Genomic DNA, 115,343 nt, shown 5'->3' on the forward strand with positions numbered 1-115,343 from the left:
GCCTAAGGTAAAAACAGAGTCGGTAGTTAAAGTTGGCCGAAGAAATCGATGGCGTAAGAGTAGTAGTTAACCATGAAGTTAAAAGCGATTTTAAATAAGATAAAGCCAGCCCCAAACGGCACGCAAGCACAGGTGGCCCTGTTAAGCAGCGATGCTATTTATGTCCCTGCTGCGGACAATAGCGTCATTGCTACGCCAATCATGAATGGCGATTGGGAGAGTGCTCTGAAAAAATCACTGGCAAGTGATGCTTTCAATAGTGCCCGCCTACAATTGATTGTTAGTGCGAATTACTACCAGACCTATCAGATTGATAAACCGGAAATTCCTGAAAGTGAATGGCCGGTTGCACTCCCTTTCCTACTCAAAGATCTGGTTTCAGAGCGCGTCACTGAGATCACAGCCAGTGCGGTTGCTCTGCCAACATCGAATAAACTTCAAGTTTATGTTCTTGCGAAAAAGCTACTCGATAAACTCCTAAGCGTCGTCAACCAAGCTCAAGTAGAACTCTGCGGTGTGGCTCCTGAAGATGAGCTATGGGGTTACAGTGCAGGTGAGTTGTCGAACTTTATACTGCTACAACGCAGCAAAAATGCTCACTTTAAGCTAGGCGCTTTTGTTGAGCATACGGTGTGTTTCCAACGTTCTATTCGTAGCGTAGTACCGCCACTGACTGGAGTTGCCTCCAGCGCTTTGCAGATGGATGGTTTAGCACTTGAACTGCAACGATCAATTGACTATCTCTCTTCACAAATTAAGGGTGTTCAGCTACGACAGCTAAAAATATGCTGTGATGAAGAGGACGAAGCTGAATTAAAAGAAGCGTTATCGAATACCTTAAGTTCGAGTGTTTCTTTGATCAGTGAAAATGGACGCGAAAGCTCGGAATCTTTGCTTGTCGAATTGGCGCAAGCGCATTCCGAATTCAAAGTTAATCTCTATCCAGAGCATTTAAAGCCGAAAAAAGAGTACTTTACTCTGACGAATGTGGCTGCATCTTGGGTTTTAGTTTCTGCTGTGATGTTTGCCGCTTACGGTTTTATGCACTACCAGGCGACTAATATCGATGACAAACTGATTGTTCTTCAACAAAAATCTAATCAATTAAATAGTCATGTTAAGCAGCTTAATGCCAAATTGGCGCAACATAAGCCTTCTCCAGAGAAAGTGGCTGCCGTTGAGCGTCTCAAACGTGAGATTCAGGCTAAAAAAGATGCCTTACTGGCAGTAGGTCAATACGACGAGAGCCAGCAGATCGGGTATTCTGGCGTCATGAACGCTCTGGCCAAATTAGGGCGTAATGATATCTCGCTTTCTCGCATTTATATGACTCATGATTCGCTTGATCTATCAGGTTTCGCTCGCAGTGCCGAGGTGATTCCTAATTGGGTTGGGCAATTCAAAAATGAGCTCAATCTCGTGGGTCGCGCGTTTGAAAAACTGAAGATTGGTCGTAATGACCAAGATGTTGTGACGTTTGAATTAAGCACCCGCAGGGAGAATTAAGAATGCAAAGGTGGGAGCAGTATAGCGATAAATTCCTAGCGCTAAGCTCGAGAGAAAAATGGCTGGTTTTACTGTGTGGTTTCGTCGGTCTGTTTATGCTCCTATTCAGTGTGTTGGTTGAGCCAGCATACAATGACTTGCAGGCAAAGCGTGCAAAAAGCATGAGCTTAACTCAGTCAAACCAAAGGCTTGAAGGTGAGTTGTTAGTACTGCAAGCCAAACTCAACAAAAACCCAGATAAAGAAATCGATGTTGAGTTCAAATCATTAATGGTTCAAAGCCAAGAGCTTTCTGTTGAGCTGTCTCAGATTATCGATGGTCTGATTTCACCATCGCAGATGACACAACTTCTAGAGAGTGTTTTGAGCTCAGGCAAAGGGTTGAAACTTGCGTCATTAGAGTCGCTAAAACCAGAGCCTATTTCGAATAAGAAAAGCACCAGTGAGTATTCGGGGTATTACGTACACCCTGTTCGTATGGAGTTAACGGGCTCCTACTTTGATATTTCAGCTTATTTACACGCACTGGAATCTCTTCCTGTTCGTTATTACTGGCGAACCTTTCAATACAAAGTAGAAGAGTACCCACAAGCTCGTTTGGTGTTTGAGGTTTACACATTAGGGACAAGACAGGAGTTCATTGGTGGTTAGAGTTCTTTTACTGTCTCTGCTGTTTTGCAGCTCTTCGGTCTTGGCTGAGCAGGATCCAACGGCTCCGTTGGGGTGGTTAGTACCCAAAGAGCAGAAAGTAGCACCTGTAAAAAAAGCCCCAACTCGTTATCGCTTACCTGAGTTGCAGAGCATTGTTTGTAAAGGTGAAAGCTCATGTTATGCCATTTTAAATGGTCAGGTTGTCTCGCAAGGCGAGGTGATTCGTGGGTACAAGGTAAAAAATATAGATTCAGAATACGTCACTCTTCAGAGAAGTACTCAGCAGTGGAAGTTGGAGCTGTTCTCTTTGGATATTAAGAAGAATTAAGGTTTGAGTGAAGACATGCGTAAACTTGTAGTAGCAATTTTAGTTTCATCTTTAGTCGGTTGTTCAATGGGCCACCGCGACCCAGTAGAGATCAAAGAGTCTTTAAATGAGTCCATTAATGAAGCCAATAGCCGAGCACTGAGTGAGTTACCCTCATCGGTTCAAGACGATCTTATGCCGCAATTTGACGATGATCCAATGTCGCCAAGTATGGAAACGGTCAAGCGTTTTCGTATTCAAGCCAACCGAGTTGATGCTCGAGCTTTCTTCGCGAGCTTAGTAAAAGGCACCGAATTTAGCGCAGCGATTCATCCAAGTGTCACAGGTAACATTACCGTTAACCTAACTGACGTCACACTGGATGAGGTGCTGTCGGTTGTACAAGATCTTTACGGCTACGATATCGAAAAGCGTGGTAAGGTTATTCAAATCTTCCCTGCTGGCCTTCGTACCGTGACAATTCCTGTCGATTACTTACAGCTTAAGCGAGCAGGTCGCTCATTGACGACCATTACAACGGGTACGATTACTAATTCCGATTCCAACTCATCGAGCTCTTCTAGTTCAAGCTCTAGTTCGAATAGCTCTTCTACGTCTTCAAGCTCCTCTTCATCAACCGGCGGTACTGAGATCGAAACCACTTCAGAGAGTGATTTCTGGCCTCAGTTAGAAGCGGCGGTTACGCACTTGATCGGCAGTGGTAATGGTCAAAGTGTGGTCGTGACACCTCAAGCGAGTGTTATTACCGTACGAGCTTACCCAGATGAGATCCGCGAAGTACGTCAGTTCTTGGGGATTTCTCAAGAGCGATTACAGCGTCAGGTTATCTTGGAAGCTAAGATCCTTGAAGTGACGTTGAGTGATGGTTACCAACAAGGCATTAACTGGACCAAAATGTTCTCGTCTAACGGTACTAACTACACCATTGGTACTGGCAACATTGTTAAAGACGCGGCGGGTGCGATTACTCCAGTGACGCTACCGGGGCTTGACCCTGTTGGGGCGCTGCTAGGTGGTCAATCAAACATTGTTGTTTCTGGCGGTAGCTTTGAAGCCGTGTTGAGCTTTATGGGTACCCAAGGTGATCTGAACGTACTTTCTAGCCCTCGAGTGACGGCATCAAACAACCAAAAAGCGGTGATCAAAGTCGGTACTGATGAGTACTACGTGACGGATCTATCAAGTGCAGTCGGCAGCGGTGATAACGCCAATGTTGCACCAGAAGTAGAGCTAACGCCATTCTTCTCGGGTATCTCTCTCGATGTCACGCCTCAGATTGATGATAAAGGTAATGTGTTCCTTCATGTTCACCCGGCGGTTATTGATGTGAGCGAGGAGACCAAATCTCTAAACCTTGGTTCAACAACCGGTACCGTAGAGTTGCCATTGGCAAGAAGTTCAATCCGTGAGTCGGATTCGGTGATTCGTGCTCGTAATGGCGATGTTGTTGTGATCGGTGGCTTGATGAAGTCGAATGTCAGTGATGTGACCTCAAAAGTCCCATTCTTTGGTGATATTCCGGCGCTTGGTCATCTGTTCCGTAATACCAGCCAACTGACACAAAAGACCGAGCTGGTTATCTTGCTCAAACCGACCATTGTTGGTGTGAACACGTGGCAGAGTGAGCTTGAGCGTTCTCGCGATCTTCTGCAGCAGTGGTTCCCGGATGAAGAGTAATTTGCAGTTTTGCGCTATGGCGGCATCTTAGAGGTGAGCACCTATGTATCAAGCTCACTTCGGTTTTGAACAACCGCCATTCTCTCTAACGCCAAATACTGATCTCTTTTATGGCTTAGCGCCGCATTTTGAAGCGATTCAGACGGTGATTTCGGCTCTCGATATGGGAGAAGGGGTCATTAAAATTACCGGTGAAGTCGGGACAGGCAAAACTATGGTTTGTCGTATGTTGATAAACCATCTAGATGACAACACGGCATTGATTTATCTGCCTAACCCTGTGCTCTCTGGCGATGACTTGCGATACACCGTCGCCAAAGAGTTGGGGATTGACGTTCAAGATAGAGCGATGCTGGTGGATGAGATCCAACACAAGCTGATTGATTTGAATCGCTCAGGTCAAAGGGTAGTTGCTATTTTAGATGAAGCTCAGGCTTTGTCGGATGAAGCACTCGAGACGCTACGTTTGTTCGGTAACTTAGAGACGGAATCGATGAAGTTGCTACAGATAGTATTGCTCGGTCAGCCAGAGCTGGAGACCCGCCTAAGTGCACATCATTTAAGGCAATTTCGTCAACGAATCTCCTTTAGTTCTTGTTTACGAACTCTCAATCTCGATGAGACTGTGGCCTATATCGACAATCGAATCAGCAAGTCTGGTGGTTCATCAAGCATATTTAGTTTGAATCACAAGAAAGCAATTTGGCGTTCGAGTAGAGGGGTGCCAAGGCTAATCAATCAACTGTGTCACAAAGCGCTGTTAATGGCGTTTAGTGAGCACAAGCAAGCAGTAGAGAATCAGCACCTTTTTTCAGCGATGCATGAAACCTATGATGTATCGAAACCTAAGTTTAAAAAGCCAATTTTGTGGGGTTGGAGCGAATCATGAGTACCATAAATAACGCCTTATCAGAGTTGGCTAAGAAAGAATCGAAAATAGCGATCGAAGCTGCTGAGGTTCCAAAGGTGAGAACTCGCTCCCCATGGGTTTGGGTGGCCGCTGGCTTCTCATTAAGTTTAGCTATGGGCGGATGGGCGGTATCGCAAGGGCCAAGTATTGAATCAGACAGTGTTGCGTTAAGTCATTCCGTTAATGATGACGTAGCCTCAAAAGGCTCAGCTTCGTCAGCCGTGATCTCGGATTCACCAACGAAAAGATTGGTCGTCACTGAGACACAATCAACGCCTGCGCAAATTCAGAATACTGCTAAAACATCAACATTAAGTGCTAAGCCCGCTGTAACAACCAATAAACCGGCTCCTATAAAAACGGTTAATACTCAAGCAGAAAAAGCGCCACAGAAACCTGTGCTATTAGCAAGTACGCAAACGGCGAAACCTGAATCTAGTCAGCAAGTTACTCAATCAACAATGCCTGCTCCAGACACTTCATCAACGGTTGAAAATACCTCGAGCGATATCGTTATCAAGCAAGTAGAGCTTACACCCGAACAACTAGCAGCGAATGCCATTGGTCGAGCTAAGAAAGCACTTGATGCCAATAACCTTAACGGTGCATTGCAAGGTTTTACAGAAGCGCTTCGCTACACACCTCGTGATGAAGAGGTAAGACAAAAGCTCGCGATTCTCTATTTTGGTAAAGGCGATACTCGAAGAGCCTATGAGCTGCTGCAAGCTGGGATTCGTTTGAACAATGACAGTGAAGCATTGCGATTGGGGCTTTCGAAGTTATTGGTGAAAGCAGATCAAGCTGAAGCTGCACTGAGCCCATTACTGCATTTACCTAATAATGCATCGAAAGAGTACCTTGCGATGCGTGCTGCTCTGAGCCAAAAATCTCAGCAAGAAACTATTGCGCTAGAGAGCTATCAAAAACTAACCGAATTAGAACAAGACAACGCGCGTTGGTGGTTAGGTTTAGCCATTCAACAAGAGCGTCAGCTGATGTTTGACCAGGCGAAACAGTCGTATCAAAACTCACTGGTTCGTGTTGGCATCTCATCACAATCTCAAAGTTTTATCCGCGATAGGCTAAAAGTAATCTCAGACCTAGAGGGCACCCAGAATGCAGATTAGATTAAGAAAAAGACTCGGTGACCTATTAGTAGAAGAAGGCATTATTACTGAGGCGCAAGTTGAACAAGCGCTTGCTGCCCAAAAAAGCTCGGGTCGTAAGTTAGGCGATGCGCTGATTGAGCTCGGGTTTCTATCTGAGCAACAGATGCTGAGCTTCTTGTCTCAACAACTGGATATTCCTCTTATTGATTTGAGCCGTGCTGCCGTCGATGTTGAAGCGGTTCAACTGCTTCCTGAAGTGCATGCACGACGTCTTCGTGCTCTGGTTATTGGTCGCCAAGGTGATACTTTACGTGTCGCGATGAGTGATCCTGCTGACTTGTTCGCCCAAGAAGCACTGCTTGGCCAATTAGGTGACTACGCATTGGAGTTCGTGGTTGCGCCAGAGCGTCAACTCGTTGATGGCTTTGACCGTTATTACCGTCGTACGAAAGAGATCGCTTCTTTTGCTGAGCAGCTAGAAGCAGAGCACCAAGTGAATGAGGCCTTTGACTTTGATATCGCTGATGAAGACAGTGATGAAGTTACGGTTGTTAAGCTCATCAACTCGCTGTTTGAAGATGCAATTCAAGTCGGCGCTTCTGATATCCATATTGAGCCTGATGCCAATGTACTACGCTTGCGTCAACGTATTGATGGGGTGTTGCACGAAACCTTGCTTAACGAAGTGAACATCGCGTCTGCTTTAGTTTTACGTTTAAAGTTGATGGCGAACTTGGACATCTCCGAGAAGCGTCTTCCACAAGATGGTCGTTTTAATATTCGTGCTAAAGGGCAGTCTGTTGATATCCGTATGTCGACAATGCCAGTACAGCATGGTGAATCTGTGGTTATGCGTCTGCTTAACCAGTCTGCTGGGCTGCGTAAACTCGAATCGTCGGGTATCCCTGCTGATCTATTAGTACGCCTACGTAAGCAGCTGCGTCGACCACACGGTATGATCTTGGTAACAGGCCCGACAGGTTCTGGTAAAACGACTACGTTGTACGGTGCTCTGAGTGAGCTTAATGAGCCGGGTAAAAAGATCATTACTGCAGAAGATCCTGTGGAATACCGTCTACCGCGTATTAACCAAGTACAGGTTAACCCTAAAATTGACCTCGACTTCTCAACCATCCTAAGGACTTTCTTGCGTCAGGATCCCGACATTATCCTAATTGGTGAGATGCGTGACCATGAAACGGTCGAGATTGGCTTGCGTGCTGCATTAACAGGTCACTTGGTATTGAGCACGCTTCACACTAACGATGCCGTCGATAGTGCACTGCGTATGATGGATATGGGCGCTCCGGGTTATCTGGTTGCCAGTGCGGTTCGTGCGGTTGTCGCGCAACGACTGGTTCGTAAAGTGTGCAGCGATTGTAAGGTAGAAGATGAATTAGATGATGCACGTAAACAGTGGCTTAGCGAACGATTCCCGAATCAGGTTTCTGCATCATTTGTAAAAGGTCGCGGCTGTCAAAACTGTAACCTAACCGGTTATCGCGGTCGAATCGGTGTCTTTGAGATGTTAGAGCTTGAGCAAAATATGATGGATGCTCTACGTGCTAATGATGCGGTGGGCTTTGCTCAAACAGCAAGACGCTCTGAAAACTATAAACCATTGCTCGCATCGGCGATGGAACTGGCGTTGCAAGGGGTAGTGAGCCTAGATGAGATCATGCACCTTGGTGAAGGTGATGCGTCTGGCTCGACAGACCCAATCTTGTTGTAGAGGTGTAGAGTATGCCAACTTATCGTTATGTTGGTCGCGGTTCCGACGGGCGTCAGGTTTCCGGGCAATTAGAAGCGAATAGTGAAGAGCTTGCTGCTGAGAGTTTGATGGGTAAAGGGATCATCCCAACCTCAATCAAACTAGGAAAAAGTGGCGAGTCGGTATTGGAGATGGATGTCTCCAGTCTATTTTCGCCTAACGTTCCTTTAGAGGTTCTCGTTCTTTTTTGTCGACAGTTATACAGCTTGACCAAAGCGGGTGTTCCTTTGCTGCGCTCAATGAAAGGTCTTACCCAGAACTGTGAGAACAAGCAACTTAAAGCCGCTCTTGAAGAGGTGAGTAACGAGCTCACTAACGGCCGTGGTCTTTCAGCTTCGATGCAAATGCACCCTAAGGTATTTAGTCCGTTGTTTGTTTCGATGATTGGCGTGGGTGAGAACACTGGTCGATTGGATCAGGCATTGCTTCAACTCGCAGGTTATTACGAACAAGAAGTCGAGACTCGCAAGCGCATTAAAACCGCTATGCGTTACCCAACCTTTGTGATCAGCTTTATCTTGGTTGCGATGTTTGTGTTGAACATTAAGGTGATTCCTCAATTCACTACAATGTTTGCGCGCTTTGGTGTCGACCTTCCACTGCCAACTCGAATCCTGATTGGTATGTCGGATTTCTTCGTCAACTACTGGATGTTGATGGTTGGGGTGATTGTCGGTTTGATATTCGCATTTAAGGCTTGGGTGAAAACCGATAAAGGCTTAGAAAAGTGGGATAGGTTCCGCCTCAAAATGCCTGTAATTGGTGGCGTGGTCAATCGAGCACTGCTATCACGTTTTTCACGAACCTTTGCCTTGATGCTTAAAGCGGGCGTGCCATTGAACCAATCTTTGGCTCTGTCGGCGGAAGCTCTGGATAATCGATTCTTAGAGCTGCGTGTTCAAGAGATGAAATCGGCGATCGAGGCGGGTAGTACTGTCTCTTCAACCGCAATTAATAGCGAAATTTTCACGCCACTGGTGATACAAATGATCTCGGTGGGTGAAGAGACGGGTCGCATTGATGAGCTGTTACTGGAAGTTTCTGACTTTTATGACCGAGAAGTGGACTACGACTTGAAAACTCTGACCGCGCGTATTGAGCCTATTTTGCTCGTGATCGTAGCCGGAATGGTGTTGATATTGGCTCTGGGTATTTTCTTGCCGATGTGGGGCATGCTCGATGCAATCAAAGGGTAGTGAATGATAAATAACCTACGACGCTCACGTTTTGTCATTTGGAGTGTGGTTATTCTGTCTATTATTACTGGGCTTTTAGCCGCGTGGCGAACAGTAGAAACTGAGGCGACGAACACCGCTTTGATCGTGGCGAGCAAGCGTATATTAGACCGTGCGAACCGTTATAAGCAGCAGTATCTCCTAAATAGCCGTCAGCAATTTAGCGATGCAGGGGAACCATTAGGATATAGCCGAACAGGTTGGTTATTACCTATTGATCAGGGCGATGTAAGTTGTGATTATTGGTTGAAACAGTTATATCCTGACGGGCGAGTTTTAGGTTTAGATAACCCTGAAGTGGAAGACTTGAGCGATCAATTTGAGTATCACTGTCGTTACCAATATACCGAAAAACACCAAATAGAGATTTTACTCAAAGGTGAACGTTTTCGCGTCAAGGCCAATATTTTGGCTTAGTAAAAATATTGACAGTTTTCCTATGGTTTTATAGGCGTGCATATGTATAATGCGCATTAGTAATTAGATGAGAAGGTAGAAAATGCTTAAAAATCAAAAGGGTTTCTCCCTTGTCGAATTAGTTATCGTGATTGTAGTGGTCGGTTTATTGGCTGTAGCAGCACTCCCTAAGTTTCTGGATGTGACTGACGAAGCGAAAAAATCGAGCATTGAAGGTGTCGCTGGTGGGTTTGCGACGGCAGTTTTGTCTGCTCGCGCGCAATGGGAAGCAGAAGCTCGCCCAACAACGACAATTGGGGTTGAAACATACAATACTGTAAATTATGATGGTGTTGATTTTTGGTTAACGAGATCGAAAGACAGCAACAATATCGATACTGATTTTCGTGATGGCTACCCTTGGGCAGTTAATGAGAATTCAAACTCATTTCCACAAAGCCTAACTAACGAAATTTGTTCTGAGTTGATGGACAATCTTCTGCAAAACCCGCCAAAAGTAGGGGATGTGGATGTAGTCGCTAACGACAGCAACTACAAGTACTCAGCGGAAGCGAATACAAGTGATGCGACCTGTACTTACGTTCAATTGGAAGGTAATACTGGACATCAGTTTGTTTATGAAGTCAAAACTGGTCGTGTGACCGTAACTTTGCAGTAACTCTGCATTAAACATAGAGAGAGCTAAACTATGAAAAAACAAGGCGGTTTCACCCTAATCGAATTAGTGGTAGTAATTGTTATCCTAGGTATTCTTGCTGTAACTGCAGCACCACGTTTCCTAAACCTGCAAGATGATGCGAAAGAGGCTGCGCTTGAAGGACTTGCTGGTGCAATGAATGGTGCTGCTGGTATTACTTTTGGTAAAGCAGCTATTTCGGGCCTAGAGGCTAGCGCAGACTCAGCGATTTCTGAAGGAAACACTACAATTGAGATCGTTTACGGCTACCCTGAGGCAAGTTCTGCTGGTATCGGTGCTGCTACTGATCTAGATGGCTTCGTTGTATTGAAAGCAGGTACTGCAGCAACTGAAGGTGCGACTGTAGATTATGGCCTTCCTGGTTACACAACACAGTGTGTGCGTTACACAGCGGCAACTTCAGCAGCTCAAGCAACAGCGCGTGTAGTTGATGGTAGTTCAACGCAAAATGCGACAGTCTGCCAATAAGCCTATTGATCTTATTAAAGGCCAGCACCTGCTGGCCTTTTTTCTATCTACCACATATTACGGCTAAAACAATTGGTAGTGATACAATTTTACTTATCAATATCTTGTATACTCGAAGTCACACCGTAGTGAGAGGTTTGTGATGAAGAAAAGTCTCCCAAGTAATGGCTTTACCCTAATAGAACTGATCACGGTTGTTATTTTACTGGCGATTCTCTCTACCTATGCTTCTAGTCGCTACTTTGGTGTAAGTTCTTTTAATAGCGACTTGCTCAAAAGTGAGCTGACTTCTTCTCTTCGTTTAACCCAGTTACGAGCAATGCATCGGAGTGAGCTTTGTAACCGATGGGGTATCGTTCAAAACCAAGCTGGTCAAATGTCTGAAGATGAAGATGCGATATGTTTATCTACTCTAAATCAATCTGACAGCAGTTTTGTAGATCTTGCGAATTATGATGCAACTATTTTTTTAACGTCTGCTGATGGCTCCCAGTTTATCGACTTTGATAGTATGGGCCGCCCAAGACAATGCGCTACCGGCAGCGGTCAATGTACATTAACCGCTCAACCTAAATCTGGTTTGTCGTTCTCGGTTTGTATTAATACGCAAGGGGGAATTCATGATTGCTAAATTCAGAGGCTTTACGCTAATTGAAATGGTTATTGTGATTACCATTCTTGCCATTGCTATCACTGGTGTGACGGCTTCCTTGTTTCCTCTGGGGAAGCAAAGTGCTGATCAGGCAGCTGCAGTTAAAGCAGCTGAGCTAGGGCGTGCTGTTATGGATGAAATATTAGGTCGTAACTTTGATCATAAATCTGGCCCTAATGGTGGTTTACCTAACTGTATCCCAAAGTTAGTAGATGATGCAGAATCGTGTACTGTACCGGAAGATTTAGGTCCTGATGATGGTGAAGACTTTTCTGACAAATCAGCTTTTAATGATGTTGATGATTTCAATGGATTGACGGGGTTAGTTACCGATGTGCTTGATGAGGATCTTCAAGGAATAAATGCCGGCTATACGGATTACAGAATCAACATTGAAGTTTTTTACGAAGTAGATGATTCTGGAACAATGTTAGGGCAAGCCTCCTCAACGGCTACTCATTATAAGCGTATAAATATCGTAATTACTGATCGTCAAGGTCAAGATTATCCAATTTCAGCGATTAGGGGTAACTTTTGATTAAGATTCAAGGATTCACTCTAATAGAGATGGTGGTATCTATTATTTTATTAGGTATCGTTGGGTTATTTTCTGGGGAAGTTATTCGTCAGTCTCTTGTGCTTTATTCTGATGTCGAGGTTCGAAGTTCATTAATTCAACAGGGTCGTTTTGCTACTGAAAGGTTGCGACGTGAGATTCGTGAGGCTGTACCAAATAGTGTCGTAACCAACTCAACTGGAAGTTGTGTTGAGTTCTTTCCAATTGTTAATAGCGGTATCTATACTAATTTACCAACCACCTCTTCAAGTAATACTTTGAGGGCTCTACCTTTTATTGATGCTGGTGAGAAAGGAGACCGTATAACGGTATATCCTACTTCTAATTTCCAACTTAGAGATAACATTGCTCTCACTGATAGCCAAGTCGCAATAATAGAGAATGAAATCGACTTCTCTCCTTCTATATCTTCAACAATGATCGATATTGAACTTACTTCGTCAATGACGTTTGGCAATAACTCTCCTGCGAATCGATTTTATATTTATTCTCAACCTGTTGCATTTTGCTTCGTGGGGGATGAACTAAGGCGATACGATGGCTATGGAATAGACCGAACCCTAGAGCCTGGGGATACTACATTGGGGCAAGGTGTAACCTTAATTGATGGCCTATTAGGTGTGAATTTTGTAACTCAGGAAGCTCAGCTGCAAAGAAATGGCTTGGTTAAAATAGAGTTGACGCTTGCTAACAATGGTGAGGTTATAAGGTTTGATGATGATGCGCTTGTCTACAATACGCCGTAAACAGCAAGGTAGCGGACTGATATTGGTTATATTTATGCTTGTTGTAGTTATAGGGTTGGTCGGATTTGTTGCCAATCGAAATCAAGAGCGAGATAGCGCTCAACTTCTTGCTTCAGTCATTGGAGCAAGAGCTGAAATGGCAGCAAGATCTGGTGCCCAAATTGAAATTAGTCGATTTTATCAAACAGATAATACAGGAAGTTGCCATTTAGGTGCCCCTCAAACAATCAACTATAATGGTGATGGCCTGGATCAATGTTCTGTAACCGTAGTGTGTAATGGAATCGGCGTAATGGATACTGGTGCTGTAGTTCGCCAGTTAGTTTCGACCGGGCAATGTACCGTTGGGCAATGGACATTACAAAGAGTAATTCGGGTAGGGCTTCGTGATGATTAGGTTAGTATTATTGTTTTGTCTAGTCTTCAATGTTTCGACAGCATTTAGCCAAGACTATTATGTAGGTTCTGCAATACGGAAGCTACCTCCATGCTCTGTTCCATACACGTTCCCTGCTCATAAAGTATACAAGTGCAGTGGTGTCGTAGAGCTCTCTGCAGGCGATAACCTCTACCCATCAACAACATCAACCTTAGTCGCAACTGGTGGCTTTGTCTTACGTGGCAGCAACAATATACAAGGACAATCGAACAAGAAACTCGGTCTTGAAGGTGACATTTATTCCTATTATGAAACAAACCTAGACCATGTAATTCTATCTGGAGATGTTCGTTCACAAAACTACATAGATATCGATAACAGTGATATCAATGGAACACTCACTACTGATTATGGTTATGTCAGTGTCAATGGTTCGACGGGAAGCATCGGGGATGTCTTTTCTCACAATGGTGTCTGGATGGATGGCGCCAATGTAGATGGAAATGTAACAACAAGAAACAACATTGTCTCGTTAACCAATGTATCAGGAGGAGTTGGCGACATATATTCTCAAAATGGTGTGTGGGCAGAGAACTCAACGATTGAAGGTGATGTCACAACAACATACCAAACAGTCACACTAATAGAAGTAGACGGTGGAGTTGGTGATATTTATGCTCAAAATGGTGTTCGGGTTGAGAACTCAAATGTTGAAGGCGATGTGACGACACAGTACGGCACTATTACCATTGAGGACTCAAGCGGAGGCTTTGGTGATTTAAGTGCTCAAGGAAAGATTGAAGTTATTGATACCACGATTAACGGTAATTTAGTCAATACATGGAATGGTATTACGTTAAGTGGAACGACGCATATTACCGGAGATGTCACCTCTTTTGGGGATAGTAATAATGGTGTCGTGTACTTCAATGATGAGGCATCTGTCGATGGCATATGTTTATATATAACTGTACCTGAGGATGCTTGCGGTAGTGGAATTTTTCCTGAACCTATTGCGCTTTATCATTTTGATGAATCTAGCTGGAGTGGTACTGCCAAAGATGTCTTAGATAGCTCTGGAAACGGTTTACACGGTGTCGCAAATAACGGTGCAACGACTGCACCTGCATCAAATAGCTCCGCTTTGCCTAGCATCGATTCCCTAGGTACTTGCGGTTACGGTGTTTTTGATAGTCAACACAATCAATATGTTGAAGTTGCAGACAATGATCTTTTGGATATGGATGGTTCCTTCACTGTTTCCGCCTGGGTTTACCCCAAAAGTAAACCAAGTAATGGAGGGTTACATACTATAGTATCTAAAGATGGTAACTATGAATTCCATATAAACTCGGATAGGCGCATTTATTGGTGGTGGGAAGAGCAAGGTGGTAGTGCTAAATCAATCGTGAGTCAAAAAAAAATAAAACTAAATAAGTGGAGTTTTATAACGATTCAATATAATGCAGTATCTAATGAGGCCAAACTATATATAGATGCCAACAATCATAATAATGATAAGAGAAATTCAAATGCAGCAAGAGTAAATAACAAACCACTGCAAATTGGCCAAGATCAAAATTATTCTGGACGTTATTTTGATGGTCATATTGATGAAGTTCAGATTTTTAATAAAGCTTTGACACAAAGTGAGATCGAGGAGTTGATGGCTCAGCGACATCAATGTTCAGATTCACCTATACTTCAATGTTTTACGGATGAATTTAATAATGATTCATTGTCTGACCTATGGGTTACTTCTAGAAGTAAAGGTTCGTTTACTCCTCAAATTATTGGTAATCGCCTTAGGTTCACTGAAGCCAAAGGAAACCAATCAACTGCTTCAAGCTATCAGCGCCTGTTCCCAGCGGCAAACAACTTAGTTGAGATTGAGTTTGACCACTTTGCATATGGTGGCAATGGTGCAGACGGTATAGCGATTGTTCTATCTGATGCGGCTGTAACACCTAACCCTGGGGCTTTTGGTGGACCATTAGGCTATGGCTTTAAGTCAGGAGAGCCCGGTTTTGCTGGCGGGTGGCTAGGTATAGGCATTGATGAGTATGGTAATTTCTCGAATGAGGGAGGCACAGGAGATAAACCTGGAAGACGCCGGCAAAGTGTAGCTCTGAGAGGTTCTGGCACGAATGAAACAGGCTATGAGTACCTAGCTGGTGCGTGTAACAACGGCACGACAAACGCTAGTGGTAGCTGTTTAGATCCTGAAGTGGACGATAATAACAGCGGGGCGACCCATCGCTATAAAATCGTTGTAGATTCACGTAATAGTGGGGAATCTAATGTTGAGATATTTCGCAAATTGGGCAACGGCAACTGGGATACGATTGTAGGCCCTATCAATGTGCTGGATAACCAATATAGCCAATCTGATATTCCACAGGATTTCTTGCTATCTATTACCGGATCAACGGGTGGTTCAACAAATATCCATGAAATTGATAACTTCCAAGTTTGTGCGCTGGACTCAAGCCCCATTGAAGATCAAATTGACCACTTTAGATTAACGCACTCTGGACAGGAGCTTACTTGTAACGCGGAAAGTGTATTGGTTGAAGCTTGCTTGGATGCTACATGTAGCTCGAGATATACCGGTTCGGTGATCGCACACCTTGCTCCAGCAACTCTGGATGACGGCGGATGGATTGGTGGAAATGTCGTTACCTTCAGCGGTGGAAGCGCAAGCTTTGATATACGTAAAAACCAGATAGGTAGTATCACTTTAGGGGTGACAGGTTCTTCGCCAACCACCAAACCGTTTGCTGAAACATTGTGTAGCAAGGCGGGATCAGGGTTTAGCGCTAATAACTGTGAATTAGAGTTCACTAGCAGCGGTTTTGATCTTGTAATTAATGATAAAATTGCCAACTTGCCTACCACTGCAACACTTAAAGCGGGTGGGAGTTGCGGTCCGGGTTTTGCTAATGAAAGTAAAAGCGTCGCTTTTTGGAGTACCTACGAGTCACCAACGACGAGTGATATAGTTGGAGCGCCGAAAGTTGAAATTGCAGGTAATGAAATAGGAAGTTCGGAATCTACCGCGGCTCCTATTAATGTGCATTTCAATGCTAATGGTGAAGCTCAGCTGCAATTAGATTACCCAGATGCGGGTAAACTTCAACTAAATGTCAAATACACTGGCCAGTCTGGTGAAGATGATGAGGGCCTTGTTGTTGAAGGCGATGGGCAGTTTGTTAGTTTCCCGCAGCGGCTTATCGTAACTGCCAAAAATAGTGCCAATCAATCAGGAGCCTGTGCGAGTGCTAACTTGAGTTGCTCAACTTTTGCTAAAGCAGGAGAGCGATTTAATATCGAGGTAACGGCAGTCAGTGGGTCAGACTTAACGTTAAGTCGAAGTGAAATCACGACACCAAATTATAGTGATAGTGTCGGAATCAAACATCTACTTGTTGAGCCTAGTGGAGAAGCTCTAGGTGAGCTTGTTTTATATGATAGCAGTGATGAACCTATCACGACTCCAGAAAGTGTTTTGCTTTCTCTGGGAGAGAAGAAAGTTACTCCAGCAACTATCTCCGAAGTGGGCGTGTTTTCAATCAAGGTTACGCCTCCAGAAACGTACCTAGGCAGCAACTTCCATACTATAGCGCCTGCGACAAGCGCTAATATTGGACGTTTTTACCCTGCATATTTTACGGTTTCTGATTCAAACATATCACCTAATTTGGATGCGTTTTGTTCTACCTTCAGTTATATGGGGCAAGATTTTACCTACGACCAAGTGCCTGAACTTTATCTAGAGCCTAAATCTGTACAAGGCTCTTTAACTCAAAATTACTACCATGCGAACTGGTGGAATTACTCGACGCCATGGGCCGGTCGCAACTACATAGACTCTAATAGCCGGAACATAGTATTTGAAGGTGACGGTGGCACGACGTCAGAGTTTGCATCTGGTCGTATCTATTTAAGTGATGCAGAGTTGATCCGTTATGAGAAAACCGAGCCTGCTATAGCACCGTTTGTTGCCGATTTTAGTTTACACCTTGCGGCAAGTGATTTAATCGATTCAGACAATGTGTGTGTTAAAACTTCGGATAGTAATTCTTTCAATGATTGCCTCTCGTATTCGTTTTCAGATATTGATGAGGATATGGAATTGCGATGGGGGCGGTTACTTATTCATGATACCTATGGTCCAGAAGTCTCGCCTATTCGACAGCGTGTTGAAGTTCAACATTTTGAAAATGGACGCTTTACGGCTAACTTACTTGATTCGTGTACAGACTTAGTTTCTATCAATCGCTTTGATTTGACCTCAGATGATTACACCGTAGTGACATCTGGGATACCAAATCCTCCAGAGGTGAATGCAAGCTTACTGAGTGCTCAAGTTGTGAATGGTGAATCATGGATTGAGTTTTCTGCTCCGGGCGCTGGGGAAGCCGGTTCTATTGATACTGAAATTGACTTAAATGCCCATGCTACTCCCTGGCTTATTGAAAATCTAAATGGCGCAGGTACTGTTTCAGGTATTGCGCAGTTTGGTATCTACCGCGGTAACGATCGTGTAATTTGGTGGAATGAACAAAATTAACTGAACAACTAATGCCCATATTTGTTAACGATCGTGTGATCTATCGAGGCGAAAGTGGTTTAACAGGTCAGTGATAATATAATTTTCACGCACTAAGTTAGGAATCTGTAAGAAAATGCGGGTTTCAGCCCATGTTTATAGTTCAATGCCTTGCTGTTACAGCAAGGCATTGGTACATTTAGTGCAATTTTTGTCTTCTAATTCTTGCAGGATGAGCGAAGAATATGTTTAAAAAACTTCGTGGCATGTTTTCAAACGACCTATCGATTGACTTAGGTACTGCCAATACCCTTATTTATGTAAAAGGCCAAGGCATCGTTCTTGATGAGCCTTCAGTTGTAGCTATTCGCCAAGATCGTGTGGGTTCTGCAAAGAGTGTTGCTGCTGTTGGTCACGCAGCAAAACAGATGCTAGGTCGTACACCTGGCAATATTTCAGCAATTCGCCCAATGAAAGATGGCGTAATTGCAGACTTCTACGTAACAGAGAAAATGCTTCAGCACTTCATCAAGCAAGTGCATGACAACAGCGTTCTTAAGCCAAGTCCTCGCGTTCTTGTTTGTGTTCCTTGTGGTTCTACTCAAGTTGAGCGTCGTGCAATCCGTGAATCTGCACTAGGTGCGGGTGCACGTGAGGTTTACCTAATCGATGAGCCGATGGCGGCAGCGATCGGTGCAGGTCTACGCGTTTCAGAACCAACAGGCTCAATGGTTGTTGATATCGGTGGTGGTACAACAGAAGTTGCGGTTATCTCACTAAATGGTGTGGTTTACTCATCTTCAGTACGCATCGGTGGCGACCGCTTTGATGAAGCGATCATCAACTATGTTCGTCGCAACTACGGCAGCTTGATTGGTGAAGCAACGGCAGAAAAGATCAAACATGAGATCGGTTCAGCATACCCTGGCGATGAAGTAGAAGAGATCGAAGTACGTGGTCGTAACCTTGCTGAAGGTGTGCCACGTAGCTTTAGCCTGAACTCAAACGAGATCCTTGAAGCACTACAAGAGCCACTATCTGGTATTGTTTCAGCGGTAATGGTTGCACTTGAACAGTGTCCACCAGAGCTTGCTTCAGACATCTCTGAAAACGGTATGGTTCTAACTGGTGGTGGTGCACTGCTTAAAGATCTAGACCGTCTGCTAACTGAAGAAACAGGTATTCCTGTTGTTGTAGCAGAAGAGCCACTAACGTGTGTTGCTCTAGGTGGCGGTAAAGCCCTAGAGATGATCGACATGCACGGCGGCGACCTGTTCAGCGAAGAGTAATCATTGAGTTTTAGGCTCTTTCGTCTCTTATGCCAGCTGAGAGCCTGGGACTTTGTCTAAAGGATCAAATGTAGCCCTAGGACCAACATAGAATGAAGCCAATTTTTGGTAGAGGTCCCTCTCTACAATTACGCCTATTTTTTGCTGTAATTATATCAGCCAGCCTTATGCTGGCTGATAGTCGTTTAGATGCTTTCTCAAATGTTCGCTATCTATTGAACAGCATGGTAGCGCCAATTCAATACGCAGCTAACCTGCCTCGAACCATGTTTGATGGTGTTTATGAGCGTTTTAATACGCGTAAAGGTCTGATCGAATCAAGCCATTCCCTTAAGCGCGAAGTACTTCGCCTTAAGAGTGAACTAATCCTGCTAGACCAGTATCAAGAAGAAAATAAACGCCTGCGCAAACTACTTGGTTCGCCTTTTATTCGTGATGAGAAGAAGGTGGTAACTGAAGTAATGGCTGTTGATACCTCGCCGTATCGCCATCAAGTGGTGATCGATAAAGGTCAGATCGACGGTGTTTATGAAGGTCAACCGGTTATCAATGAAAAGGGTATTGTTGGTCAGGTCACCTTTGTCGCGGCGCACAATAGTCGTGTATTGCTACTGACTGATGCTAATAATGCAATCCCAGTTCAGGTGATTCGAAATGATATTCGAGTGATTGCATCAGGTAACGGCAAGATCGATGAGATCGAACTGCAGCATATTCCAACCAGTACCGATATCCAGCAAGAAGACATGCTCGTGACATCTGGCTTGGGTGGCGTATATCCAGAAGGTTATCCAGTGGCTTACGTCTCGTCGGTTGACTACGATCCGAAACGTGAGTTTGCAGTAATCAAAGCAGAACCTGTGGTTGAGTTTGATAAACTTCGTTACCTGCTATTGATTTGGCCTGATGAAAATAAGCGTATGCAAGCAGATCAGACTAATATAGAACAAACCATGTTAGAGGGTGACAATGGCCAATAGCGTATTAAGAAGTAAGTTAGTCATCGCTTGCTCGCTTCTGATTGCCCTGATACTTCAAACCATTCCATGGCCCGGTAGCCTAGATCTGTTTCGCCCATCTTGGTTGCTGCTTGTAACCTGCTATTGGGTGTTGGCACTTCCACATCGCGTCAACGTGGGGAGCGCTCTTATTCTCGGTCTGCTTTGGGACTTGTTGATCGGTTCCACGCTCGGTATTCGCGGCATGATGCTTTCGATAGTGATGTACATCATTGCGATGAACTTCCTCGTGATTCGAAACATGGCACTCTGGCAACAGGCGATGATCATCGCGGCATTGACGGTTTTATTTGAAGTTTTGATCTTCTTTGGTGAATATTTGATTCAAGACGTTGTTTTTAATCCATTATCGCTATGGAGTGCATTGATTAACTGTATACTTTGGCCTTGGATGTTCTTGCTAATGCGCCGTGTACGTCGCCATTGGCATGTGAGGTAAAGGAATATGGATAAGTCATCATTAGTTTTGGCATCGGGTTCACCACGCCGAAAAGAGCTGCTGACACAATTAGGTTACGAGTTTTCTGTTCTTGTTACCGATATTGAAGAGCAGCAACAGCCAGATGAAGATGTGCAAGCGTATGTTCAAAGGCTGTCGCTTGATAAAGCCAAAGCAGCCTTGAACTTGATAGCGGAGCGAGAGCCTAATTCAGACAGTATCGTGGTTTTAGGATCAGATACCGTGGTCGTCAGCCAAGGTCAAGTGCTCGAAAAACCGAGCGATTTGGCCGACTGTAAGCGCATGCTCACTCAGTTGTCCGATCAACGCCATCAAGTGATGACCGCTGTGTCTGTGGTTTCCGCAGACAAGCAAAAAACAGAAATCGTAATTACCGACGTATGGTTTAAACCCCTCAGTGAACAAGAAATAGAAAAATACTGGCAAACAGGGGAGCCGTGCGATAAAGCAGGTAGCTATGGGATCCAAGGTTTGGGTGGACGCTTTGTCACTCGAATCGAAGGTAGTTATTACGCCGTTGTCGGCTTACCTTTATTTGAAACGGACCAGCTACTGCAAGAATTCTTATAATTTACTAATCTGAGGTGCACCATGAGTGCTGAATTGTTGCTGAACGTGACCCCGAGTGAAACTCGTGTGGCTATGATTGAAGGGGGAGCTCTTCAAGAGATCCATATTGAAAGAGATGCTCGCCGAGGCATTGTAGGAAACATCTACAAAGGACGTGTCAGCCGCGTTCTTCCGGGGATGCAGGCGGCATTTGTCGATATTGGTCTAGAGAAAGCCGCGTTTTTGCACGCTTCAGACATCGTTCCTCACACCGAGTGTGTCGCGGAAAATGAGAAAAAGCAGTTTCAGGTTCGTGATATTTCAGAGCTTGTTCGCCAAGGACAAGACATTGTTGTACAGGTCGTTAAAGACCCGCTCGGCACTAAGGGTGCGCGTCTAACGACCGATATTACACTTCCTTCTCGCTATCTTGTCTTTATGCCTGGTGCTAGCCACGTTGGCGTGTCTCAGCGTATCGATAGTGAGTCAGAGCGTAACCGCCTAAAGAAAGTCGTTTCTCGCTACTGTGATGAACACGGCGGCTTTATCATCCGTACGGCTGCGGAAGGAGCAGATGCTCATGAGCTTGAGCAAGACGCAGCATTCCTTAAGCGCTTGTGGTTAAAAGTCTTAGAGCGTCGTGGCAAGCATAAAGCACGCACGCGCCTTTACGGTGAGTTGTGCCTGAGTCAACGTATTCTGCGTGATTTTGTCGGAACTGAGCTAAGCAAGATTCAAGTCGACTCTCGCCAAGAATTTGAAAATCTTAAAGAGTTTACCTCTGAATACGTACCGGAACTGACCAGCAAGTTGGAGCTGTACGAGGGCGATAAGCCAATTTTCGATATGTACGATACCGAGAATGAGATTCAGCGTTCACTCGATCGTAAAGTTGAGCTCAAATCTGGCGGTTACCTGATTATCGACCAGACAGAAGCTATGACCACAGTGGATATTAACACTGGGGCATTTGTTGGTCGTCGTAACCTCGAAGAGACCATCTTTAACACCAACGTTGAAGCGACACAGGCGATTGCGCGTCAGCTGCGTCTGCGCAACCTAGGTGGCATTATCATCATCGACTTCATTGATATGCTATCTGAAGAGCACCGTAAGCGTGTACTTACTTCTTTAGAGTCGGCATTAGATAAAGATCGCGTAAAAACCAATATCAACGGCTTTACTCAACTAGGTTTAGTTGAAATGACGCGTAAGCGCACTCGTGAAAGTATCGAGCACATCCTTTGTTCAAGCTGCCCGGCTTGTGAGGGGCGTGGTAGCGTGAAAACAGTGGAGACGGTGTGTTATGAGATTCTCCGTGAAATTACTCGAGTGAATCGCGCGTACGATGCGGATAAATTCGTGGTTTATGCTGCCCCTGCGGTAGCCGAAGCCCTTGAGGGTGAAGAGTCTCATGCACTGGCTGAGCTTGAGGTCTTCATTGGTAAACAAGTTAAAATTCAAGCTGAGCCTTTGTATATTCAAGAGCAGTTTGACGTTGTTATGATGTAATGGATACTTTGTGAGCTCTAGTGTTACTCAGCTACTGCGTGCATGTTTATGGTTAGTGGTTACTTTGCTTGTGGCACTTGCCATTGCAGTAACCACTTTACGTGTCGCGCTACCCAACCTGAATAAATACCAATCTGAGATTGAATTGTGGGTGAACCAACATTCAGGTTTTGAATTCTCTATTCAAGATGTGAGTGGCTTTTGGCGTAATACTCATCCATCGATTGCCTTAAAAGGTGTTCATGCTAGCCTCGCGCAAGCTGAAGAGGTCACTTTCTCCGTTGAAACGGTCGAGGTTGAATTTGACCTGATTCAGTCTGTCGTTGAAATGCGCCCTGTGGTTGCGGATTTGGTAATGAACGGGATGTATCTCGACATCCGCTCTATCGATCTGTTTGCTGCTCGTAACAGCGACGATACCGAGAAACCAAGTACAGACTCATCAGGGCGAGTGATCAAAGAGCTCGACAATCTCCTGTTAAAAACCTTAGTCGATGTTACGGCTAAGAACTCCTCACTACTTTATCGCACTATTTCTGATGAAGAGCGTCAACTCGATATTGAAACGCTTAAGTGGCAGAACTCTGGAAAGCAACACCTTGCAGAAGGTGTCGTCAGCATTAAAGACGCCAATCTCAATTCTTTGTCAGTAAGTGCTAACTTTATCGATGGTGGCTCACTGACGGATGTGACCGGACAGTTTTATGTGAGCGCTGAAAACATCTCAGTCAAACCTTGGCTTACACGCTACATGCAAGCAGAATCAGGGATTGAGGCAGGTAATGTCAGCCTAAACAGCTGGTTAACATTGAAAAACAGCAAACCTGTTGACGCTTATGTCGAGGTACTTCCATCTGAGCTGGCTTGGAATGAAGATGGCTATCATGAGCTGATGATTGAGTCGGGGACCTTTAAGCTCACGCCTACCGATTTAGGCTGGCAAGTGAATGGGCACTCACTTAACTTGCGTACCGATGACCATGCTTGGCCTGAGTTGGATGTTGCGTTCAATTGGCAGAAAGGCCCATGGCAACTGAATGTCTCTGAGTTAGATATTGCTGCTCTTACCCCGCTAATTAAACTTCTTCCAGATTCGGAGAGTTCTAATGAGTTAGTCGACAAGCTATCGCCAGGCGGTCTTGTTGAAGACATTCGAGTCTCGATGGGGACCGATATTGAGAGCTTGCGTTACTCTGCACGTTTTTCCGAGTTGGCTATGGAACAGTGGGATTTGTTGCCTGGTTTTAGCCAAGTTTCAGGTTCTGTGTTTGGTTCTACAACCGAAGCCAAAGCCAGCATCAATGTGATTGACGATGTCTTTCCATATGGAGAAGTCTTTCAGGCTCCATTGAACATCAAACAAGGTCAGGTAGATATTGTTTGGCAGCAGGATGAGAATGGCTGGCGACTGTGGTCGGATAAAGTAACAGCCGCGACTCCAGACCTGCAGGTGCTAGGCGCGTTTCGTCTCGACTTCCCCAATGATGCGAGCCCTTTCCTTTCGTTTTATGGCGAAGCTGACGCATATAACGTCGGTGAAACTTGGCGCTATCTGCCTACTTTGGCGTTAGGGCAAGATCTTACGGATTACTTGTCAACCGCGATTCAAGCTGGCCGTTCTAATTCGGTCAAATTGCTATGGCACGGTGAATTGGCGCAATTTCCTTATTCGAACCACGACGGTATTTTTCAGATCTGGGTTGGCCTTGAGGATGTGAAGTTCAGTTTCGATACGGCGTGGCCATTGATTACCAACCTGCAGCTTGATTTGTTGTTTGAAAACGAAGCGATGCACCTTGACTCTCGCTCCGCACAGTTAATGGATGTCACTGGTGAGCGTATCACTGGGCGCATTCCTTATCTTGGTGAAGGTGGTCACATTGAAATCGAAGCCAAAGCAAAGGCGACGGGCAATGCAGTTCGTGACTATATGACATCGTCTCCGCTAGTGGACTCGGTGGGTGCCGCGTTAACGGCGCTGCAGGTAAATGGTGATGTGTACTCTGAATTCCAACTTGATATTCCATTTGATAGCAGTCGGGAAGCGCGAGCTTGGGGTTATGCAGAGCTAAAAGGTAACCATGTTCAGATTGAAGCGCCGCCGATAGTGTTGGAAAACACCACTGGTCGTATTGAATTTGATAACGATGTAGTGACGGCAACGGGCTTATCTGCAGAACTATTAACTCAGGGTATTTCCGTTGATTTTGCTGGTCAGAATGATGGTCCTGGCTATGCGGTAGGTATTGATGTGTTAGGTGACTGGGATGTGAAACCTCTCGAGCCCTACATCGGTGAGCAGTGGCTGAGCCGCCTGTCTGGACATGCTCCTTGGCAATCAAATATCGATATACAACTCAACGATATAGGCTTCACTTATCAGCTAGACTTAAAGTCAGACTTAACGTACCTGGCGAGCGATTATCCATATCCGCTCTCAAAGCGTACCCTTGAAAAAGGTACGGCAAGGCTGCAAGCGTCGGGTAATCAAGAGTCGATTACTGCTCGTCTTCAGCTTCCAAATACTAAGTATCAAACAGAAATCGACATTACTGGTGACGTTCCTGTACTTAAGGCGACTAACTTAGTCCTTGGTCGTGGTGGCTTTAAGATAAGTCCTGTGGTGGGGCATCACGCGCTCATCCGTACTGATGAGTTTAATCTCGATGATTGGTTGGAAGTGGTCATGGAGCCGGTCAAGCCATCTACCGCAGTGCTTAGTCAGATGAACACACCGACGATTCCAGCACCAACTAGAATTACGTTAGAGAGTAAAGAGCTCACTCTTGGTGGTATCGCTTGGAATGATGTGGACTTTAGCGCACGTAAAAACAAGTTAGCGTGGCAGATGCAGGTTTCAAGTCAGGAAGTTGAAGGTGATATCAATTATTTAGCACCTTATGACCTAACCGTGTCTTTAGATCGTTTACACCTATTCGTTCCGGGGTGGAGCGAGAAGAAGAGTGAAGACCAGCTACTGCAACGCATGGAGGAAGACTCTCCATTGATCTCTGAATTGGACAGGAAAGTCCATGATGCGATGCCAAATCTGACGTTGATGATCAAAGACTTTTGGTTGCAAGGCTATAAGGTTGGCAAGGTTGATGTTGAGCTACAGCGCAAAGATGATCGTATTGAATGGAATAAGATCCAAGTGCGCAGTGGTAATAATAAAGCGGATCTCAACGGCTGGTGGGCTCTGAGTGATACAAAGAGTCATTCAGCTCTAAATATTGATGTCGAAGGTGAAAACAACAGTGAACTGATGGAGCGTTTTGGTATTACATCAGGTATTCAAAAAGCCCCGTTTGCGATGCAGGCACAGCTTGAATGGGACGGTTCACCGTGGGGTATCAAGATTGATACGCTTGATGGCAAGGTAGAAACAGAGTTAGGTAAAGGAATCATCTCTGATGTTAGCGGTGCTGCACGATTGCTTGGCTTGTTTAGTCTCGATTCGATCATTCGTAAAATGCAGCTCGACTTTTCCGATGTCTTTGATAAGGGCATGGCGTTTAACAGCATTACTGGTACGGGTGAGTTCCAAAACGGTATCTTCCTGACCAACGACCTAAGAATGGACGCGGTAGCGGGTGAGATGAAGATCAAAGGCATCGCTAACCTCAATAGTCGTTTGGTTGATGCAGAAGTGAACTTTACCCCAGATATTACATCGGGCATTCCAGTCCTGACCGCATTTGCTGTCACGCCACAAACTGCGCTCTATGTGTTGGCGATTACTACAGTAATTTCACCTGTTGTCGAGGTATTTACCCAGGTGAATTACTCAGTCAAAGGGCCGCTTGATTCACCAACTGTGAGCGAGTTGTCGCGCAGTAAAGGTGAATTCAAGCTGCCAGAAAAGCTGAGAGATATGGCTAAGTAAAGTCCTGATAACGATGAGTTGTTGTGACTGAATAAAGGATGAAATAGGAGTAAAACACATGGACAGTGTTGGCTTGATTCAGATGACTTCAGGGCCAAATCCGAGCGAGAACTTACGTTTCCTCGCTCAAGAGATTATTAAATGCAAAGCACATGGTGCCAAATGGGTGGTTTGCCCAGAAAATGCATTGGTGTTCGGTAGCAAGCAAGATTACCATCAACACGCAGAGCCATTAGGTGATGGGCCCTTACAAGCGCAGGTGTGCGAACTCGCCAAACATCACAGAATCTGGATTGTGATTGGTAGCATGCCTATTAAGACTGCCAAAGGGGTGATGACCACCTCACTAGTTATTGATGATTTTGGTTCAGTCGTAGCCCATTACGACAAGCTGCACATGTTCGATGTTGATGTGGCGGATGCGCACAAATGTTATCGAGAGTCCGATATTTTTACTCCCGGTGAGCGTGTGGTCACTGCGGAAACGCCTTTCGGTCACTTGGGCTTGAGTATTTGTTATGATGTGCGCTTTCCACATCTTTACTCTGAGTTAAGAAGTCAAGGTGCTCAAATTATCTTAGTACCTGCTGCCTTTACAGCGGTAACTGGTGAAGCGCATTGGGAAGCTTTATTGCGCTGCCGAGCTATAGAAACACAATCTTGGGTCGTCGCAGTTGGGCAAGGTGGTAAGCATCCTTGTCGGCGAGAGACCTGGGGGCACTCCATGGTGATAGACCCATGGGGGAGAGTGGTCGCTCAACTCGGCCAAGAGCCGAAAAGTATGGTTGTCGAACTAGATACAACCAGCTGTGAGCCTATTAGACAGAATATGCCGATCGTTCAACACTCTCGATTTACAAACCAATTTTAATTACAAATAAGAGCCATTTATGAGCATCAATCAAATTGAAGAAGCGCTACTTAACCCGACGGGGCTTACGGAGCAAAATATCGCAGATACATTGGCGAGCATTGCTACCCGCCAAATTGATTATGCTGATATCTACTTTCAGTCTAGCTGGCATGAGTCTCTTGTCCTAGAAGACAGCATCATCAAAGATGGATCATTCAATATCGATTGCGGCGTTGGTGTTCGTGCGGTTGCGGGTGAAAAGACAGGTTTTGCTTATTCAGACCAAATTCAGCTAGAAGCTCTTAAGCAGAGTGCGATTGCGGCTCGTGGTATTGCAAAGCAGGGCCAAAACGGCAAGGTACATGCGTTTAAGCGCAACATGAATCAAGCGTACTATGATGCAGTAAACCCGCTAGCAAGTTGGGAAAAGCAACAAAAAACCGAACTGCTTAAAGCGCTAGATGCGTATATTCGTACCAAAGAGCCGATGGTGACGGAAGTATCGATTAGCCTGAGCGGTGTACACGAACAGATGCTAGTGGCGGCAACCGATGGCACTTACGCTGGCGATATTCGCCCACTGGTCCGTCTATCTATTAGTGTATTAGCACAGAAAGGCGATCGTCGTGAGCGTGGTAGCGCGGGTGGCGGTGGCCGCTTCGGTTACGACTTCTTCTTAAGCGACGATAATGGCACTCAAGTGGCGTATCAATTTGCTGATGAAGCGATTCGTCAGGCTCTTGTTAACCTTGAAGCAGTTGCTGCGCCTGCGGGTGCTATGCCTGTGGTTCTCGGTTCTGGCTGGCCGGGTGTACTACTGCACGAAGCGGTAGGTCACGGCTTAGAGGGCGATTTTAACCGTAAAGAGTCTTCTGTTTTCTCTGGTAAAATTGGTGAGCAAGTCACATCTAGCCTGTGTACGATCGTTGATGATGGCACATTGACTAACCTTCGCGGCTCTTTGAATGTCGATGATGAAGGTGTGAATGGTCAATACAATACCTTGATCGAAAACGGTGTATTGAAAGGTTACATGCAAGATAAGCTCAACGCTCGTCTAATGGGTGTGGCACCGACGGGTAATGGTCGTCGTGAGTCTTACGCTCATCTTCCTATGCCTCGTATGACGAACACTTGCATGTTGCCAGGCGAACACACGCCAGAAGAGATCATCGCAACCGTTGATAAAGGCATTTACGCGCCAAACTTTGGCGGTGGTCAGGTTGATATCACCTCAGGTAAGTTTGTATTTTCGGCTTCTGAAGCGTACATGATTGAAAACGGCAAGATCACTCACCCAGTGAAGGGCGCAACATTGATTGGCTCTGGTATTGAAGCGATGCAGCAAGTGTCTATGGTCGGCAATGACCTAAGCATCGACCGCGGCGTGGGTGTGTGTGGTAAAGCAGGTCAAAGTGTTCCGGTTGGTGTTGGTCAGCCAACGTTGAAGCTAGACTCACTAACAGTCGGTGGTACTGAGTAATTTAAGCTCACCTCATGAATAAACAAAGCGCCTTCTTGTGAGGCGCTTTTTCGTATTTGTTAGTGAGTTTTAGGATTACATGTTCTCTTCAGCAAACTCCGCTAATCGGCTTCGTACCACACCATTGAGGTGAATGTTGGCGCTGCCTTCAAAGTCTTTAAAGCGCTCGACCATGTAGGTTAAGCCAGACGTCACTGGCGTTAAGTAGGAAGAGTCGATCTGCGCTAGGTTACCCGAGCAGACAATCTTGGTGCCTTCGCCACAACGAGTGATGATGGTCTTGATTTGCGAGGCTGTCAGGTTTTGACACTCATCGAGTAGCACGAAGGCATTCTGAATTGAGCGGCCACGCATAAAGTTTATCGACTTGAATTGGATGTTCGCCTTGTCACAGATGTATTTCATCGACCCTTCTGTGCAGTGATCATTCTTATGCAGTGCTTCTAGGGTATCGGTGACTGCCGCGAGCCAAGGTAGCATCTTCTCTTCTTCGGTGCCGGGTAGGAAACCAATCGACTCACCGATGTCAGGTGTGTTTCGGGTCACGATGATCTTATCGAACTGTTTACGCTCAATGGTTTGCTCAAGGGCTGCAGCCATCGCAAGCAGTGTCTTACCACTACCAGCGGCTCCGGTGAGGATAACCAGATCGATATCTGGGTCGAGCAGCGCATCAATCGCCATCCCTTGATAGATGTTCTTAGGCGTGATGTCCCATGCTCGGCGGTTCATCAAGCGCTCACGGCTCATGTCTTGCAGTGTGATGGTTTCCGGTTCTATCTCTGCAACACGAGCCGCGAAGTCACTATCTTCATCAATCACATACTGGTTAATAAACGTCGGCTCAAAGGGAGCTCGAGCTATGGTGTGGTAGGTTTTTCCACCGAGAGTTCGGCTATCAACGTTATCAATGCCATCCCAAAACGCGCCCTCTATCGTTTGGAATCCCTTGGTTAGATATTGAATGTCATCAATCAGTTGGTCGGTTTGATAGTCTTCAACAAAGCGTACACCGGCACCTTTGGCACGCAGGCGCATGTTGATGTCTTTAGTGATGAGCACCACTTCGCGTGGCGCGCGTTTATTTTGAAGATAGAGCACGGCATTAAGAATGCGGTTGTCACCGGCTTTGTCGTCGGCGAATGCCTTGATGCTCTCTTGCAGCTCATAATCTGCAAGAATTGAAATGCTGCCTGAGGCGCTGCTTAAGTCTTTGGAAAATGGGATACCTTCAGAGATTTGATCTGGGGTTGCGTCTCTGAAGAGATCTTCTAGCGCGCGAATTGCGATTCTTGCGTCGCGCGCGACATCTCTTTTGCTGTCTTTGATTCGGTCGAGTTCTTCAAGAACTGTCATCGGGATAACAACGTCGTGCTCTTGAAATGAAAAAATTGCGAAGGGTTCATGAAGTAGAATGTTGGTGTCTAGAACAAATAGCTTCCGATTGGTCTCGCCCATAGCATCTCCTTGCCAGATACGGCTTCTTGTATCACAGATAAACGTGGATAAAGCCAGCTAGGATCACAGCCTAATGAGCATGTTAGTTCACAACCTAGCCCAACTTTAGCCAGAGGAATGTCACCATATTGCCGATACTCTAAATATGGTTCATTCATGCAAAAACAGCAATCTTTGCTCTCTAGAATAGCCATGCTTTTTTGACAGTTTGATTGCACAGACGAAATCGGAAAAAAAGCATGAAATCATCACCTTTTGGCGTGACCTAAATCACAGCATCAAGTAAGATTAGCGACCTTTTTCTGCACCATATTCTCAATCAATAGAATCTGATTCGCTTGACTGAAATGTGGCTGCAAATGAAGCATTTTTAGCTATATTTTTATTCTAGGAATTGCAAAGTTCCGATAAGAAATTGATGGCTTAAATGACCAAATTCCATAGATAAGATTGAGGTAGTCGATTCATGACATTTGCTTTGGGGCAGCGCTGGATAAGCGATACGGAGAGCGATTTAGGTTTAGGTACCGTTGTAGCAATGGATGCTCGCACAGTGACACTAATGTTTGCCGCGTCAGAAGAGAATCGTGTTTACGCACGCACTGACGCTCCCGTAACCCGAGTAACGTTTAATGTTGGCGATGTTATTGAATGTCAAGAAGGCTGGTCACTGTCGGTTGAAGAGGTGATTGAAGAGCAAGGCTTGTTTACTTACCTAGGTACTCGTCAAGATAACGAAGAGAGCGGTGTTTCTCTACGTGAGATCTTCTTAAGCAACCAGATCCGCTTTAACAAACCTCAAGACAAGCTCTATGCCGGTCAAATTGATCGCATGGACAACTTTGTTCTTCGCTACCGTGCATTGAGCAACCAATACCAGCAACATAAGAGCCCTATGCGTGGCCTATGTGGCATGCGTGCAGGTCTTATTCCTCATCAGCTTTACATTGCTCATGAAGTCGGTCGTCGTCACGCACCTCGCGTTCTACTTGCCGATGAAGTAGGTCTAGGTAAAACCATCGAAGCAGGTATGATTATTCATCAGCAGGTCCTTTCTGGTCGTGCTGAGCGTATCCTGATTGTGGTACCAGAAACTCTGCAGCATCAGTGGTTGGTAGAGATGATGCGCCGTTTCAATCTACATTTCTCTATCTTCGACGAAGAGCGATGTATCGAAGCCTTTGCTGAATCGGATAACCCATTTGATACCCAGCAATATGTATTGTGTTCTCTCGACTTCCTGCGCAAGAGTCGTAAACGTTACGAGCAAGCTTTGGAAGGCGAGTGGGATCTATTGGTTGTCGATGAAGCTCACCACCTTGAGTGGAGCCAAGATAAGCCGAGCCGCCAATACCAAGTGGTGGAAGGTTTAGCTGAAAACACTCCGGGTGTGCTGCTACTGACCGCGACGCCTGAGCAACTGGGCCGTGAGAGCCACTTTGCTCGTCTACGCCTGTTGGATCCTGATCGCTTCTATGACTATGACGCCTTCGTTGAAGAAGAAGAGCAATACGCGCCAGTTGCAGATGCGGTAACGGCACTCTTCTCTGGCATCAAGCTAGAAGATAGTCAGAAAAATCAAATCACTGAACTGCTTTCTGAGCAGGACGTTGAGCCGCTATTCCGTGTTATTGAAGGTGATAGCCCAGAAGAGGAGCAGGCGATTGCTCGCCAAGAGCTGATTGATAATCTAATGGATCGCCACGGCACAGGTCGCGTTCTATTTAGAAATACTCGTGCAGCCATTAAAGGCTTCCCTAAGCGTAACGTTCATCTATTGCCAATGGAGATCCCAAGCCAATACACCACATCAATGCGTGTATCAGGCATGATCGGTGGCAAGATGACACCAGAAGCGCGCGCAATGAAGATGCTTTACCCAGAAGAGATCTTCCAAGAGTTTGAAGGGGAAGAGTCAAGCTGGTGGCAGTTCGATTCACGCGTAAACTGGTTGCTGGACAAGATTCAAGACAAGCGTAGCGAGAAGATCCTAGTGATCGCTTCGCGTGCGAGCACAGCATTGCAACTTGAACAGGCGCTACGTGAGCGTGAAGGGATCCGTGCAACGGTATTCCATGAAGGGATGTCGATCTTAGAGCGCGACAAAGCAGCGGCTTACTTTGCTCAAGAAGAGGGCGGTGCTCAGGTTCTGATCTGTAGTGAGATTGGCTCTGAGGGTCGTAACTTCCAGTTTGCTAACCAACTCGTCATGTTTGATCTGCCATTTAACCCAGATCTGCTAGAGCAGCGTATTGGTCGTCTTGATCGTATCGGTCAGCAGCGTGATATCGATATCCACGTTCCTTATCTTAAAGGTACCTCTCAAGCGATTCTTGCTCGTTGGTTTGATGAAGGCCTGAATGCGTTTGGCGAGACATGCCCAACGGGTCGCACGGTTTACGATAAGTACGCGGAAAGCCTGATTGAGATGCTGGCATCGGGCAATACTGAGCAGCTAGACGAAGTGATTGAAGAGTCAGCGAAGCTCAACCAGAGTCTTAAAGCTGATCTTGAGAAAGGTCGTGACCGACTGCTAGAGATGCACTCAAACGGTGGTGAGAAAGCCGCGGAAATCGCTGACAAGATTGCCTCTACTGATGGCGATACTAACTTAGTAACTTTTGCACTTAGCCTGTTCGACACCATCGGTCTTAACCAAGACGATAAGGGTGAAAACGCTCTGGTAGTCACACCATCTGAGCACATGATGGTACCAAGCTACCCAGGTCTGCCATACGAAGGTGCAACGATCACCTTTGACCGTGATACGGCACTTTCTCGTGAAGACATGAACTTCATCAGCTGGGAACACCCAATGATTCAAGGCGGTATTGATCTGCTATTGAGTGAAGGCGTGGGTACTTCTGCTGTATCACTGTTGAAGAACAAAGCACTACCTGTCGGTACGATTCTTCTAGAGTTGGTTTACCTTGTTGATGCACAAGCGCCTAAACGTAGTGGTATCAGCCAGTTTTTACCTAAGACACCGATTCGTCTGATGATGGATGGCCGTGGCAATGATCTTTCTTCACAGGTTGAATTTGAAGGCTTTAACCGTCAATTGAGCCCTGTGAACCGTCATTTAGCAAGCAAGTTGGTGAACTCGGTTCAAGCGGATATTCATAAGCTGATTGAAGCGGGTGAAGCGCAAGTGCTACCTAAAGTTGAAGAAGTTCGTGAGCAAGCTCAGAAAGAGATGCAGGCGAACCTTAATGGCGAGCTAGAGCGCCTGCAGGCATTGAAAGCGGTGAATCCAAACATTCGTGATGAAGAGCTACAAGTGATTGAGACACAAATCGAAGAGCTTACTGGCTACATTGCCAAAGCTCAGGTTCAGCTTGATTCGCTGCGCTTGATTGTGGTTTCTCATAATTAATTCGTTTGAGCTAAAACGTATCGATTAGGGCCTTCTTTATGAAGGCCTTATTTTTATCCGAATGATCATATGTCTCTATTTTGAATAGACAAATCAAATGATGACGACACAACAGAAGGTACACTATGGCTTTAATTGAGTACAACCCTCCGACAGAACCTTGGATTGAGGTTGTGGTTGAAGACGAAGATATCTTAGTGGTAAACAAACCATCAGGGTTGCTGTCTGTCCCAGGTCGAGAGCCGCAATACTACGACAGTATGTGGAGTCGAGTTATTGATAAGTATCCTCAGGCTCAAGCGGTGCATCGCTTAGATATGTCGACCTCCGGTCTAATGCTGTTTGCTAAGCATAAAAAGGCTGAGCGTCATTTAAAGAAGCAGTTTCAGTACCGATTAACTCATAAGCTCTATTATGCTCGTGTTTGGGGGCAAGTTGATCCCGCTGAGGGGGTAGTTGATCTGCCTTTGATCTGTGATTGGCCAAATCGACCTCGTCAGAAAGTCTGTTTTGAACACGGAAAGCCTTCACAGACTCGCTATCAAGTAGCGAAGCGTGAAGAACGTACGACGTTGTTGTGTTTGCTGCCAATTACAGGGCGTTCTCATCAGTTGCGTGTTCATAGCATGGCGCTTGGTCACCCGATTGTTGGAGACGAGTTTTACTCAACGGAACCAGCATTTAGCTACTCTCAGCGATTAGAGCTTCATGCATGTGAGCTTAGTTTCTATCATCCTGCCAATGACCAACTGTTCATCGCTTATGTCCCTTGTGACTTTTACCCAGAGGCGAAACCACAGATCACTCAACATTTTGATATTGAGCCAGAGCTACCAGACTACAAAAAGCTTAAGGGTTAGAATGGACTGATAGACGTATATTGAAACAAGGAAGAGCAATGAGTAAACCTAAGGTGGTGTTTCTCGATAGGGCTACCATCCCATCTCAGATCGTACTAAAACAGCTGAGTTTTGAGCATGAGTGGATTGAGTATGATTTCACGCAGCCACATCAAGTCGCCGAGCGAATTGAAGATGCTGAGGTTGTTATCACCAATAAAGTAGTGCTAAATGGATCTAACCTATCATCCGCCTCTAAATTGCGTTTTATTGCAGTCTCTGCCACGGGTGTAAACAATATTGATTTAGAGTATTGCCAAAGTAACGCTATTTCAGTCAGTAACATTCAGGGCTATGCGACTCAGTCTGTGCCTGAACATGTCATCGCTATGCTTTTTGCCTTAAAACGTAATCTTAAAGGTTACCATCAAGACATCGAAGATGATGTTTGGCAGCGAGATAAACAGTTTTGCTTTTTCACTCATCCAATCCAAGATATTGCGGGTAGCAGGTTAGGTATTTTGGGTAGCGGTAGTCTAGGTCAAGCGACTGCGCTGTTGGCTAAAGCGATTGGTATGCAGGTGGTATTTTCGGAGCGTAAGGGAGCGAGTACATGCCGAGAAGGGTACATGCCGTTTGAGGACGTCCTGAGAACGGCGGATGCCATCAGCCTACACTGTCCGTTGACGGCTCAGACAGAGAACCTCATCTCGAGTGAAGAGTTTCAGATGATGAAGCCAAACTGTGTGTTGATCAATGCAGGTCGTGGTGGGTTAGTGGATGAACTGGCGCTGATTGAAGCATTAAGCAGTGGAGAGATTGCTGGTGCGGGCGTTGATGTATTTACCGCTGAGCCTGCAGATAAGTCTAATCCTTTGCTCGCAAACAGTGAGTTACCTAATCTGATCCTGACACCTCATGTAGCGTGGGGCAGTGATAGCGCGATACAAAAGTTGTCGGATATTCTAATCGATAATATCGACGCATATGTGGCAGGAAACACTCAAAATCGAGTCGTTTAGGCTCTGTTTTTGAAATCAAAGCAATAAAAAAGGTTGGCATAAAAGCCAACCTTTTGTGTTTCTGTACTGAAGAAATTTAGCCTTGTGGCTTCACAACCAACACGTTGATTGGAGAGTTCTGTACAACTTTGCTAGCAACCGAGCCTAGAACGACTTTATCAATCTTAGAGCGCTTGTGGCTTGGCATAACGATAAGATCTGCGCCTAGCTTTTCAGCATGGTCTAGGATGGTCGAGTAGGTCTTGCCTTCCGCCACATGTACTTTGTAGATCACTTCGTCGTCAATGTACTTGTCTGCAAACTCTTTAAGCTGACGCTTTACGTCTTGCTTCATTTGGTTTGCTGCATCTTTCGGGAAGTAAGACGCTACCATAGACATGTGAATGCCAGGCAGAACGTTCAAAAGGTGAATTTCTGCGTTGCTGTTTTTAGCGTGCCATACTGCAAGTTCAACGGCTTTGTCTGAAAAGCCTTTGTCGTTAAGATCAACTGGAACAAGGATTTGTCTGTACATGTTTTTGTCTCTTTCGTTTAGCGGCGCCGAGCGAGTCTAGCGCCGTACTATCCTTTCCGTGTAATACAGAAGTGAAAATGTTTTGAACACCTTCACTTCCCATCGTTACGCGCTAATCTCATCCTTACGAGCACGTCTTCTTTGGTTCATACCTAAGCCAATGAGAATGAGTAGAGTTGGAACAAATACCCACTCTTTCATTGGTCGGTCAGCATCTTGAATGATTGATTTAATTTCCCAATCAAAATCGATGCCTGCCGCTTCAGCAGGGCTGCCAAACTCAACCATGTCGACAATCATCTTGCCGTCAGCCTCGGTTAGCATTAGACCCATTGATGAAATACGTTCGTCAGCCGTTGCTGCGTTGTCATCGAATGGCAGACGAACCGTCTTCTCTGAGTAGTCGCCTTCTAGGTTCTCACCACCGACTCTTAGTTCGATAGATTGTCCTACATTTAGCTGCTCAGTAACTTGCGCAATCTCAACACCAGGTGAAAGAACTTTCGCTGGGTAGATCATGTCCCACCAGAAGCCTGGACGGAAGAACGAGAAAGTAAGTACAAGTAAGAGTACCGTTTCCCACCATTTATTCTTAGTGAACCACCAACCTTGTGTTGCGGCAGAGAAGATCAACATCGCTGCTACCGATGAGAAGATCGTCAGTGCTAAGTGCCACCATGAATCAATGCCCATTAACAGTAGTTGGGTGTTGAAGATGAACATGAACGGCAAGATTGCAGTACGGATATCGTAGGTAAAGCCTTGAATACCGGTACGGATTGGGTCCGATTTAGCAATCGCTGCGGCTGCAAAGGCAGCAAGACCTACTGGCGGTGTATCATCCGCTAAGATACCGAAGTAGAACACGAACAGGTGAACCGCAATCAGTGGAATGATCAGGCCGTGTGCTGCACCTAGGGTTACGATTACCGGAGCCATCAGGGTTGAAACAACAATGTAGTTTGCTGTTGTCGGTAGACCCATACCCAGAATCAAGCTAATTACCGCAGTAAACAGCAGCATGAGTAGGATGCTACCACCTGAGATAAACTCAACGAAATCAGTCATAACTAGACCGATACCGGTAAGTGTTACCACACCTACCACAGTACCAGCCGCAGCAGTCGCAACACCGATACCGATCATATTACGAGCACCTGAAACCAATGCTTCTGCTAGGTCAACAAAGCCCTCTTTGGTTTGTGCTGCAAGATCGTCAGACTTGTTCATCATCGCCATCAATGGACGCTGAGTGATCAGGATGAAGATCATAAACACGGTTGCCCAAAATGCCGATAGACCTGGAGAGAAACGCTCAACAGTTAGGCACCATACAAGAACCACAATAGGCAGTAGGTAGTGTAGACCTGACTTGATGGTTGGACCTGGATCCGGTACTTCCGTTAGGTTTTCATCGATTTCAATGCCACCCTCTTCAGCGTATTTTGCTGAAATGCGAACCAAACCAAGGTAAGAGAGAAGCAGAGCCACTGTCACGATAGGCGTCGCAGCTGCGCCAAACACATCTTTTGTCCAACCAACACCGTAGTAAACCACAGCACTGATAATACATAGGCCTAAAATAGTGCCAGTGAACGACAGTAGGCTTTGAACCACAGTTGGCGTGTGACGACGAGGAAGACCTGTCATGCCCGCTTTACACGCTTCTAAGTGAACAATGTAAATCAGAGCGATGTAGGAGATAAGAGCAGGCAGTAGTGCCGCCTTGATAACTTCAACGTAAGAGATACCCACGTATTCCACCATCAAGAATGCAGCTGCACCCATGATTGGCGGCGTGAGTTGTCCGTTGGTTGAAGCCGCTACCTCAACTGCACCCGCTTTGGTACCTGGGAAGCCAACACGTTTCATCAATGGAATCGTGAAAGTACCTGTGGTTACTACGTTAGCAATTGAAGAGCCTGAAACTAGACCTGATAGACCTGAAGCTACAACAGCCGCCTTTGCAGGGCCGCCTTTCATGTGGCCAAGCAGTGAGAATGCCACTTTGATGAAGTAAGCACCTGCGCCCGCACGTTCTAGCATCGCACCAAATAGTACGAATAAGAATACGAATGAAGTAGAAACACCTAGAGCAACACCGAATACACCTTCAGTCGTTAACCATAGGTGTGACATCGCTTTGTTTAGACTGGCACCTTTGTGCGCAATCACGTCTGGCATGTATGGACCGCCGAACGTGTACAGCAGGAATACGGCCGCAACCACCATCAGTGGTGGACCAAGTGCACGTCGAGTTGCTTCCAGTAGCAGTACCATACCGGTTACTGCTGCCACAATATCAAAGGTCGTTGGAGCGCCTGAACGGCCAGCCAGCTCCGTATAGAAAATGTAGATATAAGCAGCAGAGAAACTACCAGCAAGCGCTAATATCCAGTCAAATGCTGGTATGTAGTCGCGCGGAGAATTCTTTAGTGCTGGGTAAGCAGTAAATGCAAGAAAGATAGCAAACGTGAGGTGAATGGCACGCGCTTGAGTATCGTTCAATACAGCGAAGTCAAAAATAAACGGTAGCGGAGATGCATACCAAAGTTGGAACAATGACCAACATAGCGGCACAAACCACAGAATACGACCTTGCATGCCGCTCGGGCTACGTGCTCCAGTGTCTGATTGTGCCACCATTTCTTGCACATCAGAAGACGGTGATGTTGTCTGCGTCATGTACTTTATCCTTATTATTGATGGTCTAGCCTTTTCGCATGTCACAGCGATACGTAATTTTTCTTCCTATCTAGTGTAGTGAACTGACAAGAAAATGTGTTTTTGATCGACAGTGTCTTAGGCTTGATACGAAGGTAAGTTCTCCAAATTGGAGAGACTTAAAAGTTTGTCTCTTTTCACTTAGGTTCTTTTTATAAAGCGTGAAAAGCCAATAAGGAGGGCTCGCCTCCTTATTGGATAGAGTAGGTTTGAAGATGGATTACTTCAGAAGACCCACTTCTTTGTAGTATTTTTCAGCACCTGGGTGTAGAGGGATAGAAAGACCAGCTTGTACCATGTCCTCTTTCTTCAGGTTTGCAAATGCAGGGTGAAGACGCTTGAACGTGTCAAAGTTTTCAAATACTGCTTTTGCAACGTTGTAAGCAACATCGTCTGATACGTCAGACGTTGTTACCATCGTCGCTGCTACACCGAAGCTGTTTACGTCAGCATCTGTGCCGCGGTACATACCAGCAGGAACTGTGCTGTATGCGTAGTATGGGTTCTCAGCAACGATCTTGTCGATTTGAGGACCAGTTGCAGATACTAGCTTAGCGTCACAAGATGTTGTTGCTTCTTTGATTGAACCGTTCGGGTGACCAACCATGTAGATGAATGCATCAATCTTGTTATCACAAAGTGCTTGAGAACGCTCAGAACCTTTTAGCTCAGACGCTAGCTTGAAGCTGTCGTTAGTCCAACCCATAGCGTCCATTACAACACCCATAGTTGCACGGTCACCAGAACCAGGGTTACCAATGTTTACGCGCTTACCTGCTAGGTCAGCTACGCCATTGATGCCTGCGTCTGTACGAGCAATGATGTTGAACGGTTCTGTGTGTAGAGAGAACATAGCGCGTAGTTTTTTGTACTCGCCTTGATCTTTGAACTTACTTGTACCGTTGTAACCGTGGTATTGCCAGTCCGATTGAACAACACCGAAATCCAGTTCACCAGCACGGATAGTGTTAACGTTGTAGATTGAACCACCAGTGGATTCTACTGAACAACGGATGTTGTGGTCTTTGCGGCCTTTGTTCACTAGTTTACAAATCGCACCACCTGTAGGGTAGTAAACACCCGTTACAGAACCAGTACCGATTGTGATGAACTCTTGAGCGTTAGCTGCGCCAGCGCCCATTACAGCAGCTGCAATCGCACCAACTTTAAGAAGTTTGGTAAATGCCATGAATTTCCCTTCCTTTATTCATTATTAACCCTGAAACAAGTGTAGTTGCTTCTGGAGTTTCCTCTTTGGAAACGGCACCTTTTTCAATCCATGTGATGAAAAAGTGGCTGAATAATATCAAAAAATTGGCAGTAAATTACTCGAATGTTAAAACTTATAGCGAAAAAGTCTAAACGTTGATGCACAGATATAACGTTTTATTTGCAATTAGATTTTTTAAAATCAAATAGTTATGTGGTTTTTTAGGGAGGAAGATGGATATTCTAGGATGTGAGATGGATCACGAACTTAATAACTGGTCATGATCCATTCGTATAGTTAATGTTTATGAAACTTAAGACATTATCCAGCGTATTCAAACAGTTCGCACACAGATTCAAACAACTGCTTGGTCGTCACCGCCAATGTAGGAGTAATAAAGATGGTGTCATCGCCCGCAACCACGCCAAGGATACCTTCAGACTTACCTAGCGAGTCGAGTAGGCGAGCAATGAGCTGTGCCGCGCCAGGGCCGGTGTGGATAACAACCAACGCATTGTTGTGGTCAATATCTAGTACTAACTCTCTCAGTGAGCTAGAAACGGTTGGTACACCTAATTCTGCAGGCAGACAGTAAACCATCTCCATTTTCGCATTGCGAGTTCGAACGGCACCAAACTTGGTTAACATACGCGAGACTTTTGACTGGTTGATACTCTCAAAACCCTCATGCTTGAGTGCATCTACAATCTCACCTTGAGAGCCAAAACGCTCTTCTTTTAGTAAAGCTTTAAAAGCGCGAACTAAGTTGTCTTGTTTTTCGGTATTGCGCATATGTCTTCTTACTTGTTTAACAAATCTATTTGCATATTCTCGCATACATATTCATTTTTAGCCAAAATATCCAGACAATTTGTTAGTCATATCACTGTAAATATTAAATGGAATAATATGCCATTAATGACGATTTGCTTTGTTATTTCAGGGAATTATTCACATAATACAAACTCGCTGTGTAGCACGGTTTTATTGACTTGCGCGAGGTCGCAAAGCTGGCGTTAATTGATTGTAATCACTTTGTGATTATTATAGTTTTTGAACTTAAATTAGCTCACAAATCACCCTACTAAGAACTTATAAGAGAAAATCTCTCAAGGAGAATAACAATGAAAGTAGCTGTTATTGGTGCCGCTGGTGGCATCGGTCAAGCCCTAGCCCTATTACTTAAGAACCGCCTGCCTGCAGGTTCTGATCTTGCTCTTTACGATATCGCTCCAGTAACACCGGGTGTTGCTGCGGATCTTAGCCATATCCCAACGCCAGTTTCGATCAAAGGATACGCGGGTGAAGATCCAACTCCAGCGCTAGAAGGTGCTGATGTAGTTCTTATCTCTGCTGGTGTTGCACGTAAGCCTGGTATGGATCGTGCGGATCTTTTCAATGTAAACGCGGGTATTGTTAAGTCTCTAGCTGAAAAAATTGCGGTTGTATGTCCAAAAGCTTGCGTTGGTATCATCACTAACCCTGTAAACACAACTGTGCCAATCGCTGCTGAAGTTCTAAAGAAAGCAGGCGTTTACGACAAGCGTCGTCTATTCGGTGTGACTACACTAGACGTTATTCGTTCAGAAACATTTGTTGCTGAATTGAAAGACAAAGATCCAGGTGACATCCGTGTACCTGTTATCGGTGGTCACTCTGGTGTGACGATTCTTCCACTACTTTCACAAGTAGAAGGCGTAGAGTTTACTGATGAAGAGATCGCAGCACTGACTACACGTATCCAAAACGCGGGTACTGAAGTAGTAGAAGCGAAAGCGGGCGGTGGTAGTGCAACACTATCTATGGGCCAAGCAGCGTGTCGCTTTGGTCTAGCTCTTGTTAAAGCGCTTCAAGGTGAAGAAGGCGTGATTGAGTGTGCATACGTTGAAGGTGAAGGCGAGCACGCACCATTCTTCGCACAACCTGTGAAACTAGGTAAAGAAGGCGCAGAAGCAATCCTAAGCTACGGTGAACTGAGCGACTTCGAGCGTAACGCACTAGACAGCATGCTAGAAACTCTAAACGGCGATATCGAAATCGGTGTTGAATTCGCTAAATAAGTGTATTTAGATTGTTTGTTTCAAAAGCCGCTCACGTTGAGCGGCTTTTTTGATCTCGGCTTTTGATCTTTGTTTGCTAGAAGTCCGTATTCCCCGTTGGATAAAAAACCGAGGGTAGGGTATGAGTCGAGTACAGAAAGGGATGCATGTTGAGTACCTGGGGAACTTGGGCAAGGTATTAGTGATTGATGAGCAAGAGCAAACTGCTTTAGTTGCGTCTTATCAAACTCACGAGCAATATGCAGTGCCTCTAGAAGAGTTAGAAGCGATTGACGCGCAACTTCCACTTTCATTGGAGTCTAGTCGTTACTAACCCTCCAAATACTAAAAAAGAGCCGCTAGGGCTCTTTTTATTTATCTAACTAAGCGTCATTGCAATTAGCGGCTACTTACTGCGTTTTACCGCTAAGTGAGCCAGTGTTGTTAACGCTTGTTTGTATTCTGAGTCTGGAAGTACAGACAGCTCTGCAATCGCTTTGTCAGCTTCTTCGTACGCTTTCTGTGTGGTGTACTCTAGAGAGCCTGTTGCTTTCATCGCGGCAAGGATATCGTCAAGCTTCTCCATACCGTTAGAATGTTCAATTGCTTCACGGATCATGCTTGCTTGTTCTGGAGTACCATTATGCATGGCGTAAAGTAGTGGCAGAGTCGGTTTACCTTCTGCAAGGTCATCACCTACGTTCTTACCCATCTCTTTGCCGTCAGCGGTGTAGTCCATCACATCGTCAATCAACTGGAAAGCAGTACCAAGGTATTTACCGTAGTTCTGCATTGCCGTTTCGACTTCAGGTGACGATTCAGTCAGGATAGCGCCAATTTGTGTCGCAGCTTCAAACAGGCGTGCAGTTTTCGAGTAGATCACCTGCATGTAGCTTTCTTCAGTGGTATTTGGATCGTTGCAGTTCATTAGCTGCTGAACTTCACCCTCTGCGATCACATTTACCGCTTCACTCATCAACTCAAGGATCCTTAGTGATCCTAGCTTTGTCATCATTTGGAATGAGCGAGTATAGATAAAGTCACCAACCAAAACGCTAGCAGCGTTACCAAAGGCTGCATTCGCTGTTGCTTTACCGCGACGCATGTCTGACTCATCAACCACATCGTCATGCAACAAAGTCGCTGTATGGATGAATTCGATAAAGGCTGCTGAGGTGATGTGAGCTTCACCTTGATAGCCAAGAGCACGAGCTGATAAAAGAGCAAGCAAAGGGCGAAGGCGCTTGCCGCCACCGCTCACGATATAAAAACCAAGTTGGTTGATTAAACTTACGTCAGAATTAAGTTGGGCTTGAATTGTTTCATTCACTTTTGCCATATCATTGGCAGTAAGCGCTTGGATAGCTTTAAAATCCATTGTTCATCCGGCTAAAGTTAGACCCTGTAAGGCTTATACGTTGTATTAATTGTTGAATAATACACTAAAAAACGTTGATTAATACATCGCTTAAGGGCATGATTGCCGCACTTTTCTTTGGCGAACAGGTTTTCGCCAATTTTTTAAAAATATGGCTTGTCAAAGGCGTATCTTCTCTGTAGAATCTGCGCCCTATTGATGATTAGTTTAGCGCACACCCAAATGAGGCTGTGCGGAAAAAGCGGAGTAAAATATGTACGCTGTTTTCCAATCTGGTGGTAAACAACACCGTGTAAGCGAAGGTCAAACTCTTCGTTTAGAGAAATTAGACGTTGAAACTGGTGCAACTGTTGAATTTGATAAAGTTCTTCTTGTTGCTAACGGTGAGGAAATCACTGTTGGTGCACCTCTTGTTGAAGGTGGTAAGGTTACTGCGGAAGTAGTACAACACGGTCGTGGCGATAAAGTTAAAATCGTTAAGTTCCGTCGTCGTAAGCACTCTCGTAAGCAAGCTGGCCACCGTCAGTGGTTCACTGAAGTGAAAATCACTGGCATTAACGCTTAAGTTATAGGAGAGTTTAACAATGGCACACAAAAAAGCTGGCGGTTCTACTCGTAACGGCCGCGATTCAGAAAGCAAACGTCTTGGTGTAAAGCGTTTCGGTGGTGAATCTGTTCTTGCAGGTAACATCATCGTTCGTCAACGTGGTACTAAGTTCCACGCTGGTACTAACGTAGGTATCGGTAAAGACCACACTCTTTTCGCTCTTACTGAAGGTAAAGTGAAATTCGAAGTGAAAGGTCCTAAAAACCGTAAATTCGTTAGCATCGATTCTGAGTAATTTCTCAGTCTCAAGATGAATTTAAAAGCCCTGCCGATTAGGCGGGGTTTTTTATTTATAGTGAGATTAAAAATTAAAGCGAGAATAAAAAAGCAGGCGCTCTTGCTACGTGTACAGCAAAGAACCCCTCCTTATTTGTTCCTTAGTTGCAGATAGACCCTAGATCTTAGGTGATCGATCTAAATACGGATCTGCTAGAATTTATATCATTCTTTAATGAGTGGTACGCAACGCAAAGTGCGGAGTTAAAAATGAAATTCGTTGATGAAGCGGTAGTAAAAGTAGAAGCCGGTGATGGTGGTAATGGTACAGTAAGTTTTTGGCGCGAGAAATTCGTAGCGAAAGGCGGCCCTGACGGCGGTGATGGCGGTGATGGTGGTGATGTTTATATCCAAGCGGATGAAAACCTGAACACACTGATCGATTACCGTTTCCAACGTTTTTACAATGCAGAGCGTGGTGAGAATGGCCGCGGTGGTAACTGTACCGGTAAGCGTGGTAAAGACATCACATTGAAAGTACCAGTAGGTACTCGTGCTGTCGATATCCACACCAATGAAATCGTGGCTGAAGTTGCTGAGCACGGCAAAAAGGTTATGGTAGCGAAAGGTGGTTGGCACGGTCTTGGTAACACGCGTTTTAAATCGTCTGTTAACCGTGCTCCTCGTCAAAAGACCATGGGTACTAAGGGTGAGGTTCGTGAACTTCGTCTAGAGCTACTACTGCTTGCTGATGTAGGTATGCTAGGTCTTCCAAACGCTGGTAAGTCTACCTTCATTCGTTCTGTTTCTGCAGCGAAGCCAAAAGTAGCAGACTATCCGTTTACGACACTTATCCCAAGCCTGGGTGTAGTAAGTGTGGTTCCTGAGAAGAGCTTCGTGGTTGCCGATATCCCTGGTCTAATTGAGGGTGCAGCGGATGGCGCTGGTCTTGGTATTCGTTTCTTGAAGCACCTTGAGCGTTGTCGTGTGCTACTGCACATGATCGATATCATGCCAATTGATCAATCGGATCCAATTCAGAATGCACTGACGATCATCGACGAGCTTGAACAGTACAGTGAAAAAGTGGCTCAGAAGCCTCGCTGGTTGGTATTCAACAAAGTTGATCTAATGCCAGAGGAAGAAGCACAAGAGAAGATCCAAGAGATTATTGATGCTCTAGATTGGGAAGGCGAGTACTTCCAAATCTCTGCTGTGAACAAACTCGGTACCAAAGACCTTTGTTACAAGCTGGCTGACTTCATGGAAAATCTACCTCGCGAAGAGGAAGAGGTGACTGAAGAAGAGAAAGTCGACTTCATGTGGGATGATTACCACAAAGACGCGATGAGCGGTAAAGATGTAGTGACTGACGACGATTGGGATGATTGGGACGACGAAGAAGATGACGGTCACGTTATCTACGTTCGTGACTAATTGAGCCAATTAGATGAAAACCGCAATTAATATTGCGGTTTTTTTGTATCTAAATCATGAATCGGTGATGATGAATCAGGCAAAATTTACCTCTTAAGTATTAACGCCAATGGGAAGGAAATCATGGCATCAAAACAACGAGCGATATCTCGACTGGTCGCTCAATCTGGACAAATGTTACTGGCGCACGGCGCTGAGAGTACGCTGGTTGGCGACATCATGCGCCGCATAGGCATTGCATGTGGTGTCAATGAGGTGGAGGTAGCTCTGTCTGCCAATGCGCTAGTGGTTACTACTGTCATGGGTGATCACTGTATTACTACGACTCGAAGCTGTGCTGATCGTGGCATCAACATGCAGGTGATTACCGATATCCAACGAATCTGCATCATGATGGAAAAAGGGATACTTGATTCTGATCTTGCACAGAAGAAGATTAACGATATTAGTCCTGAGCGCTACAACCGTTGGTTAGTTGTAGTGATGATAGGCCTATCTTGTGCTTCTTTCAGTCGTTTAGCTGGGGGCGATTGGCATGTGTTTATGATGACCTTTATCGCCTCGGCTTGCGGCATGATTGTTCGTCAAGAGATCGGTCATCGACACTTTAACCCTCTTCTTAACTTTGCTGTCACGGCCTTTGTCACCACGGCAATCTCCGCTCAAGCCGTTCTGTTCGATATTGGCGGCCAACCCACTATTGTAATGGCTTCTTCGGTGTTGATGCTGGTGCCCGGTTTTCCGTTGATCAACTCCGTCGCAGACATGCTGAAAGGTCACATTAATATGGGGCTTGCTCGCTTTACTATGGCGAGTTTACTGACGCTCGCGACTAGCCTTGGTATTGTGGCTGCAATGAGCTTGTCTGGTGTATGGGGGTGGGCTGGATAATGTTAGAGTTATTATTAGGGCTAGCAAATGATATGTTTTTTGCTGCCATTCCCGCTGTGGGGTTTGCTCTCGTATTTAATGTTCCACAACGAGCGCTCGTTTATTGTGCTCTGGGGGGAGCAATTGGTCACGGAAGCCGCTATTTAATGATGCATTTTGGTGTTCCTATTGAGTGGGCAACGTTTTTTGCTGCAACGCTTGTCGGCATGATAGGTGTGCATTGGTCACATAAACTGTTGGCTCACCCTAAGGTGTTTACGGTAGCTGCACTTATCCCAATGGTGCCGGGTGTCTTTGCCTTCAAGGCGATGATCGCCATGGTAGAGATAAACAATATAGGCTACACGCCTGAGCTAGTAGCCATGTTGATGGAGAACTTCCTCAAAGCGATGTTCATTATCGCGGGGTTAGCGATTGGCTTAGCAGTGCCGGGGCTGTTATTCTACCGCCGTAGACCTATCGTTTAGCCGATATTAATCCAATTCAGAGTAGGACCTCAGTAGATATGATCATCAGTATGATAGCGGCAATGGCAGACAATCGTGTCATTGGTAAAGACAATCAAATGCCTTGGCACCTTCCCGCTGATTTTGCGTGGTTTAAACGTTCGACAATGGGCAAACCTATTGTTATGGGACGCAAAACTTATGACTCAATTGGCCGCCCGCTACCAGGACGCTTGAATGTCGTGGTGAGTCGAGATGAAAGCTTGAAAATTGATGGCGTCACTATGGCGACTTCGGTTGAACAAGCGTTAGAGTTGGTCGGCGATGTGGAAGAGGTGATGATTATTGGCGGCGGTTCTATTTACGCTCATTGTTTACCGAAAGCGCATAAGCTGTACCTAACCTATATTGATCTTGCTGTTGAAGGGGATACTCAGTTCCCTGATTGGGGAGAAGGTTGGACTCAAAGTTATTCTGAGCAGTTTACAGCGGATGAGAAAAACAAACACAATATGGAGTTTGTGATTCTCGAGCGCTAAGGTCTAAAGTTTGTAAATGCTTGCGCTATCTCACTAGTAGCGCAAGCTTCTTGTATCTCGTTTTTTATAGCGCTTTCTGAGTGAAGAACTTCTTATCTTCCCAGCGCAAAATCGTGAGCTCTCCTCCCCATACACATCCAGTATCTAGACCAATGACATTTTTGCCTTGATAACCTTCCAGTGCTGCCCAATGACCGAACAATACGGTTTTCTCGAGCTTCTTACGTTGAGGTAGACTAAACCAAGGAATAAACTGGTTATCAGATACCTCTTTTGGTGGGAGTTTGCATCCCATATCCAAACGCCCATCTGGGAAGCAAAAACGCATGCGGGTAAAGCTGTTGATCGCATAGCGGTAGCGCTCGATTTTTTCTAAATCTTTGCTCCAGAGATCTGGGGTGTTGCTGTACATATTTTCAATCAGCCACGGCCATTTGTCAGACTGGAGTAGTTTGCTTATCTTATCGCTCTCTTTACGAGCTCGCTTGAGACTCCATTGAGGAGAAATGCCAGCATGCGCCATCACAAATTCGTCGTGCTCTTGCATTAGTGGCTGTTGTCGCAGCCAACTTAGTAGCTCTTCTTTGTCTGATGCATCAAGAATCGGTTGAGTCTTGTCTTTTGCTTTAGCAAGGAATAAACCTTGAGATACGGCGAGCAGGTGTAAGTCATGATTACCTAACACTACCTTCGCAGAGCTGCCAAGATCGCGGATATATCTCAGTGTTTCTAATGACTTGGGGCCACGAGCGACCAAGTCTCCTGCCACCCATAAGGTGTCTGTGCTCGGGTTGAATTGGATCTGTTTAAGAAGCTGATCTAACTCATCAAAGCAGCCTTGAATGTCTCCGACAATATAATTCGGCACGTTGTTTCCTGTTCAATCGAAGGGGGAGGGTTAGTTAAGAATATTGGGGATAGCTAAGCGAAACGGTTCAATCTCAGTAATAAATTCAGCCCCTTTACTGTCCGTCATGACGTAATGTCCTTGCATTACTCCAACAGGGGTTTCGATGACTGTACCACTGGTATACGTGTATTCGTCGCTGGACTCAATAACGGGCTGCTGACCAACCACACCGTCTCCCTCAATAGAGAGCTGCTTGCCGTTAGAGTCAGTGATCAACCAACGTCGAGAGAGTAACTGAACTGTCTCTTGGCTGAGGTTCTTGATGGTGATGATATAGGCGAAGACATAGCGGTTTTTAGTCGGCTCTGATTGGTCTTCTATGTATTTAGAGTGGACTTGGCACTTAATACAAGGCGTTGATACATCCATATTCGCACCTTTTTGTTATTGTTCAACCTAGAGTATTACATAAAAAAGAGGCCCCTAACCGTAGCTAGGAGCCTTTTTGTTTATTTTGTCGCGTTGTGGTTGTCGTATAACCAGTTCGCCATATCCACGAACTGTACCAGAGTGAGGTTCTCTGGTCGCATGCTCGGGTTGATATCCAGCTCTTCAAGAACTTCTTTGCTGATCAGCGACTTGTAGCAGTTACGTACTGTTTTACGACGCTGGTTAAAGCCTTCACGACATACGCGGTCTAGCCATTTCAGGTCTTTCGCTGGGTATGGAAGCTCTTCGTATGGTTGAAGACGAACCACTGCCGAATCTACTTTCGGTGGCGGAACGAACGCTGTTGGCGGCACTTCAAGTACTGGCGTAACCTTGCAGTAGTACTGAGCCATAACTGTTAAACGGCCGTAAGCTTTGCTGCCTGGTCCAGCGGCTAGACGGTTCACCACCTCTTTCTGAAGCATAAAGTGCATGTCTTTAATGTCTTTATGGAATTCAAAAAGGTGAAACATTAACGGCGTAGAAATATTGTACGGCAGGTTACCGAAGATACGCAGTTTATTGTTTGGCTTAACTAGCTGATCGAAGTCGAATTTCATCGCATCGCCTTCGTGGATAGTCAGTTTATCCGCTAGGTCTGGATGAGTGCGTAGGCGTTCTGCTAGATCTCTATCGAGCTCAATCACGGTGAACTTGTCGACAAGTTTGCCAACTGGCTCTGTGATCGCACCGAGACCCGGACCAATCTCTACTAGGTTTTGACCTGGTAGTGGATTGATGCTCGATACGATTCCGTCAATAATGTACGGATCGTTTAGGAAGTTTTGACCAAAACGTTTACGCGCTTTGTGCCCTAAGTGGACATCATTTCTCATTGTTTTTTCTCTACTAATTCAATGGCGTGCGTGAGCGCTGTTCTAAAGCTCCCTGTATCAGCTTGGCCTTTCCCTGCCAAATCTAAGGCGGTACCATGATCGACAGATGTACGAATAAATGGCAAGCCAAGCGTGATATTCACTGAGCGACCAAAGCCTTTGTATTTTAGTACAGGCAGAACTTGGTCGTGATACATACCTAAAACAGCATCTGCATCTTGCAAATATTTTTCATTGAAAATGGTGTCTGCTGGTAAGGGACCAATCAGGTTTATGCCATCTTCCTGGCGAATTTTTTCGAGTGTTGGGGTGATGGTTTCAATCTCTTCACGCCCTAAACAGCCATCTTCACCAGCATGTGGGTTTAGGCCACACACATAAATGTTAGGTTTCTCAATCGCAAATTTCTCAACAAGATCTTTATGTAAAATCGTGATGATTTGCGCAAGCCTGTCTTCTGTGACGGCTTGGGAAACATAAGCCAAAGGGATATGGGTTGTGACAAGCGCAACTCGTAAACCTTCAGTTGCCAACATCATTACTACAAGTGGGGTGTTGGACTTTTCAGCAAAAAACTCAGTGTGGCCACTAAATGCGACGCCAGCACGGTTAATTACTCCCTTGTGAACAGGGCCGGTGACAATAGCATCAAATTCATTATTCATACAGCCCATTGCGGCAGTTTCTAATGTATTTAATACATAATGACCGTTAGCTTCGTTAAGCGTACCAGCAATCGTAGGTTCTGCCATAGGAATGTGATTGACAACCAAGGTGCCAGCTTGCTGAGGTTGAGGTGCTTCATCGCTATTGTAGTCGAGTAACACAACATCTAAATTGAGCAGCTTCGCACGCTCTGCCAGCATCTGTTTATTAGCACACACCACCAACTGATGTGGCCAACTCTCTTGGGAGAGAGCCAGCACTAAATCTGGTCCGATACCGGCAGGTTCCCCCGCCGTTACCGCAATTCTTCTAGTTGTCATCTTGCTCTTCCTCAATCATCTCTACAAAAGCGCTCGCGCGAATCTCTTGTAGCCAAGCACCAGCTTCTTCGTTGAACTTACGATTGAATAGAATTTGGTATGCTTTATTTTTAAGTGCTGAGTCGGTACGGTCGACTTCACGGCGGTCAAGAACCTCAACGATATGCCAACCGTGAACGGTTTTAAATGGAGCACTAATATCGCCTTCTGGAAGAGTCTCAACTTGGTGTTTGAACTCAGGCACGTAGAGATCTGGAGTTTGGTAACCCAGTTCACCGTTTTGAACTGCTGAGCCAGGATCTTGGCTGTATTGTTGTGCTAGTTCACCAAAGGTCGCTTCACCAGCCTTAACGCGGCGGGTGATATCTAGCAATAGTTCTTGCGCACCTTCGTCGCTCAAGATAACCGTTGGCTTCACTAGGATGTGTCGCGCATTTACTTCAGTGACCGCGACGGTTTCTAGGCCTTTCACATCTTCAATTTTTAGAATATGGAAACCGACACCACTTCGGAATGGACCTATGATGCTGCCTTTATTCTGAAGTTTGATTTGGTCTGCAAAGATTGTAGGCATCTCTTCTTTGCGCATCCAACCCCAATCACCGCCTTGCAGTGCTTTAGGACCTTTTGAGTAAGTGTAGGCCATGGTGCTGAAATCTTTACCTGAGTTCAGTTCTTCAACAAGCTCATTGGCTTGTGCTTCTAGCTCTTCTTTGGTCTGGTCATCGTTAAAGCGAAGCTGGATGTGACCAATTTTGTATTGAACCGTTGCATTGGTTTCTTGCGCTAGGATGTCTGCTAAGTTGTCGACTTCCGCTGGTAGGATATTGATTCGACGACGTACCAGAGCGTTTCGTGCTTCGCTCGCGGCAATCTCTTTTCTTACCTGTTCGCGGAACGCGTTGTAGCTTAGGCCTTCTTCAGCGACTGAAGCGGTAAGTTGCTCAACGGTCTGGTTGTTGTCTTTAGCGATGCCAGCGATGGCTTGATCAAGGCGGCTATCATCGATACGTACACCAATACGTTCTGCTTCTTGAGTTTGAATGGTGTCGATGATCAGCTTCTCTAATACCTGATCCTTTAGCACCTCTTGAGAAGGCAGAGTTTGTCCGCTTTTCTTAGCATTAGCTCGCAGTGTTTTCATCGAGGTATCGATATCGCTTTGTAGGATAACGCCCTCATTTACAATGACTTTTACTTTGTCCAGTTCTACTGGCGCTGCATGGCTAACTGAAACAGTACAAGCAGTAGCAAGTGCGATTAGTGTGTGTTTCCACAGTGTCATGTGTTGTCCTTTCTATTTACTGGCTTGAACCAATAAAATCTAAATTAATTGTTTAAGAAGAATGGTCGACCATACTCTAGTGAGTTACCAGAGCTATCAAAGCCAGAGGTATTTGAACCTGTGCCTGCTGCTGTACCAAAACCAACAATACCGAAGTTGATACTAAAGTTGTTCTCATAAACTGGGTCTGCATTCGGATTTGCATACCCTTGGTCGGTCGTCCAGCTTCTCAGCTCGTTGCTGTAGGTGACTCCTACATACCAACAGTCATCTTTGTAACGAAGATTAGCTAACCACTCGATGGCGATGTTCTCATTCATATCATGGTAATACTGAGCACTGGCGTACCATTTGGGAGAAAATTGATAACCAGTAACTAAGCCAGCTTGTGATATACCTTCGCGAGTGATGTCATCAATATTGGTAATCGTATCGCCCACGTTATCTTCGATATATTCTTTGGTTACATAGCGGTAGTTAGCCTGTACAAAGCCGTTTTCATCAATACGATATTCGACAGTACTGTTGGCTAACTGCATATCACCAGCGTCAATATCGTATTGAACACCACCATGGTAGAAGAGGTAATCATCATAGTTGAAGTCGATTTCGACCGCCCATGATGAGTAATTAGAACGAGCTTCTTCACCAGCTGTTGCATCAGGGTTTTTGGTGTCTTTATCGATAAAGAAAATCTGACCAAAAGAGATGTTGAGGCGCTCTTTGTACTCATCATCAAAGAAACGCGACGAGGCACCATAGCTTAGCTGATTTGCCGCAGCGATACGGTCAACTCCACTGTATTTGCGACTGCGGAATAAGCCATAGTAGTCGGTTTGTAGTAGTGTTGTGTCATACAACCCGATTCCTTTTTGATCTTGCTCTGGCACGTACAAGTACTGAACTTGAGGCTCAAGGGTTTGAGTATATCCAGTCAGATAAGTCGTATCACGCTCAAGAACGATGCCTGCATGGCTTCGAAATTCAGGGATAACTCGACTCACAGTGTCCTCTAATCCAGCAAATTCACCGCTTGACGTATCCACACCGTTTAAATCTTGGCTATAGTACGTGCCTAAAAGACGAGCTTCTGTCGTCCAAGACCCCCACGTTGTGCTTAGTGGTATTTTTATACCGGGTTCCAGATGAGCACGAGTAGCGGCTGGCTTAGCATTTGCTTGGGTTTCAAAGCGCGACACGTGACTGATGACATCCATCTCAACCATATTCCACAAGATAGGCGCATAATAGTTGAATTTAACTTGAGGCATAAGCTGATAGGGTTGGTTTTCACCCTCAGTTAATACTTGGAAATCACGTACAGCCAATGATACATCCCAGTTGAGAGCGCGATATGCTACTGAGCCTGACTGTAAAAGTTGGCCGTCTTCACGGCTACCTATACTGGAGTCGACATCGGTAAAGTAGTCAACATCACTCACCTTGGAGTAATCGATATTGAACTTCCAAGCTTCTTGGTAAATGCCGTCGAATTCAAACTGACCGCCCCAACGACTGCCTTTCTCTTTAAACTTGCTATCGTTATCTAAATACTCAAAATTAATGCTACTTTGACCAAACTGACTTAGATGACGAAATTCATTGTTTAATTGAGTACCGCGCTCTGACATATACTTTACAGTACTCTGGAGGTCGTAGTTAGGAGCCATGTTCCAGTAAAATGGAACCTCGGTTTCGAAACCGTCGCTTGAGCCGTAAGAAAATGTTGGGTAGAGGAAACCGGTTTTACGACTGTCACCCACTGGAACTGTCAGGTAAGGCAGATAAAAGATAGGTACATCTAACACTTCGAAGCGAGTGTTAACGAATGTCGCACTCTCTTCGTCTTGATCAAGTTCGATACTCGAAGCTTTTAGGCGCCACGATTTGTCACCCGGAGGGCAGGATGTTATCGTGCCATCTTCCAACTCATAAATCGCTTTACCTGTACGAGCAATGTATCTTGCATCACCGCGACCAGATTCGCATAGCATCTGATACTGAGTATTCTCAATTTCAAACTCATTGGTGGTGAGGTTGTTGGTCACTTTATCTGACGTGGCTTTGAATTGCCCGTCATTAAAAGTCACATTTCCTTCTGCGACAACAATGTTCTCTTGCTGGTGTAATGTCACTGTCTCGGCTTCAATGGTCTTGATACCTTGAGTTACTTTTACAGACCCTGAGTAACTTGCTTTTTCACCATTGACGGCTTCTAGGCGATCGGCCTCGACGTATGCGGGTGCATTAAGGTCTGAATCTTCAGATGATGCGATCAAACATTGATCTGTAGAGGGCATTTCCTGCACACTATCATCAATTGTTGTTTCAGCTTGAGTTGTCGGCACAAATAACGCAGAGCTGATCGATGCGGCTAACAAGGTGCGGGAGAAACATTGCATGAAGTTGAACTATCCTGTGTCACTAGAAGGAGGGTTGATCTAGTATCAATCCAATTAATAAAGCTATGTCCTTATGATAAAGGAAATCTTAGCATTCAGCACCATAAGACAGCAGTACTCGAATAAAATTCATAGATAGAGAACACATAATGCAAATATTTGGCAAAATTTTGGGCGCTTTTTTTGGTTTCTTGTTTGGCGGACCCTTAGGCCTAATTTTTGGCCTATTTCTTGGTCATCAATTCGATAAAGCACGTCGTTTAAATCAGTCGGGCTTTAATACATCAGGGTTTGGCAGTGGGCCGAGTCAGGCTGAGAAGCAGCAAGAGTTCTTTAAAGCGGCATTCGCTGTTATGGGACACGTTGCTAAGGCGAAAGGTCAAGTCACACGTGAAGAGATTCAACTCGCATCGACGATGATGGAACGTATGAACCTTCATGGTGAGCAGCGTATTGCGGCTCAGAATGCCTTCCGAGAGGGTAAAGAGAGTGACTTCCCACTTAAAGAGACACTCGAGAGAGTTAAGATTTCCTCTGGTGGTCGCTTTGATTTACTCCAGTTCTTCCTTGAGTTACAAGTATCAGCGGCGTTTGCTGATGGAAGTTTGCATCCAAGCGAACGTCAAGTTCTACATAAGATTGCGCAAGGCCTTGGTTTTTCATCGGAGCAGTTAGAGCGTCGTCTACAAATGCAAGAAGCGGCTTTTCGTTTTCAACAGCAAGGTGGCAGCTTTGGCGGTGGTCATCATCAAGGTCAGTCTTCGGGTTGGCAGCAGGCTACTCAACAAGATCAGCTGGCCGATGCCTTTAAAGTGCTTGGTGTGAGCGAGTCGGCGGACGGTAAAGCGGTGAAGAAAGCCTACCGTAAACTTATGAATGAACACCACCCAGATAAATTAATGGCAAAGGGCTTACCGCCTGAAATGATGAATGTCGCCAAAGAAAAATCTCAGGAAATTCAAAATGCTTACGATCTGATTAAGAAGGTCAAAGGCTTCAAGTAATATTGATAGAGTCGCTAAGGTTAGCGGCTCTTTTTATTTAAAGGATTGAATATGACAGTTGCTTATCAAGACGTTTTAGCATTCTGGTTTGACGAATTAACGCCTCAAGATTGGTTTAATGGCGGTGACGATATTGATCAGTTAATAAAAGAGCGCTTTGCTCAGGTCCATTCAGCTGCGGTACAAGGCGAGCTCTATACATGGCGTGATAGTGCATTAGGGCGTTTGGCAGAGATCATAGTATTAGACCAGTTTTCAAGAAACATTGGTCGCGATACATCACAAGCATTCGCTGCGGATCCGATGGCATTAGTGCTTGCACAAGAAGCGGTAGCAGGTGGTTACGATCACCAACTAAACGATCAACAAAAAAGCTTCTTATACATGCCATATATGCACAGTGAGTCGTTGGTGATTCATGAACAAGCAGTTGAGCTGTTTAGCCAAACGGGTTTGGAACATAACCTTGATTTTGAGTTTAAACATAAGGTGATCATCGAGAAGTTTGGTCGCTACCCACATCGTAATCAAATACTTGGGCGCGTTTCAACGGAAGAAGAGCTCGCGTTTCTGCAACTGCCGGGCTCTAGCTTCTAGCCTTGCTTGTTAGCTCTAAGCTCAAGAGTAAGTTGTAAAATGCTTACTCTTAAGCTCGTACACAAATAGTGTCTACTTACTTGGCTTGGTTGAGTGCCCAATCATACTCGTAATCGATGTTGTTCACGTTTGATAGCGGATGAGTACGATACTGATTGAGATGCTCAACGAGCTGTGTCTGAGTTCCAAAGTCAGCGATAAACCAGTCATAAATAGAAGAGAGTTGTAATTTATTCTTTTGCGCCAACACCCCTTTGTCGCTATTTACAAACTCGCGCGCAGCTTGTTCCAGTAGTGCTTCGGTGTTTTCAGCAGTAAAAGCTTGAGTTTGAAGGTTTGGGCAACCTAAGCTTGCGCAGTTGACTGCGTAATGTGTTCTTGGATCTTGCCAGATAGGGCGCAAGATGCGGTGCTCGATATCATTCAGTGTCAGATCTTTTCCGTTGATGGTAACGACTTCATCTCCCCATGGCCCAAAGCTAAATAGACCACCCAGTTTTGTGATCGATTTTACTGGATAGGCGTCTAGAATCAGCTCTACCGTGATCGCATTGTATAGGTTAACCCAATAAGCATATTGCTCGGCTTGAGAGAATTGTCGTGGGTCGACTTTCGCGAGTTGACCAATATATTGTTTCAGCTGGGAGTGGCCATTGGAGGTAACGGCTTGGTAGCGAATGAGATGATTTTCCCCTTCTACAACAAGATAGTTATCAAGAAATTGTTGCCAAGTAGCGTGAGAAATCGTGCTGTTGTTAGACTCGTTGCTTTGATTCCAATACGGCCAGAGTTCTGACTTTGGTGCTGAGAAAGCGAGTGTAGAAAAGAATAGGCTGATAATTAGAAGTAGGTTTTTCATAAATGTTCTCCCCAATGACATCTATAAGACCTCGGTCGTGCTGATTTTCTTTCAATATAGGGCAACAAAATATAGAAATAAAAAAGGTTGGCATCAGCCAACCTTTGAGTTTGTTTCAATCGCAATCTTCTATTTCAAGAAGCTTGGAATCTTGGACTCATAAGCAGAGATTTTATCTTCGTGTTGCAGAGTTAAACCAATGTTATCTAGGCCGTTTAGTAGACAGTGACGACGGAATTCGTCGATTTCGAAGCCGTACTCTTTGCCGTTAGCACGAACCACATTTGCTTCTAAGTCTACCTCAACTTCAGCACCCTCATTTGCTTCAACGTACTGGAAGATCTCATCGACCTCTTGCTCAGTTAGACGTACTGGCACCATCTGGTTGTTGATGGAGTTACCATAGAAAATGTCGGCGAAGCTCGGTGCAATCATCGCTTTAATACCGTAATCCGCTAGTGCCCAAGGTGCGTGTTCACGTGAAGAGCCACAACCGAAGTTTTCACGAGCCAATAAAATAGAAGCGCCTTGGTAGCGTGGTGCGTTCATTACAAACTCTGGGTTTGGTTGCTGGCCCGCGTCATCTAGGAAACGCCAATCATGGAAAAGGTGTTTACCAAAGCCTAAGCGCGATACTTTTTGTAGGAACTGCTTTGGAATGATGGCATCGGTATCAACGTTCGCAGCATCTAGAGGAACGACTAAACCAGTGTGTTGTTTGAAACCTGACATGTTAAATCCTCTAAATTAAAGTTCACGAATATCAACGAAGTGGCCAGCAATCGCAGCCGCTGCGGCCATTGCCGGGCTAACTAGGTGCGTACGACCATCACGGCCTTGGCGACCTTCGAAGTTACGGTTAGACGTTGAGGCACAACGTTCTTGAGGACCTAAGCGGTCATTGTTCATTGCAAGACACATAGAACAACCAGGTAGACGCCATTCAAAACCAGCTTCTTTAAAGATAACATCCAACCCTTCAGCTTCAGCTTGTGCTTTAACTTGTTCAGAGCCAGGAACGATCAGAGCTTGTACATGAGATGCGACTTTACGACCTTTTGCGACAGCTGCTGCTGCACGCATGTCTTCAATTCGAGAGTTAGTACAAGAGCCAACGAATACTTTATCAACGTTGTAGTCAGATAGAGACTTACCCGCTTCCAATCCCATGTAAGCCAAAGCTTTTTCTGCAGATGCTTTTTCAACAGGATCAGAGAAGCTGTCTGGCGATGGGATAGGGGTATCAACAGAGATAACTTGTCCTGGGTTAGTACCCCAAGTCACTTGCGGTTTGATGTCCGCAGCATTTAGTGTAACAACCGCATCAAACTCTGCATCGTCATCGGTTTTCAGTGTGTTCCAGTACTCAACAGCCGCGTCAAAATCATCACCTTGTGGCGAGAATTTACGACCTTTGATGTATTCGTATGTGGTTTCGTCTGGTGCGATAAGACCTGCTTTTGCACCTAGCTCAATCGCCATGTTACATACCGTCATACGACCTTCCATCGTAAGATCGGTAATGGCTTCACCGCAGAACTCAACAACATAGCCTGTACCGCCAGCAGCCGTTGTTTCACCGATGATCGCCAATACGATATCTTTAGCAGTAATGCCTGGAGCGACTTTGCCTTTTACTTCGATCTTCATGGTTTTAGCGCGAGCTTGCTTTAGCGTTTGAGTCGCTAGAACGTGCTCGACTTCTGAAGTACCGATACCAAAGGCTAACGAACCAAATGCACCGTGTGTCGCTGTGTGTGAGTCACCACAAACGATAGTCATGCCCGGTAGGGTAATACCTAGCTCTGGGCCCATTACGTGCACAATACCCTGGTATTTGTGGTTCAAATCATAAAGCGTAACGCCAAATTCTTCACAGTTTTTCGATAGCGTTTCCATCTGGATACGAGCCATCTCACCTGATGCATTGATGTCTTTGGTTTGAGTCGAAACGTTGTGATCCATTGTCGCGAAAGTCTTACTGACTTGGCGAACTTTACGTCCCTTTTCACGAAGGCCATCGAAGGCTTGTGGTGAGGTTACTTCGTGTACTAGGTGGCGGTCGATGTATAGGATTGGGTTTTCACCCTCAGCTGCAACGGCAACGTGTGCGTCGTAGACTTTTTCGTATAAGGTTTTGGCTTGCTGGTTTGTAGACATAGCTTGTTCTTCCTTGGGAGCATTAATCCCAGTGCTTATTTCAGCTCACCACTTTGCAGTCAGTGAGCCGATATTGTTCTTATAGAGTGTTACGTGATCTTAAGCTTCTAGAATGTACTGTGCGATCTTATCGCCCATCTCTGAAGTGGTTAGTGCTGGTTTGTCGCCAGCAAGATCAGCAGTTAATTCACCTGCAGATAGCGCTTTTGATACGGCAGTCTCAATCGCTTGTGCTGCCTCTTCTTCACCTAGGCTGTAGCGCAGCATTAATGCTGCAGACAGGATTTGAGCAACTGGGTTGGCGATGTTTTTGCCTGCGATGTCTGGTGCACTGCCGCCTGCTGGTTCGTATAGACCAAAGTTGCTTTCGTTCAAGCTAGCAGAAGGTAGCATGCCCATTGAGCCTGTGATCATTGCACACTCATCTGAGATGATGTCACCAAAGATGTTTGAACAAAGCATCACATCAAACTGAGACGGATCTTTGATAAGCTGCATCGTCGCGTTATCAATGTACATGTGGTTTAGCGTTACATCTGGGTAATCTTTTGCTACTTCTTCTACAACTTCACGCCATAGGATAGAGCTCTGTAGAACGTTCGCCTTATCAATTGAGTAAACGTTTTTATTACGTAGACGTGCCGATTCAAAAGCGATTTTTGCGATACGCTCGATCTCGTAGCGGTGGTAAACCTCAGTATCAAACGCTTTTTCATTTGCGCCTTCGCCTTCACGACCCTTTGGCTGACCAAAGTAGATACCACCCGTTAATTCACGGACAACAACGATGTCGAAACCGCGGTCAGAGATGTCTGCACGAAGTGGTGAGAATGACTCTAGACCTTTATGGATCTGTGCTGGACGTAGGTTACAGAACAGTTGGAAGTGCTTACGTAGAGGAAGTAGGGCACCACGCTCTGGTTGGTCGTTTGGTGGAAGGTGTTCCCACTTAGGGCCACCAACAGAGCCAAACAATACCGCGTCAGACTCTTCACATCCTTTCACTGTCGATTCTGGTAGTGGACAACCGTGGTTATCGATCGCGATACCGCCAACATCATACTCTTCACGTGCAAAGCTAATTGCATGTTTCTTTTCGATAGCGTCTAACACTTTATGTGCTTGTTGCATTACTTCTGGGCCGATGCCATCGCCAGGTAGTACGGCAATTTTGTATGATTTGTCAGTCATGTTAATCCTTTAATTTCTTCGAGCTTGGAGGAGCGTTAATTTGTTTTCTGGCTCTCCCTTATAAGAGAACCAGAGAGTCATTTTATTTATACGGTTTCGATTCGTTGCTGTTTCATTTCAGCAATCGTGTCTGCACGTTGGATGCTGTTGATTACATGCAATAGCGCTTGGCCAGATGCTTCTACGATATCGGTTGAAACGCCAGTACCGTGATATTTGCGACCTTTGTAGTTGGCAATGATGTCTGCTTGACCTAAGCCATCTTCACCTTCACCTTTTGCAGTAAGGTCGAACTTGTCTAGTACAATTTCGTAGCCAGTCAAACGGTAGATACATTGGTATAGCGCATCAACAGGGCCATTACCGACTGCCGCTTCACACTTCTCTTCATCACCACACTGCAGCTTGATGCTGGTGGTCGACATTACGCTACCCGATTGAACGCTTAGGTAGTTCAATTTGTAGAAGTCGTCTTCGTCACGAAGGTTAGCGAAGTGCATCAAGGCTTCTAAGTCGTAATCGAATACTTGACCCTTGCGGTCAGCTAGCTTCAAGAAATCTTCGTACAATGAATCTAGGTTATATTCGTTTTCTTGGTAACCCATTGCATCCATGTGGCTCTTAACTGCAGCACGGCCACTACGACTGGTTAGGTTCAATGCTTTGTTCTTAAGACCAATCGACTCTGGTGTCATGATCTCGTAGGTGTTTTTGTTCTTAAGCATGCCATCTTGGTGGATACCGGAAGAGTGACTAAAGGCGTTAGCACCGACAATCGCTTTGTTGTCTTGGATTGGCATGTGGCATAGCTGGCTCACTAGCTTACTGGTGCGGTGAATCTCTTCATGTTTAAGGCCAGTATGAACCCCCAACAACTCTTGGCGCGTCTTGATGATCATTGCAATCTCTTCAAGAGAACAGTTACCCGCACGCTCACCAATACCGTTGATAGTACCTTCGACCTGACGAGCTCCGGCTTGAACCGCGGCAATAGAGTTTGCGACGGACATACCAAGGTCATCATGACAGTGAACAGAGATGATCGCTTTGTCGATGTTTGGTACACGGTTGAATAGTGTTTGAATAATGCCACCGAATTCGTTTGGCACCGTGTAGCCTACAGTGTCTGGAATGTTGATGGTCTTAGCGCCAGCATCAATCGCGGCTTCCACCATACGACATAGGTTGTCAATGGGTGTACGACCAGCATCTTCACAAGAGAATTCAACATCATCAGTGTAGTTACGTGCATGTTTTACCGCTTTAACACCCATCTCAACCACGTCGTCGTAGCTACGGCGAAGCTTGTCTTGTACGTGAACCGTAGAAGTTGAGATAAAGGTATGAATACGAAATGCTTCAGCAACTTTCAAAGCCTCCGCAGCTGCATCAATATCTTTAGCAACGGCACGAGAAAGGGCACAAATACGGCTGTTTTTGATGTTCTTTGCGATAGTTTGCACCGACTCAAAGTCACCCGGAGAGGATACTGGGAAGCCAGCTTCGATAACGTCCACACCGAGTCTTTCAAGTGCATAAGCAATTTGTAACTTCTCTTTTACCGTCAGACTAGCAGCTAGAGCCTGCTCGCCATCTCGTAAAGTCGTATCAAAAATTATCACTTGATCGTTCATGGGTGCTTCCTTATATCGATATCGTATCGATTGCTATCCAAAATATTATTGAGAATGATGTTCTTTTAATGAGATTAGTTACAAAAAAACCCGCTTAGCGCGGGTTTTAATATTTGTGCAGTTCTTGACCCACAACTTACCCACGCGATTGGTTCACGATAAGGAGAAGTTTCAGCAGTCGAGAAAAAGAAAACGTCATTGCACAAATATCCGTAAATAAACTGTTAACACCATATTTACCGTAATTTATTCTGAGCGTCAAACGTGAAAATCCAATATCGGTGTGCATTGTGAGCTTTTTCATTTTGTTTGTGCTGATTTTGTGTGTGTTTTTGGTTTTTAAATCTATTAATGTGCTATTTGGTTGTGCGGTTAGTTTATCGTTTACATGATGTTTAGGTTATAACTTTGTACTAAATCTTTTTTACAGAGTGAATGACGGGAAAATAATTCTGGCTTAACTTTAATTAATCAATTGATTAAATAGCGTGTAATTATTCTTCACCGCCCGCTTAAAAAGCACCCTATAATTAATCGTCTGATTAATTATAGGGTGAGCAGAGAGTGGGACGAAAAGCTGGACGACCGCAAAAGAATCGAGAGGTTCGGCAACTCTTGATTGAGCATGCAAGGGATCTGTTTGTAGTACAGCCATATGACAAGGTATCGACACGCCTCGTCGCCGAGCGTGCTGGCGTTAATATCGCAATGATTCGCTACTATTTTGGGAATAAAGCGGGATTATTTGAAGCGATGCTCCGTGAAACACTCCGCCCAATGCAAGTGCAGATGCAAAAGCTGATTGACGAAAGTAGTCACGATAACTTTTTAGATCTGATGCGTACTTACTACCGAGAAATGGTCAAGGTTCCCCGATTTCCGCGTTTGATTGCTCAAGTGATGAATATGCCACCTTCAGAAACTCAACGGGAATTGCTTGAAAAAGTGTTTCTAGATGTCGCGAAGCCAGCGCAAGACATTATTTTCGAAAAGTTGGTTGAGCAAGGTGTTCTGCGCAAAGACAGAGATCCTAAATTATGTCGAGTGTCGTACATCAGTTTAATGGTGTTTCCATTTATTGCACCGCCACCATTGCTGGCTCTCCACGGTATTGAATTGAATGAAGAGTTCCTTAATAGCTTGATTGAGCACAATATAAAATTAATGAGCGAAGGCTTTTTGAATCCAGAAAACACCGCTATTTTGCAGGATAAGAATAATGAAGATTGGTAAGAAACTGCTGTTTTTCCCAGCGTTGGCCGTTGGTATTGTTGGTTTAGTGATTGCGATAAACCTTAAACCTGACTTACCTACTAAACCTGCCGGTGATCGTGCTCGTTTAGTTGACGTACAAACACTTGAGCCAAAACTCATGGCTCCCTTGGCAATTGGCTTTGGTAAGGTGGTTCCAAAGGTTGAGTGGAAAGCCATTGCTGAAGTTACGGGTAAGATCGTTTTTCGTCATCCTGAGTTAGAGAAGGGTAAAGTGATCCCGGCTGGTACAGAGGTGCTCAAGATTGATCCTCTCGATTATGAACTCAAATTGACTCAAGCTCAGGCCGACCTTAAATCTTCTCAAACCTCTTTGGCTAAGCTGAATCAAGAAGAACAAAACCTCAATCAAACGTTGAAGATCGAGAAAAATCGCTTGGTGATCAGTAATAAAGAGCTAAAGCGCAAACAAGATCTTCGCAAAAAAGGTCTCACTTCCCAGTCTGATGTTGATCTGCAAGAGCAGAGTGCGTTGTCGCAGCGAAAGTTAGTGCTCGATATCGAGAATCAAATCGCGTTAATGCCGGATGAGAAGAGAGTTGCTGAGGCGGTGATCAAGGTTAATGTCTCTAAGGTAAGAGAAGCTGAGCGTTCTTTGGAAAAAACCACCATTACTCTGCCAAAAGCAATGCGTATCGCGCAGGTAGATATAGAGACTAATCAGGTGGTTAATCTCCAACAAACCATGTTTATTGCTCACGGGATCGATGTGATGGAGGTAGAGGCGCAGCTTTCGATTCATGATATGCAGACCTTGGCGTCTAGCTTAGGCGAATTCACCCGCGATGAGTCTGGTATTCCTAACACCGACACCTCTGAGATCACCGCAACCATCGAACTTAATAGCGGTAACTTGAATGCGGCTTGGCCTGCACGTGTTGCTCGCATCAGTGAAACCGTTGACGAAAACCAAGCGACGGCAGGGGTCATTCTAGAGATTCAACAAGATTACGCACAACTTGAGCCAAGCAGTTTACCGCCTCTGGTTAATGGGATGTTCGTTAAGGCGCAAATTGAAGGGGCATCTAATTTAAGCTGGGTCGTGCCAGAGCGAGCATTGCATGGAGATACTGTTTATCTAATGAATAGTGAGCAGCGTCTGAAGATGGTCAAAGTTGAGGTGTTGTACCGCCGAGACAATCAAGTCGTGGTTGTTGGCGCTCTCAATAACGGCGATAAGTTGATTCTTAACGATATTCTTCCTGCAATTGAAGGAATGTTGTTAAGAGAAACGGGTGATGAAGCAGTAACTGATGAGATCGTCATTGAGGAGATGCAGGAGAACGCCTCATGATCAAATTTTTCTCTCGCCACCCAACTGCCGCGAATTTGTTGATGCTCGGGTTGTTGGTTCTCGGTTTTACATCGCTCTCTACCATTAAGCGCGAAACCTTTCCCGAGTACGATCCGCCATACATTATGGCGGGGATCGCTTATCCTGGCGCTTCTCCTCAAGAGGTCGAGGAGAGCCTGTGTATCCGAATGGAAGACGCCGTTGACGGTTTAGCGAATATTGAAGAAACCCAATGTGAGGCCATTGAAGGCAGTGCGCGCCTGATCCTCAAGTTGAATGAGAAAGCCGATATCGGTCGTATGTTGGTGGATGTACAGACTCAGATTGATTCAATTAACGACTTCCCTTCAGAGATTGAATCCCCAGTGGTTCAAGAGTTAGATTGGAATGAACCTGTCGTTGATGTAGCAATTACTGCAGACACCACTTGGCCTGAGCTTAAAGCTTATGCTGAGCAGCTAAAGCGCACCATGAAGCTAGATTATGATGTCTCTTTGGTTGAAGTGAGTGGCTTTTCTGATCATCAATATCGTGTCGAACTGGATACCCAAGCAATACGTCAATTGGGACTGACAGTAAATGACATCGCAGAGCAGATCGGGCGTCAGAACGTTAAGCTACCAAGCGGTAATGTTGAAACACCAGATAAAAACTTTCTGATTCGTTTTGATGAGCGCCGCGTAACACCACTTGAGCTCGAGAGCATCGTGGTTGGCTCTGCGCCAAATGGTTCTGTAATTCGTTTGCGAGACATTGCTGTCATTACAGACCGATTTGAACTGGATGAGCAGAAGGTACTGTTTGATGGAAAGCCATCGGCTCTGCTAAAGGTTAGCAAGAATAAAGAAGATGACGCACTGCGCATCAAAGAGCGCGTAACTCAATTTGTCGAAGATCAGAGCGCTATCGCCCCTGATGGCGTGACACTGCAAATGACCAATGACCTCTCTTCTGTACTTTGGGACCGTCTAACAATGATGGTACGTAACGGTTGGCAAGGGATTGTGTTGGTGTTCGCCACCATGTGGTTGTTCTTCAGCTTACGCTACTCGTTTTGGGTTGCCGCGGGTCTACCCGTTGCGTTCTTAGGTGGTCTGTTCTTGATGGCGAATCTTGGCTTATCCATCAACATCATGTCACTGGTCGGTTTGTTAATGGCCATCGGTATCATGATGGATGACGCCATTGTGATCGCCGAATCGATAGCCTCGCACCTCGACCGAGGGCAAAAGGTCGATGACGCGGTCTACAACGGGGTAAAGAAAGTTCTGCCTGGCGTACTCTCTTCTTTCTTAACCACGGTGTGTATTTTCGGCAGCCTACTGTTCTTAGATGGTGAGATGGGTGCGGTTCTCAAAGCGGTGCCACAGGTATTGATATTGGTGCTTTCGTTAAGCTTAATTGAAGCCTTTTTGATACTGCCAAACCATTTATCACATTCGCTACATAAAGAGAAAAAAGAGAAACCTGCACTGCGCTTTAAAGTTGTCTTATTAGACAAATTTGAAAACTTCCGTAATACCACTCTTATGAGCATGGTGGAGCGAGTAGTCGCTTTTCGATATGCCTTCATGGGAGGGGTAGTGAGCTTGCTGCTACTGGCTATTGCCTTGATTGCGGGCGGAATCGTTAAGTTCCAACCTTTCCCTGAGCTCGATGGTGATATTGCAGAGGCGCGCGTGATTTTGCCGCCGGGCGCATCGCTAGCGCAAACCGAGCGAGTAGTGGAACACATCGTCTCTTCAGCTGAACGCTTGAACCTTAAATGGAGTGAAGAGGTAGAAGGTGGGAATACTTTGGTTGAGCACATTACCAGTCAGTTTAACGCCAATGCGGATGCCAATGAATCTGGCCCACACTTAGCCACCGTGCGTTTGGACTTACGTGGTGCCGAGAGCCGAAATACAGTCATCGACGACTTTATTGATGCTTGGCGTGAAGATGTTGGCGAGTTGGCCGATCCGATTTCTCTCGTCTTTAAACAACCGACTGTTGGACCGGGTGGGCGAGCCATTGAAATTCGAGCTAAACATGATGATCTTCAAGCGCTGAAAGCGGCTTCGATAGATATTCAAGAATACTTGAATCAGTTTGATGGTGTGCATGGCGTGCTTGATGATATGCGAATGGGTAAAGAGGAGATCTTAGTTAAGCTAAGACCGGGGGCGGAGACTTACAACGTCAACGGACAGATGATTGCTTCTCAGTTGCGTGCTGCGTTCTTTGGTCAAACCGCGGATGAGATTCAGGTGGGCGTTGAGAACATCTCAATTGAGGTGCGCTTGGATAAGCAGCAAGCGGGCGATGTTCAACAGTTGGCGAACTTCCCAATCATCACTTCAGACGGAAGCCAGATCCCGCTAGCCACGCTGGCGACACTCGACTTTCAACGAAACTACGTGCGAATCCAACGTATTGATGGTTTACGTACCATCAGTATCTTTGGTGATGTGAATAATAAGAAAGCCAGCTCATCGGCTATCTTGGCACAGTTCCAGCGTGATGAGGCTCCTAAGCTATTGAAGAAATACCCAGGTCTTCGTTTCGACTTTGAAGGTGAGGCAAAAGATGCGGCTAAAACGGGTGCATCGATGGGTAAAGGTTTCTTACTGGGCTTGTTTGGTGTGTTTACCATATTGAGTTACCAATTCCGCAGCTACTTAGAACCTTTCGTGGTGATGCTAGCGATACCTTTAGCCTTTATCGGAGTTGTCGTTGGACACTGGCTGCTTGGGCATTCTTTGAGTATGCCGAGTATGATGGGCTTCGTTTCACTAGCTGGGATCGTGGTCAACGACTCGATACTCTTGGTGCAATATATCCGGCACCATGTCGATGAGGGCGATAGCGTGCATGACTCAGTAGTGAAGGCGAGTCGTGAGCGTTTTCGTGCTGTGTTTTTAACCTCGATGACTACCGCAGCTGGTTTGTTACCTCTGCTTACCGAAACCAGTTTGCAGGCTCAGGTTATACAACCACTGGTGATTTCGATTGTGTTTGGCATCTTCGCTTCGACGCTACTGGTGCTGTTTATGATCCCTGCTGCCTATGCGATTTTGGCTGATTTTGGCTTGGTCAAGAAACATGAGCCTCTTACTATCTAGTCTGTAGGGTGTGAACATCAAAAGCGGCGTTTCAGCCGCTTTTCTTTTATCTACAATTCATCATAACGTGCGGGTGTTGCAACAGGTGAAATGTTCATTTTTTATCCGCAAAATCGTCACCATATTGTCATTTCTAACTTCTAACTTAATCCCAAAGCAATGATAAGAGCTGAGGGAATACATGAGAACGATAGAACCAATTGTCCGCTGGGATGTGGCATTTTCTATGTTTTGCTTGAAGAGTCGTTATAGCAAGCAAACGGCGCAGATCAGTAAAGCGATATCCCATACTGGGGACGGTCACTTATACCTTTTGTTTGCGATAGCAGCACTGTTTTTAGATGAGCAAAGTGGCAAGGCGTTTCTTATGGTTGGCTTGGCGGCATTTGCCATTGAGTTGCCTATCTACTGGCTTGCAAAAAATACCATTAAGCGACGTCGTCCTGCCGAGTTTTCCTCATTCCTTCACTCCTACATCGTGCCTTCAGATAAATACAGCCTGCCATCAGGGCATTCGGCCGCGGCTTTTGTTATGGCCACGGTTATTGGGCACTTTTACCCGCAGGTTTATTTATTGAGTCTAGTTTGGGCAAGCTTGATTGCGGGTTCGCGTATCTTGCTTGGCGTCCATTTCCTTACTGATGTTCTGATTGGAGCAGCACTTGGTGTTGCTTGCGCGAGTCTTGCGCTCAATGGACTGCTTTAGGTTTACAGATAATTTCTCTAATTCGAGAGTCTATAAAGGACCGAAAATGAAAATACTCTATGGTGTACAAGGGACAGGCAATGGCCATATTGCACGTGCGCGCGCGATGGCAAATGCATTGAAAGCGAAGAAAGTGGATGTCGATTTCTTATTCTCTGGTCGAGAGGGGGATAAGTACTTTTCAATGGAAGCATTTGGTGATTACCAGATTCGCCATGGTTTAACCTTCTTTAGTGAACAGGGACAAGTGAAGTACGGCAAAACATTCTTTAAAAATAGTCTGTTGCGCTTTCGTCGTGAAATCGCCGAATTGGATCTCTCACATTACGATTTGGTCTTGAATGACTTTGAACCGGTATCGGCGTGGGCAGCCAAGAAGCAAAAAGTACCTTGCATTGGTATTAGTCATCAAAATGCATTTAGGTTTGATGTGCCCAAAAAAGGAGGAAACTGGATAGAGCATTCAGTGATACAGCACTTTGCTCCAACTGAGCACTATATTGGATTGCATTGGTATCACTTTGAACAGCCAATCCTACCTCCGATTGTTCATACCTTGTCGAGTCGCGAAAAGGTATCCTCTGCAGAAGGTGCCGTGGATTTCAGCCTAGTGTATCTGCCATTTGAAGATATAGATGACGTGACCGACCTTTTGATTAAATTCATCTCTCATCAGTTTGTCTGCTATCACCCAGATATTATTGAGCAGCGCACGGTTGAGAATATCGTATTTAAGCCGCTCAGCCATGATGGTTTTCAAGTCGACCTGCAAGCGTGTTCTGGCGTGATTGCAAATGGAGGTTTTGAACTCCCCTCTGAAGCGATGACTTTGGGGAAGAAGTTACTGCTTAAACCGCTTGCGGGTCAGTTCGAACAACAGAGTAATGTGGCCACGCTAGAGGCCTTAGGTTTGGCTCAAACCATGACCTTTTTGGACCCTGCAACCACGCGTACTTGGTTAGGCGAAAAACAAGCCGAAATGGTCTCCTATCCCGACGTGGCGAGTGCGATTGTGGATTGGATTTTAGCGAAAGATTGGCACTGTCAGGAGCAATTAAGAAGGCAGTTATGGGAGAAGGTTGATTTCCCGAGTTACGCTTCTATTACTTGATTCATAGCTGAGGTTTTTGAATGCCTTGCTCTATCAATTCATAGGCTCAATCATTTGTAACAAATGTAACTGAATGATTGAGCCGTCAAATAAGTCGTAAGAAAATCCCAAAATTCGCCTTTTTATGTTTTTTTATAAAACCATAAGTGCATGATATTAAATTAATAATTATTCAGTGAGGTAAAATAAAATTATTCTTTATCAATCTTGTTGGTAGCGTTCGATTGATTGGTTAATAGTAGATGTTATCCGAAACACATCGGCCAGATAAATATAAGAACTAGTGGTTATCTATTCCCACACTATTACAAATTTAACGCTGTCATACCGACAAGAGGCAACTTGAATGTTAGAGAAAAAAGACGCAATGAGTGCTATTGCAAGCTACCGAATGGAAAGCACACTTCGTGGAGTAGACCTAAACCTATTGACTGTTTTTGATGCTGTAATGCAAGAGCAAAATATTACCCGTGCAGCGCACAATTTGGGTATGTCTCAGCCTGCAGTAAGTAATGCTGTAGCACGTCTAAAAGTGATGTTTAACGACGAACTATTTATGCGTCAGGGTCGTGGTATTCAACCGACTCAACGTGCTCGTCAACTGTTTGGACCAATCCGCCAAGCACTGCAACTAGTACGCAATGAACTACCAAGTTCTGTGTTCTCTCCAGAGTCGTCTTCTCGTCTGTTCAAACTGGCTATCTGTAGCCCATGTGACATGCGTTTTGCACCGAAGATTATGTCGACTATCAACGAGCTTGCACCAAGTGTTCAACTGCACATGGACGCGGAGTTTGACCGTCAACTTTCAGAGCGCATGCGTTACCAAGAAATCGACTTTGTTATCGATTACGCTCGCTTTGATGAGCAAGGTTTCTCAAGCACAGAAATCTTCCAAGATGAGCTAGTGGTTGTTGCTTCAGCTTCACACCCTCGTATCAACGGTTCGGTAACGGCTTCTGAGCTTCTAGAAGAGAAGCACGCAAAACTGTCTCGCATTCACGGTCAGCGCAGCTTCTCTGAGCAAGCATACCGCGACCTAGACTGCACGCCTTACTATGAAGGTACTAGCCTAAGCAACGTGCTATACGTAGTTGGTCAATCTGAACTCGTAACGATTGCACCTCGTTGGATGGTTGAACACGCAGCGAATAAAGAGCAGCTACAGATTCTAGATTTCCCATTCGATAATGCGGCAATCTCAGGCTTCCTAAGCTGGCACGAATCAAGCGAGAAAGACAAAGGACACATTTGGTTACGAGATCAACTGATGATGATCTGTGGCGAAGTTGTAGCACTTAACTAATCGCTGAAAACCTTGATTTATAAGCCCTGAACTAGCTTGCTGGTTCGGGGCTTTTTTGTACCAGAGTGATGAGCGCCGTTCATTTTTTAAAGTTAGATGTACTATTACTGATAACTTTGAGCTCCATCAGTTGCCTTTTCCATGATCAGAGGTACACTTGTGCGCTCAAAAAAGCTTACAGGTGTAAGCCAAAGGTAAAGAGATGGCCAATTTAGATTTTCATATCGTAAAACGACTTCGCGAGCAGATTGCTCAGGGCGGCAACCGCACGGCTTTAAAGCATAAAGTTAATGATGTTTGGCAAGGCATTAGCTGGCAGCAATTTGGTGAACAGATCGATAAGCTGTCACTCGCACTATTGGCTCAAGGACTGAGAATCCAAGATAAGATCGGTATCTACTCAAACAACATGCCTCAATGGACTGTGGCAGACTTTGCAGCGCTACAAGCTCGCCTTGTAACCGTGCCGATTTACCCAACGAACACTGCGGCGCAGTCTTCCTACATTATTCAAAACGCAGACGTTAAAGTGCTTTTTGTTGGCGAGCAGCCACAGTTTGATGCAGCAATCAGCCTATTTGACGAGTGTGAACAGCTAGAAATCATCGTTGCAATGTCAGATGACATTGATACTCAAGCTTATGACTTTGCTATCTCTTGGCAAGAGTTCATCGAGCGCGGTCAACAGGCTCAGCAAGCTGAGCTAGACGCGCGCCTTGCCGATGCGAATATGGATGATCTGCTGACTCTTATCTATACCTCTGGTACGACTGGCCAACCGAAAGGTGTAATGCTGGACTACGCTAACATTGGCTCTCAGTTAGAAGGTCACGATGAGCGCTTAAGCCTAAGCAAAGAAGATGTTTCGCTCTGTTTCCTACCGCTATCTCACGTATTTGAGCGTGCCTGGACTTTCTACGTCCTTTATAAAGGCGCTACTAACTGTTACCTGCAAGACACAATGCAGGTGCGTGATGCACTGAGTGATGTAAAGCCAACCGTAATGTGTGCGGTTCCACGCTTTTACGAGAAGATCTTCTCAGCGATCCATGAAAAAGTATCGAAAGCGCCACTGATTCGTAAGGTGCTCTTTACCTGGGCAGTGAACATGGGCGCGAAACTCGCGGCATGTCATCAACAAGGTCGCACACCGTCTCTAATGTTGAAAAAAAGCCATGCATTAGCAGATAAGCTTGTGCTGTCTAAATTACGTGCTCTGTTGGGTGGTAACATCAATTTCATGCCTTGTGGTGGTGCGAAGCTTGACGAAACTATTGGTCGTTTCTTCCATGCAATTGGCATCAACGTGAAGCTTGGCTACGGCATGACAGAAACCACAGCAACGGTTTCATGTTGGGATGATCGCTGCTTTGACCCGGATTCAATCGGTATGTCTATGCCGGGGGCTGAGGTGAAAATTGGCGAGCAGAACGAAATTTTAGTTCGTGGCCCAATGGTGATGCGCGGTTACTACAAAATGCCAGAAGAGACAGCTAAGACCTTTGACGAACACGGCTTCCTAAAGACTGGTGATGCGGGTCACTTCGATGAGAACGGTAACTTGTTCATCACTGATCGTATTAAAGAGTTGATGAAGACCTCTGGCGGTAAATACATTGCGCCACAAGTGGTTGAGGGTGCGATTGGTAAAGACCACTTTATCGAACAAATTGCTGTGATTGCTGATACACGTAAATTTGTTTCTGCGTTGATTGTTCCTTGTTATGACTCTCTGGAAGAGTATGCAAAAGAACTGAACATCAAGTACCACGACCGTGTTGAGTTGATTAAGCATCATCAGATTGTTGAGATGCTAGAAAAGCGCGTTAATGATCTACAGCAAGAGTTGGCTAAGTTTGAGCAAGTGAAGAAATTCAAACTGTTACCAAAGGCTTTCTCTATGGACGATGGTGAACTAACACCAACTCAGAAATTGCGTCGTAAAGTGATTAACGATAAGTATCAAGACGAAATCGAAGAAATGTACACTGAAAAGCCGAAAGATAAGTAAGTTTATCTAAGTTAACTTTTTAGTTGTTTAAAAATCCCCCTAGTCGTACATGGTGACGGTTAGGGGGATTTTTTTACGTCACGACATCAGGTAAATGTGCGAGAGAGCACATCTAGAACGGGGTGTTCACACTGAAAAAAGAGGGATTGTGAAATATTTAGAGTTTTTTTATTGAGTGTTGATGGTGATTTGTTCTGACTTGGAGGTCATGAGTGGTGTTAGATGAGGTTTTCTTTCTAAAACATAGTTATATCGAATTATTGACTGTAGAAGGGTGTTAGACCCGATGATAATAAAACGTTACAGTTGTTTCGTACCACTGCTTATTGTTATCACGACGAGCAGTCATAGCCGAAAAAGTGGAAGTATTTCGAATTAGGCTACGAATAAGACCTAGACTATGTAAAAACCAGCCCCTTCGGCTTACCCAACTGAAGGAAACTGGTAAAGGAGAGCAATATGACAACTAAGCCAGAGTGCGCCCAATTATCCGGCGCGGAAATGGTAGTTCAGTCCCTAATTGAAGAAGGGGTTGAACAGATCTTTGGTTATCCAGGCGGTTCCGTTTTGGATATCTACGATGCCCTGCACGCAAAAACAGACAAGATTAAACACGTATTAGTGCGCCACGAGCAAGCTGCAACGCATATGGCTGACGGCTACACGCGTTCAACTGGCAAGCCAGGTGTTGTACTAGTATGTTCGGGCCCGGGCGCGACCAATACCGTAACGGGTATTGCGACAGCGTACATGGATTCTATTCCAATGATCGTTATTTCAGGCAACGTGCCAAATAACTTAATTGGTAATGACGCCTTCCAAGAGTGTGATATCGTCGGTGTATCTCGTCCAATCGTAAAACATAGCTTCTTAGTGAAGAAAGCTGAAGATATTCCAGAGATCGTAAAAAAGGCCTTCTATATCTCGACCACTGGTCGACCTGGCCCAGTTGTGATTGACCTTCCTAAAGATGTACTTAATCCACAAATTAAGCTGCCGTACGAATATCCAGAAACGATCAAAATGCGTTCGTACAACCCGACCGTAACTGGTCATAAAGGGCAGATTAAGAAAGCATTGAAAGCGCTTCTTGAAGCGAAGAAACCCGTTCTTTATGTCGGTGGTGGTGCCGTTATCTCTGAAGCGGATAAGCAGTTACTTAAACTTGCTGAGGCACTAAACCTGCCTGTTGTTAGTACGCTAATGGGATTAGGTGCCTTCCCGGGTACACATAAAAACTCGTTAGGCATGCTTGGTATGCATGGCCTTTACGAAGCCAATATGGCTATGCATAACGCAGATCTTATCTTTGGTGTTGGTGTTCGTTTTGATGACCGTACAACCAATAATCTTGAGAAGTACTGTCCAAACGCGAAGATCATGCACATCGATATCGATCCATCGTCGATCTCTAAAAACGTGAAAGTGGATCTGCCTATCGTAGGCTCTGCTGAGCGCGTACTTGAAAGCATGGTGAATCTGCTGATTGAGCAAGGTGGAACTAACGATGCAGAAGCGTTGGATGCATGGTGGGCTGAAATCAAAGTATGGCAAGATCGTAAATGTCTCGCCTATGAAAAATCGCCTGAGCGCATTAAACCTCAACAGGTTATCGAAACCCTACATAAAGTGACCAATGGTGATGCGTATGTCGCTTCTGACGTAGGTCAGCACCAGATGTTCGCCGCGCTTTACTATCCATTTAATAAGCCGCGTCGTTGGATCAACTCAGGTGGTCTTGGCACTATGGGCTTTGGTCTACCTGCAGGCATGGGCGTTAAGTTTGCTAAGCCGGACGAAGAAGTTGTCGTCGTAACGGGTGATGGCAGTATTCAGATGAATATTCAAGAGCTATCAACAGCATTGCAATACAATATTCCGGTGAAAATCATTAACTTGAATAACCGTTTCTTAGGCATGGTGAAACAGTGGCAAGACATTGTTTATCAAGGCCGTCACTCAAACTCATACATGGACTCTGTGCCAGACTTTGCGGCCATTGCGGAAGCGTATGGTCACGTAGGTATGCGTATCTCTTCTCCTGACGAACTTGAATCAGGTTTAGAGAAAGCACTGGCAATGAAAGATCGCTTAGTATTTGTCGACATCAGTGTTGATGATACAGAGCACGTATACCCAATGCAGATCAAAGGCGAGGGTATGGATAACATGTGGCTAAGCAAAACGGAGAGAACATAGTATGAGACACATTATTTCGCTGTTAATGGAAAACCAACCGGGTGCACTATCTCGAGTGGTTGGCTTGTTTTCTCAACGTGGTTACAACATTGAATCGCTCAACGTATCACCGACGGACGACCCAACGCTTTCACGTTTGAATGTAACCACTAACTCTGATGAGATGCAGCTAGAGCAGATCCAGAAGCAACTGCATAAGCTGATTGACGTACTTAAAGTACAAGAAGTTTCGGAGCTGGATCATATTGAGCGCGAACTATTGATGGTTAAGGTGCGTGCGAGTGGTTTTGCTCGTGCAGAAGTGAAGCGTACCGCAGATATTTTCCGTGGTCAGATCGTCGATGTGACAGCTTCTCAATATACCGTTCAGATGGCGGGTACCAGTGAGAAGTTGGATGCGTTTATTCAAGCGTTGTCAGAAGTGACGGAAGTGCTTGAAGTTGCACGCAGTGGCGTGGTTGGAATTGCTCGAGGAGAGCGCTCTCTCAAAGCCTAACAAAATTGTATGATAGAAAGCCGCATTAAGTGCGGCTTTTTTATTTTGTTAATTTATAACAATGATATAATTCTCGCCATATTTACCCTATTTTGAGCAATTAATGAGAAATAAAAAAACAATCGCTACGCTTCTCGTTATTTGCGTCACCTTTTGTGCGGCTGTTGGGTTGTACTATCAGCAGCGCTATCAAGATGTCAAAAAGCAAAGCTATCAAAGCACCGCTAAGCAAGCTCTTCATCAGCTGGTGTATGCTGAACGTGATTACAATGTATTGAAAGACCAACTGGTCTCTATGATGCAGCTGCTCAGCCACAGTCAAAGCTTGGTTGATTTTGCGACGTCTCCCTCCCTTGAAAACAAGAACCTGCTGGAAGAGGTTTGGCAGTCGGTATTAGTCAATCAAAGATGGTATACCCAGATTCACCTACTGGATATCGACGGCCATGAGAAGGTAAGAGTCAACTACTCATCGAGAACCGGCGTTGTTACTCTCCCAACCGACCTACAAGACAAGTCGGATTACGGCTATTTCCATTACGCACAAACTCTGGATGCTGAGGAGATTGGCGGGTGGGGAATTGAACTTGAAACGGAATATGGTGAGCTCTCTTATCCATACACACCTGTATTACGAGTGATCACTCCAGTACAAACACCTGAGCGCCGAGTTGGGTATTTGGTGATAAACCTCGATGTTTGGGGGCTGGCGTCGCGCTTAAACTTCTCTCCTGATTTTGATTTTCGTGCGGAAGTCGTTAACCAGTACGGTTATTACATCGCAAGCCAAGACAAAAATAAGTTATTTGGTGACTCGATTCCTGAGCGCAAGGGCTTCAACCTGTCACAAATCGCCCCTAAAACATGGCAAGCGATCTCCTCTGAGCGGATGGGCTATGTGTTTGAGGATGACAACCTGTTTGCTTTCAACACCGTCAACCTTGCTCAGAAACAGCAAATGCACTTAGTGATTCAGTTGAACTCAGCGCAGTTATTGGAAAGAGCTGAACGAGACCTTAACGACTTAGCGCACGAGCAATTGATCGTATTCTTTACCGTGATGGTGTTTGCTTTCCCTTTGGCCTATTTGGTAACCCATTACCGAAGACGTAACCTGGAGAGTAAATTGGCACGTGCTGCATTGAATGGTATGTCAGCGGTGATGATCTCTGATAGGCAGCATCGCACTATCATGACTAATAATGAATTTGAAAACATGACCGGCTATAGCCAATCGCAAGTCGATGGTAAAAATGCGCTTCAACTGCTGCTGGAAAATAGCGAACAATTTCATACTGCCGATACCATATGGACGCACCTTGAAAAGAATGATTTATGGGAAGGTGAGGTGAGCTGTAAGAGCAAGCTTCGTATCCCTTTCACTGCAATCATGCGAGTACAAGCGGTGAAGAGTAATTCGGGTAAGGTAAGCTACTATATTACGTCGCTGGTGGACATTACGGTACGTAAAGAGCTGGAAGTCAGGCTTCGTATTCTTAGCGAAAGAGATTCACTGAGCAAGTTGTGGAATCGTCGTAAGTTTGAGGAACAATTAGCGCACTACTCTCGAATGGTAGAGCTTTACCCTAATGAAACTCAAGTGTGTTTGGCACTGATCGACATCGACAATTTTAAACGTATTAACGATGAACTTGGTCATGATGAAGGAGATCGTGTGATTGCGGGCGTTGCCGCGATCCTTCAAGAAAGTTTGAGAACGACAGACTTTGTCGCACGTGTTGGTGGCGAAGAATTTGCTATCTTAATGCCGCACACGTCAACATCAGAAGCTGGTCGAGTACTGGATCGTGTTCGAATAGAAATACAACTTTCTGGTGGGACGAAAGTCACCGTCAGTATCGGCTATACCGACCTCACAGCCAATAGTACACACTCTTACAAGTGTGCGGATATTGGTCTTTATGAGTCGAAGTCCTCAGGCCGAAACACCATCACTATTTGCTCAAGTCAGGCGGATGTTGCTTAGCGCTGAAGAGTGTTTTGTTTGTTGCCTGAGTGTCCCCTTTAGAAAACTAGAACCAACCTGTCTTATCTTTGAGAGATGCCCGTCACAATATTTGTACGATTAGACTAAAGTCTAATTTGTGTTCAAAATTGAACTAAACTGAACAATAAGTAAACTACCTTGCTTCGTAGAGTTAGTGTTGCACTGACTCTTTTTGAGAAGCCAGATCTCAAAAAGGGATGACAAAGTTAACTTAATTCAACTGCTCAGTTTCATCGGCTTTTATCAGCAGAATTAGGTTAGCAGGAGCAAGAGTTAGGGATTCATACTGTCTGGTGAAATGAGGCGTGGTATGTTTGTCGATTTTTTAGTGAGATTGACCATTGGCACATTAGTGATTCTTGGTTTTAAACTCAGTGCACTGTATTTTTTGCCAATGGTGCTGTTGCTCAATACTCATCATAAAGAGTTCTTTGGGTGGTAAACCAAAAAACGGAGCCTCGAGCTCCGTTTTTTATGCATTGCGATATTCGAACTGCACAGAATTACGCCGCTTCAATCACTTTTTCAATACGCTTCATTGAGCCCATTAGATGTTGATCGAGTAGCTCTGTTGCTTGCTCAGCGTTCTTCGCAAGTACCAGCTTCATGATCATCTCATGCTCATCGATATTGAACAGCTCTTCTGACTCTTGGTTATCGGCTAATGCTAGGAAACGGTAACGCTTCACTTGATTGATTAAGTCACTGAAGAATTCAAACATGTTCTTTGAATCCGCACCCTCTAAAAGTGCTACGTGGAATTGCTGATGACGCTCTTCCCATTCCGCCCCATTAAACTCTTCTGCTACGTTGTTTACACGAGAAAGCTTGTGGTATGAAGTCAGAACCTCTAGTTCCCAACTTTCGTCTCCGGTAGCGATTGCTTTTTTCAGCAGCACCGAAGAAACAACACGTAGGCTTTCGTATAGGTCGTTAAGTTCTTTCTTAGAGACAGGAGCAACCCAGCACCCTTTTTGAGGCTCAAGCTTTACATACTTGCTCCAGGATAGCTGAACGAGAGCTTCGCGAATCGGTGATGCGCCGACGTTGTATTTCTGCTTTAGATCAGCCACAACCAGTTTCTGGCCTGGGCGCAATTCACCATTAAGAATATCTTGGCGAATCATCTTGGATACTTTGTCGGTGAGAGTAGGGCTAGACATTGTGCAACCTCATGTAATTTGAATTGTTAGTCTGTTAATTCGAATTACCTAAGGATGGAATTAACAGTACGCAGTTCTATTGTTGGTTTGATAATACAGCGTACTGATTATTAGAGCAAGGTGTAATATATAAAAAAAGAGGGCCTAAGCCCTCTTTTTTATTTAACTGATGATTAAGTTCGTCAGTCTTATAGAACGTGTACAGAAGCAGTGTTCGTAGTACCTGAAGCTACTAGAGCACCAGAAACCATTACTACGATGTCGCCTTTGCTACCGAACTCAGCGTTAAGAGCGTACTCTTTACCCATTTTGTAGAATGCGTCAGTGCTGTCGATAGAATCAACAAGAACTGGACGAACACCCTTAGTAAGAACAAGCTGAGCAGCTGTTTTTTGGTTCGTTGTTAGTGCAATGATGTTTGCAGTTGGGAAGTACTTACGTACAGAACGTGCAGACTTACCACCTTCAGTAGCAACAATGATCAGTGGAGCAGCTAGTTTCTCAGCTGTGTCTACTGCACCTTTACATACCGCTTCAGTGATACGTAGGCGTGGGCTGTCTAGACGAGAACCTAGCTCAGCTTTTAGTGCGCCGTCAGTACGGTTAGCGATTTGAGCCATGATAGTTACAGCTTCAACTGGGTATTTACCTTTAGCAGTTTCACCAGAAAGCATTACAGCATCAGTACCGTCCATGATTGCGTTCGCAACGTCACCCGCTTCTGCACGAGTTGGACGTGGGTTGTTGATCATAGAATCAAGCATTTGAGTTGCTGTGATAACCATCTTACGTGCACGGTTACACTTCTCGATCATCATCTTCTGAGCGAAGATTACTTCTTCAGCTGGGATTTCAACACCTAGGTCACCACGAGCAACCATGATGCCGTCAGAAAGCTCAAGAATTTCGTCGAAGTTATCAACACCTTCTTGGTTCTCAATCTTAGAGATGATGTGGATGTCGCTGCCGCCGTTCGCGTCTAGGATCTCACGGATCTCTTTAACGTCAGAAGCTTTACGGATGAAAGAAGCTGCAACGAAGTCAACGCCTTGCTCACAACCAAATTTAAGGTCGTTCTTATCTTTTTCAGATAGAGCTGGAAGTTGAACAGAAACACCAGGAAGGTTAACACCTTTGTTTTCGCCTAGTGCACCGTTGTTAAGAACTTTACACTTAACTTCAGTTTCAGTAGTAGAGATAACTTCCATTTCGATTAGGCCGTCATCTACAAGGATAGTGTTACCAACGTTTAGGTCAGCTGCGAAACCAGCGTAAGTTACCGCTACAGTCTCTTTGTTACCTACAACTGAAGTGTCAGTTGTGAAAGTGAATTCTTGACCAGCTACTAGATCTACGTCGTTGCCGCCTTCTAGCTTGATAGTACGGATTTCTGGGCCTTTAGTATCAAGAAGGATAGCCAGTTGCTTACCTACTTTGTCCATTACTTCGCGGAAGTTCGCAATACGAGTGCCGTGCTCTTCGTAGTCACCGTGAGAGAAGTTAAGACGCATAACGTTCATGCCTGCGTTTACTAGTTCAGTTAGCTTCTCTACAGATTCAGTTTTAGGGCCAATCGTACATACGATTTTGGTCTTTTTCATGGAAGGTACTCTCCGGTAAGTTTTGTTACAAATTGAAATTTATCTGTTTTCTGAAGCGGCCTACCCATTTCGTCAGCATTTTGTGCCTGCTGCGATAATAGAGGGACTTATCAATTGCCCTTCAGAGTTGTAAGTCTTTCATCAATTTTAGTCATTTTATGACCAAATGATTTTGATTCAACATCGGTTTTCTGTGACTTACCCCAATATATCAGGTGAAAGTTGCAGAAAAATAACGGTCATTTTTGTAATTTTTTTTCTTTTCGGGTGCGGATTCTACCACCGAATGAATTCAATATCACTGCTTAACAATTGTCTTAGGACAAGGTTTTAGCGCTATTTATTAATTTTTTGGATCGAAATAAATGGACTAAATGGTTTCGTTGTAACTATAATATCTTTCATATCGAAACTTATGGTTCATTTTTAAATGTCGAAACGAAACGCTCAGCTCAGAAGACACGCAATTTCTAATCTAGTTAACGAGAAAGGCGAGGTTAGTGTTGATGAATTGTCCGCTAAGTTCGAAACCTCGGAAGTCACAATTAGAAAGGATTTGGCGTCTTTAGAGAAAAATGGTCAGCTTTTACGCCGATATGGCGGTGCTGTTTCATTGCCGAAAGAAGTTGTGAACGATGAGATAGGAAAAAAAGTTTCGACTCGAAAGCTTTCGTTGGCAAAAGCTGCAGCCGACCTGATTCGTGACCATAACCGCATTGTGATCGACAGCGGTAGCACAACAGGTGCTCTGATTGAACAGCTAAATAGTAAGCGTGGTTTGGTTGTAATGACCAACTCGTTGCACGTTGCTAACGCCCTAAATGAACTAGAAAGCGAACCTACTCTGCTAATGACGGGCGGAACCTGGGATACACATTCAGATTCGTTCCAAGGTCAGGTCGCAGAATCAGTTTTGCGCGCTTATGACTTTGACCAATTGTTTATCGGTGCTGATGGCATCGACCTTGAAAGAGGTACTACAACATTTAATGAGCTAGTCGGACTAAGTAAGGTCATGGCAGAAGTATCACGTGAAGTTGTAGTGATGGTTGAATCAGAGAAAGTAGGTCGAAAAATCCCGAATCTTGAACTGTCTTGGGAGCACATTGATGTCTTGATTACTGATACCGAACTGGCCGAAGAAGCCAAACAGAGTATTGAGTCTCAAGGGGTACGTGTGATTCTCACCGAGCCAGTATAGAAACTAAATTTAAAATATATGCATTTAACTTCCTATAATTAGATCTCTATGAGACATGGCCTTTGCTTGCTGCCAGATAGGAATAACCAAAAATTGATGGAGTAACATTATGTGTGGAATTGTTGGTGCTGTAGCACAACGTGACGTAGCTGAAATCTTAGTAGAGGGTCTACGCCGTCTTGAGTACCGTGGTTACGACTCTGCGGGTGTCGCGGTTGTGGATAGCGAATCCAACCTAACTCGCGTACGTCGCCTAGGTAAGGTACAAGAGCTGGCTGACGCAGTTGAAGCGCAACAAGTTATTGGCGGTACAGGTATCGCTCATACACGTTGGGCAACACACGGTGAGCCTTCTGAAGCGAACGCACACCCACACATGTCTGGTGACATTGCAGTTGTTCACAACGGCATCATCGAAAACCACGAAGAGCTGCGTACACTTCTTCAAGGTCGTGGCTATGAGTTCACGTCTCAAACGGATACTGAAGTTATTGCTCACCTAGTTGAGTGGGAACTGCGTACTTCTGAGACTCTAGTTGAAGCATTGCAAAAAACTGCGAAACAACTAGACGGTGCATACGGCACAGTAGCTGTTGATCGTAAAGATCCTTCACGCATCGTTGTTGCTCGTTCTGGTAGCCCAATCGTAATCGGTTTTGGTGTTGGTGAGAACTTCCTAGCATCTGACCAGCTAGCACTACTTAGCGTGACGCGTCGCTTCATGTATCTAGAAGAGGGTGATGTTGCGGAAGTAACTCGTCGTGACGTTAACGTATTTGATGCAAGCGGTGAGCCTGTAGAGCGTGAAATCGTTGAATCTAACGCAGAGCACGATGCTGGTGACAAAGGTCAATACCGTCACTTCATGCAAAAAGAGATCTTCGAGCAACCAACAGCTCTGATCAACACAATGGAAGGTCGTATTTCAGATACTTCTGTTATTACTAACGCGATCGGCGTGAAAGCTGAAGAGATCTTAAGCAAAGTTGAACACGTTCAAATCATCGCATGTGGCACGTCTTACAACTCAGGTATGGCGGCACGTTACTGGTTTGAATCGCTAGCGGGCGTTAGCTGTGACGTAGAGATCGCTTCTGAGTTCCGTTACCGTGACTTCGTAGTTCGTCCAAACAGCCTACTTGTGACGCTTTCTCAATCTGGTGAGACAGCAGATACGCTAGCAGCACTTCGTCTTGCGAAAGAGAAAGGCTACATGTCAGCGATGACTATCTGTAACGTAGCGGGCTCTTCACTGGTTCGTGAATCTGATTTTGCATTTATGACTCGCGCTGGTACAGAGATCGGTGTTGCTTCAACAAAGGCGTTTACCACTCAACTTGCAGCAATGCTGATGATGGTAACCTCGATTGGTCGCCTACAAGGTCGTATCGATGAAGCGAAAGAGACGGAAATCGTTCAAGCGCTACACCAACTGCCAACAGACATCGAAAAAGCTCTGGCATTTGACAAAGAGATCGAAGCACTAGCAACAGACTTCGCAGACAAGCACCACACACTGTTCCTAGGTCGTGGCGAGTACTACCCAATCGCGATGGAAGCGTCTCTAAAACTAAAAGAGATCTCTTACATCCACGCAGAAGCATACGCTGCGGGTGAGCTTAAGCACGGTCCATTGGCTCTGATTGATGCAGATATGCCAGTAGTGGTTATTGCACCAAGTAACGATCTGCTAGAGAAGCTGAAATCAAACGTTGAAGAAGTTCGTGCGCGTGGTGGTCTACTTTACGTATTCGCAGACGAAGATGCTGGCTTTGAAAGCGATGAGAACATGAAGATCATTAAGATGCCTCACGTAAGTGAAGTAACAGCACCTATCTACTACACAGTTCCAATGCAGCTGCTGTCTTACCACGTAGCGCTAATCAAAGGTACTGACGTTGACCAACCTCGTAACCTAGCGAAAGCGGTAACGGTAGAGTAAGTTAACTTGCTTCTGTAAATATACGAAAGCCCATCATCATGATGGGCTTTTTTGTTTTTCAGTATTGAGCCTTGATTACTCGTGGTTGAGGTAGGCCTTGGTTGAGATGTTGGTCCACGCGCGTACTTTCTTGGTGTAATCGGCTTGAGAGTCGATGATTTTCTTCGCTAGAGGATCTTTTGCTGCTTGTTCGGCAAGGAGTTCATCGGTTGCAGAGCGCATGGTTTGCAGTACTTCTGGTGGGAAGTCACGAACCTTGATGTCTGGGTAGTCCGACAGCATAGTGGCCCAGCTGTTGGCGTTAGCATCCAGCGCTTGGGTATACATGTCAAAGGCAGCGACTCGGAAAGAGGTCTCTAGGATCAGCTGAAGGTCTTTTGGTAGCTTATCCCAAGTCTTTTTGTTCACTAAGAACTGAGTCTCTGATCCCGGCTCATGCCAAGCGGTGTAGTAGTAAGGTGCAATCTTTTGAAAGCCCATACGCAGGTCAAAGGCTGGTCCAACCCATTCAAGTGCGTCAATTGTGCCACGCTCTAGAGAAGTATAAAGTTCGCCCGGTGCAATATTGGTTGGCTTGGCTCCAACCTTTGCAAATACCTCACCAGCAAAACCTGGGATGCGCATCTTCAAGCCTTTAAGATCTTCGATTGAGTTGATCTCTTTCTTAAACCAGCCACCCATTTGAATATCTGAGTTACCACCAGGGAAGGAGAGCAGGTTATGTGGTGCGTAGACTTCTTGCATCAGCTCCATGCCACCGCCTTGGTAAAACCATGCGTATTGCTCGGTAGTCATCATGCCAAATGGCATAGAAGAGAAGTAGAGCGTATTCGGAACCTTACCTTTCCAGTAGTAAGAGCTTGAGTGTCCTAAATCGTATTGACCCGATTTCACCATATCGAAGACCCCAAGCGGCGCTTTGTGTTTATTGGCTGAGTCGATGCGGATTTGCAGGCGGCCGTTAGACATTTCATTCGCTAATTTAGCCATGTTCTTGCTGGCGTCACCGAGGATTGGGGTATTCGGTCCCCATGTTTCAGCAAGCTTTAAACGATACACTTTTTCTGCAGCGTGAGCGGAGAGTGAAACTGTTGCGAGCAGCGCCACTGAGGCTGCTTTGATTAGAGGGATGATTTTATTTCGAGTCGTCATGAGATTCCCGTTATCGGCTGTCATTATTATAGGTTTGACTTAGATTCCCGAGTTCCATCGACAAGGTCAATCGAGCTAATGAGATAAGAAGTGGGGAGCGATAGTTGTTTTGTTCAAGTTTGAGCAAGCTATAAATTCATTTGGGAAGAGATAGCCTACTTATGCAGAAAGATATTCTGATAGAAAGGGGGAAGTAGGGAAGATATCGTTATTGTCTAATTGATATGCCAATCACAGAACGATGGGACTGATAGCCCATAGTAAATCGAGTGAATAAAGTAAATAGACCAGCACATGGTGGGCTGGTCTATAGCGTTGATTGTTATAGAAGCTTAACGTTAAGCGTTCAGTGCTTGCTCTAAATCGGCAAGAATATCGTCAATATGCTCGATACCTACAGATAGGCGAATCATTTCCGGAGACACACCTGCTTGCTTCTGTTCTTGCTCACTTAACTGACGGTGAGTTGTTGAAGCTGGATGGCACGCTAGCGACTTCGCATCGCCGATATTCACCAAGCGCTTAAAGATCTGCAGTGCGTCATAGAAGCGAACACCAGCTTCATAGCCATCTTTGAGACCGAAAGATAAGATAGCAGAAGGTTTACCCTGCATGTATTTCTCAGCCAGCGGGTAGAACTCAGAGTCTGGCAAACCGGCATAGCTTACCCAACTTACTTTATCATGCTGCTTGAGGTACTCAGCCACCTTAAGAGCGTTTTCAGTGTGGCGCTCCATACGCAGTGATAGTGTCTCTAAACCCTGCATCAGCATAAAGGAGTTCATTGGTGAGAGTGCTGAGCCGGTGTTGCGCAGAGGTACAGTACGCGCTCTGCCGATAAACGCAGCCTCACCAAAGGCTTCGGTATACACCACGCCATGGTAAGACGGTTCAGGTTGGTTGAATACTGGGAATCGATCTTTATGCTCAGCCCACGGGAACTTACCCGAATCCACGATTACGCCACCGAGCGTTGTGCCATGTCCACCGACATATTTTGTAAGAGAGTGCACCACAATGTCGGCACCAAATTCTATAGGCTTACACAGCACTGGTGTCGCGACTGTGTTATCAACGATCACGGGCACGCCTTGTGCGTGGGCAAGTTCGGCAACGCGCTCTAGATCGATGATGTTTCCTGCAGGGTTACCAATGCTTTCGCAGTAAACCGCCTTGGTGTTCTCATCGATGAGCTCAGCTAAGCTTTCAGGTTTGTCGTCTTTGGCAAAGCGTACTTCAATGCCTTGGTTTGGCAGCATGTGTGCAAACAGGGTGTAAGTACCACCGTATAGCTGAGGGGTAGAAACAATGTTATCGCCTATCTGTGCCAGCGTTTGAATCGCATAGTTGATCGCTGCACTGCCCGCGCTCACAACCAGTCCTGCAATGCCACCCTCTAGTGCTGCCATTCGCTTCTCTAACACGTCATTGGTTGGGTTCATGATACGGGTATAGATGTTACCAGGGACTTCGAGGTTGAAGAGATCGGCGCCGTGTTGAGCATCATCGAACTCATAAGCCACAGTTTGATAGATCGGAGTGGCAACAGATTTGGTGGTAGGGTCGGTCTCGTAACCAAAGTGGATCGAGAGTGTTTCGTCTTTCATGTGTCTTCCCTGAACGATTGATTGAATTATGACCTCTTATATTGCCGACTTTTTTATAGAAAAAACGCAAATTGAGTCACAGGTAAGTGATTGAATACAGCGTGCTGTGAAGAAGCATTGAGAAAACTGACATTAGAGATGTTGCAAGTTGGTTGGCAATTGGAAAGACGGGGACTGAAAAATTATTCAGGTCAGAAAAGCAAAAAGCCAGAGCAGCATGAACTGTTCTGGCTTTTCTAAATTTGGTGGCCCCTCCCAGATTTGAACTGGGGACCGAACGATTATGAGTCGTGCGCTCTAACCACTGAGCTAAGGGGCCGTAGGGCAATGATTATAGGGGATGCAATGGGTGGTGTCTAGCCACTAAATGGGGCAATTGCGCTTAGTTCTTAGCCACTTAAATCATATAGATACAAAAAAGGTGAGCCAACGCTCACCTTTCTTCTTATATGCTTAAAAGCTAGCCAATCTCGCGTGAGATTACTCGTCTAGGAAACTACGTAGAGTTTCAGAGCGGCTTGGGTGACGTAGCTTACGTAGCGCTTTTGCTTCGATCTGACGGATACGTTCACGAGTTACGTCGAACTGCTTACCAACCTCTTCTAGAGTGTGGTCAGTGTTCATGTCGATACCGAAACGCATACGCAGTACTTTAGCCTCACGAGGAGTTAGTCCAGCTAGAACGTCTTTAGTTGCACCGCGTAGGCTGGTTGCCGTTGCAGAGTCTAGAGGTAGTTCTAGTGTTGTATCCTCGATGAAGTCACCTAGATGCGAATCTTCGTCGTCACCGATTGGTGTCTCCATAGAGATAGGCTCTTTAGCGATCTTCAGTACTTTACGGATCTTGTCTTCAGGCATTTGCATGCGCTCAGCCAACTCTTCCGGTAGTGGTTCACGGCCCATCTCTTGCAGCATTTGACGAGAGATACGGTTTAGTTTGTTGATCGTTTCGATCATGTGAACCGGAATACGGATAGTACGAGCTTGGTCGGCAATCGAACGAGTGATTGCTTGACGGATCCACCACGTAGCGTAAGTAGAGAACTTGTAACCACGACGGTATTCAAACTTATCTACGGCTTTCATTAGACCGATGTTACCTTCTTGGATTAGATCCAAGAACTGTAGACCACGGTTGGTGTACTTCTTAGCAATCGAGATTACTAGACGTAAGTTCGCCTCAACCATCTCTTTCTTCGCACGGCGAGCTTTCGCTTCACCGATAGACATACGACGGCTGATGTCTTTGATGCTTTGTACTGTTAGTGATGTCTCTTTCTCGATCATATCCAGTTTCTGGATTGAGCGGCGGATTTCACTCTCGTTACGTTTGATCTTCTCTGCGTATGGCTTGTCTGAAGCAAGTACTTCATCTAACCATGCTTCGCTAGATTCGTTGCCTGTGAATAGGGCAATGAAAGATTTCTTCGGCATTTTGCCGTACTCAACTGTTTGGCGCATGATTAGGCGCTCTTGAGTACGTACACGATCCATTGAAGTGCGAAGTTCATTCACTAGGTAATCGAACTGTTTTGGCGTTAGGCGGAACTCTTTGAACACGTCTTGCATCATCGTTGTTGCAAGAACAGCTTTCGGGCTCTCTGCGCCGTATTCGTTGATCGCTAGCTGACGATTTTGGAAGCTTGTGCGAAGTGCAGTGAATTTCTCAAGAGCAAGCTCAGGGTCGATACCTGTATCTTCTTCTTCCTCTTCGGTGTCATCTTCGTCATCTACGTCTTCAGCATCTTCATCGTCAAGATCAGATTCTGCCAGCTCAGAACCGATATGCGTCGCTGTTGGTGCTGCCGTACCATCGTCATCTGGGTCAACGAAACCGCTGATCAGATCGGTAAGGCGCAGCTCTTCAGCTTGAACTTTGTCAAACTGCTCTAAGATGTATGGGATAGTGCCAGGATATTCAGCAACAGAAAGCTGAACTTGGTTGATACCATCTTCGATACGTTTAGCAATATCGATTTCGCCTTCACGAGTCAGTAGCTCAACAGTACCCATCTCACGCATGTACATACGTACTGGGTCGGTTGTACGGCCGATCTCGTTTTCTACGCTTGAAAGCGCAGCTGCTGCCGCTTCGGCTGCATCTTCATCTGTGATGGTATCGTCATCATTTAGGGCTAGATCATCGGCATCAGGTGCGGTTTCTACAACCTTGATACCCATGTCGTTAATCATCTGAATGATGTCTTCTACCTGTTCAGAATCAACAATTTCTGCAGGTAGGTGGTCGTTTACTTCGGCGTAGGTCAGATAGCCTTGTTCCTTGCCTTTAATAACAAGTAATTTTAGCTGTGACTGCGGATTTTGATCCATAGATGATATCCAACTTCAGGTCTGGTGAAGGACGTTGCATTTTTAAATGCAAACCATAAATGTTAACAAATTTTATCAATGCTGACTAATCAATCAGGGTTACGCTTTTAAATCTAGCATCAAGGCTAGCAGCTCCCTTTTTTCTTCGGCTGATAAACCGACACTTCTTGCTTTGGCCTGCAGGTTTTCAATTTGCTTTTCTACGCACTGGGCAAGAATATTGTCCAATGAGTCTAAGAATATATCTTCTTGATTGTCATCATCGAGAGGGATTTCCCAGCTCGCGAGACGAGACAGAAGTGCCTCATGTTTACTGTGTCGCCAGTGCTCTAATAACTGGCCGGTGTTGATATGGGGGTTAGTATGGCATTTATCAAGTACCTCAACGAATAAACTTAAACCAGGTAATGGTAAGTCTCGAACACTCGATAAATCCGGTACCATATCAGCATAGCTCGGATTTTGTAGAAGCAAAGCGATCACTTCTCGCATAGGGGTGCGTTTAAGCTCTTTATGCGGTTGCGGACTAGAGCTCTTGTTATGAACTCTAGCTCGTCTTAGCTGATTATCAAACCCAGTGCGCTCATCCAGTAACTTTTCGAGCAGTTCTTGGAAGTAGCTATCAGGAATTTTATTGATCAGTGCACTGGCATGGGCTCTCAACGCCGATTTACCTTCAGTTGTTCCAAGGTTTAATTGATGAATTTCAATTAGGTTGTCGAACAAGTAAGTAGAAAGTGGCGTTGCGTTTTGAACCAGTTGTTCAAAGGCCTCTTTGCCGTGTTGTCTAATATAACTATCTGGGTCCTCGCCATCAGGCAAGAACAGAAACTTCAGGGTATTCCCGGTCTTTAAATACTCAAGTGCATTTTCCAGTGCGCGCCAAGCGGCTTCTTTACCCGCTCTGTCACCATCATAACAACACACAACCGTGTGGGTTTGACGGAACAGCATTTGGATATGATCACCGGTTGTCGAAGTGCCCAACGAGGCGACGGAATAATCTACGCCATATTGCGCTAGTGCGACAACATCCATGTAACCTTCAACCACCAAGACTTGAGGTGGCTCACGGTAAGCCTGTAAGACTTCGTAAAGACCATATAGCTCTTTGCCTTTATGGAAGATTGGAGTCTCAGGGGAGTTGAGGTACTTTGGTGTTCCATCTTCAAGAACACGACCACCAAAACCAATCACTCGACCACGGCGATCGCGTATCGGGAACATGATGCGTCCACGAAAACGGTCGTATCGGTTACCCTTGTCGTTTTCGATTAACATGCCACCTGTAACTAGCATGTCTTGCGCTTCTTTTTGTTGACCAAAGTTCTTACGAACTAAATCCCACTCATCGGCGACATAACCAATCCCGAACTTTTGCACGATTTCGCCTGATAGACCTCGATTCTTGAGGTAATCAATCGCAGGCTTACTCGCCGAGAGTTTGAGCTGTGAGCGGTAAAATTGGCTGATACCACCCATTAGGTCATATAGGTTACGCTTTTGCTCTGTGTTGGCTCGCGGTTGAGTTGAAATAGCACCGCTGCGCTGTTCGCGAGGTACTTCTAGACCAAGGAAACTCGCAAGCTCTTCAATGGCTTCAACAAATTCGAGGCGCTCAAACTCCATAATGAAGTCGATCGCGTTACCGTGCACACCACAACCAAAACAGTGATAGAACTGCTTTTCTTGGCTTACGCTAAAAGAGGGGGTTTTTTCGTTGTGAAATGGACAACAAGCACCATAGTTTTTGCCCTTTTTCTTAAGTTTTACGCGTGCGTCAATGATGTCGACGATATCGAGACGCGCGAGGAGGTCATCAATGAAACTACGTGGGATAATTCCAGCCATAAAACCTTAGAAAAATGCACTAACAGAGAGTGATGAAAATAGTTTGAATAGGTAGCAGATACAAACAAGCCGTGCGTTCCATAGGATAGCACGGCTTGTTGCAATTTGATTTGGGATTAAGCGAGTTTAGAACGAACTAAACCACTAACTTTACCCATATCTGCACGCCCTTGAATTTGTGGTTTCAAGATAGCCATTACTTTACCCATGTCTTGCATGCCCGCTGGCTGAGCTTCAGCAATTGCGCTATCAAGTAGTGCGATTACTTCTTCTTCTGTTAGCGGTTGAGGCATAAAGCCTTCAAGTACAGCAATTTCTGCTTGTTCCACGTCAGCAAGATCTTGACGACCTGCCGATTCATATTGAGCAACAGAATCGCGACGCTGTTTAACCATTTTAACTAGAACAGCAAGGATGTCGTCATCGCCCAGAGTAATCTGTTCGTCAACTTCACGTTGCTTAATAGCTGAAAGAGCTAAACGGATAGTGCCAAGGCGCGGTTTGTCCTTGGCTTTCATCGCTAATTTTTGCTCTTCTTTGAGTTGTTCAATAAGAGCCATAACTCAGTCCTTATGGATTAAGTTATTAGTACAGGCGAACGCGACGTGCGTTTTCGCGAGCTAGCTTCTTAGCGTGACGCTTTTGAGCTGCTGCTTTAGCGCGTTTGCGAACTGTAGTTGGTTTTTCATAGTGCTCACGACGACGCACTTCAGAAAGGATACCTGCTTTTTCGCAAGAGCGCTTGAAACGACGTAGTGCAACGTCGAACGGTTCGTTTTCACGTACTTTAACTACTGGCATATGCCTTTCACCTCAGGGGTTATTCGTTAACGCTGGTAACTTAGTGAACTGAACTTAAATATTCAGTCTTAACCAGCTTGATCAAAAATGGTGCGGAATTTTAATCCGATCACAGTGGCTTTGTAAAGCACTTTGTCGATTATAGTCTGTACAATATTTGTTTGCTGAGCTTAGGCAGGGTAATATTGCGCTAATTTCCCATTAAAGATGAAAGCGTGCCGAGAAAATTATGCGCATTATTGGTATTGAAACCTCTTGTGATGAAACAGGAATCGCAATTTATGATGATGAGCAAGGTCTGCTTTCTCATCAACTCTACAGCCAGGTAAAACTGCACGCCGATTATGGTGGTGTTGTTCCTGAGCTTGCATCACGTGATCACGTGAAGAAAACTATTCCACTGATTAAAGCGGCTCTTAAAGAGGCAAACTTAACCTCTAAAGACATTGATGGTGTTGCTTACACGGCAGGCCCAGGCCTGGTCGGTGCTCTGCTTGTTGGTGCGACGATTGGTCGCAGTATCGCTTACGCTTGGGGTGTTCCTGCTGTTCCTGTACACCATATGGAAGGCCACCTGCTTGCTCCGATGTTAGAAGATAACCCACCACCGTTCCCATTTGTGGCACTGTTGGTATCGGGTGGTCACACTATGATGGTTGAAGTAAAAGGCATTGGTGAATACCGCATTCTGGGTGAGTCGATTGATGATGCAGCCGGCGAAGCGTTTGATAAAACAGCTAAGCTGATGGGCTTAGACTATCCTGGCGGTCCACTGCTGTCTCGTTTAGCAGAAAAGGGCACGCCGGGTCGCTTTAAGTTCCCGCGTCCTATGACAGATCGTCCAGGCCTAGATATGAGCTTCTCTGGTCTAAAAACTTTTGCTGCCAACACCATTCGCGACAATGACGATAGCGAACAGACTCGCGCAGATATCGCATACGCGTTCCAAGAAGCGGTTTGTGGCACCTTGGTAATCAAGTGTAAGCGTGCCTTGGCGGAAACGGGTATGAAACGTATAGTAATTGCTGGTGGCGTAAGTGCAAACAAGCAGTTACGAGCAGAACTTGAAGCGCTAGCGAAGAAGATTGGCGGTGAGGTTTACTACCCTCGCACTGAATTTTGTACTGATAACGGTGCAATGATCGCTTATGCAGGTATGCAGCGTCTTAAGAACGGTGAAGTGGCTGATCTTTCTGTTCAAGCGACACCACGCTGGCCTATCGATCAGCTTGAGCCAATTGCTGAGTAATCGAATCTGAATAAATGAACGGCCGCTGCAGTAGCGGCCGTTTTTATATGACTTAGGGAAGAAAATGAACAATTTCACGATTGAAAACCAAAACATGGCGTACCTAGATGAAGGGCAGGGGCCTGTACTCGTGTTTGGCCACAGCTACCTCTGGGATAGTGCAATGTGGCAGCCTCAGGTAGAGGCATTGAAATCTAAGTACCGTTGTATTGTTCCGGAACTTTGGTCACACGGCCAATCTGATGCGGCGCCAAGCTCAATGCGCACGCTAAAGGATTACGCTCAACATGTTTTGGCACTGTTGGAGCATTTAGGTGTAGAGGAGTTCTCGATTGTCGGCCTATCAGTAGGTGGTATGTGGGGGACTGAATTAGTGGAATTGGCGCCATCTCGTGTGAAAACACTGGTACTGATGGATACCTTTGTTGGTCTAGAGCCAGAAGTCGCACACGCTAAGTACTTCGCTATGCTAGATACCATCGCACAAACAAAAATGGTTCCACCACCGATTGTTGAAGCGGTTGTTCCTTTATTCTTTGCGAATCAAGCAGAACAAAATAGCCCAGAGCTAGTGAAAGGCTTTACTGAGTTTCTGTCTCAGCTAAACGGTGAGCACGCCGAGCAGATGGCACGTATTGGGCGTATCGTCTTCGGACGCCGCGATATGATCGAATCGATTGAGAAGTTCGCTCTACCAGTACTGGTTGCAGTGGGACAAGAAGATAAACCTCGTCCGGTATTGGAATCTTACCTAATGCACGATTGTATCGCCGGTAGTGAGTTGGCTGTCATTCCAAATGCCGGTCATATTAGCAGCTTAGAGCAACCGGATTTTGTCAACGAGATGCTTGCGAGCTTCTTAGATAAACATCTATTGGTGTAATCTAAATAGGTTACGCCGATTTTTTTTGACCTAATTTGGGCTCGCTGCCATCAAGTAAGCGGCGGATGTTTTGATGATGACGCAGCACAATCAAGCAGCACAACATGGCTACTGGCAGTGTGTATTGCGGCTTCACCATCCATGCATAAAACGGAGTGACTAACACGGTCACAATGGCTGCCAAGGAGGAGTAACGGAAGAGAAAGGCGACCAGTAACCAGGTGCCCATGATCATACCGGTAAGATCAAGACCAATTGGAGCGATTGCACCCAAGGCGGTTGCTACGCCTTTACCACCCTTAAAGTGGAAGAATATTGGGTACATATGGCCTAAACAAGCGGCAATCGCGACAACACCCAGAATGATAGGGTCGATATCGAGAAAATAGCCAAGCCAGACTGGAATAGTGCCTTTCAGCATGTCGCACAATAGCACTGAAGCAGCAGCGGTTTTGCCACCGATACGCAAGACATTGGTGGCGCCGGGGTTGTTTGAGCCGACGGTTCTAGGATCGGGCAGACGCGCGACTCGGCATATCAAGACCGCACTTGAGATTGAACCCAATAGATAGGCTGCAATGATCATAATGAGTGCCAATGGAGTCATGTCTGTCCTTAATGGTGCGAAAATAATGCTCAATCCAAGAGTAATTGATATCATATCCTGAATTAGGCAAATAATACGTTTTTTTCCCATTTTTGGGTATCCGACCTCTAAAAGGACAACTAATGGCACTGGATAAAGTTTTCATCGAACAGTTAGAAGTAATCACAACGATTGGTGTGTATGACTGGGAACAAGAAATTAAGCAAAAGCTGGTGCTTGATATAGAAATGGCTCACGACAACCGTCCTGCTGGAAAAAGTGATGATGTGGTCGACGCCTTAGATTACTCGAAGGTGAGCACTGCAGTGCTTGAGCACATTGAAAATGGTCGTTTCCTATTAGTAGAGCGTGTTGCTGAAGAGATTGCTGAGCTGATCATGACTCAGTTCTCTGTGCCGTGGATCAAGATCCGCCTGGCGAAGCCGGGTGCGGTGCCTCAAGCGAAAGCGGTGGGTGTGGTCATCGAACGAGGCCAAGCATGACCATCGCCTATGTCGGGGTCGGTACCAATATCGACCGTGACAAACACGCCAAGGCCGCTTGGTTAGAGCTGCAATCTTTAGGGAGCAATTTGCGTTGCTCCTCGATTTATCATTGTGAACCGGTGGGTTTTGATAGCCATCCGTTCTATAACTTCGTGATTGAGCTGGATACTCTGTTGTCTTTGACGGAATTTTCACAACAGTTGCGTAAAATTGAGTTTAAATACGGGCGCGCGAAGGATGCCCATAAGTTGCAAGACCGTAATTTAGACCTCGATATTGTGTTGTTTGGTGAGGTTGTTTCTTCTCAAAAACCTCAACTCCCTCGCAGCGATATCTTTAAATATCCTTTTGTCACACAACCACTATATGATCTCTGTCCTACTCGGGTAATCCCTCAGGATGGACGAACCGTCAGTGAAATATGGCAGAAAATGGAGCAGTTAGACTCCCTCTCTGTTGTAGATATAGAACTATAAATTTATAAGGTTAGAAATGAGTTATTTTGAAGCGTTTATTTTGGCGTTAGTGCAAGGCTTTACCGAATTTTTGCCGATCTCAAGCTCTGCACACTTGATCCTTCCTTCTGCGGTACTTGGCTGGGAAGACCAAGGTTTGGCATTTGATGTGGCGGTACACGTAGGTACATTGGCTGCGGTTGTGATTTACTTCCGTAAAGAGGTGATCTCGCTATTGAGTGCGTTCTTTGGCTCAGTATTTAAAGGCGACCGAAGCAAAGAAGCGAAACTGGCTTGGATGATCATCTTAGCGACCATTCCTGCTTGTGTGTTCGGTTTGTTGATGAAAGACATCATTGAATTGTACCTGCGTAGTGCTTGGGTTATCGCGACTACGACAATCGTATTTGGCTTGTTATTGTGGTGGGTAGATAAGAACTCAGCCCTACGTGATGATGAATATCAAGCGGGTTGGAAGAAGGCGTTGTTCATTGGTATTGCACAAGCGATGGCGATGATTCCTGGTACGTCTCGTTCTGGTGCAACCATCACCGCAGCGCTTTACCTTGGTTTTACCCGTGAGGCTGCTGCGCGTTTTTCTTTCTTAATGTCGATTCCAATTATTACCCTAGCGGGTGGTTACCTAGGTCTTAAGCTTGTGACGAGCGGTGACCCAATCCACGTTGGCACATTGTTGACGGGTATCGTGGTCTCTTTCATCAGTGCTTATATCTGTATTCACTTCTTCTTGAAGCTGATCTCACGTATGGGTATGACGCCATTTGTTATCTATCGTCTGATTCTAGGTTGTGGTCTGTTTGCTTTCTTGATGATGCAATAAGTCTGAAGATTCACGATTATCAGTTATGACAAAGCCCGCTGACTTCAGCGGGCTTTGTTGTTTTCGGGTACGCTTGTATCAGAGATGTCAGCGAGTAGCTTTAGATAGCGTCTAAAGCGCTCTCAATAGCTTGAACACGGCGCTTCTCTTGTTCATCTCGGATATCTTTGCCTTTAAAACCGTCTGCTATCACTCCTTTCACATCCACCCCAAGTGCTGCTTGGTACGCAGTTTCAAAGCGCGGCTTTTGTGGATAAGGCTCAGACTCCAACCCTTTTCTTCCTGCGTGGTCTGCTTGGCAACACAGTAAGATGTCGTTGAGTCTTTCTGGTTTACGCCATACATCAAACTTGTTGAGGATTTTAAGGAATGTTGCAGGCTTGAGCTCACCAGCGCGATGGATGTTGGAGTGTTGCTCACAGACAAGTAGCGCCAAGTCGCGAAACTCATTTGGTACACGCACTCGTTCACACAAGGCTTTGATCAGCTTGAGGCCGGTATGGCAGTGCATCTTATGGCTAGGCCATTCGCTTTCTGGCGTAATACCTTTGCCAAGATCATGCACCTGCGCCGCAAAGCGTACCGGCAGTGATGTACTTAATAACGCTGCTTGCTGAGCCACCATTAATGTATGAATGCCAGTGTCGATCTCTGGGTGCCACTTTTCTGGCTGTGGGACACCAAACAATGCATCTAGTTCTGGCAGCACCACAGCTAGTGCGCCGCACTCTTTCAGGGTGGATAAGAAAACGTCAGGATGAGGAGTACTGAGCGACTTGTGCCACTCTTGCCATACGCGTTCAGCGGTCAGATGTTCCAGTTCACCTGACTCAACGATACGTTGCATCATCTTCATTGTCTCAGGCGCAACAGTAAAACCTAAGTGATGGAGCTTAGCGGCAAAACGAGCCACGCGTAGCACACGCAATGGATCCTCAACAAAGGCGTCAGAGACGTGTCTTAATATACGCTTCTCTAAATCTTGCTGGCCATGATAGGGGTCGTATAGCCTGCCTTGTTCATCTTGCGCGATAGCATTGATGGTCAAGTCACGGCGCATCAAATCTTCTTTCAGGGTAACGTCGGGCGCAAAATAACACTCAAAGCCAGTATAGCCAGAGCCAGATTTCTTCTCAGTTCGTGCTAGGGCGTGTTCTTCTTTGGTCTTTGGATGAAGAAACACTGGAAACTCTTTACCGACGGCAGTAAATCCAAGCGCTTCCATCTGCTGTGGCGTACTGCCGACGACAACCCAATCTTTGTCGTAGCTCGCAATTTCTAGTAATTGGTCGCGAACTGCACCACCCACTAAATATCTGTTTAGGCTTTGATCTATTGGTAAGCCATCGTAGTTTTGCAACTTATCACCTCGAAATCTTTTATCACTGCTGGACTTTATGGCGAGCAATGGTAATTTCCATTTATCGTAATTATAGGGCAGCCCATGTATAAGGAATATTTTGGCTTCGTAGAGATGCCATTCTCGATTGTACCAAATTCTCGCTACTTATTTTTAAGTCAGCGTCATCAGGAGGCGATGCAGAACCTGCAAGCTGGATTGGGTGACGGTGGTGGCTTTGCCATGCTGACAGGTGAAGTGGGAACTGGTAAAACGACAGTTGCCAAAGCGATGCTGGCATCTCTTGATGACCAGACTCAAGCTGGCCTTATACTGAATCCGACCTTTTCTAATATTGAGTTGCTTGAAGCGGTGTGTGATGAGTTCGAGATCGATTACCCAGAACAAGCGTCACTCAAGCAGCTGAGTCAGGCTATTCATAGTTTCTTATTAGATAGCCATGAGCAGGGTGTTCAAACTCTTTTAGTGATTGATGAAGCGCAGCACCTTGCGGCTGATGTGCTAGAACAGTTGCGACTGCTGACTAACTTAGAGACAGACAGTCGCAAACTCCTTAAAGTGCTGCTGGTGGGGCAACCCGAACTGCAGCAGCATCTGCAAACCAATCAACTGCGACAGCTCGCTCAACGCATCACAGGTCGTTATCACTTATTGCCTCTCAATGCCCAAGAGGCGGGTAAGTACATCGCTTTTAGATTGGAAACGGCAGGTGCTCAGCAGATGCTGTTCTCTAATCGCGCGGTCAAATCCATCGCTCAATACACTCATGGCATACCGAGGCTAATTAACCTTGTGTGTGATAAAGCATTGCAGCTGAGTTTCCATCAAGGTGAGAAAACACCATCTCAAGCGACCGTTGAGCAAGCGTGTCAGCAGATCATGTCTTTTCAAGCTGAGGTTTATCAAGCTCCAGCAAAACCGCAGTCTGCAGTTTGGCCGAAGCTGGTTCAATACAGCGCTCTGAGTGCGTTGGGTTTGGGGCTTGCGTGGGGGACGTTGACTTATCTGCCACAGAACATCGACAAGTGGTTGGTTACTGAACAGACGAATGTAGCTCTGGAACCTCAGGTTAAAACGGCGATTCAGACGCCAGTAGAGATGCAAGCTGAACCAGAAGCTCCTCTGCTGCCGGATGACATCGCTCTGCAGCTTACACAGGGTACAAGCCGAGCCTCGGCGATTCAGGACCTGTATCAGTTATGGGGTTACCAATCTTCACTCCGAGATGGGTTGTGTTTGAGTGAACCACAGAGTGTGTTTGTGTGTGTTGAAGGACAAGCGACCTTGCGTGAGCTGATTCAGCTTAATTCACCTGTAGTGTTAAACCTGACCTTTGAAGAAGAGTCCTACCATGCCGTGCTGTATGGTCTGTCCGATAAATCGGTTGAGCTGTTGGTCAATCAGTCGCTGGTTCAAATTCCAGTCTCAGTATTAGAGGTTTTATGGCAAGGTGACTATGTCGCAATATGGAAACAACCACTCAGAGAAACACTCAGAGAGGGGGACTCCGGAGAAGCGGTCGCACTGCTTGATCTGCTGCTGTCTGAAGTCTTGGGAGAGAATGTCACCGGGCAAGAGCAATTTGATAACGAGTTGAAGCGTAAGGTAGAGGCGTTTCAGGTTTGGCAGGGGATGTCTGTTGATGGCATTGCGGGCAAACGAACGCTTGCACGCCTACAACGAATCGCTCAGTTAGATTCACCTATCCTGATGAGCATTAATGAGGAGAGAGGGTAATGTCTCGAACAATGAGCCGCTTACAGCAATCAGAAATGCCCGGGTTTCAGCAGCATCTTGTGTCGACTCAAACGCCTAAGTTGCGTTCGCATCGCGGTGCATCAATCGCGTTGAGCCTATTAATCTTATTGGTGCCATCACTGCTTGTTGCTGGGGGGCTGCTTTATCAAGAGCGAGTTTCCAAGCAACAAGAGAGCGCAGTAGAGCTGAGCGAATCGGCAGTTACAGCGGAGGCTATTGCATCAGAGACTGTCGCTGCTCAAAAAGACGATGAGGGCATAACGGATAATATTGAACCTGAATCTGCGCTGTTTAGTATTCGCCCCGCACCTCAGATGACAGAACTGAAAGCTCTGCCTCGCCAGATGAGCTTTGCATCGGTTAACGCTGAAACGGCTAAGATTAATGAGCAGCAGACTCAGCTATCAGAACAACCAAACGACTCAGCATTGAGCGAGGGGGATTCCGAAAGCGAACCGCTACAAGTGACGGCTGGCTCTAACAATCCACAACCGAACCAGAAAAATAGTACTGCCAACAATGGAGCGATGGAAGGCGATCTGTTGCAGGGGTTAGACCTTACTGAGTTGTCTCCCGAGTTGGCTCTCAAGATTGAGTCGATTCTAGACGATGGTGGGGCTCCATCTAAAGTGGACATTGATCAATATCGCCCTCAGCCGACAGTACAGTTGGAGTCTCATACTCAGAGCTTGAGTGGTCGATTACCAAGTCTGAACCTACAAACACATATGTACTCAAGCAGTGCAGAAAGGCGCTGGGTCAAAATCAATGACAAAGAGGTGGCGCAGGGGGATTGGATAACCCCCGAAGTGCAGCTGATTGAAGTGAAGCCGCAATCTATTGTGGTGGAGTTTGAAGAGCAGGCTATCGAAATTCCCGCACTTTATGAGTGGCAAGGCTAATCGCTCGATGATTGAAATTTAGAAAAACAAAAAGGAGCACAATGAGTGCTCCTTTTTTTGATTAGTTGCGATTACGCCCAACCGTTTGGTGATTTTCTCTTACGCGGGATTAGGTGCGGAAGAATCAGACCAAACAACAGACCTAGGCCAGCAACACCGCCGCCGTACATGAAGTACTTCAATAGTAGGTCATCTTTCTGCGTGTCTAGCTTAGCGCGTAGCTCACGGTTTTCGGTTTGAACGCTTGTCAGCTGTTGACTGATTTCGCTGTAGTTCTGCTCTAGCTCAGAAATTTGAGTGTTGCGAGAATCAAGAGAGCTGATTAGGCCCGCTTTTTCGCTATCAGCGCTTTGACGTGCGTTAGCCAGTTTCGCTTTCACTTCTGCTAGCTCTTTTTCTAGCTTAGGCATGCGCAGTGCCATGCTTTCTTGAGAAGTAACGAATTTGCTCTCAACCCAGCCTTTGCGGCCACGATTGTCTTGAATTTGGGTGTAACCAGTTTGCTTATTTGCTTGTAGGAATGTGATTTTTTGACCGGCATCGACACTACCAATAATACGGTAGGTGTTGTTTGGGCCAGAGTGCATATAAGTAAATAGTTTATCAGCAATATAACGGTCTTGTGCAAACGCAGCTGGGGCTGCAAGCATTGCGAACAAAACGAAGCTAATCAGTTTTTTCACAGTAAATCCCTTAACGATTTCAATTGGGGTGGGCAATAAGTCAGCCTCAGTTAGCAGATAGTATTTAGTTTCTCGGTAGGGTGCAACAAAGAAGGGAGGCTGAGCCTCCCTTTCTGTGTATTTGAGTCAATAATGACATGAGATTTACATATCGTTACTGAAACTCACAATTTTCTGACGTGCATTCAGCCCCCTGAAAAGGGATTAGCCGATGAACATACCTTGAATTGCGTAGAAGAATACAACCGCAAGCAGTGCACCTGCTGGCAGTGTTACAATCCAAGAAGCAACGATGTTACGTACTACGCCAAGGTTTAGAGCTGCGATACCGCGAGCGAAACCAACACCCAATACAGCACCAACAAGTGTTTGTGTTGTTGAGATTGGTAGACCAGTACCAGAAGCAAGAACTACGGTACATGCTGTTGCTAGTTGCGCTGCAAAACCACGGCTTGGTGTTAGCTCTGTAATACCAGTACCAACTGTTGCCATTACTTTATGGCCAAGTGTTGCAAGACCAACAACGATACCAAAACCACCTAGAGGTAGAATCCACCATGCGATGGTGCTCTTACCTGTGATTTCACCCATGTGTTCAACTGTTGATACAACAGCAGACAGTGGACCAATCGCGTTAGCTACGTCGTTTGAACCGTGAGCAAATGCCATCGCACACGCTGTGATAACCATAAGAACAGAGAAGATACCTTCTACGCCAGCAAAGCTGTGGTCTTCTTCGCGGTTAGCGAATTTCTTCTGGATGTATAGGTAGCCACCAACCATAACAATCGCAGAAACACCAGCAGCCCAAACCCAAGCTTCAGTGTTGCTTAGGTGAAGACCAACGTGCTTTAGACCTTTCTTGATTGTTACTAGCGCGATCACCATTGTTGTGATGAACATGTACACAGGAACAAAACGCTTAGCGTTGAACAGTGGGTTCTCAGTATCAAAGATCAGGCGCTGAGCACTTACGAAGATAACGTAAGCAAAGAAACCTGAGATAACAGGAGTAATGATCCAGCTACCAACAATACCTTGAACACTTCCCCAGTCTACCGCTTCAGTACCAACAGACACACATGCGAAACCGATGATAGCACCGATGATTGAGTGTGTTGTTGAAACCGGCCAACCCATGTAAGAAGCAAGTAGAAGCCATGTACCAGCCGCAAGAAGCGCTGACATCATGCCGAATACAAGTACGTCTGGTTGGTGTGCGAATAGAGATGTCTCGATAACACCTTTACGGATAGTATCGGTAACTTCACCGCCAGCAAGATAAGCACCAGCAAATTCAAAGATCATTGCGATAATGATCGCTTGTTTAACGGTTAGAGCTTTTGAGCCTACTGAGGTGCCCATTGCGTTCGCAACGTCATTCGCACCAATACCAATAGCCATCAAGAAACCGAAAGCTGCTGCAATAAGAATCAGGACAGTGCCGTAGTTAGCAAGGATATCCATCGTAATACCTAGTTGTTTGATAACAAGCGGAGCAAATTTAGACGCAAAAAACCGCTCAGCGAGAGAAATACTCAACGCATAAGTGGTTTTGGTTAAAAAGTGCTCTTCGTTATATAGTTAACGTTTGATTTAAGATCGAGAAAGCATTACTTCAAGACGAGCGCCAACACGCTGCGCTTGGTCTGCAATACCACCGACCCATTCAAGAATCTTGTATAAGAACATGATGTCGACAGGGTTTAGATCGCCTTCAATTGCCATTAGTTGTTGGCGTAGTTCGATCTGCATCGCGTCAGTATCATCTTCGATTACATCTAACTGATGAATCATCTCAGCAACAAGTGTTACTTCACGGCCTTTAAAGCCAGTCTCAAGCAATTCATCAAGTTCATTGATTACGTTTTGTGCTTGGTTCGCTGCATCTAGACAACGTTTAACGTAAGCGATGAAATTCTCTTGTAGAGGAGCAGGAATGACAAGCTGACGACCGTAAACGCGGCCAGCGATGTCTTTCGCTAGGTTTGCAAGTTTGTCTTGCTGAGTTAATAGCTCCAACATATCGGTGCGATCAACGGGCATAAACAAACCGCGAGGAAGTTTCAGGCGGATTTCACGTTTTAGTACATCTGCTTCTTTTTCAAGATGAGAAATCTGCGCACGAATTTCAGCAGCCTTCTCCCAGTCGCCCTTTGAAGATACTTCAAAGAAGTTAACTAGGTGAGAACAACATTCGTTCACACACACAACGTGACGTTGCAAAGGTTTAATTGGGGACTTTGCAAATAACCCCATAATTGTATTTACTGGCATGGTTGTCCAACCTAATAAATAATAACCTTAAAAAAAACATACACCATGTTCGTGGTGAAATGTTAAACGATGGCTATAAAGTCGCGCATGTTAACCTAATCAATCTCTCATTAAAACTGTTTTAGATCATCATATGGGCGATATTTCTGACTTGCCGACTTCTAAAATTGGCAATATCCTGTCCCTATCTTCCCAGAAAGGTATAACTATGGAAACCGAGATAGAACTGAAGTTTTTTGTTTCTCCTGAATTTTCAGAGACTTTACGCAATAAAATTGCTGAAACGAAGGTACTTCAGCACAGTTGTCGCGAGCTAGGTAACATCTATTTTGATACACCGGACAACTGGCTACGTGAGCACGATACGGGCTTGCGCATTCGACGCTTTGATGACGTATTTGTACAGACCGTAAAGACAGCGGGTCGTGTGGTCGCAGGGTTGCACCAAAGACCTGAGTACAATGCGGAGCATGATAGCAATCAACCGAATCTATCTCTTCACCCTGGCGATATTTGGCCAGCCGGTAAGGATATCGAGACACTGCAATCTGAATTGGTCCCTCTATTTTCGACTAACTTCACTCGCGAACAATGGCTGGTGGGGATGCCTGATGGCAGTCAGATTGAAGTGGCGTTTGACCAAGGCTTCGTGGAGTCTGGTGATATGCAAGAGCCTATCTGTGAGGTTGAGTTAGAGCTTAAATCTGGGCAGGCCGATGCACTATTTACTTTGTCGCGTCAGTTCTGTGAGCAGGGCGGTATGCGTTTGGGCAATCTGAGCAAGGCAGCAAAAGGCTATCGCCTAGCACAGGGTTACCAAGGTGATGAAGTTAAGCCTCTAGCGCTAGTTGATACCGATAAAAACGATACGGTTGAATCTTGCTTTATTCAGTCACTAGAGCATGCATTATCGCATTGGCATTATCATGAGCAGATCTTCACTGAGCGTCAGTCGATTGAAGCGCTGCATGAAATCAGTCACTCGTTGAGCTTTATTCGTCAAACTTTCACTATATACGGTGGCATTGTTCCGCGTCGCGCAAGCGCCATTCTTCGCCAAGAGCTTAAGTGGCTAGAGCAAGAGTTAGAGTGGCTAAAGAGTTACGATCATTTTGAAGACCTGCTTGAAGACAAAGGACATGTTCTACGCAAACTGGATGCGCGTAAGTTCTTGGTTGCTGAGCTTAAAGAGATGCAAGAACAACTGCCGGATCGTGAAGAACTATTAACGCTGTTAAGTTCGGCTCGTTATACCGGTTTGCTTTTGGACCTGAGCCGCTGGATTCTATCGCGCGGTTGGCAGCCATTCCTTGATGAGAAAGCGCGTGAGCAAATGGCACGTGGCATTGAATGGTTCTCAGTAAAACAGCTGGATCGCACTTGGGCTGAGCTGATGGAAGCCTTCCCGCCAGAGCGTGTAATGACAAGCCAAGCTTATATTGATCAGCAATATCGCTTAATGCGTAACCTCTATTCAGGCGTGGGCTTTGCAAGTCTATATGATGCTGATGAGCGCAACAGTTTCCGTTTACCTTGGGCGGATATGATCCAAGGTATTGATGACTTGCTGATGCTGAGAACGCTTGCCCCGCTAACAGATAAGTTAGAGGGCGATGAGAAAGATCAGTTGGAGCGTTGGCTGGCTCGCCAAGAGGTGTCTATCCTGCATGCGATGGAGCAGACGCGTCAGATAAGCGTTGAAGTTGAGCCATATTGGCAAGACTAATTAGGCAATATTGAGACTGAAAAATAGGGCATATCGCCCTATTTTTTTATCTGCTGTTCCAGCTTGTCTAATCGATTGAGTATCTGTTGCTGCTGCTCGAGGATAAGGTCGAGCTTCTTGTCTTTACTCTCGATTCTTTGATTTTGCGAATCGGTTGGCTCGGTGATTAATGAGGTTATTAAACCTGAGATCATACCGAATACACCAACACCACAAACGATCACCAGCGATGCAACCAACTTACCTGATGCTGTCACGGGGTAGTGGTCGCCATAACCCACGGTACTAATAGTCACAAACGCCCACCACAATGCATCATGCCCAGTTGTGATGTTCGCCCCCGGCTCTTTATGTTCAAGCAAAAGAATGGTTCCAGCGCCAATCGTTAGTAACAGGACTAACAATAAAATGATGGAAGCGAGCGTGGTTTCTTTGCGATTGCGAAACAGCTCTCTAAAAATCCGTTTGCTTGAGCGCAGAACCAAAATAACCCGTAGTATCTGAAAGATACGTGCAAAGCGTAGCGGTTCTACCATCGGAATACTGGCTAGAAAATCGATCCAGTGAACTTTTAAGTATGACGTTTTGTTTTCTGAACGAAACAGATCAATTGTGAGCTGCAGAAGAAAAACACTACAGATTATAAAATCGAGGCCGATAAGAACTTGTTTAGATTCATTATCAATTGGCGCAAACAACAAGCCAGAGATCACAAATAACGCTAAGAAAGAGAGAATCAGTGATAATAAGCTCATTGGCTTGGGTGTGTCTTTGGTACTATTTAACATTCATACGAAGCTCGAAATAAATCGCAATCTTTAGCAAATCTTTGCTATTGCGCGGATATGGAAGCGTTCAATATATAAGACTTAATGGAGAACTGACAATGACCAAACTGTCATTCAAGCCGTGGGAAAGGGTAATCTCTGATGTTCGTCTCGTTCCAAAAATGATCATGCTAATGGTATTCAGTACCATTTTGATCATTGCTAAGCAGTTGTGGGATGCGAGCACATTCTATGATTCACTGCTTGCGGTAACGAACAGCGCACAAGTAGCACAAGAACACTACGAAACGTACCTAGTACAAGTGGCTTGGCAAACTGGCTTGATGATCGTGGCCTTTGTCGTTCTTCTTCTGACGGCTGCGCGCGTGATGCTGCGTCAGACGCAATACTTAAGCGACGCCATTAAAACCATGGCAGACAAAAACCTCTCTGTGCCAATCCATATGGACTGTAAAGATGAGTACGGTGATGTTGCGCGTGAGCTTGAGAAAACTCGCGTTCAACTGAATGACATGATCAAAACTCAAGTTGCTTCTTCGGATGAACTGTTTGCACTGACTGAAGTAATGACGATCAGTATGTCAGAGACGAAAGAGTCAGCGCAGGAAGAGTTCAACGAGATCGATCAGCTAGCGACAGCAATGAGCGAGATGACATCGACGGTTCAAACGGTCGCTGAGCATGCTCAGAATGCCTCTTCTCTAACAGAGCAAGCATCAGGCCAAGCATTAACCGGTCAAAAATTTGTACAAGGCTCTGTGTCTAAGATGAGCGAACTATCAACGGACATCGCAGCATCAGCAGCAGCGGTAAACCAAGTTGAAGAGCGTGTAGACTCAATTGGTAGCGTAGTGGGCACTATCCAAGGTATCTCAGAGCAGACCAACCTTCTTGCATTGAACGCGGCAATCGAGGCTGCGCGTGCAGGTGAGGCAGGTCGCGGCTTTGCGGTGGTCGCTGATGAAGTACGTAATCTAGCGCAACGCACTCAACAAGCAACGGTTGAGATTCAAGACATGATCACCCATCTGCAAACCAGTGCTAACTCAGCGGTTGAGCTGATGGAGAAGAGTGTTGTAGAAGCGGCTGAAGGCGTTGATTTGGTCACCAACGCTGGCTCTGAGCTTGATGGCATTGTGAGCCAAGTAAATCAGATTAATGACATGAACTTCCAAATTGCGACTGCAGCAGGGCAGCAGAGCAGCGTGGCGGAAGAGATGAATGTCAACCTAACCAATGTTCGAGAGCTAGTAGAAGCGTCAGTAACCGTGGTTGGTGAGCTTCTGGAAACCTCACAAATCATGCAAACCAATGCCGAAGAGCTTGATGGTAAGATTAAGCAATTCAAGGTCTAAGCTGATTTTACCTGTTAGGTACTATTTCTAATCCGATAAAACGCCCACATTCCCCATGTGGGCGTTTTTTATTGGCCTAAGTTTGATATAAATAGAGACAGTATGCGCTTAGCCAAACAAGGAAGAAAAATGCAATTGCCTGCTTCACTTACTCAGCACTCTCAATCGGCTTTAGAAAACCTGCTTGAACATCAAGGGGACGCGATTTCGACTTGGTCTCCCCAATATCAAGAACAACTGAAATATGTCCTAGGGTTGAGCAGTTTTGTCGGCGACTGTTTGCAACGTGATAGCGAATTAGCTCGCGTCTTACCTACAATACTTGAGTGTGAAGAGCGCGCTGAGGGCTATCGAGATAGGCTAGCGGCCCTGTTATCTGAATGCCAAGACGAGATGAGCGGTCAACGTGTACTGCGTCAGTTTCGCAATCGAGAAATGTCCTACATCGCTTGGCGTGATTTTACTGCGTCTTGGCCGCTAGAGCAGAGCCTGGCTCACCTTTCAATGCTTGCTGAAGCGATGATTTTTGAAACCTATCAGTGGCAATACAACATCTGTTGCAAAGAATGGGGCACGCCTTGTAATGCGCAAGGAGAAGCGCAACCTATGTTGATCATTGGTATGGGTAAGCTAGGGGGCGGTGAGTTGAACTTCTCCTCGGATATCGATCTGATTTTTACCTACCCAGAAAACGGTGAGACACAAGGTGCTCGTCGCAGCATCGCCAATGCGCAGTTTTTCACGCGTCTTGGGCAACGCATCATCAAAGCGCTCGACCAGCAAACCTTTGATGGCTTCTGCTACCGCGTCGACATGCGACTGCGTCCATTTGGTGAAAGTGGTCCATTGGTCATGAGTTACGCAGCGCTTGAGGATTATTATCAAGAGCAAGGGCGAGACTGGGAGCGCTACGCGATGGTTAAAGCTCGTGTCATGGGACGCGAGATGTACCCTGAATATCAAGAGCTACGCCAAATGTTGCGCCCATTTGTTTTCCGCCGCTACATCGATTTCAGCGCGATTCAGTCACTACGTAGAATGAAGTCGATGATCAGCAGTGAAGTGCGTCGTCGCGGTTTATCAAACAACATTAAACTCGGCCCTGGCGGGATCCGTGAGGTGGAGTTTATTGCGCAAGTTTTCCAACTGATTCGCGGTGGTCGAGAGCCAAGCTTACGAGACCGTGGTCTATTGCACACCCTTGAAGCCATCGATAGCTTGAAACTTTTAGAGTCTGGCGAAGTTGCACACCTGAGAGACGCTTACCTGTTCTTGCGCCGTCTAGAAAACCTGTTGCAGGCGATGGCAGACAAACAAACCCAAACTCTGCCGGATAATGAGCAAGAGCAGCTGCAACTTGCAATCGCAATGCAGTTCGAAAGCTGGCAAGAACTGATAGATGAGACTCGCCAACACATGGCTAATGTTCACGTGGTATTTGAAGAGCTTATCGGTGTAGAAGAAGAGGAAGCGAACCCAATCGCGAGTCACTTTAGCGAGCTGTGGGATATGGCACATAAGCAAGATGTGATTGAGCATGTCTTGGAGACCGACATAGACGCGGTTGACCCACAGAAAGCCGCCAATACCATTATTCAGTTCAAGGCTGATCTCGCGAAGAAAACGTTAGGCCCTCGAGGACGTGAGGTGCTTAATCGACTGATGCCTAAAGTATTCCAAGCTCTGTACACCAATAAAGATGCGGAGTTTGGTTTATCACGTGTGCTGCACCTGCTACATAAAATCGTTACGCGAACTACTTACCTAGAGCTGCTTGATGAGCATCCAGCGGCACTGACTCAATTGGTACGCCTGTGTACCGCGAGTCCGATGATTTCAGAGCAGTTAGGGCGCTACCCAATCCTACTTGATGAATTGATTGACCCTCAGCAGCTTTATAATCCGGTGCCATTAGAGTCTTACAAAACGGAGCTTCGTGATTACCTTGCTCGCATTCCAGAAGATGACATGGAACAGCAGATGGAAGGCCTGCGTCAATTTAAGCAGACCTGTATCTTAAGAATCGCTGCCGCGGATATTGCTGGCGTGTTGCCTGTGATGAAGGTGAGTGACCACTTAACCTACTTAGCCGAAGCGATTGTTGAAGCTGGGGTTAACCAAGCTTGGCTGCAAGTGTCTGCGAAATATGGTGAGCCGACCCACATTAAAGACCGTGAGGGACGTGGCTTTGCGGTTGTTGGTTACGGAAAAGTTGGTGGTTGGGAGCTTGGGTATAACTCAGACTTGGATATTGTCTTCATGCATGACTGCCCAGTGCATGTGTACACTGATGGCAAAAAAGAGATTGATGGTCGTCAATTCTATCTGCGACTGGCACAGCGCATTATTCATATCTTCTCGACTCGCACAGCCTCCGGCATTCTTTATGAAGTTGATACTCGCTTACGACCTTCAGGGGCGTCTGGGCTGTTAGTAAGCCCAACCGATGCCTTTGACGAGTACCAGCATAACGAAGCATGGACGTGGGAGCACCAAGCCCTTACTCGTGCACGTATGATTTACGGCGATGAGCCTTTAGCATTGGCGTTTAACAAGACTCGTCACGAAGTACTGTGTCTTGAGCGTGATGGCGACAGCCTCAAACAAGAAGTGCTTAAGATGCGTGAAAAAATGCGCGACCATTTAGGTGGCAAGAAAAGCGATCGCTTCATGTTGAAACAAGACAATGGCGGTATTACCGACGTTGAATTTCTTGCTCAGTACTTAGTACTAAGATACAGCCATGAGAAACCTAAGCTGACGCGTTGGTGTGACAATGTTCGTATCTTTGAGAGCCTAATGTCACAGGGCATTATGGATGAACCACAAGCAATGGCACTTACGCATGCTTATACCACGCTGCGTGATGAGATTCATCACCGTAACTTGCTCAACCTTGATGCTGACGTTGCGATGGATAAGTTTGAGCAAGAGAGAGCGCTTGTAACTCAGGCTTGGCAGCAGTGGATGCTGGCCGAGTAGTAGGAACCTTGTATCAGCGTGACTGTCTAGAATGTGAAGCGGTGACTCAAACCGCTTCATTGTCTTTTTCTATGGTTTAGCCACTACTATCAGTGTGCTAGACTCTATCCAGATTCGATTTTTGGAGATCCCTAATGAAACCTATTCTACCTGACTACAGCCAATCGGGCGTGTTGATTGTCGGTGATGTGATGCTAGACCGTTACTGGTATGGCCCTACCGGTCGTATTTCACCAGAAGCGCCAGTACCCGTAGTAAAAGTAGAGAATAACGAAGAGCGTCCAGGTGGTGCAGCTAACGTGGCAATGAACATTGCATCGCTAGGCGGCCATGCGCATATCGTTGGTTTAACGGGTAAAGATGAGCCTGCACAAGTACTTAAGAACACACTGAGTGCACTTAAAGTTAACTGTGATTTTGTTGAGCTAGAAGATTACCCAACCATCACTAAGCTACGTGTGATGAGCCGCGGCCAACAACTGATTCGTCTAGACTTTGAAGACAAATTTGAGAACACTGACCCTGAGTTGGTTCTGTCTCGTATGGAGCAAGCGCTACCTAATGTACGCTCTGTTATCCTGTCTGATTACGCGAAAGGTGCACTTGAGCACGTACAGAGCTTTATTCAGAAAGCACGTTCAGCAAATGTCCCTGTGTTTATTGACCCCAAAGGTGCGGATTTTGAACGCTACCGTGGCGCAACACTACTGACGCCAAATATGGCGGAATTCGAGCTAGTTGCGGGTAAAGTGAAATCAGAAGAGGAGCTAGTGGCAAAAGGCTTAGCTCTTATCGAAGAGTTCGACTTTGATGCGCTGCTTGTTACTCGTAGTGAACACGGTATGACTTTACTGCGTAAGGGCCAAGAACCTTTCCACCTACCAACGCAAGCAAAAGAAGTATACGACGTGACGGGTGCCGGCGATACGGTAATCTCTGTACTTGCGGCTTCTGTTGCTGCTGGCAAGCCACTTGATGAAGCGTGTGCATTGGCAAATGCAGCGGCAGGTGTTGTTGTTGGTAAGCTGGGTACGTCGACGCTTTCTATGATTGAGTTAGCAGAAGCGGTACATGGTAGCCAAGATACAGATTACGGTGTGATTTCAGAGGCGGCTCTGATTGAAGCGGTGAAACGTGCACGTGCAAAAGGCGAGAAAGTGGTTATGACTAACGGCTGTTTCGATATCCTTCATGCAGGTCATGTTTCTTACATGAACCATGCAGCTGAGTTAGGTGACCGCTTGATTGTTGCTGTGAACACTGATGAGTCTGTTAAGCGCTTGAAAGGCCCAGGCCGTCCTGTGAACCCAACTGATCGTCGTATGGCGGTTCTTGCAGGCTTAGGTGCCGTAGACTGGGTTGTACCTTTCTCTGAAGATACGCCACAGCGCCTAATCTCTGAGGTGCTACCGAGCATCTTGGTTAAGGGTGGTGATTACAAGCCAGAAGAGATTGCTGGTGGCGCTGAAGTGATTGCTGCAGGTGGTGAAGTGAAAGTACTGAACTTTGAAGATGGCTGCTCAACCACTGAGATCATTGAAGCGATCAAAGGCGGTCGTGGATAAGCGCCTCAATTGATTTGATATCCGATAAATAAAAATGCCGCTCGATGAGCGGCATTTTTGTATCTGCAGAGAGCGACGATCCGCTCTCTTCATTAGACGGCTTGTTGAGTGATTAGCTCGCTGGTTTTAGACCTGCGTTTACGTCAACAATGTCTTGCTCGCTCAGTGTACCCACTGCTTGACGCAGTTGCAGTACGCTTAGGATGTAGTTGTAACGAGCATCAGATAGGTTCTTGTTCGCATCGTATAGACGACGAGTTGAGTCAAGTACATCAACGATAGTACGAGTACCAACATCAAAACCTGCTTCTGTCGCTTCTAATGCTGATTGAGCTGAAACTACCGATTGCTCGTAAGCACGTAGCGCTCCAATCGATGCACTGATGTTGTTGTTGAACGCGCGAACGTCTTTAACAACACTGCGGTAAGTCGCTTCAAGATCTTCACTAGCTGCAACATAGTTGTATTCAGCCTGCTTAGTTAGCGAGGTCGTGTTACCACCTGTGTATAGAGGCACAACTAGGTTTAGGCCAAGGTTTAGGTTGTCTTGGTCATAGTCACTTGGGCTGTTTGATTGATCAGCCAGTGAGTAGCTACCGTCAAGCGTTAGGCTTGGAAGGTGACCAGAGTTTGCTAGCGAGATGTTGTCTTTCGCGATGTCTTGAGAGATACGTGCAGCCAGTAGGCTTAGGTTCTTCTCTTGTGCTTGTTCAACGAGTGCCACTGCTGATTCAGAAGACTTGCTTGCAGAGAAACGGTCAGTGTCTAGAATGCTTAGATTAGAGTGCTCTTGACCAGTGATTTCACGCAGACCTTCGTAGTTGTTAGTCAGAGTGTTTTCAGCCAGAACTTCGTCAGCCAACACTAAATCGTACTGCGCTTGCGCGTCGTGTACGTCAGTGATTGCTGATAGGCCAACCTCGAAACGCTGTTTAGTTTGCTCTAGTTGGCGAGCAACCGCTGCTTTTTCTGCACGAACGAACTCAAGGTTATCTTGAGCACGAAGTACTTCGAAGTAAGCCGTTGCCACGCGCAGGATCAGACCCTGTTGCTGCGCCGCGTATGCTGAATCAGCTTGACGTGCTGTTTTCTCTGCTGTGTCTAGCGTGATCCATGAAGAGCGTTGGTAAAGTTCTTGTGTGAAGCCAATACCTGCGCCCCAAACATTACTGTCATTATTTGCGCTGTTACGCTCGCCACGGTTGATGTCATAGTTCGCAGTTAGGTTGATTTGCGGTAGTAGGGTACTACGGCTAGAGGTAACTGCTTCAAAAGCGGCATCACGCTGTGCTGCTGAACTAAGAAGTGTTGGGTCATTTTGTTTTGCTTGGTCATAAACTTCGGCTAGCGTATCAGCGAAAGCTGATGAACTCAGGCTACCAATTGCTGCACTGATAAATAGTGGAAGCAGTTTTCTCATTTTCCTATTCCTGCCTTAATAGATTTTTTCTTAACAGAGTTTAACTCAGTTTGGTGGTAATTTACTCGAAACTTTGCACTTTTTTACATTTAACTGTCCACTTGTGCAATATTTATTTTCGGATACTTAAATTTAATTATAAATTTTATATAAAAAGTTGAACCTAGACCTTGGTAGTTAACTCGTACAATGAGTAAACTATAAAGATCACTTAGTGAGGTGCTAAATGCAACAGTATGACAATCAACAACATGAGTTTACTCCACAAGATGTGGAAATTGTCTCAAAAGAAACGCTGTTTCGTGGTTTTTTCAAAATGGTTAAATACACCTTTCGACACAAGTTGTTTGAAGGCGGGTGGAGTAAGCCAATAGAACGCGAAATGTTCGAGCGTGGGCATGCTGCTGCATTGCTGCCATACGATCCTATTCGAGATGAAGTGGTGATCGTCGAGCAGATTCGAGTGGGCGCACTTGAGCATGAAAACCCTTGGCAATATGAAATTGTCGCTGGGATCATCGACACCGATGAATCAGCAGAACAAGTCGCGCGCAGAGAGGCAATGGAAGAAGCAGGAGTTGAAGTGACTCATGTACTGCCTATCACCTCATACTACCCTTCATCGGGTGGTTGCTCTGAGAAGCTGGATGTAATGGTTGGCTGCGTTGACGCAACTACAGCTCAAGGTGTCCACGGTCTTGATTACGAAGGTGAGGACATTCGCGTTCAAGTAATGAGTCGTGAGCAGGCTTATCAACTGGTACAGCAAGGTGTGTTCGAAAATGGTGCTACTATTATTGCTTTGCAATGGTTGCAACTGAACTACCAGGATCTACAGTCAAAGTGGAAAGAGTGACGCTATGCCGAATATAGCGGTGAAAAAGCCGTATCATGTTGATCTTGCTGAATTGATGCGAGTCTATGAGACCAATTACGCGAAATTAAACGCACTATTGCCTGTTGGGCACCAAGTTGGTGACGTGCGTTGTTATCAAGCGGTTAATATGGTGTATCAATTGACAGTGAATGAGGTCACAAAATACACCACATTAATAGATATATGTCAGAGTGATGCGATGCCAGTATTCCCTTTGCCAAAAATGTCTGTCAGGCTATATCACGACGCTCGCGTTGCAGAAGTGTGTGCCAGTGGGGACTTCTCAAGAGTCAAAGCGAAATACGACTACCCGAACACTAAGCTTTTGCAAAAAGACGAGAAATTTCAACTCAATAAGTTTCTTGGCGAATGGTTAACGTTTTGTTTAAAAAATGGAATCAGTCGCACACCCATTACGCTGAGTTAGCGTACGTTTGAATACTTTGAAGATCTAACAGTAACGTATCTGGATTTGTTATTTTGGAATTATCACATACTTCAAAATTAGATGAGAGCAGCATTAAGTTAGTGCAACTGACCGACACGCACCTCTTTGCGCCAAGTAATGGCAGCCTGCTGAGCATCAACACAGAAGATAGCTTTCGTGCTGTTGTCGATGGCATTGTGAACCAAGGTTATGAATATGAAGCGATTCTTGCGACTGGTGATATCTCTCAAGATCACAGCGCAGAGTCTTACCAAAAATTTGAGGCTGGTATTCAGCCTTTAGAAAAGCCTTGTTATTGGTTGCCAGGTAACCACGATTACAAACCTAATATGGGCAGTGTTATCCCATCCGCTCAAATACAGTGTGTTGAGCATGTGCTGCTGGGTGAGCATTGGCAGATGATCATGCTCGACTCACAGGTTGTCGGTGTACCACATGGTCGTTTGAGCGATCAACAGCTTGATTTATTAGAGCAGAAACTGGCGGAGTTTCCTGAGAAACATACGTTGGTTTTACTTCACCACCACCCACTGTTGGTTGGTAGTGCATGGCTTGATCAGCACAGTTTAAAAGATTCAGACCAGTTCTGGGATGTGGTATCACAACATAACAATGTTCGTGGCGTGCTGTGTGGTCACGTGCATCAAGATATGAATAGAGAGCACTTAGGAGTACAAGTGATGGCTACCCCATCGACTTGTGTTCAGTTCAAGCCAAACTCAGACGATTTTGCGCTTGATACTCTAAGCCCTGGTTGGCGAGAGCTCGAACTCAAACCTAACGGTGAGATTGCGACAGAGGTACGTCGACTTGCCCATGGTGCGTTTGCCCCAGACTTTAACGCTGAGGGTTACTAATGTCAGTTACCGCGCCACAAACTAAACCTTCGATGCTGCTGTATATTCACGGCTTTAATAGCTCATCTCGTTCGCACAAGGCCAATGTGATGGCTGACTATTGTGCCGAGCATCGCCCTGATATCAAAGTTGTGACACCACAATTGCCAAGTTTTCCCGCTCTGGCCGCAGCGCTTCTTAAAAGCATAGTGGAAGAGCACAAAGAGCAGTATCAAATTGCGCTGGTGGGTAGTTCATTGGGAGGCTACTTGTCGACGTGGTTGAATGCGCATTACGGGTTTAAAGCGGCAGTAGTTAACCCAGCAGTGAAACCTTATGAATTGTTGACCGACTACCTAGGTGAGCAGGTTAACCCATACACCCATGAACATTATGTTTTAGAGGAAAAACACATTGATGAGCTTAAACAGCTTGATGTTGCCTCTATTTCTGAGCCAAGTGATTTTTGGCTGTTGCAGCAAACCGAAGATGAAGTTTTAGATTACCGTCAAGCGGTGGCAAAGTTTCAAGGAGCGAAGCAGACTGTAGAAGAGGGCGGCGACCACAGCTTTGTCGATTTTGAGCGCTATCCTCAAAAGATAATTGAATTTCTAGCCTTGTAAGGTCTAACTTCAGCCGCAGTATCTTATCTTTTTTGCCTGTTATTTCATCTGTCAGTGGTGAAATATCATAGTTTGGTGTCATAGTTTTTGAACGTGCTTGACATCAAACCCCTGCTTCCAGACTATATTCCCCAATACTTTCGCTCGTTCGCTCTGCTGTGAGGGTTCACGGCAACTAACACGGTTATATCGAATTAGAGCCCAGCGAACAGACGTAAATTTTTTGAGTAAACTCCGTATTATGACTGAACAATATAATGCAAAAGACCTCGAGGTTCTTGAAGGTCTCGACCCGGTTCGACACCGTCCGGGGATGTATACAGAGACTGAAAGGCCAAACCACTTAGCCCAAG

The 115,343-nt window shown here is 45.6% G+C and carries 98 protein-coding genes and 1 tRNA gene (2 of these 99 cut by a window edge); 66 read left to right on the forward strand and 33 right to left on the reverse strand.

Annotation, left to right across the window (positions count from 1 at the left end; genetic code table 11):
• The 25 genes from csrD to tldD form a co-directional block, all read left to right on the forward strand.
• A protein-coding gene (gene csrD, locus OCV50_RS01600) for an RNase E specificity factor CsrD (RefSeq protein WP_261903537.1) crosses the window boundary here: on the forward strand, positions 1 to 70 show its end. The gene continues 1,946 nt to the left of window position 1, outside the view; only the last 70 of its 2,016 coding nucleotides appear in the window; its start codon lies beyond the left edge, outside the window; it ends in the stop codon at positions 68 to 70.
• 2 nt (positions 71 to 72) lie between these two features.
• Positions 73 to 1,506: an MSHA biogenesis protein MshI gene (locus OCV50_RS01605; RefSeq protein ID WP_261903538.1), complete on the forward strand. Its 1,434-nt coding sequence runs from the start codon at positions 73 to 75 to the stop codon at positions 1,504 to 1,506.
• 2 nt (positions 1,507 to 1,508) lie between these two features.
• The gene (pilO, locus tag OCV50_RS01610) at positions 1,509 to 2,156 is read left to right on the forward strand and encodes a type 4a pilus biogenesis protein PilO (RefSeq protein ID WP_261903539.1); all 648 of its coding nucleotides are present in this window, start codon (positions 1,509 to 1,511) and stop codon (positions 2,154 to 2,156) included.
• On the forward strand, positions 2,149 to 2,484 hold the full coding sequence (locus OCV50_RS01615; RefSeq protein WP_261903540.1) for an MSHA biogenesis protein MshK: 336 nt from the start codon (positions 2,149 to 2,151) through the stop codon (positions 2,482 to 2,484). Before pilO ends, OCV50_RS01615 begins: the two co-directional genes overlap by 8 nt.
• A gap of 15 nt (positions 2,485 to 2,499) precedes the next feature.
• Complete coding sequence (gene mshL, locus OCV50_RS01620; RefSeq protein WP_261903541.1) at positions 2,500 to 4,161, forward strand: pilus (MSHA type) biogenesis protein MshL; 1,662 nt, start codon at positions 2,500 to 2,502, stop codon at positions 4,159 to 4,161.
• Between the two features lie 43 nt (positions 4,162 to 4,204).
• A complete protein-coding gene (locus OCV50_RS01625) occupies positions 4,205 to 5,050 on the forward strand; it encodes an ExeA family protein (RefSeq protein ID WP_261903542.1) in 846 nt (281 codons plus the stop codon).
• Positions 5,035 to 6,198 carry a tetratricopeptide repeat protein gene (locus tag OCV50_RS01630; RefSeq protein ID WP_261904104.1) on the forward strand — a complete coding sequence of 388 codons (1,164 nt, stop codon included), beginning with the start codon at positions 5,035 to 5,037 and terminating at the stop codon, positions 6,196 to 6,198. Before OCV50_RS01625 ends, OCV50_RS01630 begins: the two co-directional genes overlap by 16 nt.
• Positions 6,188 to 7,912: a GspE/PulE family protein gene (locus OCV50_RS01635; protein ID WP_261903543.1), complete on the forward strand. Its 1,725-nt coding sequence runs from the start codon at positions 6,188 to 6,190 to the stop codon at positions 7,910 to 7,912. Before OCV50_RS01630 ends, OCV50_RS01635 begins: the two co-directional genes overlap by 11 nt.
• Before the next feature lie 11 nt (positions 7,913 to 7,923).
• Positions 7,924 to 9,147, forward strand: coding sequence for a type II secretion system F family protein (locus OCV50_RS01640; RefSeq protein ID WP_261903544.1), 1,224 nt, complete (start codon positions 7,924 to 7,926; stop codon positions 9,145 to 9,147).
• Positions 9,148 to 9,150: 3 nt separating this feature from the next.
• On the forward strand, positions 9,151 to 9,603 hold the full coding sequence (locus OCV50_RS01645; protein WP_261903545.1) for an MSHA biogenesis protein MshF: 453 nt from the start codon (positions 9,151 to 9,153) through the stop codon (positions 9,601 to 9,603).
• An 82-nt stretch (positions 9,604 to 9,685) separates the two neighbouring features.
• Positions 9,686 to 10,261 (forward strand): prepilin-type N-terminal cleavage/methylation domain-containing protein, encoded by a 576-nt coding sequence (locus OCV50_RS01650; protein WP_261903546.1) that lies wholly within the window; start codon positions 9,686 to 9,688, stop codon positions 10,259 to 10,261.
• 30 nt (positions 10,262 to 10,291) lie between these two features.
• A complete protein-coding gene (locus OCV50_RS01655; protein WP_261903547.1) occupies positions 10,292 to 10,768 on the forward strand; it encodes a type II secretion system protein in 477 nt (158 codons plus the stop codon).
• Positions 10,769 to 10,910: 142 nt separating this feature from the next.
• Positions 10,911 to 11,399: a pilus assembly FimT family protein gene (locus tag OCV50_RS01660; RefSeq protein WP_261903548.1), complete on the forward strand. Its 489-nt coding sequence runs from the start codon at positions 10,911 to 10,913 to the stop codon at positions 11,397 to 11,399.
• Entirely contained in the window at positions 11,389 to 11,958 is a 570-nt protein-coding gene (locus OCV50_RS01665; RefSeq protein WP_261903549.1) for a prepilin-type N-terminal cleavage/methylation domain-containing protein, read from the forward strand. The genes OCV50_RS01660 and OCV50_RS01665 overlap by 11 nt, the downstream gene beginning before the upstream one ends.
• Positions 11,959 to 11,987: 29 nt before the next feature.
• Complete coding sequence (locus tag OCV50_RS01670; protein WP_315974639.1) at positions 11,988 to 12,743, forward strand: PilW family protein; 756 nt, start codon at positions 11,988 to 11,990, stop codon at positions 12,741 to 12,743.
• Complete coding sequence (locus OCV50_RS01675; RefSeq protein ID WP_261904105.1) at positions 12,715 to 13,140, forward strand: MSHA biogenesis protein MshP; 426 nt, start codon at positions 12,715 to 12,717, stop codon at positions 13,138 to 13,140. Before OCV50_RS01670 ends, OCV50_RS01675 begins: the two co-directional genes overlap by 29 nt.
• Entirely contained in the window at positions 13,133 to 17,695 is a 4,563-nt protein-coding gene (locus OCV50_RS01680; RefSeq protein ID WP_261903551.1) for a DUF6701 domain-containing protein, read from the forward strand. Before OCV50_RS01675 ends, OCV50_RS01680 begins: the two co-directional genes overlap by 8 nt.
• A gap of 224 nt (positions 17,696 to 17,919) precedes the next feature.
• On the forward strand, positions 17,920 to 18,963 hold the full coding sequence (locus tag OCV50_RS01685; protein ID WP_004740843.1) for a rod shape-determining protein: 1,044 nt from the start codon (positions 17,920 to 17,922) through the stop codon (positions 18,961 to 18,963).
• A gap of 92 nt (positions 18,964 to 19,055) precedes the next feature.
• Complete coding sequence (mreC, locus tag OCV50_RS01690; protein ID WP_239841704.1) at positions 19,056 to 19,943, forward strand: rod shape-determining protein MreC; 888 nt, start codon at positions 19,056 to 19,058, stop codon at positions 19,941 to 19,943.
• The gene (mreD, locus tag OCV50_RS01695) at positions 19,933 to 20,421 is read left to right on the forward strand and encodes a rod shape-determining protein MreD (protein ID WP_032553010.1); all 489 of its coding nucleotides are present in this window, start codon (positions 19,933 to 19,935) and stop codon (positions 20,419 to 20,421) included. The genes mreC and mreD overlap by 11 nt, the downstream gene beginning before the upstream one ends.
• 6 nt (positions 20,422 to 20,427) lie before the next feature.
• Positions 20,428 to 21,012, forward strand: a complete 585-nt coding sequence (locus OCV50_RS01700) for a Maf family protein (protein ID WP_261903552.1) — start codon at positions 20,428 to 20,430, stop codon at positions 21,010 to 21,012.
• A 21-nt stretch (positions 21,013 to 21,033) separates the two neighbouring features.
• Entirely contained in the window at positions 21,034 to 22,503 is a 1,470-nt protein-coding gene (gene rng / locus OCV50_RS01705) for a ribonuclease G (RefSeq protein WP_239841701.1), read from the forward strand.
• A 10-nt stretch (positions 22,504 to 22,513) separates the two neighbouring features.
• On the forward strand, positions 22,514 to 26,389 hold the full coding sequence (locus tag OCV50_RS01710) for a YhdP family protein (RefSeq protein WP_261903553.1): 3,876 nt from the start codon (positions 22,514 to 22,516) through the stop codon (positions 26,387 to 26,389).
• A gap of 58 nt (positions 26,390 to 26,447) precedes the next feature.
• A complete protein-coding gene (locus OCV50_RS01715; RefSeq protein WP_261903554.1) occupies positions 26,448 to 27,260 on the forward strand; it encodes a carbon-nitrogen hydrolase family protein in 813 nt (270 codons plus the stop codon).
• 19 nt (positions 27,261 to 27,279) lie between these two features.
• The gene (gene tldD / locus OCV50_RS01720) at positions 27,280 to 28,725 is read left to right on the forward strand and encodes a metalloprotease TldD (protein WP_261903555.1); all 1,446 of its coding nucleotides are present in this window, start codon (positions 27,280 to 27,282) and stop codon (positions 28,723 to 28,725) included.
• 75 nt (positions 28,726 to 28,800) lie between these two features.
• Here tldD and OCV50_RS01725 read toward each other — a convergent pair whose 3' ends face one another.
• Positions 28,801 to 30,183, reverse strand: a complete 1,383-nt coding sequence (locus OCV50_RS01725; protein WP_261903556.1) for a PhoH family protein — start codon at positions 30,181 to 30,183, stop codon at positions 28,801 to 28,803.
• A 466-nt stretch (positions 30,184 to 30,649) separates the two neighbouring features.
• Between OCV50_RS01725 and rapA the strand changes: the two genes are divergently transcribed.
• The 3 genes from rapA (at position 30,650) to OCV50_RS01740 (ending at position 35,420) form a co-directional block, all read left to right on the forward strand.
• Entirely contained in the window at positions 30,650 to 33,559 is a 2,910-nt protein-coding gene (gene rapA, locus OCV50_RS01730) for an RNA polymerase-associated protein RapA (protein WP_261903557.1), read from the forward strand.
• 125 nt (positions 33,560 to 33,684) lie between these two features.
• A complete protein-coding gene (gene rluA, locus OCV50_RS01735; protein ID WP_261903558.1) occupies positions 33,685 to 34,419 on the forward strand; it encodes a bifunctional tRNA pseudouridine(32) synthase/23S rRNA pseudouridine(746) synthase RluA in 735 nt (244 codons plus the stop codon).
• A 38-nt stretch (positions 34,420 to 34,457) separates the two neighbouring features.
• On the forward strand, positions 34,458 to 35,420 hold the full coding sequence (locus OCV50_RS01740; protein ID WP_261903559.1) for a D-2-hydroxyacid dehydrogenase: 963 nt from the start codon (positions 34,458 to 34,460) through the stop codon (positions 35,418 to 35,420).
• Positions 35,421 to 35,496: 76 nt separating this feature from the next.
• Here the strand turns inward: OCV50_RS01740 and OCV50_RS01745 are convergent, their stop codons facing one another.
• The 4 genes from OCV50_RS01745 to argR all read right to left on the reverse strand — a co-directional run bounded on the left by OCV50_RS01745 (position 35,497) and on the right by argR (position 40,660).
• A complete protein-coding gene (locus tag OCV50_RS01745) occupies positions 35,497 to 35,934 on the reverse strand; it encodes a universal stress protein (protein WP_239841685.1) in 438 nt (145 codons plus the stop codon).
• Between the two features lie 105 nt (positions 35,935 to 36,039).
• The gene (locus OCV50_RS01750; RefSeq protein WP_261903560.1) at positions 36,040 to 38,619 is read right to left on the reverse strand and encodes a TRAP transporter permease; all 2,580 of its coding nucleotides are present in this window, start codon (positions 38,617 to 38,619) and stop codon (positions 36,040 to 36,042) included.
• Between the two features lie 259 nt (positions 38,620 to 38,878).
• The gene (locus tag OCV50_RS01755) at positions 38,879 to 39,847 is read right to left on the reverse strand and encodes a TAXI family TRAP transporter solute-binding subunit (RefSeq protein WP_239841681.1); all 969 of its coding nucleotides are present in this window, start codon (positions 39,845 to 39,847) and stop codon (positions 38,879 to 38,881) included.
• A gap of 342 nt (positions 39,848 to 40,189) precedes the next feature.
• Positions 40,190 to 40,660 carry a transcriptional regulator ArgR gene (argR, locus tag OCV50_RS01760; protein WP_032553023.1) on the reverse strand — a complete coding sequence of 157 codons (471 nt, stop codon included), beginning with the start codon at positions 40,658 to 40,660 and terminating at the stop codon, positions 40,190 to 40,192.
• A 332-nt stretch (positions 40,661 to 40,992) separates the two neighbouring features.
• On the opposite strand from argR, the gene mdh reads away from it, so the two are divergent.
• Positions 40,993 to 41,928, forward strand: a complete 936-nt coding sequence (mdh, locus tag OCV50_RS01765) for a malate dehydrogenase (RefSeq protein WP_032553024.1) — start codon at positions 40,993 to 40,995, stop codon at positions 41,926 to 41,928.
• Positions 41,929 to 42,049: 121 nt separating this feature from the next.
• A complete protein-coding gene (locus tag OCV50_RS01770; RefSeq protein ID WP_261903561.1) occupies positions 42,050 to 42,241 on the forward strand; it encodes a hypothetical protein in 192 nt (63 codons plus the stop codon).
• 72 nt (positions 42,242 to 42,313) lie between these two features.
• On the opposite strand, the gene ispB is transcribed toward OCV50_RS01770, so the two are convergent.
• Positions 42,314 to 43,285 carry an octaprenyl diphosphate synthase gene (gene ispB / locus OCV50_RS01775; protein ID WP_032553026.1) on the reverse strand — a complete coding sequence of 324 codons (972 nt, stop codon included), beginning with the start codon at positions 43,283 to 43,285 and terminating at the stop codon, positions 42,314 to 42,316.
• A gap of 253 nt (positions 43,286 to 43,538) precedes the next feature.
• Here ispB and rplU point away from each other — a divergent pair, with 253 nt between their 5' ends.
• The 6 genes from rplU (at position 43,539) to folA (ending at position 47,421) form a co-directional block, all read left to right on the forward strand.
• Positions 43,539 to 43,850, forward strand: coding sequence for a 50S ribosomal protein L21 (gene rplU / locus OCV50_RS01780; RefSeq protein ID WP_032553027.1), 312 nt, complete (start codon positions 43,539 to 43,541; stop codon positions 43,848 to 43,850).
• Between the two features lie 19 nt (positions 43,851 to 43,869).
• Positions 43,870 to 44,127: a 50S ribosomal protein L27 gene (gene rpmA, locus OCV50_RS01785; protein ID WP_032553028.1), complete on the forward strand. Its 258-nt coding sequence runs from the start codon at positions 43,870 to 43,872 to the stop codon at positions 44,125 to 44,127.
• A gap of 251 nt (positions 44,128 to 44,378) precedes the next feature.
• The gene (cgtA, locus tag OCV50_RS01790; protein ID WP_261903562.1) at positions 44,379 to 45,545 is read left to right on the forward strand and encodes an Obg family GTPase CgtA; all 1,167 of its coding nucleotides are present in this window, start codon (positions 44,379 to 44,381) and stop codon (positions 45,543 to 45,545) included.
• A 123-nt stretch (positions 45,546 to 45,668) separates the two neighbouring features.
• Positions 45,669 to 46,436 carry a threonine/serine exporter family protein gene (locus OCV50_RS01795; protein WP_239841675.1) on the forward strand — a complete coding sequence of 256 codons (768 nt, stop codon included), beginning with the start codon at positions 45,669 to 45,671 and terminating at the stop codon, positions 46,434 to 46,436.
• Positions 46,418 to 46,903, forward strand: coding sequence for a threonine/serine exporter family protein (locus OCV50_RS01800; protein ID WP_239841673.1), 486 nt, complete (start codon positions 46,418 to 46,420; stop codon positions 46,901 to 46,903). The genes OCV50_RS01795 and OCV50_RS01800 overlap by 19 nt, the downstream gene beginning before the upstream one ends.
• Before the next feature lie 38 nt (positions 46,904 to 46,941).
• Positions 46,942 to 47,421: a type 3 dihydrofolate reductase gene (gene folA, locus OCV50_RS01805; protein WP_261903563.1), complete on the forward strand. Its 480-nt coding sequence runs from the start codon at positions 46,942 to 46,944 to the stop codon at positions 47,419 to 47,421.
• Positions 47,422 to 47,485: 64 nt separating this feature from the next.
• Here folA and OCV50_RS01810 read toward each other — a convergent pair whose 3' ends face one another.
• The 6 genes from OCV50_RS01810 to lptD all read right to left on the reverse strand — a co-directional run bounded on the left by OCV50_RS01810 (position 47,486) and on the right by lptD (position 54,269).
• Positions 47,486 to 48,289, reverse strand: coding sequence for a symmetrical bis(5'-nucleosyl)-tetraphosphatase (locus tag OCV50_RS01810; RefSeq protein WP_261903564.1), 804 nt, complete (start codon positions 48,287 to 48,289; stop codon positions 47,486 to 47,488).
• A 30-nt stretch (positions 48,290 to 48,319) separates the two neighbouring features.
• A complete protein-coding gene (gene apaG / locus OCV50_RS01815; protein ID WP_239841668.1) occupies positions 48,320 to 48,700 on the reverse strand; it encodes a Co2+/Mg2+ efflux protein ApaG in 381 nt (126 codons plus the stop codon).
• 80 nt (positions 48,701 to 48,780) lie between these two features.
• Complete coding sequence (rsmA, locus tag OCV50_RS01820; protein ID WP_032553036.1) at positions 48,781 to 49,596, reverse strand: 16S rRNA (adenine(1518)-N(6)/adenine(1519)-N(6))-dimethyltransferase RsmA; 816 nt, start codon at positions 49,594 to 49,596, stop codon at positions 48,781 to 48,783.
• Positions 49,593 to 50,582, reverse strand: coding sequence for a 4-hydroxythreonine-4-phosphate dehydrogenase PdxA (gene pdxA, locus OCV50_RS01825; RefSeq protein ID WP_261903565.1), 990 nt, complete (start codon positions 50,580 to 50,582; stop codon positions 49,593 to 49,595). Before pdxA ends, rsmA begins: the two co-directional genes overlap by 4 nt.
• Positions 50,572 to 51,867, reverse strand: coding sequence for a peptidylprolyl isomerase SurA (gene surA / locus OCV50_RS01830; protein WP_261903566.1), 1,296 nt, complete (start codon positions 51,865 to 51,867; stop codon positions 50,572 to 50,574). Before surA ends, pdxA begins: the two co-directional genes overlap by 11 nt.
• Positions 51,868 to 51,911: 44 nt before the next feature.
• The gene (lptD, locus tag OCV50_RS01835) at positions 51,912 to 54,269 is read right to left on the reverse strand and encodes an LPS assembly protein LptD (RefSeq protein WP_261903567.1); all 2,358 of its coding nucleotides are present in this window, start codon (positions 54,267 to 54,269) and stop codon (positions 51,912 to 51,914) included.
• A 149-nt stretch (positions 54,270 to 54,418) separates the two neighbouring features.
• Between lptD and djlA the strand changes: the two genes are divergently transcribed.
• The gene (gene djlA, locus OCV50_RS01840) at positions 54,419 to 55,273 is read left to right on the forward strand and encodes a co-chaperone DjlA (RefSeq protein WP_261903568.1); all 855 of its coding nucleotides are present in this window, start codon (positions 54,419 to 54,421) and stop codon (positions 55,271 to 55,273) included.
• Positions 55,274 to 55,324: 51 nt separating this feature from the next.
• Positions 55,325 to 55,870 carry a DUF924 family protein gene (locus OCV50_RS01845; protein WP_261903569.1) on the forward strand — a complete coding sequence of 182 codons (546 nt, stop codon included), beginning with the start codon at positions 55,325 to 55,327 and terminating at the stop codon, positions 55,868 to 55,870.
• A gap of 76 nt (positions 55,871 to 55,946) precedes the next feature.
• Here OCV50_RS01845 and OCV50_RS01850 read toward each other — a convergent pair whose 3' ends face one another.
• The 5 genes from OCV50_RS01850 to leuA form a co-directional block, all read right to left on the reverse strand.
• A complete protein-coding gene (locus OCV50_RS01850; protein WP_261903570.1) occupies positions 55,947 to 56,729 on the reverse strand; it encodes a DUF547 domain-containing protein in 783 nt (260 codons plus the stop codon).
• Positions 56,730 to 56,858: 129 nt separating this feature from the next.
• The gene (leuD, locus tag OCV50_RS01855) at positions 56,859 to 57,461 is read right to left on the reverse strand and encodes a 3-isopropylmalate dehydratase small subunit (protein WP_261903571.1); all 603 of its coding nucleotides are present in this window, start codon (positions 57,459 to 57,461) and stop codon (positions 56,859 to 56,861) included.
• Positions 57,462 to 57,476: 15 nt separating this feature from the next.
• Positions 57,477 to 58,889: a 3-isopropylmalate dehydratase large subunit gene (gene leuC / locus OCV50_RS01860; protein ID WP_239841654.1), complete on the reverse strand. Its 1,413-nt coding sequence runs from the start codon at positions 58,887 to 58,889 to the stop codon at positions 57,477 to 57,479.
• A 99-nt stretch (positions 58,890 to 58,988) separates the two neighbouring features.
• A complete protein-coding gene (leuB, locus tag OCV50_RS01865; RefSeq protein WP_150870817.1) occupies positions 58,989 to 60,080 on the reverse strand; it encodes a 3-isopropylmalate dehydrogenase in 1,092 nt (363 codons plus the stop codon).
• An 86-nt stretch (positions 60,081 to 60,166) separates the two neighbouring features.
• A complete protein-coding gene (leuA, locus tag OCV50_RS01870; RefSeq protein WP_239841652.1) occupies positions 60,167 to 61,714 on the reverse strand; it encodes a 2-isopropylmalate synthase in 1,548 nt (515 codons plus the stop codon).
• Between the two features lie 564 nt (positions 61,715 to 62,278).
• Here leuA and OCV50_RS01875 point away from each other — a divergent pair.
• From OCV50_RS01875 to OCV50_RS01920, 10 genes are all read left to right on the forward strand, one after another.
• Entirely contained in the window at positions 62,279 to 62,947 is a 669-nt protein-coding gene (locus tag OCV50_RS01875) for a TetR/AcrR family transcriptional regulator (protein WP_239841650.1), read from the forward strand.
• On the forward strand, positions 62,934 to 64,280 hold the full coding sequence (locus OCV50_RS01880) for an efflux RND transporter periplasmic adaptor subunit (protein ID WP_261903572.1): 1,347 nt from the start codon (positions 62,934 to 62,936) through the stop codon (positions 64,278 to 64,280). The genes OCV50_RS01875 and OCV50_RS01880 overlap by 14 nt, the downstream gene beginning before the upstream one ends.
• Complete coding sequence (locus tag OCV50_RS01885) at positions 64,277 to 67,384, forward strand: efflux RND transporter permease subunit (RefSeq protein ID WP_261903573.1); 3,108 nt, start codon at positions 64,277 to 64,279, stop codon at positions 67,382 to 67,384. Before OCV50_RS01880 ends, OCV50_RS01885 begins: the two co-directional genes overlap by 4 nt.
• 181 nt (positions 67,385 to 67,565) lie before the next feature.
• Complete coding sequence (locus OCV50_RS01890; protein ID WP_239841644.1) at positions 67,566 to 68,090, forward strand: phosphatase PAP2 family protein; 525 nt, start codon at positions 67,566 to 67,568, stop codon at positions 68,088 to 68,090.
• Between the two features lie 46 nt (positions 68,091 to 68,136).
• Positions 68,137 to 69,201, forward strand: a complete 1,065-nt coding sequence (locus OCV50_RS01895) for an MJ1255/VC2487 family glycosyltransferase (RefSeq protein WP_261903574.1) — start codon at positions 68,137 to 68,139, stop codon at positions 69,199 to 69,201.
• Positions 69,202 to 69,547: 346 nt separating this feature from the next.
• The gene (gene leuO / locus OCV50_RS01900; RefSeq protein WP_239841639.1) at positions 69,548 to 70,507 is read left to right on the forward strand and encodes a transcriptional regulator LeuO; all 960 of its coding nucleotides are present in this window, start codon (positions 69,548 to 69,550) and stop codon (positions 70,505 to 70,507) included.
• A gap of 202 nt (positions 70,508 to 70,709) precedes the next feature.
• Positions 70,710 to 72,518, forward strand: a complete 1,809-nt coding sequence (locus OCV50_RS01905) for an AMP-dependent synthetase/ligase (protein ID WP_261903575.1) — start codon at positions 70,710 to 70,712, stop codon at positions 72,516 to 72,518.
• Positions 72,519 to 72,977: 459 nt separating this feature from the next.
• A complete protein-coding gene (locus OCV50_RS01910; RefSeq protein ID WP_239841637.1) occupies positions 72,978 to 74,717 on the forward strand; it encodes an acetolactate synthase 3 large subunit in 1,740 nt (579 codons plus the stop codon).
• A gap of 1 nt (position 74,718) precedes the next feature.
• A complete protein-coding gene (ilvN, locus tag OCV50_RS01915) occupies positions 74,719 to 75,213 on the forward strand; it encodes an acetolactate synthase small subunit (protein WP_032553060.1) in 495 nt (164 codons plus the stop codon).
• Positions 75,214 to 75,316: 103 nt separating this feature from the next.
• On the forward strand, positions 75,317 to 77,200 hold the full coding sequence (locus OCV50_RS01920) for a sensor domain-containing diguanylate cyclase (RefSeq protein WP_261903576.1): 1,884 nt from the start codon (positions 75,317 to 75,319) through the stop codon (positions 77,198 to 77,200).
• A 524-nt stretch (positions 77,201 to 77,724) separates the two neighbouring features.
• Here the strand turns inward: OCV50_RS01920 and OCV50_RS01925 are convergent.
• Positions 77,725 to 78,348, reverse strand: coding sequence for a GntR family transcriptional regulator (locus OCV50_RS01925; protein WP_261904106.1), 624 nt, complete (start codon positions 78,346 to 78,348; stop codon positions 77,725 to 77,727).
• Between the two features lie 224 nt (positions 78,349 to 78,572).
• On the reverse strand, positions 78,573 to 79,985 hold the full coding sequence (gene pykF, locus OCV50_RS01930) for a pyruvate kinase PykF (RefSeq protein ID WP_239841635.1): 1,413 nt from the start codon (positions 79,983 to 79,985) through the stop codon (positions 78,573 to 78,575).
• 430 nt (positions 79,986 to 80,415) lie between these two features.
• Here pykF and OCV50_RS01935 point away from each other — a divergent pair, with 430 nt between their 5' ends.
• Together OCV50_RS01935 and glmS are read left to right on the forward strand one after the other, a co-directional pair.
• On the forward strand, positions 80,416 to 81,186 hold the full coding sequence (locus OCV50_RS01935; RefSeq protein ID WP_261903577.1) for a DeoR/GlpR family DNA-binding transcription regulator: 771 nt from the start codon (positions 80,416 to 80,418) through the stop codon (positions 81,184 to 81,186).
• Positions 81,187 to 81,295: 109 nt separating this feature from the next.
• Positions 81,296 to 83,128 carry a glutamine--fructose-6-phosphate transaminase (isomerizing) gene (gene glmS, locus OCV50_RS01940; RefSeq protein WP_239841634.1) on the forward strand — a complete coding sequence of 611 codons (1,833 nt, stop codon included), beginning with the start codon at positions 81,296 to 81,298 and terminating at the stop codon, positions 83,126 to 83,128.
• Between the two features lie 75 nt (positions 83,129 to 83,203).
• Here glmS and OCV50_RS01945 read toward each other — a convergent pair whose 3' ends face one another.
• The 7 genes from OCV50_RS01945 to rpsU all read right to left on the reverse strand — a co-directional run bounded on the left by OCV50_RS01945 (position 83,204) and on the right by rpsU (position 90,870).
• Positions 83,204 to 84,280 (reverse strand): TRAP transporter substrate-binding protein, encoded by a 1,077-nt coding sequence (locus OCV50_RS01945; RefSeq protein ID WP_261903578.1) that lies wholly within the window; start codon positions 84,278 to 84,280, stop codon positions 83,204 to 83,206.
• Between the two features lie 338 nt (positions 84,281 to 84,618).
• Positions 84,619 to 85,887 (reverse strand): O-acetylhomoserine aminocarboxypropyltransferase/cysteine synthase family protein, encoded by a 1,269-nt coding sequence (locus OCV50_RS01950; RefSeq protein WP_239841632.1) that lies wholly within the window; start codon positions 85,885 to 85,887, stop codon positions 84,619 to 84,621.
• Positions 85,888 to 86,130: 243 nt separating this feature from the next.
• Positions 86,131 to 86,206: transfer RNA gene (locus tag OCV50_RS01955), tRNA-Ile, on the reverse strand.
• A 161-nt stretch (positions 86,207 to 86,367) separates the two neighbouring features.
• Positions 86,368 to 88,218, reverse strand: a complete 1,851-nt coding sequence (gene rpoD / locus OCV50_RS01960; RefSeq protein WP_150870836.1) for an RNA polymerase sigma factor RpoD — start codon at positions 88,216 to 88,218, stop codon at positions 86,368 to 86,370.
• Positions 88,219 to 88,317: 99 nt separating this feature from the next.
• On the reverse strand, positions 88,318 to 90,069 hold the full coding sequence (gene dnaG / locus OCV50_RS01965; RefSeq protein ID WP_239841630.1) for a DNA primase: 1,752 nt from the start codon (positions 90,067 to 90,069) through the stop codon (positions 88,318 to 88,320).
• A gap of 116 nt (positions 90,070 to 90,185) precedes the next feature.
• A complete protein-coding gene (locus OCV50_RS01970; protein ID WP_239841629.1) occupies positions 90,186 to 90,629 on the reverse strand; it encodes a GatB/YqeY domain-containing protein in 444 nt (147 codons plus the stop codon).
• Between the two features lie 25 nt (positions 90,630 to 90,654).
• Positions 90,655 to 90,870 carry a 30S ribosomal protein S21 gene (gene rpsU, locus OCV50_RS01975; RefSeq protein ID WP_001145625.1) on the reverse strand — a complete coding sequence of 72 codons (216 nt, stop codon included), beginning with the start codon at positions 90,868 to 90,870 and terminating at the stop codon, positions 90,655 to 90,657.
• A gap of 229 nt (positions 90,871 to 91,099) precedes the next feature.
• Between rpsU and tsaD the strand changes: the two genes are divergently transcribed.
• On the forward strand, positions 91,100 to 92,119 hold the full coding sequence (gene tsaD, locus OCV50_RS01980; protein WP_032553071.1) for a tRNA (adenosine(37)-N6)-threonylcarbamoyltransferase complex transferase subunit TsaD: 1,020 nt from the start codon (positions 91,100 to 91,102) through the stop codon (positions 92,117 to 92,119).
• A 64-nt stretch (positions 92,120 to 92,183) separates the two neighbouring features.
• Entirely contained in the window at positions 92,184 to 93,002 is an 819-nt protein-coding gene (locus tag OCV50_RS01985; protein ID WP_261903579.1) for an alpha/beta fold hydrolase, read from the forward strand.
• 10 nt (positions 93,003 to 93,012) lie between these two features.
• Here OCV50_RS01985 and plsY read toward each other — a convergent pair whose 3' ends face one another.
• The gene (plsY, locus tag OCV50_RS01990; RefSeq protein ID WP_261903580.1) at positions 93,013 to 93,609 is read right to left on the reverse strand and encodes a glycerol-3-phosphate 1-O-acyltransferase PlsY; all 597 of its coding nucleotides are present in this window, start codon (positions 93,607 to 93,609) and stop codon (positions 93,013 to 93,015) included.
• 122 nt (positions 93,610 to 93,731) lie between these two features.
• Between plsY and folB the strand changes: the two genes are divergently transcribed.
• Genes folB through OCV50_RS02005 form a run of 3 tightly spaced genes read left to right on the forward strand, consistent with a single transcriptional unit; the run spans position 93,732 to position 95,390 of the window.
• On the forward strand, positions 93,732 to 94,091 hold the full coding sequence (gene folB, locus OCV50_RS01995; RefSeq protein WP_032553075.1) for a dihydroneopterin aldolase: 360 nt from the start codon (positions 93,732 to 93,734) through the stop codon (positions 94,089 to 94,091).
• Complete coding sequence (folK, locus tag OCV50_RS02000) at positions 94,088 to 94,570, forward strand: 2-amino-4-hydroxy-6-hydroxymethyldihydropteridine diphosphokinase (RefSeq protein WP_239841626.1); 483 nt, start codon at positions 94,088 to 94,090, stop codon at positions 94,568 to 94,570. Before folB ends, folK begins: the two co-directional genes overlap by 4 nt.
• Positions 94,571 to 94,586: 16 nt before the next feature.
• Positions 94,587 to 95,390, forward strand: coding sequence for an undecaprenyl-diphosphate phosphatase (locus tag OCV50_RS02005; RefSeq protein WP_239841625.1), 804 nt, complete (start codon positions 94,587 to 94,589; stop codon positions 95,388 to 95,390).
• Positions 95,391 to 95,490: 100 nt separating this feature from the next.
• On the opposite strand, the gene OCV50_RS02010 is transcribed toward OCV50_RS02005, so the two are convergent.
• Positions 95,491 to 96,798 (reverse strand): multifunctional CCA addition/repair protein, encoded by a 1,308-nt coding sequence (locus OCV50_RS02010; RefSeq protein WP_261903581.1) that lies wholly within the window; start codon positions 96,796 to 96,798, stop codon positions 95,491 to 95,493.
• Between the two features lie 36 nt (positions 96,799 to 96,834).
• On the opposite strand from OCV50_RS02010, the gene OCV50_RS02015 reads away from it, so the two are divergent.
• Positions 96,835 to 98,487, forward strand: a complete 1,653-nt coding sequence (locus tag OCV50_RS02015) for an ExeA family protein (protein ID WP_261903582.1) — start codon at positions 96,835 to 96,837, stop codon at positions 98,485 to 98,487.
• Positions 98,487 to 99,410, forward strand: a complete 924-nt coding sequence (locus tag OCV50_RS02020; protein ID WP_261903583.1) for a general secretion pathway protein GspB — start codon at positions 98,487 to 98,489, stop codon at positions 99,408 to 99,410. Before OCV50_RS02015 ends, OCV50_RS02020 begins: the two co-directional genes overlap by 1 nt.
• Positions 99,411 to 99,481: 71 nt before the next feature.
• Here OCV50_RS02020 and OCV50_RS02025 read toward each other — a convergent pair whose 3' ends face one another.
• The 3 genes from OCV50_RS02025 to OCV50_RS02035 form a co-directional block, all read right to left on the reverse strand.
• Positions 99,482 to 100,093 (reverse strand): TIGR04211 family SH3 domain-containing protein, encoded by a 612-nt coding sequence (locus OCV50_RS02025; protein ID WP_239841621.1) that lies wholly within the window; start codon positions 100,091 to 100,093, stop codon positions 99,482 to 99,484.
• Between the two features lie 204 nt (positions 100,094 to 100,297).
• Positions 100,298 to 101,560, reverse strand: coding sequence for an inorganic phosphate transporter (locus OCV50_RS02030; protein ID WP_032553082.1), 1,263 nt, complete (start codon positions 101,558 to 101,560; stop codon positions 100,298 to 100,300).
• Positions 101,561 to 101,689: 129 nt separating this feature from the next.
• Positions 101,690 to 102,370: a TIGR00153 family protein gene (locus tag OCV50_RS02035; protein ID WP_008222549.1), complete on the reverse strand. Its 681-nt coding sequence runs from the start codon at positions 102,368 to 102,370 to the stop codon at positions 101,690 to 101,692.
• Positions 102,371 to 102,578: 208 nt separating this feature from the next.
• On the opposite strand from OCV50_RS02035, the gene OCV50_RS02040 reads away from it, so the two are divergent.
• Complete coding sequence (locus OCV50_RS02040) at positions 102,579 to 104,096, forward strand: CYTH and CHAD domain-containing protein (protein WP_239841620.1); 1,518 nt, start codon at positions 102,579 to 102,581, stop codon at positions 104,094 to 104,096.
• A 38-nt stretch (positions 104,097 to 104,134) separates the two neighbouring features.
• Here OCV50_RS02040 and OCV50_RS02045 read toward each other — a convergent pair whose 3' ends face one another.
• Positions 104,135 to 104,884: a potassium channel family protein gene (locus tag OCV50_RS02045; RefSeq protein ID WP_239841619.1), complete on the reverse strand. Its 750-nt coding sequence runs from the start codon at positions 104,882 to 104,884 to the stop codon at positions 104,135 to 104,137.
• A 98-nt stretch (positions 104,885 to 104,982) separates the two neighbouring features.
• Between OCV50_RS02045 and OCV50_RS02050 the strand changes: the two genes are divergently transcribed.
• From OCV50_RS02050 to hldE, 3 genes are all read left to right on the forward strand, one after another.
• Complete coding sequence (locus OCV50_RS02050) at positions 104,983 to 106,239, forward strand: methyl-accepting chemotaxis protein (protein WP_239841618.1); 1,257 nt, start codon at positions 104,983 to 104,985, stop codon at positions 106,237 to 106,239.
• 129 nt (positions 106,240 to 106,368) lie between these two features.
• Entirely contained in the window at positions 106,369 to 109,221 is a 2,853-nt protein-coding gene (gene glnE, locus OCV50_RS02055) for a bifunctional [glutamate--ammonia ligase]-adenylyl-L-tyrosine phosphorylase/[glutamate--ammonia-ligase] adenylyltransferase (RefSeq protein ID WP_261904107.1), read from the forward strand.
• A gap of 134 nt (positions 109,222 to 109,355) precedes the next feature.
• Positions 109,356 to 110,786, forward strand: a complete 1,431-nt coding sequence (hldE, locus tag OCV50_RS02060) for a bifunctional D-glycero-beta-D-manno-heptose-7-phosphate kinase/D-glycero-beta-D-manno-heptose 1-phosphate adenylyltransferase HldE (protein ID WP_239841617.1) — start codon at positions 109,356 to 109,358, stop codon at positions 110,784 to 110,786.
• Between the two features lie 112 nt (positions 110,787 to 110,898).
• On the opposite strand, the gene tolC is transcribed toward hldE, so the two are convergent.
• Complete coding sequence (gene tolC, locus OCV50_RS02065) at positions 110,899 to 112,206, reverse strand: outer membrane channel protein TolC (protein WP_239841616.1); 1,308 nt, start codon at positions 112,204 to 112,206, stop codon at positions 110,899 to 110,901.
• Between the two features lie 226 nt (positions 112,207 to 112,432).
• Between tolC and nudF the strand changes: the two genes are divergently transcribed.
• The 5 genes from nudF to parE all read left to right on the forward strand — a co-directional run.
• Positions 112,433 to 113,062: an ADP-ribose diphosphatase gene (gene nudF / locus OCV50_RS02070; RefSeq protein ID WP_261903584.1), complete on the forward strand. Its 630-nt coding sequence runs from the start codon at positions 112,433 to 112,435 to the stop codon at positions 113,060 to 113,062.
• Between the two features lie 4 nt (positions 113,063 to 113,066).
• Entirely contained in the window at positions 113,067 to 113,510 is a 444-nt protein-coding gene (locus tag OCV50_RS02075; RefSeq protein ID WP_032553092.1) for a DUF1249 family protein, read from the forward strand.
• Positions 113,511 to 113,563: 53 nt separating this feature from the next.
• Positions 113,564 to 114,388, forward strand: coding sequence for a 3',5'-cyclic-AMP phosphodiesterase (gene cpdA, locus OCV50_RS02080; protein WP_239841614.1), 825 nt, complete (start codon positions 113,564 to 113,566; stop codon positions 114,386 to 114,388).
• Positions 114,388 to 114,990 (forward strand): esterase YqiA, encoded by a 603-nt coding sequence (gene yqiA, locus OCV50_RS02085; RefSeq protein ID WP_261903585.1) that lies wholly within the window; start codon positions 114,388 to 114,390, stop codon positions 114,988 to 114,990. The genes cpdA and yqiA overlap by 1 nt, the downstream gene beginning before the upstream one ends.
• Positions 114,991 to 115,231: 241 nt before the next feature.
• Positions 115,232 to 115,343, forward strand: the 5' portion of a protein-coding gene (gene parE, locus OCV50_RS02090; protein ID WP_239841612.1) for a DNA topoisomerase IV subunit B. The gene runs 1,769 nt beyond the window's last position; 112 of the gene's 1,881 nt are visible here — the first part of the coding sequence; the start codon lies at positions 115,232 to 115,234; the stop codon falls past the right edge of the window.

Source organism: Vibrio fortis (genome assembly GCF_024347475.1).
GTDB classification, from domain to species: domain Bacteria; phylum Pseudomonadota; class Gammaproteobacteria; order Enterobacterales; family Vibrionaceae; genus Vibrio; species Vibrio fortis.

Excerpts from the sequence above, each read along its gene's own strand:
- OCV50_RS01605 (WP_261903538.1), top strand. The coding sequence starts at position 73 with ATGAAGTTAAAAGCGATTTTAAATAAGATAAAGCCAGCCCCAAACGGC.
- pilO (WP_261903539.1), top strand. The coding sequence starts at position 1,509 with ATGCAAAGGTGGGAGCAGTATAGCGATAAATTCCTAGCGCTAAGCTCG.
- mshL (WP_261903541.1), top strand. The coding sequence starts at position 2,500 with ATGCGTAAACTTGTAGTAGCAATTTTAGTTTCATCTTTAGTCGGTTGT.
- OCV50_RS01625 (WP_261903542.1), top strand. The coding sequence starts at position 4,205 with ATGTATCAAGCTCACTTCGGTTTTGAACAACCGCCATTCTCTCTAACG.
- OCV50_RS01635 (WP_261903543.1), top strand. The coding sequence starts at position 6,188 with ATGCAGATTAGATTAAGAAAAAGACTCGGTGACCTATTAGTAGAAGAA.
- OCV50_RS01640 (WP_261903544.1), top strand. The coding sequence starts at position 7,924 with ATGCCAACTTATCGTTATGTTGGTCGCGGTTCCGACGGGCGTCAGGTT.
- OCV50_RS01645 (WP_261903545.1), top strand. The coding sequence starts at position 9,151 with ATGATAAATAACCTACGACGCTCACGTTTTGTCATTTGGAGTGTGGTT.
- OCV50_RS01650 (WP_261903546.1), top strand. The coding sequence starts at position 9,686 with ATGCTTAAAAATCAAAAGGGTTTCTCCCTTGTCGAATTAGTTATCGTG.
- OCV50_RS01655 (WP_261903547.1), top strand. The coding sequence starts at position 10,292 with ATGAAAAAACAAGGCGGTTTCACCCTAATCGAATTAGTGGTAGTAATT.
- OCV50_RS01660 (WP_261903548.1), top strand. The coding sequence starts at position 10,911 with ATGAAGAAAAGTCTCCCAAGTAATGGCTTTACCCTAATAGAACTGATC.
- OCV50_RS01665 (WP_261903549.1), top strand. The coding sequence starts at position 11,389 with ATGATTGCTAAATTCAGAGGCTTTACGCTAATTGAAATGGTTATTGTG.
- OCV50_RS01670 (WP_315974639.1), top strand. The coding sequence starts at position 11,988 with ATGGTGGTATCTATTATTTTATTAGGTATCGTTGGGTTATTTTCTGGG.
- OCV50_RS01675 (WP_261904105.1), top strand. The coding sequence starts at position 12,715 with ATGATGCGCTTGTCTACAATACGCCGTAAACAGCAAGGTAGCGGACTG.
- OCV50_RS01680 (WP_261903551.1), top strand. The coding sequence starts at position 13,133 with ATGATTAGGTTAGTATTATTGTTTTGTCTAGTCTTCAATGTTTCGACA.
- OCV50_RS01685 (WP_004740843.1), top strand. The coding sequence starts at position 17,920 with ATGTTTAAAAAACTTCGTGGCATGTTTTCAAACGACCTATCGATTGAC.
- mreC (WP_239841704.1), top strand. The coding sequence starts at position 19,056 with ATGAAGCCAATTTTTGGTAGAGGTCCCTCTCTACAATTACGCCTATTT.
- mreD (WP_032553010.1), top strand. The coding sequence starts at position 19,933 with ATGGCCAATAGCGTATTAAGAAGTAAGTTAGTCATCGCTTGCTCGCTT.
- OCV50_RS01700 (WP_261903552.1), top strand. The coding sequence starts at position 20,428 with ATGGATAAGTCATCATTAGTTTTGGCATCGGGTTCACCACGCCGAAAA.
- rng (WP_239841701.1), top strand. The coding sequence starts at position 21,034 with ATGAGTGCTGAATTGTTGCTGAACGTGACCCCGAGTGAAACTCGTGTG.
- OCV50_RS01715 (WP_261903554.1), top strand. The coding sequence starts at position 26,448 with ATGGACAGTGTTGGCTTGATTCAGATGACTTCAGGGCCAAATCCGAGC.
- tldD (WP_261903555.1), top strand. The coding sequence starts at position 27,280 with ATGAGCATCAATCAAATTGAAGAAGCGCTACTTAACCCGACGGGGCTT.
- OCV50_RS01725 (WP_261903556.1), bottom strand. The coding sequence starts at position 30,183 with ATGGGCGAGACCAATCGGAAGCTATTTGTTCTAGACACCAACATTCTA.
- rapA (WP_261903557.1), top strand. The coding sequence starts at position 30,650 with ATGACATTTGCTTTGGGGCAGCGCTGGATAAGCGATACGGAGAGCGAT.
- rluA (WP_261903558.1), top strand. The coding sequence starts at position 33,685 with ATGGCTTTAATTGAGTACAACCCTCCGACAGAACCTTGGATTGAGGTT.
- OCV50_RS01740 (WP_261903559.1), top strand. The coding sequence starts at position 34,458 with ATGAGTAAACCTAAGGTGGTGTTTCTCGATAGGGCTACCATCCCATCT.
- OCV50_RS01745 (WP_239841685.1), bottom strand. The coding sequence starts at position 35,934 with ATGTACAGACAAATCCTTGTTCCAGTTGATCTTAACGACAAAGGCTTT.
- OCV50_RS01750 (WP_261903560.1), bottom strand. The coding sequence starts at position 38,619 with ATGACGCAGACAACATCACCGTCTTCTGATGTGCAAGAAATGGTGGCA.
- OCV50_RS01755 (WP_239841681.1), bottom strand. The coding sequence starts at position 39,847 with ATGGCATTTACCAAACTTCTTAAAGTTGGTGCGATTGCAGCTGCTGTA.
- argR (WP_032553023.1), bottom strand. The coding sequence starts at position 40,660 with ATGCGCAATACCGAAAAACAAGACAACTTAGTTCGCGCTTTTAAAGCT.
- mdh (WP_032553024.1), top strand. The coding sequence starts at position 40,993 with ATGAAAGTAGCTGTTATTGGTGCCGCTGGTGGCATCGGTCAAGCCCTA.
- OCV50_RS01770 (WP_261903561.1), top strand. The coding sequence starts at position 42,050 with ATGAGTCGAGTACAGAAAGGGATGCATGTTGAGTACCTGGGGAACTTG.
- ispB (WP_032553026.1), bottom strand. The coding sequence starts at position 43,285 with ATGGATTTTAAAGCTATCCAAGCGCTTACTGCCAATGATATGGCAAAA.
- rplU (WP_032553027.1), top strand. The coding sequence starts at position 43,539 with ATGTACGCTGTTTTCCAATCTGGTGGTAAACAACACCGTGTAAGCGAA.
- rpmA (WP_032553028.1), top strand. The coding sequence starts at position 43,870 with ATGGCACACAAAAAAGCTGGCGGTTCTACTCGTAACGGCCGCGATTCA.
- cgtA (WP_261903562.1), top strand. The coding sequence starts at position 44,379 with ATGAAATTCGTTGATGAAGCGGTAGTAAAAGTAGAAGCCGGTGATGGT.
- OCV50_RS01795 (WP_239841675.1), top strand. The coding sequence starts at position 45,669 with ATGGCATCAAAACAACGAGCGATATCTCGACTGGTCGCTCAATCTGGA.
- OCV50_RS01800 (WP_239841673.1), top strand. The coding sequence starts at position 46,418 with ATGGGGGTGGGCTGGATAATGTTAGAGTTATTATTAGGGCTAGCAAAT.
- folA (WP_261903563.1), top strand. The coding sequence starts at position 46,942 with ATGATCATCAGTATGATAGCGGCAATGGCAGACAATCGTGTCATTGGT.
- apaG (WP_239841668.1), bottom strand. The coding sequence starts at position 48,700 with ATGGATGTATCAACGCCTTGTATTAAGTGCCAAGTCCACTCTAAATAC.
- rsmA (WP_032553036.1), bottom strand. The coding sequence starts at position 49,596 with ATGAGAAATGATGTCCACTTAGGGCACAAAGCGCGTAAACGTTTTGGT.
- pdxA (WP_261903565.1), bottom strand. The coding sequence starts at position 50,582 with ATGACAACTAGAAGAATTGCGGTAACGGCGGGGGAACCTGCCGGTATC.
- surA (WP_261903566.1), bottom strand. The coding sequence starts at position 51,867 with ATGACACTGTGGAAACACACACTAATCGCACTTGCTACTGCTTGTACT.
- lptD (WP_261903567.1), bottom strand. The coding sequence starts at position 54,269 with ATGCAATGTTTCTCCCGCACCTTGTTAGCCGCATCGATCAGCTCTGCG.
- djlA (WP_261903568.1), top strand. The coding sequence starts at position 54,419 with ATGCAAATATTTGGCAAAATTTTGGGCGCTTTTTTTGGTTTCTTGTTT.
- OCV50_RS01845 (WP_261903569.1), top strand. The coding sequence starts at position 55,325 with ATGACAGTTGCTTATCAAGACGTTTTAGCATTCTGGTTTGACGAATTA.
- OCV50_RS01850 (WP_261903570.1), bottom strand. The coding sequence starts at position 56,729 with ATGAAAAACCTACTTCTAATTATCAGCCTATTCTTTTCTACACTCGCT.
- leuD (WP_261903571.1), bottom strand. The coding sequence starts at position 57,461 with ATGTCAGGTTTCAAACAACACACTGGTTTAGTCGTTCCTCTAGATGCT.
- leuC (WP_239841654.1), bottom strand. The coding sequence starts at position 58,889 with ATGTCTACAAACCAGCAAGCCAAAACCTTATACGAAAAAGTCTACGAC.
- leuB (WP_150870817.1), bottom strand. The coding sequence starts at position 60,080 with ATGACTGACAAATCATACAAAATTGCCGTACTACCTGGCGATGGCATC.
- leuA (WP_239841652.1), bottom strand. The coding sequence starts at position 61,714 with ATGAACGATCAAGTGATAATTTTTGATACGACTTTACGAGATGGCGAG.
- OCV50_RS01880 (WP_261903572.1), top strand. The coding sequence starts at position 62,934 with ATGAAGATTGGTAAGAAACTGCTGTTTTTCCCAGCGTTGGCCGTTGGT.
- OCV50_RS01885 (WP_261903573.1), top strand. The coding sequence starts at position 64,277 with ATGATCAAATTTTTCTCTCGCCACCCAACTGCCGCGAATTTGTTGATG.
- OCV50_RS01890 (WP_239841644.1), top strand. The coding sequence starts at position 67,566 with ATGAGAACGATAGAACCAATTGTCCGCTGGGATGTGGCATTTTCTATG.
- OCV50_RS01895 (WP_261903574.1), top strand. The coding sequence starts at position 68,137 with ATGAAAATACTCTATGGTGTACAAGGGACAGGCAATGGCCATATTGCA.
- leuO (WP_239841639.1), top strand. The coding sequence starts at position 69,548 with ATGTTAGAGAAAAAAGACGCAATGAGTGCTATTGCAAGCTACCGAATG.
- OCV50_RS01905 (WP_261903575.1), top strand. The coding sequence starts at position 70,710 with ATGGCCAATTTAGATTTTCATATCGTAAAACGACTTCGCGAGCAGATT.
- OCV50_RS01910 (WP_239841637.1), top strand. The coding sequence starts at position 72,978 with ATGACAACTAAGCCAGAGTGCGCCCAATTATCCGGCGCGGAAATGGTA.
- ilvN (WP_032553060.1), top strand. The coding sequence starts at position 74,719 with ATGAGACACATTATTTCGCTGTTAATGGAAAACCAACCGGGTGCACTA.
- OCV50_RS01920 (WP_261903576.1), top strand. The coding sequence starts at position 75,317 with ATGAGAAATAAAAAAACAATCGCTACGCTTCTCGTTATTTGCGTCACC.
- OCV50_RS01925 (WP_261904106.1), bottom strand. The coding sequence starts at position 78,348 with ATGATTCGCCAAGATATTCTTAATGGTGAATTGCGCCCAGGCCAGAAA.
- pykF (WP_239841635.1), bottom strand. The coding sequence starts at position 79,985 with ATGAAAAAGACCAAAATCGTATGTACGATTGGCCCTAAAACTGAATCT.
- OCV50_RS01935 (WP_261903577.1), top strand. The coding sequence starts at position 80,416 with ATGTCGAAACGAAACGCTCAGCTCAGAAGACACGCAATTTCTAATCTA.
- glmS (WP_239841634.1), top strand. The coding sequence starts at position 81,296 with ATGTGTGGAATTGTTGGTGCTGTAGCACAACGTGACGTAGCTGAAATC.
- OCV50_RS01945 (WP_261903578.1), bottom strand. The coding sequence starts at position 84,280 with ATGACGACTCGAAATAAAATCATCCCTCTAATCAAAGCAGCCTCAGTG.
- OCV50_RS01950 (WP_239841632.1), bottom strand. The coding sequence starts at position 85,887 with ATGAAAGACGAAACACTCTCGATCCACTTTGGTTACGAGACCGACCCT.
- rpoD (WP_150870836.1), bottom strand. The coding sequence starts at position 88,218 with ATGGATCAAAATCCGCAGTCACAGCTAAAATTACTTGTTATTAAAGGC.
- dnaG (WP_239841630.1), bottom strand. The coding sequence starts at position 90,069 with ATGGCTGGAATTATCCCACGTAGTTTCATTGATGACCTCCTCGCGCGT.
- OCV50_RS01970 (WP_239841629.1), bottom strand. The coding sequence starts at position 90,629 with ATGGCTCTTATTGAACAACTCAAAGAAGAGCAAAAATTAGCGATGAAA.
- rpsU (WP_001145625.1), bottom strand. The coding sequence starts at position 90,870 with ATGCCAGTAGTTAAAGTACGTGAAAACGAACCGTTCGACGTTGCACTA.
- tsaD (WP_032553071.1), top strand. The coding sequence starts at position 91,100 with ATGCGCATTATTGGTATTGAAACCTCTTGTGATGAAACAGGAATCGCA.
- OCV50_RS01985 (WP_261903579.1), top strand. The coding sequence starts at position 92,184 with ATGAACAATTTCACGATTGAAAACCAAAACATGGCGTACCTAGATGAA.
- plsY (WP_261903580.1), bottom strand. The coding sequence starts at position 93,609 with ATGACTCCATTGGCACTCATTATGATCATTGCAGCCTATCTATTGGGT.
- folB (WP_032553075.1), top strand. The coding sequence starts at position 93,732 with ATGGCACTGGATAAAGTTTTCATCGAACAGTTAGAAGTAATCACAACG.
- folK (WP_239841626.1), top strand. The coding sequence starts at position 94,088 with ATGACCATCGCCTATGTCGGGGTCGGTACCAATATCGACCGTGACAAA.
- OCV50_RS02005 (WP_239841625.1), top strand. The coding sequence starts at position 94,587 with ATGAGTTATTTTGAAGCGTTTATTTTGGCGTTAGTGCAAGGCTTTACC.
- OCV50_RS02015 (WP_261903582.1), top strand. The coding sequence starts at position 96,835 with ATGTATAAGGAATATTTTGGCTTCGTAGAGATGCCATTCTCGATTGTA.
- OCV50_RS02020 (WP_261903583.1), top strand. The coding sequence starts at position 98,487 with ATGTCTCGAACAATGAGCCGCTTACAGCAATCAGAAATGCCCGGGTTT.
- OCV50_RS02030 (WP_032553082.1), bottom strand. The coding sequence starts at position 101,560 with ATGGATATCCTTGCTAACTACGGCACTGTCCTGATTCTTATTGCAGCA.
- OCV50_RS02035 (WP_008222549.1), bottom strand. The coding sequence starts at position 102,370 with ATGCCAGTAAATACAATTATGGGGTTATTTGCAAAGTCCCCAATTAAA.
- OCV50_RS02040 (WP_239841620.1), top strand. The coding sequence starts at position 102,579 with ATGGAAACCGAGATAGAACTGAAGTTTTTTGTTTCTCCTGAATTTTCA.
- OCV50_RS02045 (WP_239841619.1), bottom strand. The coding sequence starts at position 104,884 with ATGTTAAATAGTACCAAAGACACACCCAAGCCAATGAGCTTATTATCA.
- OCV50_RS02050 (WP_239841618.1), top strand. The coding sequence starts at position 104,983 with ATGACCAAACTGTCATTCAAGCCGTGGGAAAGGGTAATCTCTGATGTT.
- glnE (WP_261904107.1), top strand. The coding sequence starts at position 106,369 with ATGCAATTGCCTGCTTCACTTACTCAGCACTCTCAATCGGCTTTAGAA.
- hldE (WP_239841617.1), top strand. The coding sequence starts at position 109,356 with ATGAAACCTATTCTACCTGACTACAGCCAATCGGGCGTGTTGATTGTC.
- tolC (WP_239841616.1), bottom strand. The coding sequence starts at position 112,206 with ATGAGAAAACTGCTTCCACTATTTATCAGTGCAGCAATTGGTAGCCTG.
- nudF (WP_261903584.1), top strand. The coding sequence starts at position 112,433 with ATGCAACAGTATGACAATCAACAACATGAGTTTACTCCACAAGATGTG.
- OCV50_RS02075 (WP_032553092.1), top strand. The coding sequence starts at position 113,067 with ATGCCGAATATAGCGGTGAAAAAGCCGTATCATGTTGATCTTGCTGAA.
- yqiA (WP_261903585.1), top strand. The coding sequence starts at position 114,388 with ATGTCAGTTACCGCGCCACAAACTAAACCTTCGATGCTGCTGTATATT.